Origin of the sequence: Flavobacterium anhuiense (assembly GCF_050990855.1) — a bacterium.
In the GTDB taxonomy this organism is placed as follows: domain Bacteria; phylum Bacteroidota; class Bacteroidia; order Flavobacteriales; family Flavobacteriaceae; genus Flavobacterium; species Flavobacterium anhuiense_C.
Map to the genome: position 1 here is coordinate 1,059,214 of NZ_CP158861.1, position 115,343 is coordinate 1,174,556.

The window sequence follows — 115,343 nt, forward strand, 5'->3', positions numbered from 1 at the left end:
ATGATAGGATCACGCATCAACATGTTTGTTGATTTCATGTCAATTTTAGCGCGAAGAATATGTGTACCATCCTCAAATTCACCGTTTTTCATTCTTTCGAATAAATCTAAGTTTTCTTCAACTGAACGATTTCTGTACGGACTATCAGTTCCTGGAGTTGTTGGAGTTCCTTTTTGAATAGCCATTTCTTCAGAAGATTGGCTATCAACATACGCTTTATCTTTTTTAATTAATAAAACTGCCCAATCGTATAATTGTTGGAAATAATCTGAAGCATAACATTCTTCTGCCCAAGTATATCCTAACCATTCTACATCTTTTTTAATAGCATCAACAAATTCCTGTTCTTCTTTTTCAGGGTTTGTATCATCAAAACGTAAATTCACAGGAGATTGATAATCAATTCCTAATCCAAAATTTAAAGCAATAGAACTTGCGTGCCCAATGTGTAAATAACCATTAGGTTCTGGTGGAAAACGAAAGCGAAGTTTAGTATTTGAAAGACCTAATTTTACGTCTTCCTCTATGATTTGTTCAATAAAATTGAGTGATTTCTCTTCTGATGCCATTATTTTATAGTAATTTTAGCAAAGATAAAAAAAAGGTTTCAGGTTTCAGGTTTAAAGTTATTTAACTAGCGCAAAACCTGAAACTTTAAACGTGAAACAACATAAAAATGGGAGTTATAAAACTTAAAAATATCCGTACTTTTTCTTATCACGGATGTTTAATTGAAGAAGGAAAAATTGGATCTGATTATACTGTTGATCTAAAAATTAAAACCAATTTACAGAAATCGGCAGAAACAGATCATCTTTTGGACACTGTTGACTATGTTCACTTGAACAAAATTGTGGCTGAAGAAATGGCAATTCGTTCGCATTTATTAGAACATGTTGCCAAAAGAATCAATATTCGAGTACTTGCTGAGATAGAAATGGTAGAAAAAACAACCGTTTGGGTTTCCAAAATTAATCCACCTATTGGTGGTGATGTTGAGTCAGTTACTATAAAAATGACGGAAATTAGAAAGTAATCGTTCAAATTAAATCTGTATTTTTTTAAAATAGTTTCTTGGAAACTTTTGAAATTTAAAGATTTTAGTTACTTTTGCCAACCGTTCAAGTAATGGCGTCGTGGCCGAGCGGCTAGGCTGGGCTCTGCAAAAGCTCCTACTCCGGTTCGAATCCGGACGATGCCTCAAAAAGAGATACAGAAATGTGTCTCTTTTTTTTTGTCTAATTTTTAAGAAAAATTAATTAAAGATATTGGTTCGAATCCGACGATGCATCTAAAACCTCTAAAGAAATTTAGAGTTTATTTTTATGTTTAATTTTTAGAAAAAATTAATTAAAAATATTTACTTCGAATCCGGACAATAACTCTAAAACCTCTAAAAAATAGAGTTTTTTTTATGTTTAATTTTTAGAAAAAATTAATTAAAGATATTGCTTCGAATCCAAACGATGCCTAAAAAGAGATACAGAAATGTGTCTCTTTTTTTTTGTGCTTAACTTTTCCACAATCTTGTCATTTTGACGAAGGAGAAATCTCTGTAAGTAACTCCACTCCAATTGGCTAAACTTTGTAGAACATCTCGCGAAGATTTCTCCTTCGTCGAAATGACAAATTTGATGTAAATACTTTGAACACAAGTAATTTTGACAAAGTTCTAAACGAACATTATAAACACAAAAAAGCCTCTGAAAATCAGAGGCTTTTTCGATATAATTTGAGTTATTAACAACTATTTTTTTTCTATTCTTTCGAGCGCATTTTTAACCATTTCTTTCTCTTTTGGAAACCAGCCTTGAATTACTAAAGCAAATCCGAAAACCATTAAAACAACACTAATTCCTTTTTTAATTTTTAAAATATTAGTTGGTGTCATTTTTGATTTTAATTGTTTGGCTAATAAAATTTTAGCACAATCAATTACTAAATACGTAATAATTACTGCAGCAAAGAAAGTCATCATTCTAGACGTTTGCATATCTAATTTCGGCCCTACAGAGATAATTACTGCTAACCAGAATCCTAAAACTCCAATGTTAATAACGTTCAGCAAAAAACCTTTTACAAACAAACTTCCGTAGTTTCTTTTTAAAATATCACGGTCAATCTCTTCATCGTTTACTTTCTCTTCTTTCTTTAATTTTACGAATGAAATAATACCGTAAGAAAGCATAATTATTCCACCAAAAATAAATAGAGCTGGATCATCTTTTAAACTAGAAATCAGTCTGTAACTGCCTAAATAAGCAATGGCAATAAAGAAAACATCTCCTAATACTACACCCAAATCAAAAACAATTGCAGATCTGAAACCTTTTGTAATACTGGTTTCTAATAAAACAAAAAATACTGGTCCTACCATAAAACTGAGAACAAGTCCCCAAGGAAGCCCGGCTAGAATATCATTAATCATTAAATGCCTGTTATTATTTTACAATTTCGATTTTACCGCCAAAAACTGTTTTCTGATTTACTTGTTTTGGATTTCCATAAATATAAATAGAGCCTCCTGCGCTCACTTTTGCATCTACAAGGGTAGAAGCATTAACATCTGCTTTTCCGCCCGCAGAAACGCTCACAGTAGTCTGAGATGTCTCCAATTTACTTGCTAACAAATAACCTCCAGCTCCTAAACTTGCATCCTGATTTGAAGCTTTACCAGTTAATGTAATAGAACCTCCTGATACTGAGCTTACTTTTAGTTTATCAACATCTAAATCAACATTTATAATTGCGCCTTCTTGTGCACTTACTTTAAACGAAGTTGCTTTGATCGCTTCGTTACTTGTTACAGTTGCTCCTTCATTGGCATCAATCAATTCTATATGCTTGTAATACAATGTAATACTAAGGTCATTTCCAGATAAAAGTTTTGGGAAAGGCATTCTCAATTTCAAAATACCATTTTTATTAACAACTTCAACTTCTGCTTCTCTCGAACCTTTTATTACAATTTTATTTTGATCTGCCTGAACTACTTTTACGCTTAATTTATCAAAAACCTTAACCGTATCAAAATCTCCTAACTCTTTGGTAACTTGACCAAAAGACATTTGTACAAATAAAATTGCTGCTCCTATAATTAGCTTTCTCATACTTTTATTTTTAAATTAATTAATTATTCTGCTCTTCGCAAAAAGTGAAAATCCAGTTGTTTTTTAACTAAATCGGCATTTTTTACCTTCACATAAATCTCGTCTCCTAACTGCAATAAACGGTTTGAAGTAGCTCCAACTAAAGCATATTGCCTTTCATCAAAAGTATAGTAATCCTCTTTTATTTCTCTGATTCTTACCATTCCTTCACATTTGTTAGAAACAATTTCAACATAAATTCCCCATTCAGTAACACCAGAAATAACTCCAAGAAACTCTTCATCCTGATGATCCTGCATGTATTTAACCTGCATGTATTTAATACTATCACGTTCAGCATTTGTTGCTAAATTCTCCATATTTGAACAATGCAGACATTTGGTTTCGTAGGTCTCTTCATCTACAGAAGCACCACCATCCAAATAATATTGCAACAAACGGTGTACCATAACATCTGGATAACGACGAATTGGCGATGTAAAATGGCTATAATAATCAAAAGCTAAACCGTAATGACCAATATTATCTGTCGAATATTTGGCTTTACTCATACTTCTGATAGCAAGAGTATCAATAAGATTTTGTTCTTTCTTACCATTTACTTCTTCCATCAATGCGTTAATAGATTTTGCTATATCGCCTTTTGTTCTAAAATCAATTTTATAACCAAACTTAGCAATAACTGTCTGCATTGCAACCAGTTTATCTTCATTTGGTTCGTCATGAATACGGTAAACAAATGTTTTCTTTTGTTTTCCAATGTATTCAGCCACTTTTCTATTGGCCAAAAGCATAAATTCTTCAATCAAATGATTGGCATCTTTTGATATTTTGAAATAAACGCCTTCGGGTTCTCCTTCTTCATTCAAATTGAATTTCACTTCGACTTTATCAAAAGAAATGGCTCCTTGCTGCATTCTTTTCTTTCTTAAAATCTTCGCTAATTCATCCAATTTTAAAGTAGCTTCAACAATTTCATCTGAAACCACATAAGAATCTCCGGTAATAGAAATATCAACCGGAATGGTATTATTTCCTTTTGTTTCAATAATATGCTGTGCTTCTTCGTAAGCAAAACGCTGATCGGAATAAATTACTGTTCTTCCAAACCATTGGTTAATAACTTGTGCTGTTGGAGAAACTTCAAATACTGCAGAGAAAGTATATTTTTCTTCATTCGGACGAAGCGAACAAGCAAAGTTAGACAATACTTCTGGAAGCATTGGGACTACTCTATCTACCAAATAAACCGAAGTAGCTCTTTGATAGGCTTCATCATCCAGGATTGTACCTTCTTCTAAATAATAGGAAACATCGGCAATGTGGATTCCAATTTCGAAATTTCCGTTTTCTAACTTTTTGAAAGACAAGGCATCATCAAAATCTTTTGCATCTTTCGGGTCGATCGTAAACGTAAGCGTATCACGCATATCACGACGTTTTGCAATCTCAGATTCCTGAATCGAAGTATCTAATTTTTGTGCAAAAACCTCCACTTCTACAGGGAAATCTGCTGGAAGACCATATTCTGCTAAAATAGCATGAATCTCTGTATTGTGTTCTCCAGGTTTTCCTAGCACTCGAATTACAGATCCAAACGGACTATCCGCTCTTTTAGGCCAATCTTCAATCTTCACTAAAACGACATCACCATTTTCAGCTTCACCAATTTTATCCTTCGGAATAAAAATATCAGTATACATTTTAGGGTTTGCAGTCGAAACAAAAGCAAAGTTTGGCTGCATATCTATTACACCAACAAACTCTGTTTTATCTCTTTCGATAACTTCAATAACTTCACCTTCAGGCCTTTTCCCTTTTCTTCTGTTATAAACGTAAACTTTTACTTTGTCTTTGTCTAATGCACGATTCAAATTATTGGTCGGAATAAAAACATCTTCTTCAAACTCATCACAAATAAAATATGCCGTTTTTCTACTCGTCATATCTATTGTTCCTTCGTAATAATCCTGGCTTACTGCTTTAATCAAATATTTTCCAGGTTCTGTTTCTATAATCTTCTTTTGAGCTGCAAGAATCTTTAAATCTTTTATAATCTGATTTCTGCTTTTTGTATCGTCTAATTCTAACTTAGCTCCTATTTGTTTGTAATTGAAAGGTTTATTAGCATTCTGCGATAAAATCTTAAGTATTTTTCCAGAGAAATCTTTCTCTTTTTTTATCGGCTTTCTAATTTTCTTACTCATATATCTTTTCTAATAAGGCTTAAAATTACAAATAAGATATCAGATAATACTTTTTAACAAATAGAATTATTAAAAATATAACTTTTCGTACATTTACAAAAAGACCAAAAATGGAAAGCTTTAAAACGATCGCCGTATTCAATTATCTGCACGAAACCGTAGTTCTCAAACACTTACTAGAACAAGAAGAAATTCCATTCTTCTTTGAAAACGAAATGACACTCTCTGTCATGCCGTTTTATTCCAACGCACTCGGCGGAATCAAACTCAAAGTTCATCCAAACGATTTCGAACAAGTTCAAGAAATTTTGGACAATCTCAACAATCCGCTTAAAATCGTCTGAAACCAAATTCAAACAATTCAAAACAGAGAAAAATTCAATTCAATTTAATTTTTTTTCTTTTCAACCTTTTTTAGTTTTCAACATATATTAAATAAATAAAAAAAGATTTTTAAAAATTTAAAAAAATTTGGTTGTTATTATAGCTTGTTAATATGTCGAATAATTTTTTTTTTGAAGTCATTGAAATCTCGTTTTACTTATTTATTCTGAGTTATCAACATAGTTATTTTTAGCTAAATAATTAATTTATAAGACTTTTTGTATTTTAATTAACAACGGTTGACAACCAAAATTGAATTGATTTTGTAGATAAGTTGATATGTTCATAGTTGTTGAAAATGGTATTTTTGATATTGATAACTTTTCCAAAAATTCACGAAACTTTTCTTGCATATTAAATTCCAGTTTTGGATTATGGAATTTTTCTAAACAACCAAAAAAAACTTCTAATTTTCTTTTCGAACTTATTAACATTTTCTGTTAACTTAAAGTTAATTGAATATCAACGAATTACGAACTGCTATTAACACCTCAAAATTTTAACAAATATTCTGAATATTATTTATTGATTATGAGATACTTATGAAGTTATTAAAATTGTTGATAACCTCATAATTATTTGATAGTAAGATAGTTATAAAACCATTGATTTTGCTAGCTTTTTTTGCAAATTTCTACAAATTGAACTTTTAGATTTTAATAATGTTTAAAACCCTTCATTTAAAAAGAAATTAGTGAAAATTGGTGTAATTCGTGGCAAACATATATTAATTAAGTAAATTTGCAATACACAACTTAATAGTATTAAAAATGAAAATTTCGATAGGAAACGATCACGCAGGACCAGAATATAAAAAAGCAATTGTTGAAATGCTTAAAGCTAGAGGATATGAAGTAACTAACTATGGTACAGATACTGATGCTTCTGTAGATTATCCGGATTTTGGACATCCAGTTGCCAATGATGTATCTGAAGGAAAAGCTGATTTTGGAATCGTAATCTGCGGAAGCGGTAACGGAATAGCGATGACTGTTAATAAACACCCGAAAGTAAGAGCTGGTTTATGCTGGACTAAAGAAATCGCGTATTTAACTCGTTTACACAATGATGCAAACATTGTAAGTATTCCAGCAAGATTCACATCTATTCACCAAGCTGTTGAAATCGTTGAAACTTTCTTAGATACTGCTTTTGAGGGCGGAAGGCATCAAAATAGAGTGAATAAAATTGCTTGCGCATAAAAAGTCAAAAAAAATTCGGTGCTTTGCACCTATTCATAAATACACCGGGCCGATTTTTAAATTTGTCCGGTTTTTTATTTAAGTATTTATAATCAGTGTTTTAATATACTGAAAAACAACCTTTTTTTGAGTTATCAACAATGTTAATAGTACTTTTTATAATTCAGAAAGGCAATTATAAGTGTTGCCTGAATTCCTAAGATCAGAACAAACTTCACAATAAAAGAAGTTTTACTCGTTTTATGTTTAAAAAATAACATTGCTGTTAATAACCCAGGTGAACCACCGGTTAAAGCCATGAGAAACAAGGTTTTTTCAGGAATTCTTCTTTTATTTTTTAAAGCTTGATATTTATCATAACCAGCAATTATAAAAAGAACGATATTTATAAATAAAAAATACAGTAATAAAATTTCCATTCGCTAAAAAATAGTAACAAAGATATTATTTTGGTTGCACATCTAAAATCCACAAATTGAGTAGTAAATATTTAAAAAATTTAATTTGTAATTGAAATGAGTCCAGTAAAATTATTTGAACAGAAAAAAGTAAGAAGTCATTATGATGCTGAAAATGAAATTTGGTATTTTTCTGTAATTGATGTTATTGAGATATTAACAGGAACTGATAGGCCAAGAAAATATTGGGGGGATTTAAAAAAGAAACTTTTAAAAGAAGGAAGTGAACTGTCCGATAAAATCGGACAGTTGAAAATGGAAGCTACAGATGGGAAACTAAGAATAACTGATGTAGCTGATACTGAAAAACTTTTACGCTTAATTCAATCGATACCATCTCCAAAAGCAAAACAGGAAAAAGTGTAGTGACTGGAGAGAATTTTTTACCTCCAAGTAAAAAAAAATTGGAGTAAAATAGAATTAAAAAATTTAAAAGCTTTTATATTAGTTTTGATTAATGTAAAACAATAATATTACTAAAAAACGTTGCTAAAATTGTAAAACACTTTTGCATCTTTGCTATTCAAATAAAATAAACAATGACCAACATTCAATTCATTGCAAAGTCTGTTCAGGCGCCCGCAGTAAGTATTCAAAACACAGTAAAATTATTAGAGGAAGACTGTACGATTCCGTTTATTTCACGTTACCGAAAAGATGCAACCGGAAACCTTGATGAAACTGTTATTGAGCTGATTGCAAAATTGCAGAAAGAATACGATACGCTTATAAAACGTAAAGAGGCAGTTTTAAAATCGATCGAAGAGCAAAAGGCACTTACGCCAGAATTGAAGAAAAAGATTGAAGACAGTTTTGATTTACAAGAAATAGAAGATTTTTATCTTCCTTATAAAAAGAAGAAAAAAACAAAAGCCGATGTCGCACGCGAATTTGGTTTAGAACCTTTAGCAAAACTCATCATTTCTGAAAGTGATGCAGATATCGATTTTATTTCGACGCAATACATTAATGAAAATGTTATTAATGAAGAAGCCGCAATTCAAGGTGCAAGAGATATTGTAGCCGAATGGATCAACGAAAACATTTATGTTCGTAAACAGCTTCGTAGATTGTTTCAGCGAAAAGCGACTATTGCGACAAAAGTGGTGAAAAAGAAAGCCGAAGAAGAAGGAGCACAAAAATTCAACCAATATTTTGATTGGGAAGAGCCTTTGACAAAAGCGCCGGCTCACCGTTTATTAGCGATGCTTCGTGCAGAAAATGAAGGTTTTATAAAAATGAAAATTGATGTTGATATTGACGATGCATACGATGTAATTGACGAAATCATCATTAAAAAACAAAATAATTCAACAGCACATTTACAGCTGGCGATTGAAGACAGTTACAAACGTTTACTAAATCCAGCAATTGGAAATGAAACCTTGCAGGAAGCAAAAGCAAAGGCAGATGCCAATTCTATTCAGGTTTTTGCTAATAATTTAGGTCAGTTATTATTGGCTCCACCGTTGGGAGAAAAACGTATTTTGGCAATCGATCCAGGATTTAGAAGTGGTTGTAAAGTGGTTTGTTTGGACGAAAAAGGCGATTTATTATACAATGAAACCATTTATCCGCACGCACCTCAAAACGAGGAAACTATGGCGATTAAAAAAATTCGTTCGATGGTAAATGCGTATCAAATTGATGCGATTTCGATCGGAAATGGAACAGCTTCACGAGAAACTGAGTTTTTCATCAAAAAAATCGCGTTTGACAAGCCAATTCAAGTATTTGTGGTTTCAGAGGCAGGAGCTTCGGTTTATTCGGCTTCAAAAATAGCGAGAGAAGAATTTCCTAATTATGATGTTACCGTTCGTGGTTCGGTTTCTATCGGAAGACGACTTTCAGATCCGTTGGCCGAATTGGTAAAAATAGACCCAAAAGCTATTGGAGTAGGGCAATATCAACACGATGTGGACCAAACGAAATTAAAAGAAGAATTAGATAATACGGTAATTCGTTGCGTAAACTCGGTTGGAATTAATATCAACACCGCAAGTAAACACTTATTGAGTTATGTGAGTGGAATCGGGGAAAAGCTGGCGGAAAACATTGTACAATATCGTTCTGAAAACGGCCCTTTTGAAGACAGAAAACAGCTGAAAAAAGTGCCTCGTTTAGGAGATAAAGCCTATCAGCAAGGAGCGGCGTTTATTAGAATTACAAATGCTAAAAATCCGTTAGATAATTCGGCGGTGCATCCAGAGGCTTATCCGGTTGTGGAGAAGATGGCAAAAGATTTGAATATTTCTTTAAATGATTTAATTGCCAACAAAGAGAAAACAGCACTTATAAAGGCCGAAAAATATGTAACACCTGAAATTGGTTTGCTTACGCTAAAAGATATCATAAAAGAGCTTGAAAAACCTGGATTGGATCCGAGAAAGTCGGCTAAAGTGTTTGAATTTGATGCGAATGTAAAATCGATTAAAGATTTGAAAACCGGAATGATATTACCAGGAATTGTTAATAACATCACCAACTTTGGCTGTTTTGTTGACATTGGAATCAAAGAAAGCGGTTTAGTTCATATTTCGCAGTTAAAATCGGGTTATGTAAGTGATGTTAACGAAGTAGTAAAACTACACCAACATGTCGATGTAAAAGTTACAGAGGTTGATGAAGATAGAAAGAGAATTCAGTTGACGATGATACTTTAAAAATAACATTTATTTAACTGCTCCTCTTGTTTGCTATTGCTCAAATCCAGATTCAAACTAGCGGAATACTTATTATAGAACTCACAAATTGCAAATCGTAATTTGTGAGTTTTTCTTTCTATTTTGCGTATAAATAATTCTTGGGAAAGAATATATTTGTAGGAAATTTTAAACCCCAAATTATGAAAAAGAATTTTTTAATTCTAATGGCAATATTATACTCTGCTGTAGGCCAGGCAAAATTTCTAAAGGCAGTATTATATTTTGAAGACGGTACCAAAAAGACCGGTTTGGCCGAATTAGTTGAAAGCGAAGACTCAAAAATTAATTTTAAAGTTAATGAAGAGGCGAAAAAGGAAAAGATTCTTAGTGCCGATGTAAAAAGGATTGAGTACGTAAATGCTGATAACAATATGTTTATAGTAGAAAAGTTTTATTTTACGACCGCTAATTTATTCACAGGTAAATTCTCCAAATCAAAGAAAAAAATCTGGTTTTATATTGTATATGACAAAGATGTAAAAATTGGAGGAATAGGAGCAGAAGGAGGAAGAAGGCCAAATGCAGGTGGAACTAGTTCTGTGGTTACCATTTCTAATACAGCTTATTACTTTGGAAAGAAAAATAGTGAAGATTTAGTTTTCGGATTTGCTACATCTGCCAATAACTTAGCTGTCGGTACAAATTCTTTAGTAAAAAAAATGTCGAAAGAAGCTTTCGCGGATTGTCCTAAACTTATCGCTGCAATTGAAAAAGAAGATTTTAAAGCCGATACGGTTCTAGATCAGTTAAAAGCGCTTTTTGAAAAAAATAAGTGCAAATAATTGACTAAATTTAAACTAAAACTCCCAATTTACCAATTGTAATTTGGGAGTTTTCATTTAAAGCTATTTCAAAATCACTTTTTTGGTAATGCTTTTAAAATCGCTATTGGATATTTTGACTAAATAAATGCCTCTGGACTGATTGGCTAAGTTTATTTCAGTGTTTTCAGAAATTGTTTTTTGCTGGTGAATAACATTTCCAGAAGGAGAAATTATCGAGATAGTAGATTGCCCAGGCGCGTTAATCGTGATTCGATCAGCACTCGGATTGGGGTAAAGCGTAACTGTAGATTTTTCAATATCGAAAGTATCATTAGATAATGTGGCGTTTATCGGTAAATAGAAATTACCTGTTAGTAAAAGGGAGTATAATGTTTTTAATGTTTGATGAAAATAATTATTGGGTTCATCTACGGTTTTCAAGTCATTGTAAGAAGCATCCAAATGTTGTTGATCTTCTCCTGCCATTGCAGCACAGGCAAATGCTCCTATAAATGTTGCATTATGAAAACTTCCCACTACAGTTCCGTTTTGGTTGTAACCATCTTTAATATTTAAAGTGCCACCAAGATTTACACGAACAAAATCCGATGCTTTTTTAGAATACGTTTTTGCTTCTGCAGTTCCGTACCAAATATAATCAACAGCGATTCTCCAAGGCGTTCTTGCTGCATCATAAGTATATGCTTTTCCTTGTCGGTTATATCCATAATTTACAGCAATGGCAGAATAAGCACCTGAAGCTTCACACCAGTCAGAAACTAGGCCACCGACTGCATTATTTACTGTCAGATTATTGTTGATAACGGTATAAGCCTTAGCAGCAACTTGACTCCAAAAAGTAACATCGTTGGTAAAAACACCAAAAGCTCTATAATAAGCAGGAGAGAAATAGGAGATGTTGGTAATTTGGCTTCCGCCGAATTGATCTCCCGGTTTTAAAACAAGAGTGTTTGCTTCAATTTCATAATTTTTGATTGCCGAAATCAACGTTTTAGCATCCCCTTTGTAATTGATATCTCCAGTGCTGGCCCATTGATAGTCTGCAACTATTAAAGCAAAAGCGGCATCAAGTTCTGCATCGGTTGCACCATTAGAACCAATTGCTTCAGAACAGCCTTTTATTTTCCAATTCATGACACCATTAGCATTTACATGGTCTTTGTAATACAGCCAAAGTCCGTCAAATAATGGTTTATCTGCCATATAAGCCGAAAGCAGCATTCCGTAAGCAATTCCTTCAGAAACGGTTTCAGAAGTATTGTCAAACTTTACACGATAACGCTTATTGGAACAAGATTCTACGAAATTGGATTTCCAAGTATCGTAATTTTTTTGCGCATCTAGGCTATTCCTTGGAGATGCCATTAGTCCATTTCCGTGCACTTTATTGGCAGGAAAGGGCTGAGTTTGCGACTGACTTTCTGCTGTGAGCAGAAAAGCCATCACGAAAAGTAAGTTTTTCATATCTAAAAATTTGGGACCCTAAAAGTAGGAATTTTGAGATATAAAAAAAATCCCAAACTACAATTGTAATTTGGGATTTAATAAGTTTTTCGAATTTCTTATTTTGTTTCTTCTTCTTGTTTTTTAGAAGCAGCAGGTTGATCGTCTTTAGCAGCGTTTTTAAATTCTTTAATACCGCTTCCTAAACCTTTCATTAATTCTGGAATTTTTTTACCTCCAAAAAGTAATATCACTATACCTACGATAACAAGGATTTCTGTAAGACCTAATCTTCCCATGACTAATATATTTAATGCCGAAGCAAATTGTTTTTCTTATTTATCCCGCAAAGGTATATAGAAATATACGAAATAGAAGTATTTTTAGTTTAAAATATTTGTATTAAACCACGTTAAATATTTTATAAAATAGTAAATTATAGCTCTTCATGAAATTTTTCGAACAAATATCATGACGATTAATTGCTATATTTGCTAGCATAAAGAAAGATAATGACTAAAAAAAGTAAAAAGAATTTTAGGAAGAAACTGTTCATTAAAAACCGATTAGTAATTTTAAATGAAGACACTTTTGAAGAGATATTTTCTTTTAGGCTTACTTTGATGAACGTATTTGTAACGTTTACTTTAGGCGGAATATTTCTAATTTTGGTTACTACTTTTATTATTGCATTTACACCGCTTCGCGAGTTTATTCCTGGATATTCTTCTACAGAATTGAAAAGAAATGCTACGAGATTGGCAATCAAATCAGATTCTTTAGAAACCGCTTTAAAACAAAATGAAACATATATAAAAGGAATTCAGAAAGTTTTAAAAGGAGAATTGGAATATTCAAAATTTAATAAAGATTCTATATTAGCAGAATCTGTTGAAGATGCATCAGATTTAAATATGAAAGCATCGGATGCCGAAATAAAACTAAGAGAGGATGTTGCTGAAACTGAGAAAGAGCTGAAGGCAAAATCTCAAGACAAAAAGAAAAGTGACAAAAAATAATACTACTGAAAATGTCAATTAAGTCAATTGCAGCAAAAATATTTGCTCGAAAAATATATAAGCAAACGCTTAGATGGGCAAACAATCCAGTTCAAACCCAACTAGCAGTTTTTAAAAGTTTGATTGAAAACGCACAAAACACCGAATTCGGAAAAGACCATCATTTTAATAAGATAAAAACTTTTGAGGATTTTCAGAAGTTGGTGCCCGTAAGAGATTATGAAGATTTAAAACCCTATGTTGAAAAGGTTGTAAAAGGCGAAGCTGATATTCTCTGGAAAGGAAAACCATTGTATTTTGCTAAAACTTCCGGAACAACTTCTGGAGCAAAATTTATACCGCTGACCAAAGAATCGATGCCGTATCATATAGAATCAGCAAGAAATGCGATTCTACATTATATCAATGAAACCGGAAATGCCGATTTTGTTGATGGAAAAATGATTTTTTTACAGGGAAGCCCAATTCTAACAGAGAAATACGGAATTAAATTCGGACGACTTTCTGGAATTGTAGCGCATTTTGTTCCCAAATATCTACAGAAAAACAGAATGCCATCTTGGGAAACCAATTGCATTGAAGATTGGGAAACCAAGGTAGATGCCATTGTTGATGAAACAATAAAAGAAGATATGTCTGTTATTTCGGGAATCCCGTCTTGGGTTCAGATGTATTTTGAGCGTTTACAGCAAAAAAGTGGCGGAAAAAAGATTAGCGAAATCTTCAAAAACTTTAATCTGTTTATTTATGGAGGTGTTAATTACGAGCCTTATCGCGCCAAATTTGAGCAGATGATTGGAAAGAAAGTAGACAGTATTGAATTGTTTCCTGCTTCTGAAGGTTTTTTTGCCTATCAAGATTCGCAAAAAGAAAAAGGAATGTTGCTGTTGTTGAATTCGGGTATTTTCTACGAATTCATAAAAGCAGACGAATTCTTTAACGAAAATCCGAAAGTATATACAATTGGCGAAGTTGAGGTAGGAGTAAACTATGTTTTGATTATTTCTACTAATGCAGGGCTTTGGCGTTATAATATTGGCGATACCGTTAAGTTTACTTCTTTGGCTCCGTATCGTGTTATAGTTTCTGGACGTATTAAACATTATATTTCAGCTTTTGGCGAACACGTAATTGCCAATGAAGTAGAAAATGCGATTAAAGAAGCTGTAAATTCTACTAATATTGTGATTAACGAATTTACTGTAGCGCCTCAAATCACACCTGCCAGCGGATTGCCTTATCATGAATGGTTAATCGAATTTGAAAAAGAGCCAGAAAATATGGAAGCTTTTGCCGAAACGATTGACAATTCAATGCGTAAACAGAATATTTATTACGACGATTTAATTACCGGAAATGTTTTAAGAAAAATAGTTATCACGAAAGTTTCTAAAAACGGATTTCAAGATTACATGAAATCGCAAGGAAAACTTGGCGGACAGAATAAAATTCCGAGATTATCGAACGATAGAAAAATTGCGGATAATCTTACAAAATAAATACTATTTTCCAAATTAATCAGTTATTTATCCAGTGAATTCAGATGGATAAATAAATGAAAATTAATGAGTCAAGGAAAATTCAAAATAAATATCGTATTTCTTCAATAAGAGCGCAATGGTGGGATTATGGTTGGAACGGAGCATATTTTATAACAATTTGTACACAAGATAGAAGACATTATTTTGGAGAAATTCGGAATAATAAAATGATTCTATCAGAGGTTGGTATTATTGCCGATTTATTGTGGCATCAAATTCCGATGCACCATAAAAATGTTGAATTGGGTGATTTTGTGGTCATGCCAAATCATATTCACGGGATTTTGATTATTGATAAAAAATCGAATATTAATGATATACAGGACGGAGAGACAGGGAATGCCCTGTCTCTGTTATCGGAATCGGAATCGAACCCAGGCGCGCAACGATTTCAAAATATTGGAAAAAATACCATTTCGTCTATTGTTGGGTCCTATAAATCTGCTGTAACTAAACACGCCAATAGATTGGGATATCCGCATCAGTGGCAAAAATTATTTTACGATAATATCATCAGAAGCAATAATGATTATCAAAGAATTTCTGATTACATTGTTTCAAATCCAGAAAATTGGGGAAAGGATAAATTTAAAACAGGAGATAAATCAAAATGATTTTTCATTGGTTAGATCGTAGATCGCAGATACAGGTCATGCCCTGTATCAACAAACGTTACAAAACAGTGAGAAATAACGCCAAAAGATTCATAGTTAAAAGGCAAAATCCTTACATTTGAATTTATAAATAGAATAGAATGAAAGAAACCAAACATATATCAAGATCTAGAGCGCAGGAATCTTCTGCAGCTATAGAAAAAATGTACATTACAATGCGCCATTTATTCAACCGAGGTTTTTACAAACCAATGGGAGTTTCGGGCGACAGTTTAAGAGAATCATTATTGGCGTTACGTCCTGAAATTTACGGGAATATTGCCGAAGAAAAAGTTGAACTTAACGGACTTTTGTACGTTATTGAACGTCTTCCAATTGGAATCGAGCAATGCCGTTTTATCAATTTAACTTCAGACGAAGGATATTCTAAATCGCATTTCCAGCCGATTGTTCCTCCAAAAAGAAGAAGAAACTGTTATAGAATTGATGAAGAACAAATGAATGTCGAAATCACACGCGGGCGTTCAGACATTTATGATATTTTGACTCACTTGACTTTCATTTTCATTGAATCTCATAAGATTAAAAATAGAGTTTTAATAGACGATGGTGGAGAAGTTTCTCGTGATTGGCAGAAACTGGAGCAAGCTGTTATGCAGACCAAAAAGCTAACACAGATTGAAAAAGAAAAAGCGATTTCGCATGTTGCAAATATTTTGGCTAGAACTTTCGAAGAGGTTTTAGATATCTATGATGCATTTGGTTCAGAATCTGCACCAGATCGTTTCTTGCACGTAATTTATTGGTTAGGAAAATTAGCAATTGAAGAAATTGTTGAAAACAATAAGCGCACCATTACTTTTAGTCCGGTTTTACGTGAGCGTCTTGGACATCATATTCATGGTGAAATCTGGGCGACCAACATCAAAGAAGTTCTAAAAGCAAACGATTTGTTGAAAAGGCCAATTCACGTAATTAGTGCAAATATGCACAGCGTAATGAATTCGATTTTTGCGACGCCATTGTTAAAAACAAAATTTAAAGGAAAAACAGATTTCTTTATTTATGAAGAATTAAGTGGTTCTGGTTCAAAAGAAATTAGAGGCCAAGTTGAAGAATTGGCTTTAAAGAACGGAATGATTTCATTGCCAGATTGTTCAGGAACCAATATAGATGTTCAGATTTTTGATACAGCTAAAATTGATTGGTCAAAAACAGCATTTTCTCATGCTAATGTAGGCGAAGAAAAACCCGTTATAATTGTAATGGATTATGCTTTTGGAGAGCAAGCTTACGAAACAATCGATGAGCTCTTAAAACCATTTAAAAAAGAAACCTTGCTAAATGTAAAATCGGTTTCTATTATGGGGAAAGCGGGAATTTTAGAAGGTGGAAAAGGAGATATTATGATTCCGTCTGCACATATCAACGAAGGAACTGCTGATAACTATTTCTTCGAAAATGAGCTTACAGGTGCTATGTTTGAAGGAAATGATATTGATATTTATGAAGGAGCAATGGTTACTGTTTTAGGAACTTCGTTGCAAAACAGAGATTTATTGAAGTTTTTCCACGAGTCGACTTGGGGTGTAATCGGACTTGAAATGGAAGGATCGTATTATCAAAAAGCGATTCAGTCGGCATCAAAAATCAGAAAAAGTGTTCCGCACGATATTAAAGTACGTTACGCTTATTATGCATCAGACAATCCTCTTGAAACAGGAAGCACTTTGGCTTCAGGCGGATTAGGAACTACTGGTGTAAAGCCAACTTATTTAATTACGATTAAAATTTTAGAGCAGATTTTCAATATAAAATAGCACTTTAAAATGAGTACAAAAGTACCGCAGGACAATCCAGATCAGGAGATTGATATTTTTCAGCTTTCAAAAAGTATAGGTAGTTTTTTCGATAGAATTAGCGCTATGATTTTTCGATCTATTCACTTCTTTGTTCGAAACTGGATTATCGTTTTAATATTGATTGTTCTAGGGTTTGGACTGGGTTGGTTTTTAGATGCAAATAAAAAATCGTTTGAAAACCAAGTTATTGTAACTCCAAATTTTGGCAGTGTAGATTATCTGTATTCAAAAATAGATTTAATTGAGTCAAAAATTATTGCTGGCGATACTGCTTTCTTGAAAAATGAAGTTGGAATCAATAAACCTAAATTGATCAAAAAAATCGAAATCAAACCAATTGCCGATGTTTATAAGTTTATTGAAGACAAAGAACAAAATTTCGAATTGATCAAATTAATGGCTGAGGTTGGGGAGGTTAAAAAAGTATTAGAAGATAATGTAACAAGCAAAAACTATACTTTTCATTCCATTACATTTGTAACGAATCAAATTACAGATCAAAAGGATATTGTAGAACCATTATTAAAATACCTAAACGGTTCTGAATATTTTAATGCGTTACAAAAAATCGGGTATAAAAACCTTGCAGATCAGATTGTCAAAAACGATACTATTATTGCACAAATTGACCAAGTATTAAATGGCTTTTCTAATACGGTTAAAAATGGAGCAAAAAATGATAAATTGGTGTATTACAATGAGAATACACAGCTGAACGATATTATTAAAACAAAGCAGTATTTAATTATTGATCAGGGGAAAAACAGATTAAAATTGGTTAATTATGATAAAACAATTAAAGAAATAAACTCTATTTTAAATAGAAATAATACAAAAATTACGAATGGAAATTTTAAACTTTTGTTTCCTGTAGTATTTCTTTTTCTATTTATTTTAGTTCATTTGTTTCAGAAGTTTTATCGTAACCAGCTTTTGAAATCTCAGTTTAAATGATATTTCAGTTTTAGTTAATTATGCCGGAATCAATTGAAAACAAATAATTTTTTGAATAAAATAAGTAACAATTCTTTCTTAAAGCAAAGTATTGTTACTTTGTTTTTAAGAATTTCAGGAGCAGCTCTTTTATTTGGTTTTACTGTATTTTTGACAAGATCTTTTAGTCCTAAAATTGTTGGTCAATATGATTTTGCTCGTACTTTTCTTTTGGTTGTTGGAAGTATTTGTTTGTTGGGTTTTGATCAGTCTATTTTATATTTTAAAGGAATACTTAGCAGTAAAAAATCTTTAGAAGAATTAAAAAATATCTACGGAAAAATGGTTCTGATGTTGTTTTTTGCATCAGTAGCGGTTTTATTAATTATTCTACTAATTGATAAAAGAACAATCAGCAATTATTTTTCAGACGACGAAGTTTATCCAATAATTTTAAAATCATCTATAGCTTTATTTTTTTCAGGAATATCGATGTTAAATACAGAGATTTTTAGAGCATTAGATAAATTAATTGTTGCCGAATTATTTAGAAATATAATTAAATATGTCCCATTAATTTTAGGTGCCATTGTTTTATTTTATTATAAAGAGGAAAAGTATCTGGTAGATATTTTTTTAATAGGATTCGTTGTTTTAGCAGTTATCAGTTCAATTTTCGTTTTTTTCTATTTTAAAAAGATAAAAAAGCAAGATTGTATTGAAAACATATCTCACAAAGAGATATTTTTTAAATCATATCCTATTGCAATTAGTGGAATGGCGTTGTTTTTACTAATGAGTTTTGATATCTTGTTTTTAAAAAAATATTATAATGATGAAACAGTTGCTTTTTACTCTGTTGGAGTTAAAGTAATGACAATTATTTCGATTATAATAATTACCATAAACATTACAATATCAGCCAAAATTTCAGAATATTTTTCAGGTCATAAGAAAGAAGAATTAACTAAGATTTTGAAAAATAGTTCGCGCACAATTTTTTGCATAACACTTCCTATAATTTTTCTTTTGATTGTTTTTTCAGATTATATTTTATCTTTTTTTGGCGAAGGATATATAGCTGCGAAACAAGCTTTTTTGATTTTAATAATTGGTCAGGGAATTTGTTCTATGTTTGGTTCCTCTTCTGTTTATTTAAACATGACTGGAAGACAACATATTTTTCAAATCATTTTAATTGGAGCAGTGATAATTAATTTTATACTAAACCGATTTTTAATTCCATTATACGGAATGACAGGCGCCGCGGTTGCTTTTTTTTCAAGTTCTTTTTTTTGGAATTTAGTAGCAGCAGTTGTTGTATATAAAAAAGATAAAATCAAGATTTTTTTGCATTAATTTTTTTTAAATGAGGATATTACAAATTATAAATAGATTTGATTCTGGCGGAGCTGAAAAGCTTCTTTTAGAAACAATTCCTTTATATAATTCTAAATGTATTCATGTTGATCTTTTATTGCTTAATGGTAAAGATTTGCCTTTTTTGAAAGTTTTAAAAAATTTGGATTGCTGTACAATTTATTCTTTAGGATCTTTTTCAGTATATAATCCGATTCATATTTTTAAAATTATTCCATTTTTGAAAAGATACGATATTGTTCACGCACATTTATTTCCATCTCAATATTGGGTAGTTTTTGCAAAACTATTTTCATTTTCGAAAATAAAAATTGTTGTTACAGAACACAGCTCATCAAACCCTCGAATAAATAATTTTTTTATTAGTAAAATTGATAGATTTATGTATCGGTTTTATCAAAAGGTTATTTGTATTACAGAGGACGTTCATCAAATTATAAAAAAGCATACTAAATTGTCTAATACTAAATTTGAAGTTATAGAGAATGGTATAAATTTGAAAGCAATTGAAAATGCTAAGCCATATCCAATTAAAGAAATTTCAAATTTATTTACAGATCAGGATATTTTATTAATTCATATTGCGAGATTTAGTAAACATAAAGATCCCCAAACTGTGATAAAATCAATGAAATTTTTACCAGATAATTTTAAATTGATTTTTGTTGGAGATGGAGATACAAAAAAAGAAAATGAAAATTTGACTAAAAAACTTGAATTAGAAAATAGCATTATATTTTTAGGGGATAGGACAGACATTCCGCGCTTGTTAAAAACAGCCAATATTTCTATTCTCAGTTCGAATGGAGAAGGATTTGGTTTAACAGCAATTGAAAGTATGGCTTCAGGAATACCTTTTATAGCTTCAGATGTTATCGGGCTATCTGCTTTAGTTGGCGGCACAGGTATTTTATTTGAAAAAGGCAACGAAATTGATTTAGCTTTTAAGATTGAAAAGCTTGTTAATGATAATAATTTTCGAATAGAAGTTGTAAATGCTTGTAAACTAAAAGCGAAACAATTTGATATAGAATTAATGGTTGAAAAACATATTACTTTGTATAAATCGATGTATGACAATGCAAGTTTTAATTAAAAAAAGTACAGGGGCATTTTTACTTATTGCTTTCGCAAATTTGATTATTGCTTTTGCGGCTTTTTTTGTTCTGCCTCCGAAATTCTTTTACGACTCGGCAGTTATTATTTATGATAAGTATAATGAAATTGGATACTTTGGAAGTTATCCTTTAACTATTTTGTTTTATAAGATAACTGGTCTGCGATTACTTCCTTTTCCAATAATTGCGCTAATACAATTTCCTATTTTAATGTATGCTTTGTATAAAATTGGAATTCCAGATTCTTTTGAAAAAATAAATATAAAAAACGGGATTGTTTATCTGGGAATTTTCATGATTGCCATTTTTATCTCAATGCCTTCAAAAGAGTTTATTACTTTTTTATACATTATTCCAATTATACTTTTGTGCAAAAACAGACGATATTCTTTTCAAAAAACGGTTCTAATATCAATATTCCTTTTAGTGCTTTTTGGAGCTTTATATAGGCCTTATTTTGCTTTGATTCCTGTAATTGCTGGCGGTATGTATTTAATAAGTTTTATTAATTTTAAAAATAAGACGATATCTACAATTTTTTACGGATTATTAATTGCTTTTTTCTTATCATTGAGTCATGGTGTTCTAAAAGGAAAATATTTTTCTGAAGTAAGCCGGGAAGTAGTTAATAAAGAACGTATAGGTTCTCCAGATGCAAATTCTATGATAACCCCACCTTTAAAACCAGATACTTGGTATGGAGAAGGTGTTGCCATTTTTTACGGGTTTTTTACTGTAAATCTTCCAATAAATGGACTTAAACATATTTTGTCTCCTCAAATAGTATTGTTTATAATTTGGCAGATTTTGTTATTTTATATTTTGTTGGTTCGATTTTCTAAATGTTTAAAGCAGAGGCATTATTACAAATATGAGCTTTTCATTTTCTTTATATTGTTTTCTTTTTTTATTATTCAAGGCGTCTTTGAACCAGATTTAGGTTCGGCCATTAGACATAAAATAGGCATTTTTCCTTTAATTTATTTTGTATTATATCATGAATATTTCAGAAAAGAACTTCAATAGAATCTTCAATTCTTTTTTGTGCCTGATCGCTATTTTGATGATCTTTCGAAAACCATGTTCTATATTGATTGTAGTTTTTGCGGTTTTTAGTTTATTATTTTACAAAAAACTGAGTTTCACAAGAAAGTTGCTGATTTTTACAATTTGTATTGCTTCTCCAGTTCTATTAGAGCTACTGCTTTTCTGGAATAATGATTCTTTAGCAAAAGGTTTAAAGGCCATAGAAAAAAGCACTTCATTAGTAATTTTTCCATTGTTTATAATAGGGAATTTTCAACGGGTAAATTTTTTGAAACTTTTGAAAATCTATACATTAGGAACCACTTTAGTTGTACTTTTTTTCTTTATTCGATTCAATGTTTTGTTTCCTGAATTAATGCATAAATACTTAAAGGGCATTCATTTATGGGAAATGGGATATCAATTTGGAAATAGTCTCGGAATTCATGCACCAGCGTTAAACATGCATTTGGCTTTTGTAACCGTTTCTGCTTTTTATTTTGTTATTAGAAGTTTTAAAGACCATGAAGAACTTAAGCTCAAAATTTGTACAATATTAATTTTTATATTTTCATTTTTCTTTGTGTTATTTGTTAATACAAGAATGGCTTTAGTAAATGTTTTTATAGGATTTTTGATCGTTCTTTTTTATGCAGCTAAACAAGATAATTTTAAAAAAATAGTTTTAAGAGGATTGCCATTATTAGCTTTACTTACTATTGTCTTATTCTTATTTGTTCAGAAAGATCCATATATGAAAGAAAAATATTCAAGCGTTAGTTTTGCTTATATGGATAAAGTTGGAAAGCTTGATGAAATAGACCATCCAGAAGTTAAGGTTTTCAATTCTTTGGTTACAAGAGTTTCCATATGGAAATCTGCTTGGGAGTTGTCTTTAAAAAATCTGCCTTTTGGAGTGGGGGCTTCTGATGGAAAAACCGAATTAAACAAGTATTATAAGGAAACCAATCAGAAGTTTTTGGCCAAATACGAATTTCCTACTCACAATCAGTTTCTTGACTTTTTATTGAAGTTTGGAATTCTTGGACCTTTTGTTGTTTTATTTTATATTTCAATAATTGGATATTTGGGATTTGATTTAAAAAATGCTGTTATAGTTTCATTTTTCATCATCTTTTTTACATCCAATTTAATGGATGATTTCCTGCTCCGTTTTGACGGAATTGCTTTCAGCGGATTCTGGGTATCTATTTTTGCAAGCTATTGGATGCAGCAAAAATCAGCTTTTATAAAGAGTACTTAATTCTTCAAAATTTTTGTTTTTATCGAATACCTTCGAGCATCTTTCAAAAGCTTTTTTAGCCAAAAGGTTTCGATTAACAGAATTGCTTAAGATTTTAAAATACGGATCTAATTCTGAAATGTCATTAAATAAAAATCCAGTTTCATTATGAATTACAATATCTTTATTGCCAATTACATTGTTGGCAACAACTGGTTTTTCTAAAACCATGGCTTCTAAAACCGCAATTGGTAAGCCTTCCCATAATGAAGTTTGCAAATAAATATCAATAGTATTCAATTCTTTTAGAATGTTTTCACGATCAAAGAACCATCCAGTAATTCGTACATTGGGAGCTGTAAGCAAAGAATTTAGTTCGCCATCACCAATCCATACAAAATTATAATCAGGAAAACGGAGTGCTATTTTATTAAAAAGAGCTGGATTTTTTTGATAGGTGATTCTGCCTAAAATTCCTATAGTAAGTTTTTTGTTTTTATTTTCAGAAAAGCTTTCACGTATTGCTTGAATGTCAACGCCATTTCGGACCATCTTTGAATTACCAATTTTTTTTGCAATTTCAAATTCAGTATCTCCACAAGCGATAGTAATGCCTCCAAATATTGCTTGAGTACTTTTTTCAATTAACCAATATAGTTTCCGAATAGGTTTTGAAATATCTTTTCTAAGAAAAGCATAACCATGTGGAGAATAAAAGAGTTTCCTTTTTTTGAAAAGAAAGAAATAGGCAACTCTTCCTAAAACCCCTGCTTTTGAAGAATGAAGATGGATGACATCAGGATTTATTTTTTTAAGCTCTTTAGTTAACTGAATTACAGATTTTAAATCTTTTAAAGGAGAAAAATTTCGTAACATTTTAATTTCTAATAAATTGATGTTACTTGAAAATTCAGATTTAATTTTATCTCTGTCTATTTCCTTTCGGTTTCCACTATAAATTATTGTAGTCTCAATGTGTCTTTTAACTTCATCATCACCAAAATAAGTTGATAAATCATTAAAATAAGTATAAACACCTCCACCAAGGGCTTCAATAACATGTACGACTTTCAAAAGGATAGATTATTTTATAGTAAAAATAGATAATTCAAATTAATATTGATTTGAAATGAGTTAACTTATTTTAAAATTATGGTTTTGGATATTGTTTAATAAAGGCCTATATTTTATTACATTTGCAAGGATTTCTTAATCTTTTTATCTAAGAAAATGATTTCAAGATGTTTAATTAAAACAGTTTATGAAAAGAATACTTATTACTGGAGCAGCAGGATTTTTAGGATCACATTTATGTGACAGATTTATCAAAGAAGGTTACTTTGTAATTGGAATGGATAATTTGATTACTGGAGATCTTAAAAATATTGAGCATTTATTCAAGCTAGAAAATTTTGAGTTTTATCATCATGATATTACCAAGTTTGTTCATGTTCCAGGAGAGTTAGATTATATATTACACTTTGCTTCTCCAGCAAGTCCGATTGATTATTTAAAAATCCCGATTCAAACCTTAAAAGTGGGATCTTTAGGAACGCATAATTTATTAGGATTAGCACGAGTAAAAAAAGCCAGAATTTTGATTGCATCAACTTCAGAAGTTTATGGAGATCCTTTGGTTCACCCACAAACTGAAGAATATTATGGAAACGTAAACACAATTGGTCCACGAGGTGTTTATGACGAAGCAAAACGTTTTCAAGAATCCATTACAATGGCCTACCATACTTTTCACGGAGTAGAAACAAGAATTGTTCGTATTTTTAATACGTACGGACCAAGAATGCGATTAAACGATGGGCGTGTAATTCCAGCATTTATAGGTCAGGCGCTTCGCGGAGAAGATTTAACGATTTTTGGAGACGGAATGCAAACACGCTCTTTCTGTTATGTAGATGATCAAGTTGAAGGTATTTACAGATTATTGCATTCAGATTATGTATATCCGGTAAATATTGGAAATCCTGACGAAATCACAATTAAAGATTTTGCAGAAGAAATCATAAAACTCACAGGCACAAACCAGAAAGTGGTTTACCATCCACTACCGATTAACGATCCTTTACAGCGTCAGCCAGATACAACAAAAGCAAAAGAATTGTTAGGTTGGGAAGCCAAAGTAAGCCGTGCGGAAGGAATGAAAATTACTTACGAATATTTCAAATCATTATCTCCAGAAGAACTTGCAAAAGAAGAACACAAAGACTTTTCTAGTTATATAAAATAAAAATTTCAAACAGCTCGAATTTTGAATTGAATTCGGGCTGTTTTTTAATAAATCCTAAAAACAATTAGCCTCAGATGAACGAATTGGTTTCTATTATTGTACCCACATATAATACTGAAAAGTTCATCAGACAAACAATAGAATCTGTTCAAAATCAAACGTATACTAATTGGGAAATGATTTTGGCTGATGACGCTTCAACGGACAATACAGTTGCGATAATTGAAGAATATGCTCAAAAAGACAGCCGAATAAAACTCTCCAAATTACCAAAAAACCGAGGAAATGGTTTTGCCAGAAATACTGCTTTGGAAAAAGCAACAGGAAAATATATTGCTTATTTAGACGCCGACGATCTGTGGCTCCCTGAGAAATTAGAAAAGCAGATTCAGTTTTTAAAAGAAAATAATTTGCACTTTACTTTTAGCTTTTACGATTCTATTGACGAAGAAGGAAATGATTTAAATCGAAGAGTCGAATCGCCAAATCCACTAACTTATAAACAATTGTTTTTCTGTAATTATGTGGGTAATTTGACAGCTATTTACGATGCAGATTATTTCGGGAAAATTATTCTGGAAACGACACAAAAACGCCAGGATTGGAGAATTTGGCTTGCGATTCTAAAACAAATTAAAATAGCAAAACCAGTTCCAGAGTCTTTAGCTTATTATCGAATTAGAAAAGATTCTGTTTCTTCTTCAAAATTCAAATTGATCAAACATAATTTTGTCGTTTATAGACAGTTTCACGGATATAATTTTGTGTTTGCTATTTTGCTGATGATTCAGTTTTTATATACACAGTTGATTGTAAAACAACAATATATAAAAAAGATTTAAATTGATCTTGATGTCGCAAATTGTGACGTTAAAGAATTACTTTTTATATCCAATTTTTACTCTTTCCTCTTGATTTTCTTTTTTCTCAGTTAATTCATCCAAATAAGAAAATACTAATTCTATATTTTTATCATGATTTTCTAACTTCTTCTGAATCTGAAGGATATCAACTTTAAATTCAGTTGTATCCAAAAGCATTTGTCTCACTTTCGTGAAGATTCTCATGATTTGAATATTAGTTTGAATGGCCTTATCGCTTTTTAAAACACTTGATAGCATTAAAACTCCGTGTTCGGTAAATGCAAAAGGCAAGTATTTTTGATGCTCTCCTCGTCCTTTCTTTAAGGTCGCAAATTGCGACCTTAAAGAAACGTATTCATTTTCAGTTAATTGAAACATAAAATCTTCTGGAAATCTAGATAAATTCCTTTTTACTTGTTCATTTAGCCTTTTGGTTTCAACTCCATAAAGCAAAGCCAAATCAAAATCAAGCATCACTTTTTGTCCACGAATAAAGGATATTTTATTAGAAATTGTTTCCTCAGAAAGTAGTGAATGATCATCCATAAGTTTTTAATTTAAAAAAAAACAAATGTAAGATTTTATTTATATTTTAAATAAGATTTGAATTGTTTTAGTTTACCACTTTTACCACGTTCCAGATTATCTTTTCGCACAAATATGTACTTTAAACCAGGTTCTAAATAGTTAGAAAACTCTTTTTCAATATTTTCTATTTCAGAATTCGTTAATTCATGTTCGCTGGTATATTCTATTTCAAAAACATCTAATTGGGTCTGAATGATTTTAAACTCTTTGACATTTCCTTCGTCGTCAAATAGTTTTTTAGTAATAGAATAAAAGGTCATTCCAGGAGATTTTTTGCCACTTGGTAAAACGGCAACATCATTGGTTCTGCCAATTAATTTTTTTAGGATAGGCTTTTTAGCAGTACTTTTTTCATCTAAAATTCCATAATCTCCAACTTCGTATCTAATAAATGGATGTGCTTTGTTATCTAAACTCGTAACAAGAATTCTACCCACTACCCCGTTAGGAACTGGTAAGTTATTTTGATCTACGATTTCTACAAAAAGTGTTTCAGAATTTACCAACCATTCTCCATCAGGATTTTCAAAAGCAATAATTCCTACTTCTGAAGCTCCATATTCATTCACGATTGGAATACCAAGTTGTTTTTCGAGTAAGATCTTATCTTCTTCAAATAACATTTCTGAGGTTACGACACAAACCTTTAATGACGGACAAATATGCGCTAAGACAATATTTTTTTTCTGTAAATATTTTGCAAGTAAAACAATATTGCTGGTGTAACCATTTATGTAATCAAAATTCTTTTTCTCAAAATTTGCCGTAATTTTTTTTAAGCCTTTATCAGATAGATCAAAGATGTTGAAACGGTATCTACGACTTAAAAAATCTTTAAAACGTAGTTTTTTGTTTGCTAAAAAAGTCAGAGGCATTCCGTAAAAACGTGCTTGAAGAGATTGATTGAAATCAATTTTGTACCATGAGAAAAGACGTTTATAATCGGCCCATGTTAAGGCGTGAGCAAACTTATCTTTCGCAAAAACCATCGGATTTCCACTAGAGCCCGAAGTTTTATTTATATAAACATTTTTTTCATTAAATCCAGTTGATAATCTTTGGTTTAAAGGGATTTGTAAATTGTATTTAGTTAAAACAGGTAAATCATACCAATTTTCATAAGAATCGATATTGGCTAACTTTTTATAAAATGTATTGTTTTTTAAATGAAAATCGACAATCTCTTTTTTTCTACCTTCAATAAAATCATTGTAATTATTTTCTGGAGCAGTCAAAATTTTATCCAATTCAGCTTTGGCTTTCTTAATTGGAAAGCCATTTAATTGAAGCGAAATATCGAAGAGTGGAATCATTATATTTTTAAAACTATATTTATACTACCAGCTGTCAACTCTTTTTCAGAATATTTTGAAAAATCTTCATGTATTTTCAAGCTTTTAAACTTTTGTTCTTGAGGAGAATTTGGTTTAGGATTATCATGGGAAATATAAACTATTTCTAAATCCAAAGAATTGAAGATTTCTAAATATTGCGGTAATCTTAATCTATTATGATAATCAAATCTAGTTTGGATACTATCCCATTCTTTAACACTATATTTTAAAAAATCTTGGAGGGATAATGAGTTGTCAGAATAGGCTCTATGATCGCTAGGAGAAATAAAATGAACAATATAAGATCCTTTTGGCAAAGAGCTTTTAAATTTTTTATGCATTTCTGTTATGTCCTTTGGAGTCACATGCTCTAAAACAAACCTAGAAAAGACCATGTCTGCTTCAGGAATTTCAGAATCAATTATATTGTGCGAAGGATAGTAGTGAATATTTTCAGGTAGGGGATATTTGTTGTTTTTGTCTACAACTATATCATAATTGAATATTTTTGAAAATAAAGAATTAAAAGTTAGGATATTTTTGGTTTGATAATGTTCATTAATATCGAAAGTATAAATATCTTTTAATTTATATTTTTGAATTAGTATATATGGAGATATAGGCAGCCATCCTGAACCAATTTCAATTGCAGATTTATTTTTCAAATCAATATTTAATTCAGAAAAAATTAAGCCTAAAGTATTAAGCGTATTTTCTGTGCTTTTTAATTTTCCTTCAACATTTTTATTTTCAGAAACATTCTGTAATTGATGATAGATTTTTGACCCTAAAGAATCTGGAAGAATACTAAGAGCCTTGAAAATAGATGTTTTTAAGTAATGCTTCATGAGAATATTTTCGTCAAAAATAGTATTTAGGAATTACTAACAGTATAGAACCAACAACTTTTTAGAGATTTAATTATTTTTTACGTGCAAAAGCAAGTATTTTTGCACCACAACTAAATACAACAACACCATGACAATTTTATTATTGGGATCAGGCGGAAGAGAGCATGCATTTGCTTGGAAAATGACACAGAGTCCGCTTTGCGAAAAACTTTTTGTAGTACCTGGAAATGCAGGAACTGCTGCAATTGCTGAAAACGTTGCAATATCTGCGACAGATTTTGAAGCAGTAAAAGCTTTAGTGCTGAAAGAAAATATTAGTTTAGTAGTCGTAGGACCTGAAGATCCGTTGGTAAAAGGTATTTACGATTTTTTCAAAAACGACGAAAGTTTAAAACATATTCCGGTTATTGGACCATCTCAGTTAGGGGCACAATTAGAAGGAAGTAAAGAATTTGCAAAAGAATTCTTGATGAAACACAACATTCCAACAGCAGCTTATGATAGTTTCACAGCTGAAACAGTTGAAAAAGGATGTGAGTTTCTAGAAACATTACAACCGCCATACGTTTTAAAAGCAGACGGATTAGCAGCTGGAAAAGGAGTTTTGATTATCCAAGATCTTGAAGAAGCTAAAACGGAGTTGAGAAACATGTTGGTTCATGCAAAATTCGGTACAGCTAGTTCAAAAGTGGTTATCGAAGAATTTTTGGACGGAATCGAATTAAGCTGCTTCGTTTTAACTGACGGGAAAAGCTATAAAATTCTTCCAACGGCAAAAGATTACAAAAGAATTGGTGAAGGTGATACAGGTTTAAACACAGGCGGAATGGGAGCAGTTTCTCCAGTTCCTTATGTAGATGCCGTTTTAATGGAAAAAATTGAAACTCGTATTGTAAAACCAACAATCGAAGGTTTCCAAAAAGATGGAATCGAATACAAAGGTTTTGTTTTCATTGGTTTGATCAATGTAAAAGGCGAACCAATCGTTATTGAGTACAACGTAAGAATGGGAGATCCTGAAACTGAAGTTGTAGTTCCAAGATTAAAATCAGATTTAGTTGAGTTGTTTTTGTCTGTTGCAGATCAGAAATTAGGAGACTTTAATTTAGAAGTTGATCCAAGAAGTGCTACAACTGTAATGGTAGTTTCTGGCGGATATCCTGAAGATTTCGAAAAAGGAAAAGTAATCTCTGGATTAGAAAATGTTACAGATTCTATTGTTTTTCACGCAGGAACAAAATTAGAGGACGGAAATGTCGTTACTAATGGAGGACGTGTAATCGCAGTGACATCTTACGGAGATAATTTCCAAGAGGCCATAAAAAAATCTTACCAAAACATAGATCAACTAAGCTTTGATAAGATGTATTTTAGAAAAGATATCGGATTCGATTTAATCTAAAAATAAATGTACCAGCCCTTTTTAATTAAAGGGTTTGGTTTTTTATTTTAAAAATGAATGAGCCGTTGTATCTTGGTTTTCTGTTCCAGCGTCATCAAAAATACGTAATTGTTTAATCCAATAAACGATTGCGCATGCACAGATGATCATAAAAATCCAGTTAATAGTGTTTGCACCAAACCATGTAATTAATTCTAAATGACGTAAAAAGTCAAGTGGAGCAAACAAAATGTTAACGAATAGGTATTGAATTCCTTCAAAAAAAGCTGTCATAATTTTAAAAATTATATGTTATTTATTGTTGTGTAATGCCTTGAAGATAAAATTCGGCGAACCAAATCTTTTTTTCAACTTGTTAGGACTTTCCTTTTAAACAAGTAGTATCTTTACAATCACAAAAGTATAAAATATCCTTATGATAACAAGTGTTTTTAAAAAATCTACGCCATTAAATTATTCATTGGTTGTAATTTTAATACTGGTTTTCTTTTTCATCTTCCAAATTAAAGACCCAACTTGGGTTACTTCTTATTTTTTGGCTTTTCAAAAAGTGAGTTTGTTGTGCTTTATTTTGGCTTCTTTTTTTATGATTAATTTCATTGTAAAAAAGAATGGACTCAGCAAAGACAATGGTTACGCGATACTTTTTTACTTGTTGTTCATTTTATTTTTTCCAACTATATTTAACAACTCCAATGTTATCTATGCCAATTTTTTTATTTTATTGGCACTTCGAAGATTAATTTCACTACAATCTCTAAAAGCATCAAAAGAAAAAATATTTGATGCCGCATTTTGGATTTTTGTAGCTTCTTTATTTCAATTTTGGAGTATTCTCTTCATTATATTAGTCTACATCTCGATTGTTTTTCACGTTTCAAGAGATTATAGAAACTGGGTTTTGCCTTTTATTGCACTTTTGGCCGTGACAATTTTATTTTATATGACGTCATTAATTATCAATATCGATGCTGTAGCTTTTATTCAGGAAAGAGCTGTATTCGATTTTAGAATTGACTATTTTAAGAATAATTACGAAAATGCAGCACTTTCAATCTACACGGCCGTAGCGTTATTTTTTGTTACTTCGATGCTAATGACGCTATCAAACAGACCGCAAATTGTCCATTCTTCCTATAAGAAAATTGTAGCTTGCTTTTTTATAGCGGCTTTTATTTACATCATTTCGCCAAATAAAAGCAATGATTTATTATTATTCAGCATTGCACCATTAACAGTAATGGCAACAAGTCATGTAGAGTATATGCAACAAAAACTTAATAACGAAATTGTTTATTATACCTTGATTGTCTGTAGTTTATTTACTTTTTTTGCTCAATTATAATTTACTTCCATAAGCAAGATCGCCAGCGTCGCCAAGACCAGGAACAATATAGTTTTTCTCATTTAGCTTTTCGTCGAGAGAAGCAACCCATAAGTGGCAGTTTTCAGGAAGATTTTTTTCGAGGTAAGCAATTCCTTCTGGAGCCGCGATGACTACTACAACGTGAATTTCTGTTGGTGAAGCATTTTCTACTAATTTTTGATGAACAGCAACAATAGATTGTCCAGTGGCTAGCATTGGATCAAGAAGAAGAACCGTTTTATTATTTAAATCGGAAATAGCTTGATATTCAACTCGAATTTCAAATTCGTCATCATGGTTAGGGTGATATCTACAGGCAGAAACAAAGCTGTTTTCTGCATGATCAAAATAATTTAGAAAACCATTATGAAGCGGAAGCCCAGCTCTTAAAATGGGGCATAATACTAAATCCGTATCAATTTCTGTGGTTTTCTTGATTCCAAGAGGTGTCTGAATTTCGATTTCTTTATAAGGTAGAATTTTGCTTAATTCGTAAGCCATAATTTCTCCAATTCGTTCAATATTTCTACGAAAACGAAGACTGTCGTTTTGGACATTTACATTTCGAATCTGACCTAAAAAATGATTTAATACGCTGTTGTTTTCAGATATATAATGGATTTTCATACTATTTTTTTAGAAGATCAATTGTTTATTAAGAATAATTGAAAAATTAATGTTTTTTTTCAAAGTATAAAAGTATAAAAAGTATCTTTGTTTCATAAAAAAATAAAAACATGTTTTCAAAATTAGCATATTCTGTTTTCGAGCAAAGTATCAAAGATTATCACAAATTTGATAATGTTGACCAGCCGATCAATAATCCTTATCCAAAAGATAAGTTCGAGCATTTGTTATATCTAAAAAATTGGATTGATACAGTTCAATGGCATTTTGAAGATATTATTCGTGATCCGCAGATTGATCCAGTAGCAGCATTAACTTTAAAAAGAAGAATTGATGCATCAAATCAGGAGCGTACTGATATGGTGGAATATATTGATAGTTACTTTTTACAGAAATACAGCGATGTTAAAGTAAAAGATGGCGCAAAAATCAATTCTGAGAGTCCAGCTTGGGCTTTTGATAGATTGTCTATTTTGGCATTAAAAATTTATCATATGCATGAAGAAGCAAATCGTGCAGAAGCTTCTCAAGAGCACAGAGATAAATGTCAAGAAAAATTAAACGTACTTCTAGAACAAAGAACAGATTTATCTACAGCAATTGAAGAATTATTGACAGATATCGAAAACGGAGATAAATTCATGAAAGTGTACAAACAAATGAAAATGTACAATGATGATGAATTGAATCCAGTTTTGTATCAAAATAAAAAATAATAATTTGGCAGACTTGTCTAGCAAAATTAAGCATATAGCCGTCATGAGACTATCCGCAATGGGAGATGTCGCCATGACGGTTCCTGTTTTACGCGCTTTTGTAAAACAATATCCAGAGGTAAAACTTACCGTTATTTCTCGTCCATTTTTCAAACCTTTTTTTGATGGAATTCCAAATTTGGAGTTTTTTGCTTTTGATGAAAAAGAAAAACACAAAGGATTTCTTGGACTTTTGCGTTTATACAGTCATGTAAAAAAACTGAAAATCGATGCTTTTGCAGATCTTCATAATGTTTTGAGATCTAAGGTTGTGAGTTTGCTTTTCGCTTTAAGCGGAAAAAAAAGAGCAACTGTCGATAAAGGCCGTCAAGGTAAAAAAGTATTAACAAGAGCTGAAAATAAGATTTTCAAACCGCTGCCAACTATGTTTGAAAGACACGCAAAAGTGTTTGAAGAACTTGGTTTTCCATTAGATTTGTCTAATCCAACATTTCCTGAAAAAGCAGTTTTAAGTGCAGAAATCACCAATTTAATTGGAAAAAATTACCAAAGGCTAATTGGTATCGCACCTTTTGCCCAATATGATTCTAAGGTTTATCCTCTAGATTTGATGAAAGAAGTAATTGAAAAATTGGCTGCCAATTCATCGAATAAAATTTTACTTTTTGGCGGAGGAAAGAACGAACTTGAACTTTTAGACAAGCTCGCAGAACCTCTTGAAAATGTGATTAATATGGCTGGAAAAATTAAGTTTCAGCAGGAATTGCAATTGATAAGTAATCTGGATATAATGCTTTCTATGGATTCTGGAAATGCGCATATCGCTGCAATGCTTGGCGTAAAGGTAATTTCTCTTTTTGGAGCGACGCATCCCTTTGCTGGCTTTTTACCATTCAATCAAGATTTAGAAAATGCTTTAGTTCCTGATAGAAAGCAATATCCGAAATTGCCAACTTCTGTTTACGGAAACAAAATTGTAGAAGGATATGAAGATGCAATGAGAACAATTTCTCCAGAAGATGTGGTTTCTAAAATCAATAAATTGATTTAAAATTCCAAATTCCAAAATGGAGAATGAATACCCTCTTTGTCAAAGTTTAAAATTTTGACAAAGAGTTATAAATAAAGAAATCCAAATCCCAATTTAAAGTTGGAATTTGGATTTTTTTTTATTGGAATTTCACTAAAGCCAAATTTTCTCATCCCGGCATCTGCGGTAAATGTAATTTTTAAGATTTGAGATTGTTTCTTGATAATTTGGGGCATCATATCCAAATCGTTCATGTTCCATTTGTTCTTTTTCTAAGGCTTCACAGCCTTTTATAACTTCCTTGATCATGTCTATTAACGGAAGTTCTTTATTGTCAGTTTTTTGAAATTTGAATTCCACAATTTCATCTTGTAATTCTGAGCAATAATCGATAAGTTGAATAACTTCTGGTTCTTCCAAAAGCGATTGGTTATTTTTAAATATTTCACGTATTGACTTCATCTTTGCCAAATTTTAAACTTTGACAAAGATGATCATTTTTTTATTTTGTAAGAATAGTTTCTATATATTTAAAAAAAGATAACCTAATACTTTCTTTTTGTTTTTGTCTACGACAATTTTAACAAAATGATTTTCTGTTTCTGTAGCTAATAAAATGTGTTCAAAATCTTCGGTAGAATTTCGGTAAACTTTATGTACCAAATCCGATTCTTTGATTTTTTTAGATAAAATTTTAGCTGCTTTTAATTCACTCACGTAAGGCCAAATATTAAAAAAACTATCCGAAGTTGATATTTCTGTCATTCCGCCAGTCATTGAGGAATTGTACTTTTCGTTTGAAAGAAGTTTAGGACCTTTTCTATCTTTTCCTTTTTTGATTATGAAGTAAATGCAAACAAAAGAAGTTAATACAAAAAGTAAAATAAAAGTTAAGCGGAGGTAGTGATGCATTTCCATAATTTAAATTGTTTTAAAACGTGTTAACAATTAAATGTAGTTTTACAAAATCTATCCTTTAGGACACAAATGTATTATTTACGAACGCACTACTAATATAGTAAATTTTAGACACAATTTTCAATAAATTTTCAAAAATAAAATCCATTTTATAGGAATTTATAAATTGAAAATCATTTCATGAAAAATCAAAATCAAAAAAAATTCCAAATTCCAACAGTAAAATTGGAATTTGGAATTTTATATTTAAGATTTCTAACGACTAAACATCGTCGTAATCTACATAAATAGTTTCTGAAGTTGGATGTGCCTGACAAGTTAAAATTAAACCTTCAGCAATTTCGCTGTCTGTTAAAATAGAATTTTTAGTCATTTCTGCGCTTCCTTTTGTCACACGTCCTAAACAGCTGCTACAGATTCCGCCTTGGCATGAATACGGAGCATCAACGCCTTGTTTTAAAGCAGCATCAAGAATTGTTTGTTTTTTAGACATTTCAAAAGTAGTCTCTTCGTCGTCTACCAAAACCGTGATTTTTGTATGCCCTTCTTGCGAACCTTGAATTTCATGCTCTTCAGAAGAAGATGTAAAAAGCTCAAATTTAATGGCAGATTCTTTTACATTTTTCTCTTTCAATACATTAGAAACAGTATTAATCATTTCTTCTGGTCCGCACAAGTAGAATTTATCAAATTCTAATTCTTTGTGCTTGTTGTTTAAAACAAAATTCACAGCCGATTTTTCAATTCTTCCAAACAAGGCATTTTCAGCTTTTGCTTGGCTGTATACATTGTGCACAAAAAATCTGCCCACATATTGCAATTGTAAATCGTGAAGCTCTTGGTGAAAGATAGTGCTTTCAGGAGTTTTATTTCCGTAAACCAATACAAATGAACTTTTTGGCTCATTTTTTAAAACCGATTTAATAATAGAAAGAACTGGCGTAATTCCGCTTCCTGCAGCAAATGCGGCGTAGTTTTTTTGTCTTTCAGCATCTGGTTCAAAAGTAAATTTACCTTCTGGCTGACCTACTTCAAGAACATCTCCTGCTTTTAATGTAGTATTGGCAAATTGAGAAAAAAGACCATTTTTAACTGCTTTTACAGCAATTCTTAATTCGCCGCTGTCTGGTGCAGAGCAAATAGAATAAGCACGTCTAATTTCTTGGTTATCAAGAGTTAGTTTTAAATTTATATATTGGCCTGCTATAAATTTATAGTCAGATTTTAGTTCTTCAGGAACATTAAAAAGAATAGAAACTGCATCTGCAGTTTCGCGTTTAACCTCTTTAATTATAAGTTTTAAGAATGAAGGCATGATAGAATTTTTATGCAAAAGTAGCAAACCACTATTAAAATTTTAGCACGAAATTATTTTTTTTAACTTTTTTTTGTAACGTTTTCCTACATTTGGTCTCTTACTACAAAATATTAAAACCGTAAATCATGATTAAGAAGTTTATTTATCTTGAATGGAAGGCCTTTATTCGGTCAGCATCTTTCGGTAAAAATCTGACAATGAAAATTATAATAGGTTTTTTAATGATCTATTTTTCATTAATTTTTATTGGTATGGGAGTTGGTGCTTTTTATATGCTTAAAGAAATGAAGCTGGAACCATTGGTAACTTTAAACAAATTTCTGGTTTATTATTTTCTAGCCGATTTAGTGATTCGATTGTTATTACAGTCAATTCCTGTATTAAATATCAAGCCGTTGCTGGTTCTGCCTTTAAAAAAAACTACTATTGTTCACTTTTCGTTGGGCAAAACAATTTTATCTTTTTTTAATTGGATACATGCTTTATTTTTTATTCCATTTACTGTTGTCCTAATTCTAAACGGATATGATGTTATACAGATTATTTTCTGGCATTTAGGCGTGATGTCTATTATTTACATCAATAATTTTCTGAATATTGTTTTAAGCAATGTAGACAAATTATTTGCTCTTTTTCTAATCGTGATTATAGCTTTAGGAGGCGCTCAATACTATCAATTATTTGATATAACACGATTTACAACTCCATTTTTTCAGAGCTTTTATGAGGTAGACGGATTGTTTTTGATTCCGATTCTAGTATTGATCACACTGCATTATTTTACTTTTAAGTATTTCGAAAAAAACTTATATCTCGATGCAGGACTTTCGGTTAAACAAGATATTGCTTCTACAGAAAATCTCTCTTGGCTGAACCAGTTTGGCACTTTGGGGACTTTTCTTAAAAATGATATTAAACTGATCAAGAGAAATAAAAGATCAAAAACGACTATAGTAATGAGTGTCGTATTTTTATTCTATGGATTGATTTTTTTCGGAAACGCCCATCAGCCACCTGCAATGCAAATTTTTGCTGGAATATTTGTTTCGGGGGGATTTCTATTTGTCTTTGGACAATTTGTACCAAGCTGGGATAGTTCGTATTATCAATTGTTGATGACCCAGAACATTCCATATAAGGGATATATTACCGCAAAATGGTGGCTTATTGTTATTGTAACTTTTATTTCGACTTTACTTGCTTCCTTCTATCTTTTGTATGGTTGGGAAACTTATCTGATTGTTGTAGTAGGTGCAATTTATAATATAGGAGTTAATTCTCATTTAGTTCTTTTAGGAGGGGCATTTACCAAAACACCGATTGATTTAAGTAATGCTGGAGGAGCATTTGGAGATAAAAAAGCATTTAATGTAAATTCGATGCTGTTGTCATTGCCAAAAATATTTTTGCCTTCTTTATTGTATTGGCTTGGACTGCATTTTGCAGATAAAATCGTAGCATTAAGTTTGGTTGCAGGAGCAGGAGTGTTAGGTTTTATCTTTAAAGAAAAAGTATTTTCATTAATAGAAAAAAGGTATAAAAAAGAAAAGTATAGTACGATAAGTGCCTACAAACAAAAAGGTTAATATGATAATTAGAAAATGAATCTAAAATTATAAACTAAAAATAAAATGATACAAGTACATCAGCTTTCAAAAATATATAACGGAACAACTGTTTTAAACATCAATAATTTAGAAATTCCAAAAGGACAAAGTTTTGGTCTGGTCGGAAATAACGGCGCAGGAAAAACAACTTTCTTTAGTTTGCTTTTAGATCTTATTCAACCAACAACAGGATACATAAAAAGCCATGATATTCAAGTAAATACAAGCGAGAAATGGAAATCTTTTACTGGATCATTTTTAGATGAAAATTTCCTTATCGGATATTTGACTCCAGAGGAATATTTTTATTTTATCGGAGATTTACGCCATCAAAATAAGGCAGACATTGATGCATTGCTGAATAGACATGAAGAGTTTTTCAACGGTGAAATTTTAAAAAACAAAAAATACCTTCGAGATTTATCAAAAGGAAATCAGAAAAAAGTAGGAATTATTGCAACACTAATTGGTAATCCTGAAGTCGTAATTTTAGACGAACCTTTTGCCAATTTGGATCCAACAACAGTGAGCCGGTTAAAAAAAATTATTAAAGAATTGGCCGACGATCCTAATGTAACTGTTCTGGTGTCAAGCCATGATTTACAGCACACTGTAGAAGTTTGTGATCGTATTGTAGCTCTTAATAAAGGTGAAATTGTTAAGGATATTCAGACCTCAAAAGAGACCTTACAAGAGCTAGAATTGTTTTTTGCGGTGTAAGAATTTCTATATTTCAAAAAGAAGCGTATTTTTACAAGTGAATATACTAAATCTAATTTTTAGTAGTTATCTGTTTTAAACTCTTTTCTATTGAAAAAGAATACTCTTAAATATAGTTTTACTCTCGTTTTTTTATTCTTTTTGATAGCTTGTTCTACCAAAAAAAATACTTTTTTGGCTCGAAGTTCTCATTCGATTGGGACAAAATATAACATTCTTTATAACGGAGGAATTGGGCTTGAAAAAGGTTTACAGTCAATACAAGCCAATAATGAAGATAATTTTTGGAAGCTATTGCCAATTGAAAAAATGCAGTTTGACGAAAATTTTTCTGAAGGTGAAAAAGCTAAAAATCCTGATTTTGAATTAGCAGAAACAAAAGCAACAAAAGCCATCCAGAAACACTCTATGAATATTGGAGGAAGAGAAAGAAACTGGCAGATTGACGAAGCTTATCTTATGCTTGGAAAAGCAAGATATTATGATCAGCGTTTTATTCCAGCAATTGAGGCATTCAATTATATTTTGTACAAATATCCCGAAAGCAATAATATTTATATTGCAAAAATCTGGCGTGAGAAAACCAATATGCGCTTAGGTAATGATGCAATTGCTCTTAAGAACATCAAAATTCTACTTAAAAAAACAGATCTGGACAAACAGACTTTTGCAGATGCCAATGCTCTTTTGGCAGAAGCGTATCTGAATTTGGAAGAAAAAGACAGCGCCGTTTCTAAGCTTAGAATTGCAGAACAATTTACAAAAAGCAACGAAGAACGCGCAAGATATCGTTTTATTCTTGGCCAGATGTATCAGGCAGAAAACCAGCGTGATAGTGCTATATATTTTTATAATGCTGTTATTGATTTAAACAGAAAAGCAGATCGCAAGTACATGATGCATGCTTACGCGAAAAAAGCACAGATGTTTGATTATGAAAACGGTGATAAAAATATGTTTATTGAAGCATACAATAAATTGGTAGAAAATAGAGAAAACCGTCCTTATTATGATCTGTTGTTTTATGAAATGGGAGTTTTCTTTGATAAAAATAAAGATCAGGAAAATGCTTTGCTTTTTTATAACAAGTCTTTAGGAAGAAAATCTAAAGATCCATATTTAATGGCATCTGCTTATAGAAATATTGGAAATATGTATTTTAAAAATACAGATTATTCGATGGCCGCAAAATATTATGATAGTACTTTGGTAAAATTGGATCCTAAAACCAGAGAATTTGCTTTTATAGAAAAAAACAGAAAAAACCTTGACGACGTAATTAAATACGAAGCTATTGCAAAACGCAATGATAGTATTATAAAAATATACAATCTGCCGCCAAATGAAAAGAAAGATTATTTCGAAAATTATATTTCCGAACTAAAAAAGAAAGATGAAGCCAAAAGACTTTTTGAAGAAAAAGAAAAAGAACGATTGGCCAATATCGATCGAAACTCTCAAGCAGAAATTCCGGGTAATGGAGCTGTAAATCCGCAATCTTTGGGTAAACCAATAGAACAAGAAGGCGTTCCAATGCCTCCCGGTGCAAACGATAACGCAAGTACATTTTATTTTTATAATCCGACAACTGTGGCTTACGGAAAACTCCAGTTCAAAAAAATGTGGGGTAGCAGAACGATGGCAGGAAATTGGAGATTATCAGGAATTAGAGGAGCTAACAATGATGCTATGAATGATACGATCGCTGCTAAAGAAGTTGCCAATGCGTTGAATGATACAATTGTACCAGAAAAATATACTGTAGCTTATTATGTGCAACAACTGCCTACTTCTCAAACAGCTATGGATAGTATTGGTAAAGAACGTAATTTTTCATACTATCAATTAGGACTTATATATAAGGAGAAGTTTAAAGAATATAATTTGGCAAGTGACAAGCTAGAACAATTACTTCAAAATAATCCTGAAGAAAAACTAGTGTTGCCATCAATGTATAATTTGTATAAGATTTATCAGATTACAAATCCTGCAAAAGCAGAAGCGATAAAAGCAGAGATTTCTTCGAAATATCCAGATTCGAGATATGCTCATATTATAAACAATAAAGAAGACGATTCAAATTCGAGTCCAGATAAAGAATACCAAAAATGGTATAAGCTTTTTGAACAAGAACATTTTGATGAAGTTTTAGCAAATATTGACAATTTAATTAATCAATATTCTGGAGATGATATTGTTTCGAAATACGAATTACTAAAAGCCAATGTTTTAGGAAAAGTATTTGGTTTAGAAGCCTATAAAAAAGGACTTGAAAATGTAGCAGATAATTATCCGAATAGTGAGGAAGGACGAAATGCAAGAGAAATTCTAGAAAAACAAGTTCCTGTCTTGGAGAAACTTAACTTTACTACAACTGACACAAAAAATTGGAAAATAGTCTACCGTGTGGCTAATAATGATACAAAAGCAGTTAAAAGAATAGAAGAAGCAATAAGGGTATTTTTGTTAGTTGAAAATTACGAAAGATTGACAACTTCTTTGGATAAATACAATAAAACAGAAAGTTTTGTAGTTATTCATGGTTTAAAATCTGAGGCTTATGCAAATGATATTGCAGGAGTTTTTAGAGAAGATAAGAAATATAAAATCCCAGATCAAGCAATCATAATATCAAATGATAATTACAAAATCGTCCAGATTAAAAAGAATCTAGACGCATACATTGCCCCCAAAACCCCTTAAATCTTAACCGCCATGTTTGAAAAAGTAAAAAAGAACGGAACTGAACAATTAGGAAAAACCAATAGAATTGTTGAAGGAACATCAATAGTAGGAGATATCGTCTCGAAAGCCGATTTTAGATTAGACGGCGAATTGATCGGAAATTTTACTTCGCAAGGCAAAATTGTGATTGGGGCGAAAGGAGCTGTCAAAGGAGAAATTATTTGTAATAATGCAGATATTGAAGGAGAATTTCATGGAAAAATAAAAGTTCTTGAAACCCTTAATATTAAATCAACTGCTCAAATACACGGCGAAGTAGCAGTAGGAAAACTTTCGATAGAGCCAGGTGCTGACTTCACAGCAACCTGTACAATGCTTGCCCATTCAAATACCGTAATAATGTTAGAAGATGGAAAAGGAGCCGAACAATAATAGGAGAAATAAATGGCTAGCATTTATTAATATTCCTTTTCAAATGGGAGTGATCATTTTTGTATTCTCCTATTTCGGAACTTGGCTCGATGAGAATCATCCAAGCTCAAAAGTATATTATAATACCATTTTTGTATTAGCCGGTGTTGGCGTTGCATTGTATAATGTAATTCGACAAGTAAATGATATCAATAAAACAAAGTAGTTAAAAATGTCTTGAGATAAAAGTTGCATCTTTGCACAAAAAATATTTCAAATGCTTTCAAAAAATTACAAACCGTTTTTTTATTTGTTTGGTCTGGCTTTAGGGACTTATATTATCCATAAATGCGTTTTTTTCTTTAGCGAAATTAGTACGGAGAATTTTCATTATAGTTTAGAAGTACTGTATTTTTCTTTCTTCGGGATTTCGTCTTTATTATACCTTATATTATTAGTAGTAAAAAAGAAGAATTTTGAAATTGTCGGAATGGCATTTTTATTCGGAACTTTTACACAAATGTTATTCGCCTATTTAGCACTTCAGCCGATCTTAAAAAATAAAACTGGAGAAACATCTGTTGAAAAAATTAGTTTTTTTGTAACATTTGTGCTGTTTTTGTTATTTCAGACGCTTTTAACTGTCCGATTATTAAATGAAAAGCGTTAAAATAACAATTCTTTAAAACAAGGTTTAAAAATAATTTTTCATATCCTTTTGAATATTAATAAAAAATGTACCTTTGCACCAAATTTTAGAAACGTAAAAAAATAAGATTTTCCACGATATGGTGATTTCAAACAAACCACTCAGCTTTATTCTTGCAGCTTTTGTAGCTTCTCTACCTATTATGGGTTTTGCAAATCAAGAGAATGATTCGACGCATGTTCAAACTGAAACGACTCACGAAGAGAAAGTAGTTTCACATAATGCTCACGAAGAGGGAGAGCATGTTGCTCTAGATCCGAAGGCAAAAGTGGATGCATTTATTGATCACCACTTACAAGATTCTCATGATTTTGTTTTCTTTCAAGATGAAAAAGAAAATAAACACTACGGTTTTCCATTACCAGTTATTTTAATTGATGGAGGTTTAAAAGTTTTCTCTTCTTCAAAATTCCACTTCGGAGAAACAGTTGCAGAAGTTGATGGAAATTTCTACAAATTAGTTCACGGTAAAATTTACAAAACAGATGCAGCCGGAACAGTTACATTTAATGAGCACGGTCATCCAGAAAATGAAAAGCCATTAGATTTTTCAATTACAAAAAATGTAGTTTCAATGCTATTCGTATCAGTACTATTATTCTTTATGTTTACTGGTTTAGCAAAATCATATAAAAAAGGACCAATCCCAACAGGATTTGGTAGAGTTTTAGAGCCACTTGTAATTTTCATTAGAGATGAGATTGCTGTTCCAAATATTGGAGAGAAAAAATACCGTAAATATATGGGGTACCTATTAACTGTGTTTTTCTTTGTTTGGATTTTGAACTTATTAGGAATGACTCCACTAGGAATCAACGTTACAGGAAACATTGCTATCACAGTTTGTTTAGCGGCCTTTACATTTATCATCACTCAATTTAGTGCAAACAAAGATTATTGGGGACACATCTTCTGGATGCCAGGAGTACCAGTTCCGATGAAAATCATCTTAGCTCCAATTGAGGTTTTAGGAACATTAACAAAACCATTCGCATTATTAATTCGTTTGTACGCAAACATTACTGCAGGTCACGTAGTAATTATGAGTTTGATCGGAATGATTTTCGTTGGTAAAAACTTAGCAGCAGATTTACCAATTTCATTAGGATTGACATTGTTCATCTCTGTTATTGAAATTTTAGTTGCGTTTTTGCAAGCGTTCATTTTTACAATGTTATCATCATTGTTTATTGGTATGGCAGTTCAAGATCATGATCATGCTCACCACCACGAAGATGAAACAGCAATTATTTAATTTAGAAGTTTAATTTTATATATATAAATAGTTATGGGAACAATTCCAACTTTAGTAGGTGCTGGTTTAGTAGTAATCGGTGCAGGTTTAGGTTTAGGTAAAATCGGTGGATCTGCTATGGACGCTATTGCTCGTCAGCCAGAAGCTGCTGGTAAAATTCAAACTGCGATGATTATTATCGCGGCTTTATTAGAAGGTTTAGCATTTGCTGCTTTAATCTTAGGAAAATAATAAAGAGAGAAATAACAGCATCTTTAACGGTTGGTTAAAGATGTTGTTACTTTTAAAAAAGAAATTAAATATTTAATATAGTTATATAAAATGGATAAGTTAATTAACGATTTTTCATTCGGATTATTCTTCTGGCAGGCTTTAATCTTGGTAATATTAATTTTGCTTTTAGTAAAATTTGCTTGGAAACCAATTATGGAATCTATTACTGCAAGAGAAGAAGGTATTAAAAATGCATTGCTTTCTGCTGAAAACGCAAAGAGAGAAATGGAAAACTTACAAGCTGACAATCAAAGAATTTTGAATGAAGCTCGTGCAGAACGTGACGCGATGTTGAAAGAAGCTCGCGAAATGAAAGAGAAAATGATTGCTGATTCTAAAAACGAAGCGCAAGAAGCTGGTCAAAAAATGATTGATCAAGCTAAAGCAGCTATCGAAAGCGAAAAGAATGCTGCAATGGCAGAATTGAAATCTCAAGTTTCTTCTTTATCATTGAGTATTGCAGAAAAATTATTGAAAGAAGAATTATCTAACAAAGAATCTCAGACTAAATTGGTTGAGAAAATGTTAGGTGACGTAAAGTTAAACTAAGATTATGGCAAGTACAAGAGCAGCAATTCGTTATGCAAAAGCAATTCTAGACTTAGCAAACTCTAAAGGTGTTGCCGAAGCTGTCAATAACGATATGAAGTCAATTGCAAACGCAATTGAGACGAATCAAGAATTGAGTACATTTATTCAAAACCCAACAACAACTGTTGAAGTTAAAGAAGGTGCTCTTTTAGAAGTTTTCGCTAATGTAAATGGAGTAACAAAAGGTTTGTTCCGTTTATTATTTGAAAACAAAAGATTTGAAATTCTAGATGCGATTGCATTAGAATACAATAAATTATTTGATGAAAATAATGGCGTTCAAGTAGCGAAAGTTACAACGGCAATTCCAATGGATGCTGCTTTAGAAGCAAAAGTTTTAGCAAAAGTTGCAACTTTATCAGATAAGAAAATTACAATTGAAAATATAGTAGATCCTTCAATTATTGGTGGATTTATTTTGAGAATAGGAGATGATCAGTACAACGCTTCAGTTGCTTACAGATTACAAGTATTAAAAAGAGAGTTAAGTAATTAGTTTTATAACACAAAAAGTGTCTAAATTATAAATTAAGATGGCGGAAATCAAACCTGCTGAAATTTCAGCAATATTAAGAAAGCAAGTAGAAGGTTTTGAATCTGGTGCTACGCTAGAGGAAGTAGGATCAGTACTTCAAGTTGGAGACGGTATTGCTCGTGTTTACGGGCTATCTAATGTACAATATGGAGAGTTAGTGGAATTTGATAACGGTATGGAAGGTATCGTATTGAATCTTGAGGAGGATAATGTTGGGGTTGTATTATTAGGACCATCAACAGGAATTAAAGAAGGATCTACAGCAAAAAGAACTCAACGTATTGCTTCTCTTAAAGTTGGTGAGCAAATGGTAGGTCGTGTTGTTAACACTCTTGGTTTTCCAATTGATGGAAAAGGGCCAATCGGTGGAGATTTATACGAAATGCCTTTAGAAAGAAAAGCACCTGGTGTTATCTTCCGTCAGCCAGTAACTGAGCCATTACAAACAGGTGTAAAAGCGGTTGATGCTATGATCCCAGTTGGTCGTGGACAACGTGAGCTTGTTATTGGTGACCGTCAAACAGGTAAATCAACTGTTTGTATCGATACAATCTTAAACCAAAAAGAATTTTACGATGCAGGAAAACCTGTATTCTGTATATATGTTGCAATTGGACAAAAAGCTTCAACTGTAGCAGGAATTGCAAAAATGTTAGAAGAAAAAGGAGCAATGGCTTATACAGTTATCGTTGCTGCTAATGCTTCTGATCCAGCTCCAATGCAAGTTTACGCTCCATTCGCTGGTGCTGCAATTGGAGAGTACTTCAGAGATTCTGGGCGTCCAGCTCTTATCGTTTATGATGATTTATCTAAACAAGCTGTTGCTTACCGTGAGGTTTCTCTTTTATTAAGAAGACCACCGGGACGTGAGGCTTACCCTGGAGACGTTTTCTACTTACACTCTCGTTTATTAGAGCGTGCTTGTAAAGTAATCGCTGATGATGGTATCGCTAAAAACATGAACGATTTACCAGATTCTATTAAGTCTATCGTAAAAGGTGGTGGTTCATTGACTGCTTTACCAATTATCGAAACTCAAGCTGGTGACGTTTCTGCATATATTCCAACAAACGTAATCTCTATTACAGATGGTCAGATTTTCCTTGATGGAGATTTGTTCAACTCTGGGGTTCGTCCTGCAATTAACGTAGGTATCTCTGTATCTCGTGTTGGAGGTAATGCTCAAATTAAATCAATGAAAAAAGTTTCTGGAACTTTAAAATTAGATCAAGCTCAATTCCGTGAATTAGAAGCTTTCGCTAAATTTGGTTCTGATTTAGATTCTGTTACATTGAACGTAATTGAAAAAGGTAAAAGAAACGTTGAGATCTTGAAACAAGGTTTAAATGATCCTTATACAGTTGAAAACCAAGTAGCTATTATCTACGCAGGTTCTAAAAATTTATTAAGAAATGTTCCTGTTAATAAAGTAAAAGAATTCGAAGCAGATTTCTTAGCTTACTTAAATAGCAAACATAAAGATACATTAAATGCTTTGAAAGCTGGTAAATTAGATGACGCTATTACAGACGTAATCGAAAAAGCAGCTAAAGAAGTTTCAGCAAAATATAACTAATTAGATAATTGGTAAATTAGATAATTAGAAGATGTTTGATCATTATTCTAATTATCTAATTTTAAAATTGTCGCATTTTCTAATTAATAGATGGCAAATTTAAAGGAAATCCGTAATAGAATTACTTCCGTTTCATCGACGATGCAGATTACATCGGCTATGAAAATGGTTTCTGCTGCAAAGCTGAAGAAAGCACAAGATGCAATCACTGCAATGCGTCCTTATGCCGAGAAATTAACGGAGTTATTGCAAGATCTTTCTGCTACACTAGAAGGTGAAATAGGAGGGGATTACACTACACAACGTGAAGTAAAAAAAGTATTGTTAGTAGCTGTAACTTCAAACAGAGGTTTATGTGGTGCTTTCAATTCAAATATTATTAAAGAGATTAAAAATCGTACTGATTTTTATGCTGGAAAGCAAGTTGATGTTTTTGCTATTGGTAAAAAAGGTGGCGACGCTTTAATCAAAACGCATAAAATCCATGGTCATCATAATGCAATTTTTGATCATTTGACATTTGAAAATGTTGCTGGAATTGCAGATGATTTAACACAAAAGTTTTTAACTGGAGAATACGATAGAATTGAATTAGTATACAATCAGTTTAAAAATGCTGCGACTCAAATTGTTCAAGTAGAGCAGTTTTTACCGTTGGCGCCTATTAGTACTGATGCTGCTGCAGTTTCTGGAGACTATATTTTTGAACCGGGAAAAGAAGAAATTGTTTTGGCTTTAATTCCTAAGTCTTTAAAAACACAATTGTACAAAGGTATTCGTGATTCATTTGCTTCTGAACATGGAGCGCGTATGACTGCAATGCACAAAGCTACAGATAATGCAACTGCTTTAAGAAACCAATTGAAATTAACTTATAACAAAGCGCGTCAAGCTGCGATTACAAGTGAAATTTTGGAAATTGTTGGTGGAGCAGAAGCTTTGAATGGATAAGCTATTCGATAATAAATAAAAGAAAGCCAGCAAATTGCTGGCTTTTCTTTTTATTGGAAGTTTTATTCTTTTTTAAAAATATTTTTATAAAATGGTGATTCTCAAATTATAATTAAGTTGAGAATCACTACCATTTTATAAAAATAGACAGATAACTCTGCGTGCTTTGTCTTTCATGGGAACAAACTAGCTTTATTAGTCCCAATGCTCTGTTTTTTAAAGGGTTACATTTCAGCAGAATCAATCCCTGTGCTTTGTCTTTTATGGGAACAAACAAGCTTTATTAGTCCCAGTGCTCTGTTTTTAAAGGGTTACTACAGCTGAATCAATCCCTTATGCTTTGTCTTTTATGGGAACAAACAAGCTTTATCAGTCCCAGTGCTTCTTTTTTTAAAGGGTTGTAATAGCTTTCTCATTCCCTGTGAAACAAATTTAATTCAAGTCTGTAAAAAAAATGTTACATAATTTTTAACTTAATTTTATATATTTCACATGTTTTGTTAAAAAAACACTTTATAATGCTCTAAAGATAAGTATTTTATAAATAGTTTGTACAATAATTCCTCTTTTTTTTGTTAAAATATTTTCAAGTGCTAAAAAGTTTACTTACTGTATATTTTAAGTATTTTTGAAACCTATTTCTTTAAAACGATGGCTTTACAAATACGAGCGCTTACTACCATTGATGAAATGGAAGCTCAAATCAGTACAATTCAATTTTTATATCCAAATATAACTTTAGAAAAATATCGATCATTTCTTTCTGAAATGCTTCCGCATAATTATATTCAAATTGCAGTTTTTGAAGGTGATAATTGTCTTGGATTGACCGGTTGTTGGTCGGCAACAAAACTTTGGACAGGAAAATATTTAGAGATCGACAATTTTGTTGTTAATCCAGAATATCGATCTAAAGGAATAGGAAAAATGCTTACAGATTATGTTGAGAAGAAAGCGATCGAGTTGCATTGCAGCAGTATCGTTTTAGACGCATTTACTGGAAATTTTGGTGCGCATCGATTTTATTACAATCAAGGTTATACACCAAAAGGATTTCATTTTGTCAAAATTTTGGACGAAAAGAAATTAACTGTTTAAAAACAGTTAGAAGTTTTTTTTATTGCATCAACAAAAACACCATTAAACAAAAGAAATGGTTATTTTTGTCTTACAAACATTATTAGGATTATATTTTGGGATTATATAAAAATCTATTCAAGCAAACGGCAATTTACGGGCTGGCGACAGTGTTACCGCGAATGCTAAGTTTTTTATTAGTGAGATTGTATACTGGAATTTTACCTACAGCAGAGTATGGTGAAGTTTCGATCGTATTGTCTTGGATGGTTTTCTTTAACGTAGTTCTCTCTTACGGAATGGAAACTGCGTTTTTTAGATTTTATAGTGCAGAAGAAGACAAAAAAAATGTCATCGCAACTTCGACGATTTCAATATTTTGGACTTCAATCCTATTTCTTTTCGCTGGTTTAATTTTTAGAAACACGCTGGCCAATTTAGCAGAAGTCGATGTTCAGTATATTACTTATACGGTATGGATTTTAGTTTTAGATGCGCTAGTTTTAATTCCGTTTTCTAAACTTAGAGCCAATCAGAGGCCAATGGTTTATGCGGCAATTAAGATTGGAAATGTTGTGATAAACTTACTATTGAATATATTTTTCTTGATGTATCTTCCAAAATTAGCAGAAGCAAATCCAAATTCTGTTTGGGATAATTTATATGTTCAAAATTTCCAGATTGCTTATATTTTCATAGCAAATCTTTTAGCGAGTTTGGCAACCTTTATTGTGCTTTCTCCAAATTATCTTTCGCTTGGGCGAAAATTCGATCCTGTGCTTTGGAAAAAAATGATGAAATATGGTCTTCCGATTTTGGTGGCTGGACTTGCTTTCGCCGTAAATGAACATTTCGATAAAATTTTATTAGGTTATTTACTTCCCGAAAATTTGGCAAAGTCCGAAGTTGGAGCCTATTCTGCTTGTTACAAGTTAGGATTATTTATGGTTCTTTTTGCAACAGCTTTCAGATTAGGAATTGAACCTTTCTTTTTTAGCCATGCTAAAAATGAGAACGCACCACAGACTTATGCCGTTATTACTAAATATTTTGTCATTCTTGGATCACTTATTTTATTAGGTGTAATTGTATTTGCAGATGTTTTAAAATATCTGTTGTTAGATAATAAATCGTACTGGGAAGCTATGAAGGTTGTACCGCTTATTATCTTAGCAAACTTCTTTTTAGGTATTTACAATAATTTATCGGTTTGGTATAAACTGACCGATAAAACAAAAATTGGGGCTTATATTTCTATCGTAGGCGCGATTGTTACTTTAATTTTAAATTATATTTTAATTCCGAAGTACAGTTATTATGGTTCTGCAATTGCAACCATTTCTGCTTACGGAAGTATGATGCTTATTTCTTATATTTTAGGAAATAAATATTATCCGATTCCTTATGATATGAACAAGATTGGTGCTTATTTAGGCGTTTCAATAGTATTTTCAATTATCTCGTTTTACGGATTTAGAGAAAAATATTATGTTGGAATTCCGCTTCTTTTAATCTTTATGTATATGGTTTACCATTTTGAAAAAGATACTATTAAAGGAATAATGAAGAGAAAATAAGACAGTTTAAGAAAATTAAATTCGAAAATGAAAATTCAAATTATCAATAAATCACAGCACGATTTACCAAATTACGAAACGATTGCATCTGCAGGAATGGATTTGCGTGCCAATATTATAGAACCAATTACGTTAAAACCTTTAGAAAGAGCTATTGTAAAAACAGGACTGTTTATTGAATTGCCAATTGGTTATGAAGCACAAGTAAGACCAAGAAGTGGTTTAGCGGCAAAAAAAGGAATAACTGTTTTAAATTCTCCTGGAACTGTTGATGCAGATTATAGAGGTGAAATAGGAGTAATTTTAGTAAATTTATCTAAAGACGATTTTGTAATCGAAAATGGAGAACGAATTGCGCAGTTGATCATTGCAAAACATGAAAGAGCGGAATGGATAAAAGTTGAAACACTTTCTGAAACATCTAGAGGAGAAGGAGGCTTTGGAAGCACTGGAGTGAAATAATATAAAAAGAAAGACCAAACCCAATGAAGATTTTTATAGTCTTCTCATAAAATCAAATTAAAAAATGAAGATAATTGTGCCAATGGCAGGCCGTGGATCAAGATTAAGGCCTCATACACTAACGGTTCCAAAACCGTTAATTCCAGTTGCAGGAAAATCTATTGTACACCGTTTAGTTGAAGATATTGCCAAAATATTGAAAGAACCAATTGAAGAAGTTGCTTTTATTTTAGGAGATGAAGCTTTTTTTGGAGCAGATGTTGTAGAAAGTTTAGAAAATTTGGCACAAGGATTAGGAGCAAAAGCATCAATCTACCGTCAAGATCAGCCTTTAGGAACAGGACACGCAATTATGTGTGCAAAAGATTCTTTGTCTGGACCAGCAGTGATTGCTTATGCAGATACATTAATTAGAGCAGATTTTGAATTAGATCCAGAAGCAGATGCTGTAATTTGGGTTAAACAAGTAGAGCAACCTGAAGCTTTTGGTGTTGTAAAACTAAACCAGAATAACGAAATTATAGAATTGGTTGAAAAACCAAAAGAATTTGTAAGCGATTTAGCAGTTATCGGAATTTATTATTTTAAAGAAGTTGGAGTTTTAAGAAACGAACTTCAAAATGTTTTAGATAATAATATTCAGAATGGTGGCGAATACCAGATTAATGATGGTATCAAAGCGATGATGGCAAACGGAAAAGTATTTAAAACAGGAAGCGTAGACGAGTGGATGGACTGCGGTAATAAAGATGTTACGGTTGAAACCAATACTAGAATGTTAGGATTTTTACATAATGATGGCGAGCATTTAGTAGATTATGGTGTTACATTAGAGAATGCAACAATTATTCCTCCTTGTTATATTGGAGAAAATGTTGTTTTGAAAAATACTACAGTTGGTCCAAACGTTTCTCTTGGGAAAGGATGCCACGTAACAGACAGTACAATCAAAAACAGTTTGGTACAGACCTATTCTCAAATTAAAAATGCAAATCTGGATAATGCAATGATCGGAAATCATGTAAGTTACGATGGTAAATTTACAAGTATCAGCATTGGAGATTATGCGGTTTTAGAATAAAATAAAATTTAGCAGAATTTCGTTTTGTTTAAAATGTAATTTTTACAAAAGATGAAAAAAGGAGTTTTTACAGTTTTGTTTTTTGCTTTATTCAGCACGTCATTTTCGGTTTTTGCACAGACAGAACCCGAAGATATTGCTATGGCAACAGACGAATATCAAGACTCTTTTTATGAATCATTAAAACAAAAAGGAATTGAAAATTATGATAAAGCTATTGTATCATTGGAGAAATGTATCAAACTAAAACCCAATGATGCAGTTGCTTATTTTGAATTAGGAAAAAATTATTTCGCGCTTAAACAATATCAGAATGCACAAGATGCTTTTGAGAAAGCAACACAGCTTGATCCGAAAAACAAATGGTTTTGGCTTGGAATTTATGATGTAAGTTACGAGACAAAAAACTATCCGTTAGCCATTGAAATTATTCAAAAAATAATTGTTTTTGACGAAGAGTATAAAGACGATTTGATTTCGTTGTACATGATTACCAATCAGTATGACAAGGCGTTGACCGCGATAAATGAAATGAACGACAAGTTCGGAAAATCAGCTGATCGTGAAATTTACAAAGCACAGATCTTATCGCAAGGAAAATATCAGAATGCTGAAATTGACAATTTTTTAGATCAAATTAAAAAAAATCCTAAAGAAGAATCAAATTATGTGAATCTTATTTTCCTGTATTCAAAGAATAACGAAAACGAGAAATCGCTTGAAGTAGCAAAACAGTTAGCAAAAGAAATCCCAAATTCAGAATGGGCTCAAGTAAGTTTATTTAAAGGATATTTGGATGCCAATCAGGCAGATAAAGCTATAAAATCGATGAATGTGATTTTAGCCAGTTCAAAAATCGATTCAAAAATCAAACATAGAACTTTGAATGAGTTTTTGATTTATGTAAATAAAAATCCACAGTATTCTGCCGATTTAGAAAAAGCTATTTCTTATTTTGATAACGACAAAGATGTTGATGTTGCCAAAGAAATAGGGAAATTTTATCATAGTAAAGGACAGTTTGATAATGCGATTAAATATTATGAAAAAGATTTAAAAGCAAATTCTGATACCGATTTGGAGAGCAATATGCTATTGTTAGATGCATACGCTCAGGCAAAACAATACGATCCAATGACCAAAAGAGCGATGATGCTGATTGAAGTTTATCCGAGTCAGGCTCAGTTTTATTATTACGCAGGTTTAGGAAGCAATCAGCTGAAACAGTTTAAAAATGCAAAAACCGTCTTAGAAATGGGGTTAGATTATGTTGTAGATGACGTAAAATTAGAATCCAATTTTAATATTCAGTTAGGAGAGGCATACAATGGATTGGGAGATGCAAAGAAAAAAGAGGAATACTTTTTGAAGGCAAGTGAACTATTAAAGAAGAAAAAATAAAAAGAGAATTCAGATGAAAAAATATATATCAATACTAGTATTGTCTATTGCTATAATTTCATGTAAATCAAAAGCAGTAGCGGTGCAAGGTAATACAAGCCAGACAGTTGCACCAAAAGAAGATAAAAAAGTAATTGAAAAGCATTATGATAATAAGCTAGATTTTTCTACATTATATATTAAAGCAAGTGCCAAATATGTTGATGAAAAACAAAGTCAAAATGTTACAGCAGAAATTAGAATCGAAAAAGACAAACAGATTTTAATAAGTGTACGTTTCTTAGGAATTACAATGGCAAAAGCCTTAATAACACCTTCTGCAGTAAGTTACTACGAAAAAATAAATGGTACTTATTATGAGGGTGATTTTACAAGTTTAAGCAAATGGCTTGGAACAGATTTAGATTATAATAAAGTTCAAAATCTATTGGTTGGAGAAGCTTTTGACGATTTAAGAAAAGGAAAATACACACAGACCATTGTAGACAATCTTTTCAGATTAGACGAAGAAAAAGAGGCTAACTTAAAGAAAACCTTTTTCTTAGATGCGGAAAAATATTTGATTCAGAAAGAAGAGATTTCACAGCCATCAGAAAACAGAACTTTACAAATTGCCTATTCAGATACTAAAACTTTTGAGCAAGGAACATTGCCAACAAGTATCGAAATCAATGCCGTTCAGCCAAAAGGCAAAACAAGTATTAACTTGAATTACAACAATATTTCATTTAATGAAGAACTTTCTTTTCCGTATAGTGTTCCAAGCGGTTATAAAAAAGTTACAATTAAGTAAATTTGCAAAAATAAAAACAGAAACATGCCAAAATTTCTCCTAAGCCTAGTTTTAGTTTGTGCCACTACATTTGTATGGGCGCAAGATTCGCAGCAAGAAAAACTGGAGCAGCGTAAAGCTCAAATTCAGCAGGAAATCAGAGACAACGAAAAGATGCTTCAGTCTGTTCGTAAGAAAGAGAAATCTGCTGTGAATGAATATTTAATTCAAGCAAACAAAATCAAGCTAAAAGAGAAATTGATCAATACTACAGCAAAGCAAGAAAGATTGATAAGTAATGACATGTACATTAATCAGGTTCAGGTTAATAAACTTAAAAAAGAGCTAAAAGTTCTAAAAGAAGATTATGCCGAGATGATTTTAAAATCGTACAAAAGCCGTTCTGAGCAAAGTCGTGCAATGTTTATTTTATCTTCTGAAAGTTTCTTGCAAGCTTATAAAAGAGCACAGTACTTAAAGCAATATACTACTTTTCGAAAAAATCAAGGTCTTGAAATTCAATCTAAAACAGCTCAATTAGTTGATTTTAATGCAAAATTGGATGGACAAAGACAGGTAAAAAAGAAGATTATTGCCGAGAACCAAAAAGAAAAAGTAACACTTGAAGTAGAGAAAAAAGAACAGCAGAAACTAGTTAATTCTCTTAAAAAAGATAAAAATAAAATTGCTGCCGATATTCGATCCAAACAAAGCGAATCTAAACGTATTGATAGACAAATTGATCGTTTAATTCGTGAAGCCATTGCAGAAGCAAATAGAAAAGCAGCGGCTGAAAGAGCAAAAGCTGCAGGTTCTACTGAAACAAAAGCAGCACCTGTTTCTTCTTCTAAAATTGTAATGACTCCAGAAGATAAAGTTCTGGCGGCAGATTTTAAAGCGAACAGAGGAAGATTGCCTTGGCCAGTAGAAAAAGGATTTATTTCTCTTGGATATGGAGACCAGCCGCACCCTCTGCATCCTTCAATTACAGTACATAACTCTGGAGTAGAGATTACAACAGAAGATGGTGCAAGTGCAAGAGCAGTATTTGCTGGAGAAGTTTCTAAAGTAATCGTGTTATCTCCGGTGAATAAGGCAGTTGTAATACAGCATGGAGACTTTTTCACGGTATACCAAAATTTAAGTTCTGTTTCGGTTAGTCAGGGAGATAAAGTAACCATCAAACAAAATATTGGAAGAGTAAGAACAAGCGGTGATACGGGGAAAACAATTATCAAATTCTTGATTCTGCAAAATACTTCAAATAATAATCCGGAAGGATGGCTGCAAAGCAGATAAAAAATTAAAGGGAGCATTAGCTCCCTTTTTTATTTCTGTTAATTAATCGTATTGTTCTAAAAAATATTTCACAACATCGGTTGTGGTTACTATTCCTTTGAGTTCACCATTGTCGACAACAGGAAGAGCATGAAAATCTTCTTTTACAAAAATCGCTGCTAAATCTCGAATGATAGTATCTGGCGATACTGTTTTTGGTTTTGAAGTCATTACCTGAGCAATTGTCAACATCTCTAATATGGCTTCATCAGCATTTTCCTGGCCTTCAAACAAGGCTCCAAAAGTAAGTCGGTTAATATCAGTTCGACTGATAATTCCAATTACTTCCTTTCCTTTAACAACTGGAATGTGGCGAATTGTATGGCTTCTCAATTTTTCAACCACTGTTTTAAGATCATCTTTTTCATTTGCAGTGATTACGGTTTTAGTCATGATATGACTAATAGGTTCTCTTTTTTTCATGATGCTTAGGTTATTATATTTTATCAAAGGTCTACAATGTTTAACACATATAATATGATTTTTATCATGGCTAAGTGTTGAAATTAAGGTAATTATGTGGTTTTTTTATTTGAAAAAAGAAGAGAAAGAGAATAATATGTTGAACAAAACAATTAGCAGATAGAAAAATCGCTCGATTGTTCATTTAGAATTGTTCGGAGTGAAATTTAAAAGTAGTATTTTTGCAGTATGGAAACAAATAGACAGAAAAAAATAGGCGGTGTTCTTCAGAAAGATCTGGTTGACATTTTGCAAGGTGAAGTGAGAAAAAACGGAATTACGAACTTGGTAATTTCTGTATCCAAAGTGAGTGTAACTACAGACTTATCTGTAGCAACAGTTTATTTAAGTATTTTTCCGCAAGAGAAAGCCAAAGAAACTTTAGAAGCAATAAAAACCAATACAACTTTAATCAAACATGATTTGTCGCAACGTGTGCGTTTGCAATTGCGTCGTGTTCCAAATTTGGTATTCTTTATTGATGACTCTTTAGATTATATTGAGAAAATCGACAACGCGCTTGCAGGAAAAGAAAATCCAATAGAAAATCGTGATCTTTTAGAAAAGAGAAGAAAGTCGTAATTTGAATTTTCCTTTATACATAGCCAAACGTTATATTTTTAGCAGCAGTAAAAACAATGCTATTAATATTATCAATCGTATTGCCAGCATGGGAATTATTGTTGGTACGATGGCTTTGTTTGTGGTTTTATCTGTTTTCAGCGGATTGAAAGTTTTTAGTCTTTCGTTTACCAATGAAATAGATCCAGATCTAAAATTGGTGAGCACTTATGGAAAATCTTTCCTCTTTACTTCCGATCAAGAAAAACAGATAAAGCAGATAAATGGTATTGCTTCTTACACCAAAATTATAGAAGAGCGTGTTTTGTTTTTATTCAAAGACAAACAGCAAGTTACGTACTTAAAAGGAGTTGATAGCATTTATCCTGTTGTCAACGATATCAAGAAAAAATTATTTAATGGGCAATGGCTCAAACCAGATAGTTTTCAGGTTGTAATAGGTTACGGATTAGCTCAGAATTTCTCCATGGGAATTCTTGATTTTGAAAACCCGCTTCAGATTTTTGCTCCTAAGCCAGGAAAAGGAGCTATTGAAAATCCGGAGGAAGCTTTTACAAAAACGGATGTTTTGCCTGTCGGAATTTATTCCATCAGCGAAGATTTAGATTCAAAATATGTATTTGCAGATTTAGGTTTGGCACAGGAATTATTAATGTATAAACCCAATCAAATTTCGGGAATTGAATTCAAACTAAAAGATAACGCAGATGAAGCAGCAATAAAGACACAGCTCAATGCTATTTTTAAGAATAAAATCACTTTAAAAAATAGAGCACAGCTAAATGAGTCTTTGTATAGAATGCTTAATACCGAAAACATTGCAGTTTATCTGATTTTTACCTTAGTAATCATTGTGGCGCTTTTTAATTTGATTGGAGCTTTGATAATGATGATTTTAGAAAAGAAAGGTAATCTTAAAACGCTTTTCAATTTAGGGACAGATATTACTGATCTTCGAAAAATATTCCTGCTTCAAGGAACTTTATTAAGTGTTTTTGGAGGATTGATAGGACTTGCTTTAGGTATAATTCTAGTAATTTTGCAACAGAAGTTTGAACTTATCATGATTACTCCAACTTTAGCTTACCCAGTTGTTTTTACAGTAGAAAATGTTCTAATTGTGATGACTACTATTATATCATTAGGTTTCGTTGCTTCTTTAATTGCAAGCAGCCGAGTAAGTAAAAAGCTTCTTAATTAATAACTACTTAAGAAATATTAAGTATATTTACCGCCTTAAAAAACTACAGCATATGATTGTTTCTGCCTAATCCTATTTTATTTTTTAGAATAATTAGGATACTTACGTTTACTTTTTTAGTTCAGATAGTTACTACATCTGGACCAATTTTATCATTTATCCTAAAATATCATGACAGAAACAACTATAAAGAAAAGCTTCTTTTCTAAAATTTTTACCACTTTAAAACAAGCCCTAAAAGGTGACGAATCTTTTGACTATACTTCTGGAAGTATAAAAAAAGCCGTAATTCTATTAGCCATTCCAATGGTTTTGGAAATGATGATGGAATCGGTTTTTGCATTAGTAGATTTGTATTTTGTTGGGCATTTAGAACATAGCAGTTTTGCCATTCAGACCGTTGGTTTAACCGAATCGGTACTGACTGTAATTTACTCTCTTGCTATCGGAATGAGTATGGCAGCAACAGCTGTCGTAGCACGACGCATTGGAGAAAAAGATCCTGTCGCTGCCGCAAAAGCAGGAATGCAAGCCATTATTATTGCATTTGCAGTTAATAGTGTATTGAGTATTTTCGGGATTATTTACGCCAAAGATATTTTGATTTTAATGGGATCCTCAATAGAATCGGCAGAACATGGCTATCGATTTACACAAATTATGATTGGTTCGAGTTTGTGTATTATGCTTTTGTTCTTGATAAACGGAATTTTTCGAGGAGCAGGAAATGCAGCAATCGCGATGAAAAGTCTTTGGATTGCCAATATCTGCAATATCATTTTATGTCCTATTTTAATTAATGGCTTTGGGCCAGTTCCAGCTTTCGGATTAATTGGCGCTGCTTTGGCAACCACAATCGGAAGAAGTATTGGAGTTATCTATCAAGTGTATCATTTGTTTTTTGGAAATGGAGTTCTAAAAATTAAGATTTCATATTTCGCTCCAGATTTTCAACAAATAAAAGCATTAGTAAAAATTGCAGCTCCAGGAATTTTACAATTTGTAATTGCTTCTTGCAGTTGGATTTTCTTAGCACAATTGGTCGCAACAACAGGAGGAGATCATGGTTCGGCAGGATATCAGACGGCTTTGAGAATAATGATGTTTTTCATTCTACCAGCTTGGGGATTGAGTAATGCAGCTGCTACTTTGGTTGGACAAAACTTAGGAGCCAAACAAATCGAACGTGCCGAAAAATCGGTTTATACGACAGCGAGATACAATGTAATTTTCATGGCTTCGATTATGGTTATTACTTTAGCTTTTGGACAATATATTATATCATTTTTTACGAATGATGAACAAGTAAAAACCGTTGCGATTGAAGCTTTACAAATTATGAGTATCGGGTTTATTTTCTACGGAATTGGAATGGTTTTGATCAATACTTTCAATGGAGCAGGAGATACTTGGACGCCAACGGGAATTAATTTCTTCGGTTTTTGGTTGTTTCAAATTCCTTTAGCTTTTGTATTGGCAAAACATTTTAATATGGGACCAACCGGAGTTTTTATTGCCATTCCAGTTGCTGAAACTGCGATTACCTTGGCAGGAATCTTTTTTTATAAAAGAGGAAAGTGGAAGAGAGTTCAGGTATAATAAATAAAAAGACTTTCACTGAAGGTTTTTATTTTGTAAGAAATTTATATTAAATTTGTTTTTACATTTTGATGAAATAAAATTTCTTATGATTAAAATTAATTTAGAAAACACTTTTGAAGCAACATATGTAGGCGGCAATTTTGACCAATATATTTTTGGATCTGTTCTAAAAGATGATACAATAATTCAACTTAAAGTTCAGTTTACAAATATTGAGCAATCCTTATTGCCAAATGTATACAATTTAGCTTTTGGACCATTTGATGCAAATGGAAAAATAAATGATTCAATAAATCTTAAACATAAAGACATTAGTAAAGTTTTTTCTACAATTATCTTGTTTTCCATAACTTTTCTAAAAAACAATCCTCAGGTGAAAATTGGTATCGATGGTTCAGATGATTTGCGAGCTAATTTATATCATCGAATGTTTAGATATAACTATAAAGACTTACAAGATTTTTTAGTGATTATTGGTGTAGATTGGTATGTGAGATTATTAAGAAATGGAACAATTGAATTAGATAGTAAAGGGTTGGCATTTTTTAAACCCAAACCAGAACTTTTTGATTTTCAAAGAAAAAATAGTGACCTTTACAGATATTATATGTTTAATTTGAATCAATAATGTTTAAATTTGCTATATGAAAGAATCAATTCAAAATAAGATTAATAAAATTCAGGAAATTGCATTAGCATCTGCTTCGAAAAAAGATATTGAAGGTATTGAACATATCGTAGAAACAAATAATAATAACAACTTGATTAAATCAATTCGAAATGCAAAAGAAGCCGAACTTTTTTTTTCTGAATTAAACTTAGTTATTGATCAGGCTAAAAGAAATTCAATTAAAAATACTTTAAAATAAAGTTCCATTCTATATTCATATAAAAAAAGACCTTCAATATTTTGAAGGTCTTTCTATTTTAAACCTTTGTCAAAGTTTTAAACTTTGACAAAGGTTAATCATTATTTTTTAAACAAATTCATATCCCGCGTAAACCTGTTCAATTTCTTTCATAATAGCGAATAAATCTTCAGGTGCATCAGTTGTAACTAATTTTTGTTTGAACTCTTTAAACGAATGGATTCCTTTGAAATAATTGGTATAATGGCGGCGCATTTCTACAATTCCCAAACGCTCGCCTTTCCAATCCATAGACCATTGCAAATGATTTCTGGCCGCTTCAACACGATCAATAACCGTTGGAGCAGGTAAGTGCTCACCTGTTTTGAAATAGTGTTTTATTTCATTAAAAATCCACGGATAACCAATCGCAGCACGACCAATCATGATACCGTCAATTCCGTATTCGTTTTTATATTGTAATGCTTTTTCAGGACTGTCGATATCGCCATTTCCGAAAATTGGCATTGTAATTCTTGGGTTGTTTTTTACACGCGCAATGTGCGACCAATCAGAATGGCCTTTGTACATTTGGGCGCGAGTTCTTGCGTGAATAGTTAAAGCTTGAACTCCAATATCCTGAAGTCTTTCAGCAACTTCGTCAATATTAATAGAGTTTTCGTCCCAGCCTAAACGCGTTTTTACGGTTACAGGCAAATCAGTTCCTTTGATAACTGCTTGTGTCAAACGCACCATCAAATCAACATCTTTTAAAACTCCTGCTCCAGCACCTCTGCACACTACTTTTTTTACTGGACATCCAAAATTGATATCAACTAAATCTGGTTTTACAGTAGAAACAATTTTAGACGACATTTCCATTGCCTCTTCATCACCACCAAAAATCTGAATTCCAACAGGACGTTCGTAATCAAAAATATCCAGCTTCATGCGGCTTTTTATAGCGTCACGAATTAATCCTTCCGACGAAATAAATTCAGAATACATCATGTCAGCTCCGTGCGTTTTGCATAACCTGCGAAACGGCGGATCACTTACATCTTCCATCGGTGCGAGTAATAAAGGAAATTCGGGTAATTCTATGTTGCCAATCTTGACCATCTTCGTAATTTTTTGCAAAATTACAACTTTTAGTTCAATTAAAAAGATTCTAAGCTTCTAAGATGCTAAGGTTCTGAGTTTTTATCCTTGTCACATATTTAAAAAGAAAAACTTAGAGTCTTAGAATCTCAGTATCTTAGCAACTTATAATTAAGATCTATAATCAAAAAATCGAATTGGTTTTCGGCTCATTGGATTAAAAACTATTGGGTTTAGAATCTCTTTTGGAACAAATTCTATTTTTGGAGTTACTCTCAATTTTGCTCTAAAATGATCTTTTATTTCTTGAAGAAATTCTGGAGATTGGTTTTTCACAGCAATTTTAATTAAGATTTCATCTGTACCTAAGTCGTTGGTTGAAATTTCAATTAAATGATTTTCAATATTATCAAAACTGCTCAAAACATCATTCATCGCAGGCGGATATAATGTTGTTCCTTTATATTTGATCATTTGTTTTTTACGACCGATAACTGGTCCAACGCGCAAAGTATTTCTTCCACATTCGCAAGGTTCATCATGAAACTGGACAATATCACCTGTTTTAAAACGAAGTAAAGGCATTGCTTCAATACCTAAAGTAGTAAAAGTCAACTCGCCTGTTTCACCGTTTTTAACTGGCATATTGTCTTCATCTAGAACTTCAACAATAATTAATTCTGGATGATGATGCCCGCCTTTTCCATGTTCGCATTCTGTAAAAGCAGTACTCATTTCAGTAGAAGCATAAGTCGAAAACAGCTTAATATTCCATTTATCGGTGATTTTTTTCGATAGAATATTCATTGAAAAATCTTGCTCTCTCAAAGATTCTCCAATACAGATTGCACCTTTTATGCTCGAATTATTATAATCGATTCCGTGAATTTCAGCGTATTCAATTAATTTCAAAAGGAAAGAAGGAACCGTAATTAAATAACTCGGATTGTATTTTAAAATCGAATCCCATTGCATTTCTGGAATTCCAGCTCCAACGCGAATAACACCAACTTTTAGTTTTCGAAGACCAAGAAAATAAGCCAAACCAGCCATAAATTTTCGGTCAATTGTAGTCATTAATTGTACCACATCGCCTTCTGCAATTCCAGCGCAAGCAAACGAAATCGCTTCATTATAAGCTAGTCTATCTAAGTCAGAATCAGTTAAGCCAAAAGTAACAGGATCTCCCAAAGTTCCAGATGTTGTAGCATAATCGATAATTTTATGTTGGGGAACACACAAGAAATCATCATTATACTGCTGCAAATCTTCTTTGGTTGTAACAGGTAAAAATTGTAAATCTTCCAGCGTTTTAACTTTCGAAATATCAATATTTTGTCCAGCAAAAAGTCTTTTGTAAAAAGGAGAATTCTCGCTGATATAAGCTAAAAGTTCAACTAATTTTTGTTCTTGAAAAATTTTAATTTCTTCTAAAGAATCTTTTTCTATTGCTGGAATCATTGTAATTTTCTTTTGACTTTTTTTAAATATTTTTCAATTTTTTCTTTTTCAGGAACCGTTGTAATTTCATGTGTTAAAGCCTTTTCAAAATTCAGCTTTGCCTGAAGAAATTCCTTTTTTTGGTAAAAGTACAATCCTGTCTTATAATATACAACCCAATAATCAGGGTTTAACGCTTGATAATTCTGAAGAAATTCTGGAGAAATGGTTTCTTTTTTTTCTAAAACGGAATCTATTTTGCTATCTTCAATTTTAAATTTTTTAAAATTCTGAAAAGCAACCGTTTCCAGAAAAAGATCTTTGGCAATATTCAGATTTTCTTTCTGAAATGATTTTGCTGTATTTTGGCTTTCGCCGAAAATAGAATTCAAATCATAACAAACAAATTCGCCCAATTGAAACGGATTTGCAGAAACCCAAACCAATTTTTCTTTTGGTTTAAAGATAATTCCGTGATGCGCCAAAAGCTGATTTAATGCTTTTTCGTTACCAAAACCCAAAATTTCATTTTTTAAACCGTCTTTATTTCTGAGAATTTCCGAGGCAATTTCAGGATTTACTTTTGGATTTTCAGATAGCAATTCCTGCATTCTTTCATAACGATATTCAGAATGGCTGTTGGTTATTTGCTCCAGATTTCGTTTATCATCTTTGAAAGCTTCTCCTTGAAAATGATTCGAACAAATTAATTGATCGCTATTTGGAACATCGTAAACGTCCATTTTATTGGGCGAAACTTCAATTAAAATTGCTTTGTTATCATTGGCGCTTCCAACCATAATCGATTCAGAAACAAATACTTTTCTTTTTTTTGCAATAGCAATTGCTTCCTCTAGATTTTTGGCATGCTGTAAAATTTCACGAGTTAAAATCGAAATCGGAGTTTTCGCGCTAAGCGGAATTTTAGATTTTGAAGCATTGATAGTAACCGTCAAACCTTCGAGATTCATTCCAGAAACGGCTCCAATCATTCCAGGCCATGTAACCATCATAAACGGAAATCCCTGTTCTGGTTTTATAAACGCCGCTATTTTATTTTCCGCGAAAGCGTCATTCACATAAAAATCAAAATTACGGGCTAAGATTAAATTTCCATCTTCCGATTTTTCATTCCAAGCTGCAAAAGAAGAACAGCCAACCAAGGCTAAATCCTGAAGCGCATGACCAATATCGTGTGCCGCATGCAAATACAAACCGCGCTGATATTGGGGTGCGATATTATCAAATTCGTTTGAAGTGTATTGAGAAACACCATAAATCTCCGTTTGATATTCGTCGGGAACATTTAAATACAGTTTGCGATTGTACCATTTTAAAAACTGGCGTAGCATTTTCTGCTGGAATTTTGACGGAATAAGATCTGTAATTTTAGAGAAAAAAATGCGCTGCTGCTTTTGCAACAGCGAGTCGGTTAAGGCACCAGTTGAAAGACCGATTTCCAACGGATCTCCTTCGACATACAATTCCCAAAGTCCTTGTTTATTTTTCAAAAGCGAATTTTTTCCAGAAAGAAAAATGCTGTCTGATACTTTCTCAACGACAGGTTTTGTAGCATTGAATGCAGCAAGATCTGGTTTATGATTTTTTGATTTTGAAGTACCACAGGAAGTCAGCAAGCTTAAAAAACCGATAAGGAAGAGGTAAAAAATTCGGTTTTTCATAATGACTTATTCTGATGCTTTTTTAATTTTTTCGAGCAGATAGTCTTTTCCTATAATTTCAGAGCAAGTTAGGACCGCTCCAACCGTAACTCCCAAGACACCATGCATGTTAATACTTTGGCCTGTAAGATAAAGATTTTCTACCTTAGTTTTAGTCGGAATCATCGTTTTCATCGGATTATTTGAATCTTTAACATATCCGTACATATTTCCGCCGTCTCCGCCAATGTAATCGCGATAAGAAAGTGGCGTAGAAGTGTGAACCGATTTGATACAATCCTTTATTCCTGGAAATTTTTTCTCGATTTCTTCTAAAAATTTTGCTGCTTTTTTGGCTTTAAATTCGTCGTAACTTTCTCCTCTTTCCTTTTCTTCAAAAGTGGTGTTAAACGTGTTTTCCCAAGCTTTAACATCATCATATTTCATGTAGGTTAAAAACGTCATTCCGTCTGCCCATTCTTCCTCTTTTTTTGACGGATTCATAGAAGCCATAAACGTTTTTGGCCACGAATTTTCGTCGTATTCGTAAGAAGTCCAAACATCATTGGCACTTTTAAAATGGTAATAATTATGATTGATGTATTTGAAAGTTTTGGGTTTGAAAACAATATACAAACTGAAAGCAGAAAGTACACTTTCCAGATTCTGAATTCTATTGAAAAAGGGTTTTCTGAAATTTTCCTGCCCCGCCATTTTTAAAGTCGTTTTCGGTTCAATATTCGAAATGAAATATGTTCCAGAAACTTCTGTTCCGTCTTTCATTTTGACCGAATTTACTTTTTGATTTTCAACTTCAATCTCCGTTACTTCTTTATGTTTGAAGAATTCTCCTCCGAAATTTTTCAGCTGTTTCAGAAGCTGTTTCGTAATCTGACTTCCACCATTTACGCATCTCCACGAACTTTCAATATACGAATTGACCACAAGTGCGTGCACATAAAAAGGCGATTTTTCGGCTATTCCGGCATAAAGAAAATTGGATCCTGCCAAAACCGCTTTTAGTTTCTCGTTTTGAGTAAAAGAATCGATGGTTTCTTTCGCGTTAAGCGTTAGAATTTCGTCATCATATTTTCCTTCAGATTCTAGATTGTAAAGCGGAAATGTTTTACAAACTGCTTTTATTTTCTGGCAATAACGTTCTAGATTTTCTTTTTCTTCAGGAAAATATTGAGTTAGTTTTTCAATGAAATTTTCGAAACCTTGGGCATGTGGATATTCGGTTTTATCGTCATCAAAAGAAATCATATCAAAACCATTTACATCCATTTTTTTCAGATTCAAATGATCCATTATTCCAATATATTTGAAATATTGATGCAGATTCTGGCCTTCGCCTAAACCTCCGATATAATGAATTCCAGTATCAAAAATGGTTTTATCTCTTACGAAAGTCTGAAGATTGCCGCCATATTGATTGTTTTTTTCGAGTACACAAACGCTGTAGCCTTCTTTTGCCAGAATAACAGCGGAAACCAATCCGCCTAAACCGCTGCCAATGATGACTACATCGTACTGTTTTTTCATTTATTTTTTCTTTAAAATGATTAAAGCATTTTCTTCAGAAACAATTTCAAAATCCTTCAACTGATTTTTTAAACAAGAACAATTCACTAAAATTATAGAAAAAGCGGTTGAAATTACTTTTTCGATTTCCTCTTCATAACTTTCATCAGAAATTAAAAGAATATCGTAATGATTTTCAAGCGCCGATTCTAAATTTTCGAGATAATATATTTTTCGTTTGCTAACGATATAATTCGTTTTGGCAACCAACAATTTCTCTTCATCATTTATAAAAGAAAACACTTTTCGCTGTGGTTCTTGCAACGTCAACAAAACATCCAACTGTCCGTAATCATTTCCTAAATGAAGCACTTTTGCTTTTGGCGCAATGTGCTTGTTTAGATCATAATACGTTTCGAGATTTTGTTTTAAATCTTTTTTGACGCTATTTCCAATTTCGATTTCTTTATAATCGTAACTGTTAATGAGCATGGTTTTATAATAATCTGGACCTTCGAGCTCTTGTCTAATTTTGCGATATTCTGCTTTGAAGAATGAACTAATTTGTTTGGTTTTTTCGGTATAATTACTTCCGAACGAAAGATTTTCTGGTGTGATTCTTTCTAAAATAGTAACCGTTAATTTTCCGTGATGAATGACAAAATCACCTTTTGGAATTAATTCTGAAGCACCATGAATAACTACAGGAAGAATATCTATTTTAAATTCTTCGGCAAGGAAAAATGCACCTTTATGAAATCTTTTTATAACATTGTTTTCTGATCGCGTTCCTTCTGGAAAAACCATTAATGAATAGCCTTCGTTTACTTTTTTACGTAAATGTTCAACGCCGCCTTCAAGACCTTCAGAAACAGGATAAAAGCCTGCTTTCCTTACAACGCCACCAAAAACAGGAGAGTTGTAAACCCAGTCGCTCACTAAGAAAATGATTTTCGGACTCAGCATTCCGATGGCTAAAATATCTAGAAACGAAGAATGATTAGCAATGATTACGGCTGGTTTTTCGAAAGTTTCATTGAAATTATTAACGACTTTTTTGCGAATAAACGGATTCGAATACAATACCGATTTCATGAATTTTGAAACCACATATCTAAAAGCTTTCATTTTTGACTTTTTACTGAAAGGCAAAATCGGCATTATAGTAAAACTGAAAATAGACATTACGATTCCACCCAAACCATAATAAGCAAACGAAATTACGCCGTGAATAAAAGTGCGCAATTGAAACGGCGGATTTCCTTTTTTTGGTCGATTGGATAAAAACAATTTGAATAAAATCGGATAGAAAATAAACGTTATAATCAACGCCGCAAAAACCCCAATCAAAGAAACCAATGAAATGGAAGTAAGGGCAGGATGTTTTGCAAAGATCATCGCGCCGATTCCGAGAATTGTTGTAATTACTGCCAGGATAATTGAAGTTCTATAAATGGCAATTTCGTTAACTCCGTTCGAATATTCTTTTTGCAATGCGCTTGTCATGAAAATACTGAAATCGACTCCGTGACCAAAAATCAAAGTGCAGACAATCATACTGAAAATATTCATTTGAATGCCAAAAATGCCCATAATTCCTGCGGTTACAATTCCTGTTAAAGCAATTGGAATACAACTGATAATGACCAATTCGATTCTTCGGAAAAAGAAAAACAGAATTAAAATTACGGCAACAAAAGAATAATTTACAAGCGAATTGAAATCGGTTTTTAAAGTGCTGAAAAACGTTTCGTTCATTTGCTGACGATCAATTGCAATTACGTTTTCTGTTTTTGAAGTAGATTTTACAAAAGCATCACGTTGCTCTGGAGCAACTTTTACTAAAGTCGAAATGGTATAAAAACCGTTTTTTTCTGTAATGAATTCTTGCAGCTGAAGTGCTTTTATTTGAAGATAATCTTTGGCAGAAATAGGTTTGAAATGGGAATCTAATTGGTCAAAAAATAAATTGTACGTTGAAGGTTTAAAACCAAGTTTAGCGCCTTCAGCAATTAATTGTGATTTTACGAATTGTTTTTTCTGCGAATTCCAAAATGAATTCCATTTCTCGATTTTTTGAAGCTGTTCTTTTTGCGAAAGCACAATTCCGCCAACTGAGCTGAAATTTAAGATTTTGTTCTCTTTTTTCTCTGTATTTAAATTTTCGAAAAGACGACTATTATGCTGCAAAGCTTCTTCCATCGTTTTTCCATAAGAAGCCACATAAATGGTTTTGGAAGTTAAACTCGTGCTTTCTTCCAATTGTTTTTCGGCGGCTTTAATTTCTTTCGGAATAAAATTCAGCTGCGATAAATCGTTATTAAAGCCAACATCATTATAAGTAAAACAACAAATAATGGTGATGATAATACAAAGACCGATTAAGATTTTATTATTGTGAAAAGAAAAATGAGCCATTTTATCGATCACATTTTTCTTGTGTTCTGACGGATTTTCTTTTGGCTTGTATAAATGCGGAATAATTAAAAGCGAGAAAATAGCTGAAGCCATAACAATAACTGCCGCAAAAATTCCGAGATCATTCAACGCATCCGATTTTACAAAAAGCAAACATAAAAACGCAACGGCAGTTGTAGAACTGCTCATGATTACGGGCATTGTAATGTCTTTGTACAATGTTTTTACATCGCTATTGTGTTTGTAATGCGTGAGAATATGAATCGAATAATCTATTGTGATTCCCAATAAAATAGAACCAATTCCTAATGAAATTGCCGAAATCTGTTCTCTCACGAAATATAAAAAGGCAACCGCAAATAAACCTCCAAAAACCGTTGGAAGAAAAATAATTAGTGGAATTAAAACTTTTCGATAAAATAAAATCAGAATCAGCATTAAGGTAAACATCGCGATTGATGTTGTTAAAATAATATCTCCTTTAATCTGATTGGCATTGGCAACGGCAATTAGCGCCGAACCAAAATAACTGATAGAAGTTTTGCCTTTAAATTTCTGATTTAGATTTTCTTGAATCGATTTTAGTTTTTCGGCAAAAATGGTATTCTTTTCTGTTTCGCTCGAAGGAATATTTGAAGTAATAAAAAGCAGTAATTTCTTTTTGTCCTTCGTCATTACAAAACCATTTTCTAGCGTAAAATCGTCACCAATATTTAATTGCTGTAATTTTTTTAAAGCAATAAACGAAATTCCAAATGGATCTTGCAGAATAAAATCTTTGGTTATAAATCCAGACGGAGAAATAATCGATTTGTAATTTCCTTGAACGGTTGCTGCAATACTGTCTTTTTGAATTTTGTTTTCGATGGCAGCATAATCTTTGTCGTCTAAAAAAAGAGGAAGATTATTATAAACAAAATCAATAGTTTCTTGAATGTTTTCTTCGTCGATTTTCCCTTGAATTCCCGTTATATATGGTTTGCAAGATTTAGAAACGCTGTCTGAAAATACAGTTGCCATTTCTTTTAAATCTTCGGCAGAACCGTTTTTATCCAAACTAAAAATTACGGTCGTTTTATCAGCAAAGTTTAATTGTTTTAAAACTTTGGCGGTAACATCGGTTTTGTCGTTGGTCGGAATAAGTTTGGTAATGTCTTCTTCAAATTTTAATCTTGAAGCGAAGAAGCCAAAAACAACAAGCATCAAAATAGCCAAAAGAACCGACAGAGATTTTCTTCGGGTTACAAACAAATGAATGGCGTAGAAATAGTGATGCATGGTTATTTATTAATTTTTTACGACAGATTAAAAGATTTGCTTTAGTTTGTCACCCTGAGCGAAGTCGAAGGTCGTTCCAATTGGACGTGGGCTTAGACTTCGCTCAGCCTGACAAACTGGATGTAAAAATTATTTAATCATTTTAATCTGTGGCAAACATAACTTAATTATTTGTTTCGTTTTTAGAACTAAAAGCCGTTAAAAGCAAATAACTTATTAAGCCAACTGTTAGTGCAGAAACGGATGCTAAAATAAGACTTCCTACGATATATTGCGTTGCATTTTTTTGAATATCGTTTAGCGTAATCGAACTGTCTAAAACCAAAGGTGCATCGCTAGACACAAAAACACTTCCGACTTGAAGTGAAGCATAGATAATAAACGGAATAAAAGGAGGGAAGCTTACATTTGAAGTAAGATAAGCAATGACTTTGTTGAGCCTGAACAATGCGGCAAAAGTAAAAAGTAATATGGTTTGAAATCCCCAAAAAGGCGAAAGTCCGATAAAAATGCCCAAAGCAATTGCTGCAGCTTTTTTAAAATTAGAATCTTTACTTTCTAAAATATCTTCGAGAAAGAATTTTTTAAAACCTTTTTTTTTTGCTCTTCTAAAGAAATCTCTCGGTTTTATATAAAGCAGAGCATTGGTTACCAAAACCGTATTTAAAATACTGATTCGGGTAAAATCTTGAAACGGACGGAAATGTGAAACTCTTTCTGCTGGATCGTATAAAACCTGAATCGGAATATTTTTAACTACAACTCCTTTCCACGCAGCGCGTACAATAACCTCGATTTCAAATTCAAATTTATTGGTATAAAAGCGTTTTGGTAATAATCGAAGCGGATACAATCTAAATCCAGATTGCGTGTCGTCTAGTTTAATTCCGGTTTCAAATTTGAACCAGAAATTAGAAAACTTGTTTCCAAAACTGCTTTTCTTTGGAACATTTTCCTGCGTCATATTTCGGCTTCCAATCAAAAGAGAATTTGGCTCTTCTTGAATGGCTTTTAAGAAAGCAGGAATATCAGTTGCAAAATGCTGTCCGTCAGAATCGATGGTTATGGCGTATTCAAAATCCAATTCAAGTGCTTTTCTAAATCCGTTTCTCAGCGCTCTTCCTTTTCCTAAGTTTTTAGGATGATGAATTTGAGTCACTTGCGAATACGATTTTAGAATTTCGCTTGTAGAATCGGTAGAACCGTCATTAACAATTATGACATTTGTGGTGAAATCTAAAATAGAATCCAGTACTTTTTTCAGCGTTTTTTGATTATTGTACGTAGGTACAATAACGCAAAAGTTAGTCGAACTAAGTAATTCTTGCTGTGATTTCATGAGATGTTTATTGAGCTTACTTTACAAATTGCTTCTCTTTTTCAGAGAAACTTTTAGATTGTAAAACAAAGTCTTTAAGATAATCTTTCAAAGCCGCACTTTGCGATGCATAATAAGTCGCGATGAATTTTTTATCTTCTTTAATATTTTTCTTGTAGCCCGTAATAGCAGGAACATCTTCCTGAACGCTTAGTCTAATCATTCGCATTTCGATATTGCTTGGATCGCTTTTTATTGTGGCTTCAAGCAATTTTGCACCTTCTTTAAAACGCTCCATTTTCTGACCCAATTTCTTTTCAAATTTAGAATCTACTAAAATAGATGCCGCTTTGTAAGCCACTAAAATTTTATCGTCATTATTTGAAATTCCAGAAAGTTTTGCTGTAAACTCTTTAGCATTGCTTTCTGATTTTGCCACATCAGCATACATTTTGCGGATAGAAGCCAAGTCTGGCGTTCCTGCAAAACTAACCCATAAAAGTAATGTCAATAACAGTTTCATAGTTATATTTTTTTGTACACAGTGCTCAATTTAAGAGCAGTTGTGTCGTTAAAGTAAGTCGTGTTTTTCACTTTTACTAAACCGTCTTCTGTTGTTGTAACATCTAGTTCCAATCGTAATTCTGGTGTAACTTCAGGATTAATTAGAGCCATGAATTTTACATTTGCTAAAGACTGAATCATCAGCGAACTTTCAGTAATAGATTCTGTCAGTTCTTTGATAATCTGAATCATGCAAACACCAGGCATGATAGGATTTCCAGGAAAATGACCTTTAAAAACCTCATGTTTTGCATTGACTAAAATTGTAATAATATATTTTGAATCAGATGTTTTTTCCTCCGATAGTATTTTATAAAAATCTTGTAAAATCATATTTTTTATTTTCCAAATGAATAGGAAACCCCCAACTGAAAATTAATGTTTGTATTATAATCTCCAAATAAATAATAATTATTAGAGTCGTTTTGATAATAATCGCTGCTCAAAATATCTAGCAGTCCTTTTTTAAATCGAGCTTCAAATGTCAAACCTGAAGGCAGGGCATAAGCAACTCCTAAAACCAAACCAAGATCATTTTGCGCTTTTCTAACAGCAAGATTATCATTCAATAAAATATCTAATGTTGGTCCCGCTTGAAACTGAATTCCTTGTGGCAGCGTAAACTTGTTTATCATAGAAAGAGACAAATAGTTTATGTCAAGATCTAAATGCTCTACTTTGTTTGTCTGCGTATTTTCATCAAAATAATTTCGCGCCACATTATTAGAACCTTGTCTGCTGTAATTAATCTCTGGTTGAAGCGCGTAAATTTTGGTTATCTTAATTTCTGTAAAACCACCAGCATAAAAATCAGTTTTATAATCGGCGTGCATTTCAGAAATGGTCGAAAAACTAAATCCAGCTCTTAAACCTGGTTTAACTGAAATTTGTGCTTGTATGCAAAAAACTGTAAAAAAGACAGCAATTAAAAAGACTATTTTTTTGCTCATGCTTTTTTATTTTGTTTTGAATGTATAGCTAATTCCAATCTGGAAAACCTGATTTAAAATCACTTGGTCATAATAATAACCGTCATCAATGCCTTCGTAACCATAAATATCTAATAATCCTTGTTTGAATCTTGCTTCAAATGTCAAACCATTTGGCAGCGTATAACCCAAACCTCCAACAAAAGCAAAGTCAACATCTTCTGGATTCGTATTGATATAATTATCGCTAACTTTTAAATCTAAAGATGGTCCTGCTAATAGATGAAAGCCTCCACCACCAAAGTTAAATTTAGCAACCGCTCCAAGTGTTATATAATTCAATTCGTAATTTTCAGAATAGTAACGACCGTTTTCAAAATATCTTCCTCGATCGCCTTGTCTTGAATAATTGATCTCTGGTTGTAAAGAGAAAAATTTATTGAATTTAATGTCTACCAATCCACCAACATAAAAATCTGTTTTAGAACTATTGTCGTCAATATTTGATAATGTCGATACATTCAAACCTCCTCTAAGTCCAGGACTAACTCTTACTTGCGCATTTGCTTGGATTCCGATTAATAAAACAAATGCAATTACAGCAAATTTTCTCATTTCTAATTCATTTAAAGTTTATGGTTAGTTTAATTTTCTATTCAGATTTTAGCTGTTGCAAATCGATTTTCAGCTTAATATTCTGATGGATAATTTGAATTTTCTCAGCAAAAATATTGTTTTCTGAATTGAAAAGCAGTGTAAATTTTTCTTTTGTTTTGGATGCGTGAACGATCTTTTCTAATTTCTGATCTTTTTTGGAGATAAAAATATAATTGTCTCGTTTGCCGTCTTCCGATTTATAAATGTCAGCCGATTCATTTTCAAACTGATCTTGAAGCTGATATTCTTTCTTTAAAAGCAATCTGAAATCTTCTTTTAAAGTATTGATTAAAAATTTTCTATCTAATTCTGAAACTATAGAATTGACTTTAAAATCGGTTTCTGAGATTTCAAAATCCATTAATTTATTTCCGAATTCGGTTGTAAAAACCACTCTATGCGTGGTGTCGTTTATTTTCTTGGCAATGAAAATTCCAGACAATTCATTTCCGTAAACGCTGATGTTGGTTTTATAAACATAATCGGCTTTCGAATCTGTGAAATACGGAACTGTATAAGACGTTTTGTCTAATTTTTTGGGCGTATAATTTTTTGTGACAGAGCCGCAAGAAATTAATACGATTGCCAGAAAGCAATTAATTAGTAAAAACTGAATCGTCGATTTTTGCATTGATCACTTTATTTTTAAGTACAATTCGGGTATAATCTTCAGATGATTCTAATAGTTTTACCTGAACAACTGTTGCTTCTTCTTTATCAAAAGTCAGTTCGATTTGTTTGATGTATTTTTTCAGCGTCGCATCTTTCGGAATAAATTTCGCCAGATTTTGACCTTTCACTTTAAAATACGAGATGGTAAATTCTTTATCATCAAACATATTTCCGCTCACACTTCCCACAATCAATTTATTGATTCGAGCAAAGATTTTACTGTTTCCAATATCAACAGCGCTTTTCTTCCCTTCATCATTAATCAGGATTTTTCCGTTTTTGAAAACAATGCTATAATTGTATGGTTTTTTGTATTGCCATGATAATAAAGCAGGTTCTTTAAAAACCATTTTCCCTGAAGTTTCAATATCTTTCGATAAAAAATCTAAGTGTTTATATTGAATAAAATCAGTACTTAAAGTTTTGATTTTTTTTGCCACAACATTAACATCTTCTTTAAATTGAGAAATTTCGGCAGCAGTCATTTTTTGCTCTTGAGCAAACAAACTGCCTGATATAAAAAGAATTAATAGTGCTATTTTAGTTTTCATAATAATTTAAAATTTTTGCACTCCCGATAGCTATCGGGATAAAATGATTAACACGGATTATTAATTGAAAAAATCCGTTTTTATCAGCGTCTTCGCGTAAGCGAATCTGTTAAATCTGCGTTCAATCTTTATAAGCTTTAAGATTCAAAAGTTCCTCTATAGAAACGACTTGATACTTATTTTGTTGTAAAAATTGCAAAAACTGTTCCAAGACCAAAACGGAATGTTTTCCTGTATCATGCAAAAGTACAATTCCGCCAGGAGAAACGTGTTTTTTAATTCGATTCAAAATTAATTCCTGATTTTTGGTTCCTCCGTCAAGCGAACGAATATTCCAACCGATAACTTTATGTCCCGTTACTTTTAAAGCTCTTCCAATCGATGGCGTCGTAACTCCATAAGGCGGACGAAAAAAGTTGATTTTTTTGGACGTGAATTTTTCTAAAAGTTGATCTGTTTTCTGAAGTTCATCGGTTATTCTTTTGGCATTATAAAAATCAAAAAACTTTGAATGCGAATACGAATGATTTCCAATCAAATGACCTTCAGAAATTACTTTTTGAAGAATTTCTGGATGCGTTTCGATATTTTTTCCAATGCAGAAAAAAGTCGCTTTGGCATTGTATTTTTTCAGAAGTTCTAAAACTTCCAAAGTATAAACGCTTGGACCGTCATCAAAAGTAAGCGCGATTTTTTTTTCTATTTCTAAAGGATTACTGCAAAACGCTTTTACATGATAATTGGAAGAAATTCGGGCTGAACCAAAAGCATTTATTCCAATCCAGATAAAAATTACAGCAAAAAAGAACCACAAATTTATTGCAGTATAAAGATTCAGAAGAAACAATAAAAGCAAAAAAAAGATAAAAAACAGCGATATGTTTTTATGCGTTATCATTTTGACAGCAGCGTAAAACTATGGTTTTTTCCGTTTAATTGATTGTATAATAAAATCGTTTTATAGCTTGGCTTTTCAACAGCATTTACTTTTACAATTTCTGGAATTTCTTGTGTCTTTAAAATTTTAGAAGCCATCCAAAAAGCAAAAGCAGAAGCCGTATCATATTCGCCACTCAAATGTTTATAGTATAAAACAGGAGTTTGAGCAAATGCATTTTTAGCAAGATTGCTATAATAATTTTCGAAATCGACATTTCCGTCAAAACCTAAAACTAAAGCATCAATATCTGAAATGTCTAAATTATTGGAATTTAGAAAAGATTTAGCAGCAGTTTCAATTTCGTTTTCTTCTAAATTATTTACAATAGAAACATCTAGAAGTTCTGCATACGTATTTTCTTTTCTTTCATTTTCTAAAACAAAAAAACTAGCGCCTTCTCCATAAACTGCTCCAGTTGTATCAGAAGTCAGAACATCATACGGTCCGGAATTGTCTTTTTTAATGCGTCCGTTTAATTTGAAAAGGGAAGTGGTATATTCTCCATTTTCGTCAACACCGCCCACTAAAATTGAATTGGCTTCGTCTTCTTCAATTTGCATTTTGGCATCAATAAGAGCCGATTCAAAAGAAACTGCACCATTTACGTATGTAAAATTATAGCCTTTGCATTGCTGTAAAAGTGCAATTTGAGCACCAACAGTATTATGAGTCGATTGAATGAACGAAGTAGGGGTTAAAAACTCTTCATTATTATCTAAAATGCTTTTCAGGAATTTTTCAGAATCTTCGATACAACCTAAACCAGTTCCGGTAATAATCGCATCTACATTTTCAACATTGGCATCTGTCATTGCCAAAGCTGAAGCCACGATTCCGTTTTTTACACCTTTTGCCATGCGTCGGCTGGCAGCTGGCGAAATATATTCTTTGTACGCTGGCGGAACAATTGCCAGTACATTTTCGTCATGATTTACAACAGCTTCTTCCAAAAAAACAGTATTAAATGTTTTTTGAGTCGAAATACAGCCTACTCCATTTATATATGTTTTTTTCATTAGCTTTTTGAAAATATAAGGGTTGAACAATTTCCTCCAAAACCGAAAGAGTTAGATAAAACGTGTTCGATGTTTTTATTTTTTAAAGATGTCTGCGGTTTCAAATCAAATTCTTCCATCGGAATGTCAAAATTCAAGTTCGGATAAACCACATTATTTTGAATGGCCAAAACACTATAAACAGCTTCAATTGCAGCCGCCGCCGCTAATGTATGTCCTGTAAAAGGTTTTGTAGAACTGAAATCTGGAACTGTTTCGTTTTCATAAATGCGAAGCAAAGCTCTTCCTTCAGATAAATCGTTGTTTGGCGTTGCCGTTCCGTGTACGTTAATGTAATCAATTTCAGAAGGTTTTAAACCCGAAACATCAAACGCTTTTTTCATTGCCAAAAATGCGCCATCTCCATTTTCTGAAGAGGCAGTTTGGTGATAAGCATCGTTTGCATTTCCGTAACCAGAAACTCTTGCCAAAACTTTTTTGTTTTGTTTTGCTACAATTTCATCCGATTCTAAAACCAAAAAAGCAGCCGCTTCTCCAAGATTTAATCCTTTTCTGGTATTGTCAAAAGGTTTGTTGTAATCGTCCGATAAAATCATCAAAGTCTTAAATCCGTTGATAGTGAATTTTGCCAAAGCATCGGCACCGCCCACAATTACGCGATCTAATTTTCCCGTTTTGATTAATCTCGCGCCCAACATAATCGAATTAGCTGCAGAAGAACAAGCTGTACTAATTGTCGTAACCATTCCTTTTAGGCTTAATTCTTCAGCAATTTTATCAGCAACATCGCCGCCGTCGTGACAAGTGATGTATTTTACCAATTCTGGTTTTTCGAAATAATCGTAGTAATGTCTTTCCGTCATATCCATTCCGCCCACGCTGGTGGCAGAAATAAGTCCGGTTCTAAATTCATTTATATCAGTAATGCCAGCATTTTCAACAGCTTGTTTTGCAGCCAAAGTGCCAATCATAGCAGTTCTGGAAAAATTGTTATCATCGTTCAGTTGCAATTCATTGATGAGTTCTTCGTTGGTTTTATTGATTTCGCCAACTTTAATTACATCTGCGTGAACAGTAGCTATATTTTGAATACGAGAAATACCGATTTTGTTTTCGATCAACGAAATATAATTTTCCTCAACCGAATTACCAATCGCAGAGATAATTCCCATTCCCGTTATTGCAACACCTCTTGTCATTTTAGATTTTAGATTTATGATTTTAGATTTTCTTGAACTTTGTCAAAGTTTTAAACTTTGACAAAGTTGATGTAGTATCTGAATTAGATTTTAATATTTCGGTTTAGGAAATCTAAAATCTAAATTCTGAAATCTAAAATTTATTTAGTTCTGTTAGCGCTGATATACGCAGCCATAGTTTCGATTGACTGGAAAATAGCTTTTCCTTCTTTCGGATCAACTAATTTAATTCCGTAATCTTTATCTAAAATCACGATCAATTCAAGTGCATCAATCGAGTCTAAACCTAAACCGTCTCCAAACAATGGATCGTTATCTGCAATATCTTCAACTGCGATATCTTCAAGGTTTAAAGTTGTTATGATTTTATTTTTTAATTCTTCTTTTAATGCTTCCATGATTATTTATTGTATAATGTATTGATAGTTTCGTTTTTATATTTCTCGTTTTCTTCTTTACTGATGATGCAAAGAAACGCTTTATAATTGTCATTGTAAAATTCTACCCAACCACACAGAACGGAATCTGCTTTATTTGTGTTTAACAAAATCCCTAAATAGTTCAACAAAAATTCAGCATTGAAAGCATCAAATATAAAAAAAGAATTTTCACTTTTCAGCTGATGGCGTATACTTATTTCGCCCAAACAAATATTTGGCAGCGTATAAACAAAGACTGCCGGACTCGGATAATAGTTTTCTTTATCTGAAATGGATTCCTGATATTTTACATCGGTATCTAAACTCGAAGACTTATTGGCCAAAACCAAAGCGATATTATTTTCTTGTTCCGTTGAGGTAATAGGACTCAAAAGCAGTTCTGAACCCAAAAAAGCCAGCTTGCTCAAAGCGTCCATTTTGAAAAACTTTGGATACTGCATTTCAAAATTACGATACGCTTGTTTGGCAAAATCTGCAAAATCTGTTGGTTCGATTTTGAATACAGAAGTTCCGTTCAAAACAATTTCGTTGTTTTCGATTTTGATGTAGGATTGTATGTTGGGTTTGTTTTGAGTCATTTTTTAAATCAGTCGCTAATTTATTCGTTTGATAATTCCAGTTATACGTGTTCGATCTAATAAATTACTTTTATAAACATAACTTTCATCTTCTAGAATTTCAATGATTTCAACATAGATTTTTTCACCAATTAAATATTCTAAATTCTTATCGCTTACTTCTAAATAAGTAAGTACATAGTTGGTATCGTTTATCCAATCGATTTTATATTTGGAAAAACCATTCTGATTTTTTTCTACCTGAAATTTTTCGTCTCTTTCGATAATTATATCAGAATAGGCACCATCATTATATCTAAATAATCCATTTTTAAATTCTTTACACTTTGAAATTTTGGATTCTTCAAGTTTTTTATTTTCGAATCGTGCATTAATAAATCTAAATATAAAGTCATAACAATTATTTCTTAATTTACTGTCAGGATAATATTCTATTCCTTTTCTATAAGCAACAACTTGGGCAATATTTTCCTTATTTTTATAAGTCGTTTTTTCTGGAATTATAATCACAGAACTTGTTTTTCCAAGATTATCAACACAAAAATTTACTGTCAATAATTCTATAGAATTTACATCATTAACGAAAAATTCATCTTGAATTTGTGCACTAATGTTTAAGTAAAATAACAAAAAGAGAAAAGTGATTATTTTCATTTCAATTATGAATTAAATTTAATTTTCTTAAAAACCACAGCCGTATTGCAACCTCCAAAACCAGACGCTGTTTTCAGGAAATATTCAATATTCTTTTCTTCGTTTTTCTCAATCACATTGATAGATTCGCTTACACCGATTTCATCAAAACCTTTAGATTCAAAAAGTTTATTTTGATTGGCAGATTCTATCGCAATTACCGTTTCCAATAATCCCGAAGCGCCTAATGTATGACCGTAAAATCCTTTTAAACTATTAATTGGAACATTTTGTAAATCTAAACGATTTAAAGCAATTGCTTCCATTTCGTCGTTATAAGGCGTTGCGGTTCCGTGTGCTGAAATATAATCTAATTTATTGGCTTCAATTTTAGCTTCTTTCAAAGCATTCTGAATACTTCTAAACAAACCTTCACCTGTTCTTGAAGGTCCAGAAATATGATTCGCGTCGTTTATAGAACTGTCGCCAATCACTTTTATTTTAGCGGTTGCCGGATTCGCCGAAACCAAAACTGCAGCAGTTGCTTCGCCTAAGCTTACGCCTGTTCTGTTTTTAGAATACGGTTTGCAAGGCAGTTCGCTCATTGCTTGAAAGGCGTTAAAACCAGACAAAACAAATTCTGAAACTTCGTCGCCAGCAACAACAAAAACATTGTCATAAAGTTCAGATTGAATCATTCTTTTCGCAATAGAAACTGCTAAAATTCCAGAAACACAAGCATTTGAAACGACAATTGGTTGTGTTTGAAATCCGAAGAAATTGGCAACGTTTTTTGCCAAAACATCTAAATGTGCGTTGTTAAAACTTTCTTCGGAATTATTTTGTAAAGCTGTTACATTTCCTTTTGTAGTAGAAAGTATAAAAGCGGTTTTTGAGTTTAATTCGACTTTAGAATTTTTGATAATTGGTTCTAAAGCCAAAATCATCATTTTTTCTAAACGGGAATATTTGGTTTCAGTACTGATTTTTGCAAAAGCACTGTTTATTTTTTCATCACTGATAATCGAAGCATAAAACGGATTTGGCATCAAAGAAATATCATTGTGAAGCTGAATTCCAGAATCGCCACGAAGAATGGCTTCGACGTTCGATTCTACATCAAAACCTAAAGGTGTGATACAATTCGTTTCTGTAATGTATATTTCTCTTATCATTTTATATTTTCATTTTCTTCTCCTGCAAGGTTTCCAACACCTTGTAGGTGTGTTTTGTTTTAGATTGCTTAAAAAAGTTTCACGCAGATTTATAAGGATTTCAGCAGATTTAAAAAAGATTTTTTAATTTTAATTTGTGCTAACTTGTGAATTGCTTCGCCTGTTCGCTATCGTTGGGTCGTGTTCTATTTCAACAACCCAACTTTCCTTTTCCATTCCTCATAAAAAGGCGGATTCGTCAGCATTAAATTTCCGTCTTTATCTAAAAAAACCTGAGTCGTTTCTCCTGTACAGGCTACTTCTCCTTTGTCGTCAATAATTTTAAAACGGTAAATCATTTTTGCCGCGGGCGTGTCAACAACCGTTGTTTCTATTGTTACAACATCGCCGTAACGCAACGACAATTTATGTTCGCAAGTAGATTTTACAATTGGCGTGGTGTAACCCGTAGCGGCAATATCCAAATACGTAAGTCCATGCTGGCGTCCAAAGGCTTCGCGTCCATCTTCGAAATACGTGATATAGTTTCCGTGCCAAACAATTCCAAGCGGATCTGTTTCGTTAAAACGAATCCTGATTTCATGTGTAACGGTTAGATCTGTAGCTTCTTTAAACTGCTCTTTTCTTTTTGTCATAAAATAATGCGATGGAAGTTGTAATAATGAAAAACAAAAATAACAAAGTTATTCTTGGAATGATTTCTAGGAAAGAAACGTTTCGAAGCAAGACATCATAAAAAGCTTCTAATCCCCAGTTCATTGGAGAAGATTTTGCGATATACTGCATGATTGTCGGCATGGCAAAAACAGGAACCCAAACACCTCCAATTGCAGCCAAAATAATGACACTTGTGGCACCAAAAGGAGCAGATTGTTCTTGTGTGCTTGCCACAGTTCCTAATAAAATTCCGAAGCCGATTGCTGCAAAACCCGAAAATAAGGCCACAACACTAGTCAAAAAGAAATGCCCTTCGATGTTTAAAGAAGGCAATCCGATGGATGGAAATAAGAAAACGGCAACGGCAACCATCATATAAAACTGAATCATGCAAATGATCGAGTAGGTGATGGTTTTTCCAATAATTACAATTAAATTGGAAACGGGATTGGTTCTTAATCGAACAAAAGTTCCTTGTGATTTTTCTTTTACAATATTGATTGATAATGGAATCACAATAAAAAAGATAGCAAAAAGTGTCCAAGCTGGAACGTTATGCTGCACCGAATTCGGTCGAACTTCTTTGTTGTTGATTCTCGGAATTATTTCTTTGAAAGTAATAAAGTTTTTCTGCTCAAAATCGATCGTTTCTTCTCCTAATTGTTTTTGGAAAGTAGAATAAATCGATTTGGTTTCAATTTGCGAAATCATTTTGTCGATTGAACTCATAACCGCATTTTTGAAACTCATTTGAACGGCTGGATCAAAATACAGTTTGACTTCTTTTTCTTTAATAACGCGTTGAGGTTCTACAGTTGAAGTACTATCTGTCAAACCTAAATTGCTGACTATTTTTTCTACATTCTGCTCAACTTTGGCTTGTAAATCAGAACTTAGATTTTCTGGAATTACAATTGCCAATTGAAATTTTCCTTTGTACACATTTTCTTTGGCAATTTCTTCCGTGATAGGCTGATTATCAATTTTTGTTACAACGGTAAAATAGTTGCTTTTTTCTAAATTTTCGAAAACGGTTTTCGAAACAGCTCCTTTGTCTTTATCCACCAAAAGAATCTGAATTTTAGAATCGGTTACGGCTTTAAAAGTGCTGTCTTGAATTAAGGTTACGGCAATGACCAAAACCAAAGGCATGACAAATAAAATAATCAATCCGCCTAAATCTCTTCTTAGCAAAAGGAATTCTTTTACTACCGACATCCAAATTTTATATATCATCTCTCAACGCTTTACCAGTTAATGAAATAAAAACATCTTCGAGATTTCGGGCATCTTTTGTAGCTTCAATTAATGCTGATGGAGTGTCTTGCGCATAAATCTGTCCTTGATCTAAAATCGCAATTTGCGTACAGAAATCTTCGGCTTCAGCCAAATGATGCGATGTATAAATAATCGTCGTTCCGTTTTGGTTGAGCGCTTTCAAATAATCGATGATGGCAGTTTTAGAATGCACATCGACACCAACAGTTGGTTCATCCAAAAACAAAACTTTCGGATTATGAAGAATTCCTGCAATTAGGTTAACGCGGCGTTTCATTCCGCCCGAAAAAGTCTGAACTTGTTTATCGGCAAATTTCAATAAACCCAAAAGATCCAAAGCTTCGATCACTTTATCCTTTAAATCTGAACCTTTTAAGCCATACATGCTTCCAAAATACAGCAGATTTTCTCTCGCTGTCAAAGTTGGATACAAAGCATATTCTTGAGGAACAACGCCAATAATTTTTTTAATTTTTGAGGAATGATGCTGATAGTCTAAACCATCAATTGTAAAATGTCCTGAAGTTGGTTTTACCAATCCGCAAAGCATAGAAATTAAAGTGGTTTTACCAGCGCCGTTTGGTCCAAGCAAACCAAAAATCTGAACTTCATTTATATTTAACGAAACGTTGTTCAAAGAATACATTTCTGCATTTTTGTACTTTTTCGAAAGGGATTCTATTTGAATGATAGACTGCAAAATAGGTTTTTAGCTGATCGCTTTTTTTAATTTTTTGAAAAAGATTTCTTCTCTATTGGCAATGTCCAAAAGTTCATCGGCAATCTTGTTGTAAGCATCTTCTTTGGCACTTCTGTTTTTGTAAATACGTGAAGCTTCAACAGCAAAGTCACGCCATGAATCTCCAATTTTTGTCATTTCTTTAGAAAGCTCTTTCAGTTCTTCGTTAGCCAAAATAACCGAAGCTTCCTGTAAAAATGCGGCATAAATAAAACGGAAACCGCCACCGCCAGTTCCAATTTCTTCTTGCATACGAACCATTTGCGCCAGATAATGATTGGCTTTTCTGGTTCCATGTTTTATAGGCCATTTTCTAATTCGTCTGGAAACAAATTTGATTCCGCGTACGCCCACAATTGGCATTGGAGCGAGCATATCGCGACACGTATTTTTGATTCCTTTAATAATAGCGCTTTTTAAATCAACATCTTTTGGAATCTGTATTGGATAGTACATTTGTCCGCGAGGCGCAAAAGCTCCTTTGGCAAAACGCACTTTATTCATATCTTCGTAAGTTAAAGTCGTAACGGTTTCCATTACAGGATCGCTAACTAAATACTCGGTTTCGGTTTTTCCATAAACGACTAAATTGTGCGCGTTGAAATGAAAACGATATTCGTCTGGAAAATAACTTAAATTGTAAACTCCAACTTGTAATCCTGTTGGAATATTATTTTTTAAATTTTCGTCTAAAGCTTTATTCGCATTTGCTACAGAAGAAAATTTTTGTCTTTTTATTTTTAAATGTAAACGATTGGCAACTTTATTGAAAATCTGTCCAGGCAAAGTTCTGTAACTAATTGCTGGCGCATAATTGACTTTTATGAAAGGCAGATAGACAAAAAATAACCCTGAGCCAATACCAAAAACCATCGGTTCGCTAATGTTTAGTCCGCTATTTTTTAGCAGATTCGACGCTACTCCATTCTCGCAATGAGCAGACTGATGATGTGTGAAAGTTAATTCCATTTATTTGGTAATGCTGTTTTTTAATTCGTCGATTGATACTCCAAAAGCATCGGCATATTTTTTTAGAATTTTGTCGCTTAGCTTGGCAAAAACACTAGGTTTAAAATGTCTTTTTACTCGCCATTTCCAGAATCCGACATAACTTGATAAAATCGTAAGATCCATTTTACTGACTTCCATAAAATACACAATCGGACTCACTTCGCCATTTAAAACTTGTTGTTTGGCATCGGCTATTCTTTCGTTTATTTCGTCAATAGAATTGGAAAGTGCTATTGTTTTAGGTTCCCATCCCGTACTTAATGTTGTGGTGTAATTGCCATTTTCATCAGTTGCATACAAAAGTTCTTTTACGTTATTTTTCGTTAAGTTGCTTTGATCCTGAGGTACTTTATCTTTTTCCATTACCTAGTTATTATTTTCAAGTGGAATTGTTACGAAACCGAAATTGTCTTTTGAATAAACAAATTAATTTCGCATTCTAAGAGTATCTGTTCTCCAAGTAAGCTTTTACAGCTCATCGTACATAAAGTGTAATTATCACCAACAAACTTTGAAACCAAATCAGCTTTAGTAACAATAGTTTCTCCGACTTTTGGAAGTGCATGAATTTTTACATTTTTCAAAGCACTGATAAATCCAATTACATTTACGTTCTCATTTTCAATGCCGTTGTCGTCAAAAAAGTATTTTTTTCCAACAATTGCAGAACACGTCTGAGCGGTATTTTCGATTAAACCTGCTTCATTAAAAACATTGTTTTGAACAAAAATATTGTCTTCTTTAATCAGGAATACAGTCTCTACAAAGTTGGCATCAATATCCAAAATCAAATCCACCATAAGCATTGGAGCTCGGTGTGGTAAATAATTTTGTATGTCAACAGCAGAAGTAGTTTTCATTATCGTTTTTATTTTGCCAAAACGGTTTTCATTTGTCCTCTGGCAATTTCTTCATTATTCAAAGTCGTTACAATATCAACCAAAGTAATTCCGGCAAACTCTTGCAGAATCGTTACTTCAGACTGAATGTTGTCGTTTACTTTTGGAAGCTTTTTAATTTCAATTTCCTTAATAGAACCAATGTAGCCTGTTGGAGCAACTTCGTTTCTCAAAAAATATTGATAACCTGTATGCAATGCTACTGATTGCGCCATGTGTTCAATTAATCCTGGTTCTAAAAAAATGTTTTCAGAAACAAAAATATTATCGTTCTGAATTTCTAAACCAGAAACCAAAGAAGTTTCAGAATAAGAATGCATGGTATCGACCATCACAAAAGGGAACTTTTGTGGCAGTAAATTTTCTACCATTTCTTTTTCTAGAAGTGCCATTGTTTCCATTAGCAAACCGTTAAATACGCGTACGCGAAAGAGAATCTTCCGCTTTCTGGAACAGATAATAAAATTTTATCTCCTTTTTTCAAATTCCCTGAATTCATTAATTCCTCGAGAGCTAAGTAGATAGAGGCAGAGCCTACGTTTCCAACTCTAGAAAGATTCATGAACCATTTGTCGTCGCTCATTCCGATACCTTTTTCTGTTAATCCTTTTTTCAGTCCTTCCACAAAAAAGTTAGAAGAAACGTGAGGAATAAAATAAGTAATATCTTCAGATTTTATATTGTTTTTATCCATTGCGTCTTTCATGCTTTCCGCACCTTTTGACAGGATAAATTCGTCCAATAATTTAACGTCTTGTTTAATTGAGAAAACAGATTCGTTCAGCCATTGTTCTGGCGCATAATCGCTCCATGATTTTATTTCACCATTTTCCAATTTATCGCCTCCAGCATACATGCAAGTTTCTAATTCGTAAGCATACGAAAAAGCTTCCATCCATTCTATTTTTAGCGAAATTGGACCTCTTGGTTTATTTTCTAATAAAAAGGCTCCAGCGCCGTCAGATAACATCCAGCGAAGGAAATCTTTTTTGAAAGCAATAATAGGTTGTTCTTCAAGGCTTTTTAAATTATCAGCCTCGTGATTGTATTTTTGAGCAGCTAGCCAAGTCGAAACTTTTTCAGATCCTGTGCAGATTGCATTGTTTGAATTTCCAGATCTAACAGAAAGAAAACCAAATTTTAAAGAGTTCATTCCGGCACAGCAAACTCCAGTTGAAGAGTTTAATTCTACCGATTTGTTTTTTAGCAGACCATGAACCATCGCAGCGTGCGAAGGCAAGAAAATATCTGGAGTTGAGGTTCCGCATGAAAGCACTTCTACATCTTGAGGTGTAAAATTTTCATCGAATAACGGTAAAATGGCATTTTTTGTTAATTCGGCATTGCTGTGTGTGCTTTTTCCTTCCTTATCAACAGCGTAATATCGGCTTGTAATTTTATTGTTGCGCAAAATAATGCGTCTTGCTTTAGAAGCAGTATCATTGATAAGGCCTAAAAAGGCTTCCATTTCATCATTAGAAACGGCTTCGTTGGGCAAATATTTTGCAGCTTTTGTAATATATACTTCAAACATAATCTAAATTTCGTCTTCTAAACTCCCTGATAATATTGAGTTTCCTTTTTTATAGTTTTTAACTTAAGCGGATAGGTAATAAGGTGCAATATATACACTATTGGTGAAATTAACCATATCGCAAGGAATAAATAAACATTAAATACTTTAAGCAGCTGTTTTCGGTTTTTTTGATTTTTATAAATGATGTTTGACCATTTATTGAAAATTTTATTGGCCGTTTTGTCAACAGTCACTAAATACGAACTTATTTTTACCGCACCGGCATTGACCAATTTGGGCTGTAATTGTGCTAAATTATTTTGCTGTAAAGAATCGAGCATGATTTCTCCAAACTGACTTGATTCTTCTATGTCTTTTTCTGAAACTCCTGGAAGCGGAAAAATACCTAAATATTTTTTCTTAACTCCAGAAAACATCCATTCTACAATTGTAATAACGCTGATTAAATTTCCAACGCGATCTACCAAAGCTACATTTCCAACCAAATTGGCATTGGCTTTTCGTAATAAAACCTTGATTTTTTCCTGGGCCATAATCCACATGTTTCTAGAACCGCTGATAGTAATAACAGGAGTATTGTTCAAAATTTTCTTGGCGTCTTCGCTTTTCAAAAAGGAATTAATCGGTATTGAAGGCGATAAATACCAAACCTGATAATGAAATAAAATTAAATCAAACTTTGTATTTAAAATTTCTTCTGGAACAGGCTTTAATGCAGTAGGAATCTGTAAAAACGATTCTGGGAAAGCATCAAAAAAAGAGTCTTTATTCCACGGAAAAGGAAATGGTTTCTCTAGTTGTATTTCGTGAAAAGTGAGATTTATTTCCTCCGAATTTAGAAAGGGTTTTGCAATATTTCGTGCAATAGATTCTAGCTGTCCAGACTGAGAATAATAAATTACGAGAACATTTTTCATTAGGTTTTCGGCTTTGGTGGTCAGCAAAAGTAAGTAAATTTATTTAAACGAATTTTCTTATTTCGACCAACGACAATGAAATCCTAATTTTTTGATTTATTGAAAAAAAATAAATCGAAAAGTGTCTTTTTGGTGTTATTTTGATAATGAATCTTTGTTTCCTAACTGATTCCAAAAATCAAAATAATTGAACCATTGCAATGGATATCGATGCAAAATGCTTTCTACACTTTTTACATATTCTTTCAAAAGTGCTTTTTCGTCTCGGTGTTTTACTTCGGCTTCTCTTGCGTATAAATGGTAATGCAGGTTTGGCTCTTTCATTACATAAACAAAAACTACAGGAACTTTTAATCGTGAAGCAATTAAAAATGGACCCGCTGGGAAATTGGCTTCTTTGCCCAAAAGGTTTTCAGAAAGCGATTTTGTTCCTTCAAAATAACGATCGCCTGTAAAGCAGATTAATTCGTTCTTAGCCAAAGCGGCATTGATCTCAAAAATATGAGAGAGATCTTCTTTTATGATAATAAATTTTACGGTAGGTTTTTGAGAAACGCTTTCTAGATAATTCTTAATGGCAGAATGTTCTAAATCTGTTGTAACGAGATTGATTTGAAAATTAAGATCGATATCTCCTAAAAAATGTTCGGCAATTTCAAAATTACCAACGTGCGCACTAATTAGTACACCGCCTTTTTTCTCGGCGAGTAATTTTTTTAGCGTTTCTATTCCGTCAAATTCATAAGTGAATCTGTTTCGCATTCCAGCAGAAATAGAAACCTTATCAATAATGGTTTGTCCAAAAGTATAATAACTCTTGAAAACCATTTTTTTTGATTTGAAATAAGAGTATTGAAGTCTTTCTCTGAAATAGTAGAAAATGGCTTTGTTGCTTTTTCTTAGAAATAAAAAATAATAGGAAGCAACAAAATAAAGTAGGACATAAGCAGATTTGATACCCGCTTTTTTAATCAAAAAAACGAATATTCTATAACCTAAAACAGTTCCTTTGGATTTGCCATCCCATTGACTCATTTAAGCTGACTTGGCTTTGATTTTGTTTTCGATTAGGTCATAGAAACTTTGAAAATCAGAAATTCCAACAAAATCTGCTTCAACTAGTTTTACACCAAAGTTTGCTTCAATTGAAACCACCAAATCAACATAATCCAGACTATCTAAACCAAGTGTATCTTTTAAATTAGCATTAGGTTCAATGTCGTCATTATCAACTTCAAATTCATCAACCAAAAAACCGTTTATTCTTGCTATAATCTCTTCTTTATTCATTGTTCAATTTAAACTTTTTAACCACCAACGCAGAGTTGGTTCCTCCGAAACCGAAAGAATTGGACAAAAATATGTCAAATTTTTTGTTTAACGTAGTTTTAACTAAATTTAATTTTGACGCATCTTCATCTGGGTTTTCCAAATTGATGTTTGGCGCGATAAAATCGTGCTGCATCATTAGGATAGAATAAATGATTTCGCTTGCTCCCGCCATCCAGCATTCGTGGCCTGTCATGGATTTTGTAGAACTTACAGGAGGATTTTTTTCTCCAAAAACTTCAAAAATAGCTTTTGCCTCATTGGCATCTCCAACTGGTGTTGAAGTTGCATGAGCATTAATATATTCGATATCTGATGCTTGTAATTTTGCATCATCAAGAGCACGTTTCATTGCAGTTGATGGTCCATCAACGTTTGGAGTTGAGATATGTCCTCCGTTTGAAGAAAATCCGTAACCGCCAATTTCAGCAATAATGTTGGCACCGCGCGCAACGGCAGATTCGTAGCTTTCTAGAATTAAAGTTGCTCCACCGCCACTCGGAATTAATCCGTCACGACCAGAATCAAAAGGTCTTGAAGCTTTTGTCGGATCGCCTTCTCTGTTAGAGAAAACGCCTAATCCGTCAAAACTGCTCATCGCATATTTATTAATTTCTTGGGCTCCGCCAGTGATTACAATATCTTGAAAACCGCTTTTAATTAAAAAATAAGCCAAACCAATGGAGTGAGAACCACTCGCACAAGCGGCACTTACGGTAAGATTGATGCCTCGTAGTTTAAAAATCGTCGAAAGATTCATGGTTACCGTAGAATTCATCGATTTGAAAATGGCGCCAGAACCAATAAGAGCAGTGTCTTTTTTCTCGCGTACAATATCTGTAGCGTCAATGATGGCTTTAGAAACAGAGTCGTTTCCGTACATAATACCTACTTCGTGATCGTCAAAAAAAGCATCATCGATATTGGCATTTTTAAGAGCTTCTATAGTGGCCATATAAGCATATTCGGTTTCTTCACCGATGCTCATACGTTGTCTTCTAGTCAATAAATTTTTAAGATCGGCTTTCGGAACCATTCCTGTTAAGGCTGATTGAAAACCAAATTCTTTACGTTCAGAATCAAACTGAATACCAGATTTTCCTTCATATAACGAATCTTTTACTTCGTCTAATGAAGTTCCGATACAAGAATAAATTCCCATTCCAGTAATTACAACTCTTCTATTCATCGTCTTTCAAAAGTAATTTTATATCCTTAAAGTGTAATTTTTTAATCAAAAGGCACTAATTTTTTAATCTCGCAAAGACGCAGAGTCGCAAAGTATATTTTTTAAAGTCTTTTTGTTAAAAAACTTTGCGACTCTGCGTCTTTGCGAACAATTTTTCGGCATTAAAAACTTAAATGAACCTCACGCAAACATTGGAGAAATTCTTAAGAATATATTCCGCCGTTTATATTAATAATCTCTCCTGTAATATAGCTGGCTTTTTTGGAAATCAAAAAGCTTACCAAATCTGCTACTTCCTCCGCTTCACCAAAACGATTTACCGGAATTAGTTTTAATAATTCTTTTTCGTCCAACTGACTTGTCATATCGGTTCTGATAAAACCTGGAGCCACAGCATTTACAGTAATATTTCTTTTTGCAACTTCTTGAGCCAAAGCTTTTGTCGCTGCTACAATTGCACCTTTTGCAGCCGAATAATTGGCTTGTCCAGCAGTTCCTTTTACTCCAGAAACCGAAACCATATTTACGATTCGGCCGTATTTGTTGCGTAACATTTTTTGAATGAAAAACTGTGTTACATTAAAGAAACCGTTTACACTAGTATTCATAACGCCGCTCCAGTCTTCTGGAGTCATCCACATAAAAAGCCCGTCTTTTGTGATTCCGGCATTGTTTACTATTGCTTCAACTAATTTTTCAGGATTGGCGTCCTGCCAAGCAGTTAAAACATTTTGTACGTTCTCAAAATTGGAAACATCAAAACCTAAGATTTCTCCAGTTGCGCCTAGTTTTTGAACTTCTTGCAATGTTTCTTCGGCAGCTGTTTTATTCGAATGATAATTAATCAGAATATGATAATCGGATTCTACGGCTAGTTTTTTGCAAATCGCACTTCCAATTCCTCTAGAACCGCCTGTTACTAATACACATTTCATTTATATGGTTGGTTTTGTTTTTATTCGTCATAAATGAAACCGCTCAATACACTGCGATTTCATTTATGCAAATTTCTAATTTATTTGGGAATAAATTTTATTTCTTTTTCTTTGGTGCTGGTTTTGCAGCTGGTTTTTTTGCAGCAGGCGCTTTAGTTTCCTCTTTTGGTTTTTCGACAGGAGCTGCAGCAGGCTGAGGTTTTTCTGCACTTTTGGAGAATAGTTCAGCATTTTCAAACCATTGATTGGCTAAAACTGTTCCGTCTGGTTTAAGAAATCCCCATTTTCCTTCGTTTTTTACTCGGGCAACACCACCAATAAATCCTTTATCTTGTTGTGTAAACATTGCGATAATAGCATTTGTAGTGATACCGTATTGTGTTGGAATTACCAATTTTCCAGATTCGTTAATGAATCCCCAGTTGCTTTCTTTTACTGGAGCCAGACCGTTTGTACTGAAAACTTCTGCATCGTTATAAGTTGGTTCAATTACAAATTTTCCTTCTGGATTGATGAATCCCCATTTTTTTCCAACTAAAACCGGGGCTAAGTTTTTAGAAAATGCTTTTCCTTTATCATAAATAGGAAGAATTGCCCAATTTCCTTTTAAATCGATATAACCGATTTTTCCATTCTTTTTAGCGAAAGTCAAATCTTGAGTTTCAAAATCCCAGATTTTTTCTGCTCCGTCAACTGGAATAAATTTTCCGCTACTTACAAGACCAAAAGTTTTATCTTTTCTAGCCCAAGTCGTTCCTTTAAAATAATTTCCGACTTCAGCGTAAACAGGTTCAACCAATTCTTTTCCGTCAGTATTGATAATTCCCCAGTTTTTATTTAGCTCAACTCTAGCATAACCATTTTCAAAAGATTTGATCTGATCGTATTTTGGTTCTAAAACCACAGTCATTTTGTTATTGATCAATCCAATCTTATTGTTTTGTTTGATAAAAGCTACACCATCATTAAAATCATATAATTTATCTGAAGCAGGCGCTTTCTGAATTTCTCCTTTTGTATTAATATAAACCCAGTCTTTGTCTTTTTGTACAATTGCAATTCCGTTGTTAAAATCTTTAGCGCTATTAAAATCTGCTGGGATTACCCAAGTTCCTTTTGCATCGATAAAACCCCATTTTCCGCCGTTTTCGACTGCAGCTAAACCTTCAGAAAAACTTCTGGCTGATTTGTATTGAGGTTCGATTTTAAAAGATCCATCTTTAGAGATATATCCAATTTTGGCGTTTTTTTTAACTAATGCTAATTCTTGACTATTAACAAATTGAATGCAGCATAGCAATAAAAATACAAATGACTTTTTCATGATTTTAAGATTCAATATTAATACTGTAAATTAAAGATTTTTAACTGTTTATCAAATAATCTTTTACTTTTTGAACAAAAGGATACATTACTTGGTCTTCCTTAAATTCTGGAATTATGTTTCTAACGTCGTCGTACCATTTTCTAGTAACAGATGAAATTTGATCTTTTTGTCCTAAATAATCAATTGCCTGAACAATTGTAATTAATTCGATAGCTAAAACCTCAAAAGAGTTTTCGATCACTTTTGATGTAATCACAGCAGCATTTGTTCCCATACTTACAATGTCTTGGTTGTCATTGTTGTTTGGAATACTGTGTACGTACATTGGATTTGATAAAGTCTGACATTCTGCAGTTGTTGAAGTCGCAACAAACTGAACGCCTTGCATTCCGAAATTGAATCCTAATGTTCCTAAGTTTACGAAAGGAGGCAAAATTTCGTTGATTTTTGAATTCAGTAAATAATTCAATTGACGTTCTGCCAGCATCGTTAATTTCGTAACAACGATTTTCAGTTTGTCCATTTCTAGCGAAATATAATCTCCATGGAAATTTCCTCCGTGGTAAACGTGTTTGTTTTTCACGTCAATAATTGGATTATCGTTCGCAGAATTGAATTCATCTTCTAAAATGGAAGCTACATTATTGATAGTTTCTAAAACTGGTCCTAAAATTTGGGGAACACATCTTAATGAATAATATTCTTGAACTTTTTCTTTGAAAATTTCTTCTGTGTTTTCGCCAGAATATAAGTGGTCTTCTCTTTTACGGATCAACGTACTGTCAGAAAGGTTTGTTCTCATTCTTTCTGCCACTTCCTGTTGTCCTTTATGACGTTTGGTTTGATTTAATTCTTCAGAGAAATGATCGTCGTAAGCTTGAACCAATTCGTTAATTGCGCAAGAAGCTTTTACAGACCAATCTAATAATTTTGAAGCGTAATGAACATTTACCACTCCAATTCCTGTCATTACAGAAGTTCCGTTGATTAACGCCAAACCTTCTCTAATCTCTACTTGAATTGGTTTTAAACCTTCAATTTCGAAAACTTCTGCTGTTGGACGTCTGTCTCCTTTATAAAAAACTTCGCCTTCACCAATTAAAACCAAAGCTAAATGTGATAGCTGTACCAAGTCTCCGCTGGCACCCACACCGCCGTGTTCAAAAATTAACGGTGTAATATCTCGATTGATTAATTCTGCCATTAAATGAACAACAGAAGAATGTACCCCTGAATTTCCTAATGAAAGCGTATTTAATCGAGCTAAAATTGCTGCTTTTGCGCACTCAGCGTTTAAAGGTTTTCCCGTTCCAGAAGAGTGGCTTCTAATTAAATTATATTGCAGTTGAATTTGATCTGACTCTTTAATTCTATATTGAGCCATTGGACCAAATCCTGTATTTACGCCGTAGATTACTTTATTTCCTGAGAATTCTTTTAAGAAATTAAAACTTTCGTTTACTCGATTTAAAACCACATCGCTTATTGCAACTTTGCTTTTTCCGAAGATTATGGCTTCAAATTCTGCTAAACTTAAATATTCATTTATTGTATTCATCAAATCGATTTTGGTTGTGCTAATTTAATTTTATTTATCAAAATAAATGTAGTTATTTTGATGATGGCAAATGTAGGTTAATTAATGATAATAATTCTAATATGACAAAGGAGTTTGTTGATGTTTTAGTGATTGGTGCAGGACCGTCCGGATGTGTTTCGGCATCGTATCTTTTTAAAAACAACGTAAAGGTTAAAGTTGTAGAAAAAACAAAGTTTCCGAGACTTGTGGTAGGCGAAAGTCTTATTCCACGTGTGATGGACCATTTTGCAGAGGCAGAATTGTTTGAAGCTCTAGATGCAATGAACTTCGAAAAAAAATTAGGAGCGCGTTTTATTAGAGGAGAGGAAATCTGCAATTTTGATTTTAGTGTAAAATTTGGAGAAGGCTGGGATTGGACATGGCAAGTTCCGAGAGCAGATTTTGACAATACAATGGCGCAAGAAGTCATCAGAAAAGGAATTGATCTGGAATTTGAAACAGAAGTTCTGGAAGTTTCTTTTGAAGGAAAAAAATCAAAAACCGTTGTAAAAGATAAAGACGGAAATTTAAAGGAAATTCATGCCAACTTCATAATTGACTCAAGCGGATACGGACGTGTTTTGCCGAGACTTTTAGATTTGGATACGCCTTCTAAACTCGATCCGCATTCTTCTATTTTTACGCATGTAAAAGATATTAATAGACCAGAAGGAGAAGAAGGAACTCAAATTTCGTTTGACATTTTAGAAACGCAAGTTTGGCTTTGGGTAATTCCGTTTTCTAATGGGAATACGAGTTTAGGAGTTGTGGGTCCGACAGATTTTATTAATTCGCTTTCTGAAAATAAAGATAATGCGGAGGCTTTGCGAAATGCCATTCAGAAATCAGATTATTATATTAAAAGATTTGCTGGTACAGAATTTTTGTTTGAACCAGTTAAATTAGAAAACTATTCTAGAGCAGTGAAAAGAATGTACGGCGATGGTTTTGCTCTAACAGGAAATAGTTCAGAATTTTTAGATCCCGTTTTCTCTTCTGGAGTAGCTTTTGCAACTGAATCTGGAATGTTGGCAGCAAAATTATACTTAAAAGAAGCGCAAGGAATTCCTGTTGATTGGGAAGTGGAATTTACACAATATATGAAACGAGGAATTGCTGTTTTCACAACCTACGTGCAAGAATGGTACACAGGAAACCTTCAGACTTTATTCTTCCATCAGCCAGAGAATCCAGATGTGAAAGAAAAAATATGTTCGGTATTGGCAGGATATGTTTGGAACGAAGAAAATCCATTCGTCAAGAAACACGATCATGTTATAGCAAATATGGCGTATTTACTAAATATGCAAAAAGAACAAAGCCCTGAATAATCAGGGCTTTTTTTATTTGTATGCTTTTTTTGCAATCAGTTTAGATAATGTCTTGGCTGTTTTAGCATATCCTTCTCCAATTCTAGATTCGTTGCTAAAATTATTTCCCCATTGATCTCCTGGAGCATCAATACTTGAGATTTCCAATAAAACATTTGACTTATTTGCAGTTTCAACAAATTTCAAATTGGTAGTAACTTTTGCTGGCTGTTTCATAATTCCGGCATCCCAACCTGGATAAATCCATACTGTAGAAACAATTAAAGTGTAAGGTGTGTTTAATTTTTCTTGAAAGTTTAGATCTTTCTTTTCTTTAGTTAATACGATATTAGCTATTTCCAAAAATTTAGGAGTCCAGATCATGTCTTTAGCGGCAATCCATTTTTTCTCCCAGATATTTCCGTTTCCTTTTGCTTTTTTGTCCAAGTCAGCTTTATGTTCTTCAACATATTGCGCTTCGGGTTTGTTTTCTTTCATCATAGTAAAATTACTATAATCAAATTCTACGTTAACTTCTTTTTGATCTTTTAAAAAGGCAAAGTCACCCTGAAGAACATTGATGTCTTGGGCAAATGCAGCTCCTGAAATAAAGGAGAATACAATAATTAGTTTTTTCATTTTGGGTTAATTGATTGGTTTTTTTGTCGGCTAAAATAATTAAAAGGATTTAAATTGCAATCATTAACCAAAGTAATCTTTTTCTTTCTTTTTAGTAAGTTTAGTCCTAAAAAAAAAGACTGCCACAATTGACAGTCTTTTTACAGTTTATTTAATGTATAAATTTTATAATTCAAATATCTTATCCATTAAAATCCATTTTTGTCCTGGTTTTGCCCAAGGAAGCGCTTGTTGAAATTTCCACATTAAAGTTTCCCATTCCTGAACTTTTTCATTTTCGGCGTCGGCTTTGTCTTTTTTCTCAAAAGAGAAATTTTCATCACCTTCGATGATCATGAAAAGTCTATTTCCTGTGCAATAAATATCTAGAACTAAAATTCCAGCATCTTGAATGCTTTTTTTAATTTCTGGCCAAACGTTTTCATGCAGTTCTTTGTATTCTGCGATTAAGTCTGCATCGTCTTTTAAGTCTAAAGCCAGACAGAATTTTTGTGTTGCCATAATCTAAAATTTATCCTTGGTAAGCTACAGCAGTTTGTTTGCTTGTGCCTAAACCTTCAATTCCTAATTCGATTACGTCACCCGCTTTTATGTAAATTGGATCTGGTTTAATTCCCAAACCAACTCCTGGAGGTGTTCCTGTACTAATTACATCACCAGGAAGCAATGTCATAAATTGGCTTAAGTAGTGTACCAAAAATGGAATTTTAAAAATCAAGTTTGAAGTATTGCTGTTTTGGAATGTTTTTCCGTTTACAGTCAACCACATTTTTAAATTATTGACATCGCCAACTTCGTCTGGAGTTGCCATTATTGGTCCAAGAGGAGCGAAGGTATCAGAACCTTTTCCTTTTGCCCATTGTCCACCGCGTTCGATTTGGAAAGCTCTTTCGCTATAATCATTCAAAAGGCAATATCCTGCGATGTAGTTTGGCGCATCTTCTTCAGAAACATAGCTTGCTTTTTTACCTACAACAAATGCCAATTCTACTTCCCAGTCTGTTTTTTCACTGTTTTTTGGAATGATCAAATTGTCATTTGGTCCACATAAAGAAGTCGTAGATTTAAAGAAAATAATTGGTTCTTCTGGAATTGCAGCGCCAGTTTCTTCACAGTGATCTACATAATTTAATCCGATGCAGATAATTTTTGAAGGGCGTGCAACTGGCGAACCCAAACGAACTGAATCGCTTACTTCTGGAAGCGTAGGATTATTTTTTAAAGCTTCTTCTAATTTTTTTAATCCGTCATTTTCAAAAAAAGCTTCGTTGTAATCTGTTACGATAGACGAAACATCATATCTTTTATCATTTAGTAAAACCCCTGGTTTTTCTTTTCCTTCTTCTCCAAATCTAATAAGTTTCATAATTTTTTATTTTTTAATATTTTTTTGCCACAGATTATAAGGATTAAAATGATTCATTCTAGTTTGTCTCCCTGAGCGAAGTCGAAGGTCGTTCCAATTGGAATCGGGCTTCGACTTCGCTCAGCCTGACAAAAGCAGGAAACAAAAATCCTTTTTAATCTTTTAATCTGTGGCTCTATTTTTTTCGCCACGAATTGCACCAATTTTCACGAATTTTAATTTGTGTTGATTTGTGGAATTTGTGGTTTTTAATTTTTTTGTTTCACGCAGATTTTACAGGTTTTAGCAGATTTTTTTAAATCATTTTAATCCTTTTAATCTGTGGCTCTTTTTTTTTCGCCACGAATTGCACCAATTTTCTTGAATTATAATTCGTGTGAATTCGTGAAATTGCTTCTCCTGTTCGCTATCGCTCGGGTCGTGGCAAAAAATATTTTTAGTTATTCAATTTAATAAAACCTCCATCAATTGGGTAATCAGAACCGGTGATGAAAGAAGACTCGTCGCTGCATAAGAATAAAGCTAAAGTTGCGATTTCATCTGGTTTTCCCATACGTCCGATTGGTTGTGATTGAGATAATTTTTCGAAGATTTCTTCTTCTTTCCCTGGATAATTTTTAGAAATAAATCCATCTACGAAAGGCGTGTGAACTCTCGCAGGAGAAATAGAATTACATCTGATTTTATCATTCAAATAGTCTTTCGCCACCGATAAAGTCATTGCCATAACTGCTCCTTTTGCAGTAGAATAAGCAAAACGATCAGGAATTCCAACCCAGCAAGCAATAGAAGCTAAGTTCAAAATTACACCTCCGTTAGAAGCTCTTAAAGCAGGAATAGAAGCGTGAAGACAGTTGTAAACACCTTTTACGTTTACATTCATAATTCTATCAAAATCAGATTCAGAAGTCGTGTCAACTTTTCCAACGTGAGCAATTCCAGCATTGTTTACTAGAATATTGATATTTCCTATTTTTTGGAAAGTTGCATTTACTTGTTCGTGGTTTGAAACGTCGCAAGCGTGAGCAAAAACACTTCCTCCAGCCGATTTGATTTCTTCAACCGTTTCTTTTGCACTTTCTTCGGTTAATTCTAAAATATGAACTTCAGCTCCTTGTTTAGCAAATAAAACAGAAATCGCTCTTCCAATTCCGCTTCCGCCACCTGTGATAATTGCTTTTTTATTTTGTAATGAAAACATTTGATATAAATTTTTATAGTTATTTTTTAATTGAGTCTTTTACAAAGATACGCCACGTTTCCACGGAATAAAATCATCTTGGTTTAATTGTACAGCTTTCGGAATAATTTCGCCACTTGCCGCTTTTATGCAATATTCTAAAATTTCCTCGCCCATTTCTTCAATAGATTTTTCACCGCTAATAATTGGTCCGCAGTCAATATCGATAATATCTTTCATTCTAGTTGCCAGAACAGAATTGGTAGCTACTTTAATTACAGGACAAACCGGATTTCCAGTTGGAGTTCCTAAACCTGTTGTAAATAAAATTAAAGTTGCTCCAGAAGCCGCTTTTCCAGTTGTTGCTTCTACATCATTTCCGGGTGTACAAACCAAACTTAAACCTGGTTTTGTAACCAATTCGGTATAATCTAAAACATCAACCACAGGAGAAGTTCCGCCTTTTTTAGCCGCTCCAGCACTTTTTATAGCATCAGTAATTAAACCATCTTTGATGTTTCCTGGAGACGGATTCATATGAAATCCTGAACCAACTTTATGAGCCAGTTCATCGTAAGATTCCATTAAATTAATGAATTTTTTAGCGTTATCTTCTGTAATACATCTGTCGATTAAATTTTGCTCAGCTCCACATAATTCTGGGAATTCTGCCAAAAGAATTTTTCCTCCTAAAGCAACGACTAAATCTGAAGTATAACCCACAGCAGGATTTGCAGAAACGCCGCTGAAACCGTCGCTTCCGCCACATTTTACGCCGATGCATAAATCGCTTAACGGAGCATCAGTTCTTTCGTATTTGTTGATTTCGATTAAACCTTCAAAAGTCTTTTTGATGGCATTTGTAATCAGAACTTCTTCGCTTTCTGTTTGTTGCTGTTCAAAAATAAACAACGGTTTATCAAACTCTGGATTTTGTCTTTTTACATCATTTACAAAATCCTGAACTTGTAAATGCTGGCATCCTAAACTCAAAAGTGTGATTCCACCAACGTTTGGATGATTCGCATAAGAAGCTAATAAAGCGCTCAAAGTAGAAGCATCTTGACGTGTTCCACCACAACCGCCTTGGTGATTTAAGAATTTAATTCCGTCCACATTTTCAAAAACACGTTTGTTTTTTGGCGTCGGATTCAATTCAATATTAATGTCGTTAATATCATTTCCGTTCAAATAACCTTCCAGTAATTCGTGCGTAAATTGATTGTATTTGTCTGTTACTGTATAACCCAATTGCTTGTGTAATGCTTCCTTGATCACGTCAAGATTTCGGTTTTCACAAAAAACAGTCGGAATAAAAAGCCAGTAATTTGCCGTTCCAACACGTCCGTCTTTTCTTTTGTAACCTTTAAAAGTTCTGTTTTCGAATTTAGAAACATCAGGCGCATTCCATTCGTAAGACGCATTTCTGTAAGCGTAAGGATCTGCAGCGTGCTTTAAGTTTTCGGTCGTCATTAAACTTCCTTTGACAATATCATTTTGCACTTTTCCAACCAAAACACCGTACATATTTACTTCTTCTCCCTGCTTCATGTCTTGCATGTAGAATTTATGTTTGGCTTTGATGCGGTCTTGCAAAACGTAAGTTTCATTTTCAAAAAGAATGGTTTCTCCTTTTTGTAAGTCGGTTAAAGCAACCAGAACATTATCGTCCGGATGTAGTTTTACCACCAGTTTTTTAGTTGTATTCTCCAGCATTGTTTTTTGTTTTTTTTTCTTTTTTGTGTTGTCGTTAAACGCTTTATTTTCACTAAAATTTGGGCAGTAAACGAAAAATAAAATTAGTTTTTTTAGCTTTTCATTATTAGTCTAATATTATCCGTATATAATCTTTAATTATCTTTGTGATATGAAATTGGAGCAAACTAAAATAACGTCTTATCTCAACACGAGAGTTTCGGTGCTGAATCGTATTGAGCCGTTTTTTCAGGCGCCGTTTCATTCGCATCCAGAATTGGAATTGGTATATGTAAAAGAGAGTTTTGGCAAACGAATTATCGGAAATTCGGTAATGCCGTTTGAGCCTGGAGATATGGTTTTTTTAGGTTCTGATATTCCGCACGTTTGGTTGAATGACGAAAAATACTATCAAGGAATCGAGGATTTAAAAGCCAATTCGATAGTTGTATATTTTCATAAGGATATTTTTGGACCCACTTTTTACGAATTAAAAGAAACTCAGAAAATCAACGAACTCTTCTTTCAGGCAGGAAAAGGAATTTCGATTATCGGAAAAACCAATAAACAGATTGCGAAAAAACTGGAGAAATTAGTTTCTAAAAAAGACTTCGAAGTGATTGTCGGACTTTTTGAAATCTTATCGATTCTTTCTGATAGTCAGGATAAGATTTATATTAATGATGAGATTTATTCTCTGATGCAGAAAGACTCGAAAGTGGATCGACTTTCGGAAGTTTTTCAATACGTGAATAAAAATTACAAAAAGAATATTTCCTTAGAAGAAATTGCAGCTGTCGCGAATATGACACGGACTTCTTTCTGCAGAATGTTTAGGGTTAAAACGAAGAAGAATTTTGTGGATTATCTACACGAAATTAGGATTTCAAATGCGTGTAAGTTGCTTTTAGAAACAGATAAAAGCATGTCTGAAATCGCGTATGATTGTGGGTATAAAACAGCTTCCAATTTTAATAAACTTTTTAAGAAGTTTAAAGGAATTACGCCTTCGGAGTTTAAAAGCAATGCTTTGGCTTAAAAAAGTTGCCACGAATTCACGAATTTAAAATGTTCAGTCTTGATGAAAAAATTAAATTGAATTTCACGAATTAAAAAATCTGCGTAATCTGCAAAATCTGCGGGAGAATTTATGCCACAGATTAAAAGGATTAAAAATGATTCGCTTTAGTTTGTCACCCTGAGCGAAGTCGAAGGGCGCTCCAATTGGACGCGGGCTTCGACTTCGCTCAGCCTGACAAAACAGGATCTAAAAATCATTTTTAATCCTTTTAATCTGTGGCAAAAAAATTAAATAGATCGATCTAAATGTGTGTACCCACCATCTACATAAATAATTTGTCCTGTAGTATGACTTGATTTTTCAGACAACAAGAAAACAACCATATTAGCGATTTCTTCTGCAGTTGTCATTCTGTTTTCTAACGGAATATTTTTAGTAATCGCAGCTAGTTTTTCTTCTTTATTCTCGAAAGTATTTATCCACGTTTCGTAAAGTGGGGTGTAACATTCTGCTACAATAACTGCGTTTACACGAATGCTGTATTTTAGCAATTCAACTGCCCATTCTCTGGTTAAGGCATTTCTTCCTCCGTTTGAAGCTGCATATGCTGAGGTTCCGCCTTGTCCTGTTTCGGCAGTTTTAGAACCAATGTTTACAATTGCTCCTTTCGATTCTTTCAAATAGGGAAGAGCATGTTGTGCCATTAAATAATAATGCACTAGATTTTTGTGAAGTGAAGCAGCGAAATCTTCGTAATTTCCGTTTTCTAATCCAACGCCGTCATTAACTCCGGCATTGTTTACAAGACCGTCAATTCTACCAAATTTGGCGATTACGGCTTCAACAGCTTTTTTGCAGTCTTCAGGTTTTGTTAGATCGGCAGCAACTTGATGTGCTTCTTTTCCAATGGCTTTTAATTCTTCTACGGCTTTGATGTTGTCATTTTCGTTACGTCCAACGATAAACGGAATTGCATTTTCCTCGGCAAGAACCTTAACGATTCCTAAACCAATTCCTTTTGCGCCGCCAGTAACGATAATGATTTTTTGGGTTAATGATAACTGCATGGTATTTATGTATTATAATTTAAATTCTGTTTGTTTTTTTCTGCCACAGATTAAAGGATTAAAAATGATTTGTTTTAGTTTGTCATCCTGAGCGAAGTCGAAGGGCGTTCCAATTGGACGTGGGCTTCGACTTCGCTCAGCCTGACAAAAGCAGACTATGAAATCATTTTAATCATTTTAATTTGTGGCTATATTTTTATTCAATGAATATACTTTAAAAAATTACAGCTGTTGTTATTAACAACAGCTGTAAAGATAGAGAGAATTGAACTGATAATTTATTACCAGAACTTAACATAAAGCGCAACAATGATCAATAACGTAATTACGATAAGAACAGTTGTTTGCGGTTGTACTTTAAACATTCCAGGCTCAGTCTCGAATGCTTTAGGGTTTACTTTTGGTCCAGCGAAACTGATCAGAATCATGGCAATCATTGTAAATAAAAATGATAATCCCATACAGATGTGGAAAGGAATTTCAAAAGCTCCTTTTCCGTTAGCGTAAGCTGTATATAAAAGTGTGTCGTTTCCAAATAAAGCTGGAGCATATTCGTTGAATAATACAGATAATAAGAATCCTAAGATTACCCCAACGATTGCAGCTGTTCCTGTAGTTCTTTTCCAGAACATACCTAAGAAGAACATAGCGAAAACTCCTGGGCTGATGAATCCAGTATATTTTTGGATGTAGGTAAATCCTCCAACACCACCAATTCCTAAGATGTCGTTCCATGTAAATAAAACAGCTAAAAGCATTGCAACAAAAACAGCAATACGTCCGATGTTTACTTGTTGTTTTTCACCAGCTTCTTTTTGGATGTATTTTTTATGAACGTCTAAAGTATAGATTGTAGAAATACTGTTTACTTTTCCAGCTAAAGAGGCTACGATTGCAGCAGTTAAAGCTGCAACAGAAAGTCCTTTTAATCCAGTTGGAAGGAATGTCAATACAGCAGAATAGGCTCCGTCTTTTCCTCCAACTAATTGAGGCAAGTGTCCGTTTGTATATAAAACGTAAGCAGCAATACCAGGAAGCATTACGATAAGCGGCATTAATAATTTTAGCATACCTGCAAATAAAATTCCTGTACGTGCAGTTTGCAAGTCAGCTCCAAGAGCTCTTTGTGTAATGTATTGGTTACATCCCCAATAGTTAAGGTTGATGATCCAGATACCAGCAGCGTAAGATAACAATCCTGGGAAAGTTAAATATTTATCGATTTCCAACTGAGAAGATGCAGCAGTCGGTTTTGGGATAATCATTTTAAAGTGCTCAGGAGCTTCTTTCATTAAAACTTTGAAACCTGCAATTGCATTTTCACCAACTCCGAAGTACTGTCCAACAGTTGTCAAAGCGATATAAGAAGTTACTAAACCTCCAATGATCAATACAGCAACCTGAATTACGTCTGTGTAAGCTACAACTTTCATTCCTCCAAGAGAGATGAATAAAGCAAAAACAGCCAATCCGATCATGATTGCGTGAAGGTATTCCCCTCCTGCAAGTCCGTTAATGGCAACAGCTCCCAAATATAAGATAGAGGTAAGGTTTACAAAAACATATAAAAACAACCAGAAAACTGCCATGATAAGTGCAGTAGACTCGTTATAACGTGTTTTTAAGAACTGCGGCATGGTGTAGATCTTGTTTTTAAGATATACAGGGATAAACCATACGGCAACGATAATAAGGGCAACGGCAGCAAGCCATTCGTAGGCAGCAACGGCAATTCCTAAGAAAAAGCCCTCACCGCTCATTCCGATAAACTGTTCTGCAGAGATATTAGAAGCAATAAGAGAAGCTCCAATTGCCCACCATGTTAGATTTCCTTCAGCCAAAAAGTAAGCTTTAGCATCCTGTTCGTCCTGTTTACGTTTGCGGTAAACGGTGTAACCGTAGACCGAGACTACGATAAAATAAATAATAAAAACCGCATAGTCTGCGAAAGCGAGGTTTTGGTTCATTGTTAGTAGTATTTTAAATAATTATTATAGGGTTGTTTGTTTATGTGGTTTCAAATAAGTTTTTATGTTGTTAAATCTTGTTAAAAATGCAAGATGTGTTTTATTTCTGTTATTTTTTTGCGAAAATAAAAACAGAAGCCAAATGTAAAATAAAAATTTAGAAATCAACTACTAGCAAATGTGTTTTTTACATTTATTAGAAGGTAATTGTGTTAAATTTTTATTTTTTGGCTTTAGCGCAACACTAAACTATTATGCCTTTACTAAAGTTTTGTAATGTACATCTGAAAGCTGTCTTAAAATTTCAGCACTTTTTTCAGGTGTGATATCACGTTGTGATTCGCCTAACATTTCGTATCCAACCATGAATTTCTTCACCGTTGCCGATCTTAACAATGGTGGATAAAAATGCATATGGAAATGCCATTCTGGGTGAATTAAACCATCTGTTGGTGCTTGATGAATTCCTGAAGAATATGGAAAAGAAGTATTAAATAAATTGTCATACTTCGTTGTAAGCTGCTTTAAGATTTTCGCGAAAGCGGTACTTTCATCGGCTGTAAAATTGGTAATTTTGTTTACGGCTCTTTTGCTCACAATCATGGTTTCATAAGGCCAGATTGCCCAAAACGGAACCAATGCTACAAAATGGTCATTCTCGATTACAATACGATCTCCCGCTTTCAATTCAGCTTTGACATAATCTTCCAATAAGGTTCTGTCATTTTTATCGAAATAGGATTTTAAGCTGTTTTGTGTTTTTTCAACTTGAGTTGGCAGAGAAGACTGCGCCCAGATTTGACCGTGCGGGTGCGGGTTGCTGCATCCCATTACACTTCCTTTGTTTTCAAAAATTTGAACATGGTTGATGAATTTAATATTTCCTAAATCGGTATATTCTTTCTGCCAAGTTCTGATGATATTTTCAATAGCAGCAATTTCCATTTCTGGTAAAGTCAAATCGTGTCTTGGTGAAAAGCAGACTACTCTCGAAATTCCTTGTTCTGGTTTTGCCTTAAAGAAGGTATGTTTAATATCGTCTTCAAAAATAATTTCATCTTGCTTCATGGCTGCAAAATCATTTTCAAAAACAAAACTGTTTTCGTATTGTGGGTTGTTCATTCCGTTGGCACGAACGTTTCCTGGACACAAATAACAAGTTGGGTCGTATTTAGGTAGTTCTTCTGTTGAAATAGTTTCATTTTGTCCTTGCCATGGGCGTTTTGCACGATGAGGAGAAACCAAAACCCATTCGTTTAGCAATGGATTAAAGCGTCTGTGCGGATCTTCGTTAATGTCGAAATTTTTCATTGTAGTGTGTTGTGGTTTTAAAGTAGCGTTGTTCCGTTGGAGATTTTTACATCATAGAATTTTAATTCAATTCCAAATGTATCTAAATAAAGTTTAGAGAACTTACGCTTTACCTCATTTTCATGTCCTTTTTTGACTAAATTGATCGTACAGCCTCCAAAACCGCCACCCATAAGTCTAGAACCAATGATGGCATCATCTTCTTTTGCTGTATCAACAAGCATGTCTAATTCTTCGCAGCTTACCTCATATTCTTGAGATAATCCATAATGCGTTTCAAAAAGCAATTCTCCTAAAAGTTCGATATTTCCTTGATCTAAAGCTTTGCAGGCTTTGATGACACGATTGATTTCTTTAACAACAAAATGAACTCGAGCGAAAACTTTGCCCGTCATTTTATCTTTCAAGCTTAAAACCTGCTCTTCGGTAGCATCTCTAAAACTTTTTACTTCTGGAAAATGGCTTTTTATGATTGATAAACCTTCTTCGCATTCTATTCTTCTCGTATTATATTCTGATGTGAAAAGCGAATGTTTTACATTAGAATCAAATAAAATCAGAGAGTAGTCTTTGAAGTCGGCGTTGTGATATTCAAAATCTAAAGTGTTGCAATCTAATTGGATTACTTTGTTTTCAAGACCGTGGACGCTCGAAAACTGATCCATAATTCCGCAGTTGATACCCACCCAATGTTCTGCTTTTTGTCCTAATAATGAAATGTCTTTTTTCTCAATTTTTAAATCGAAAAGAGATTTGATTCCGAAAATCATTCCGCATTCTAAAGCTGCAGAAGAAGACAATCCAGAACCAACCGGAATATTACTGCTGAAAACGCAGTTGAAACCGTCAAAAGAAAATCCGTTGTCTTGCAATTGTTTGATTACGCCACGAATATAATTGGTCCAAACCACATCGCTCAGTTTTACTTCTTGAGTCAAATCAATTTCAAATTCTTCGTTCAAATCGATGGCAATTATTTTAGAAGTTTTGGTATTGTTTTTCGAAAAAGCAAAACAAATCACTTTGTCAATTGCAGCAGGTAAAACATAACCATCATTGTAGTCAATATGCTCTCCGATAATGTTGATTCTACCTGGAGAAAGTACCGTTTTTTGAGGAGAAGACCCAAAAGATTTCTCGAAAAAAGCAACGGCATTTTGTATTAAAATATCATTCATTATATAGTTAGTTGTATTGTGGTTTTTGGAATTGTATTAATTTAAACTTTCAAATTTGTAAAGCGTTTTCTGCGTGTATTCTTCGCCTTTTTTCAAAACGGCATTCGGGAAATGAGCTTGATTTGGCGCGTCTGGGAAATTTTGCGTTTCAAAACAAATTCCACTTTGCGCGTTGTAATCAACATTTTCTTTTCCTTTTAATTTTCCGAAGCAATTTCCGCCTACATATATATGTACACTTGGCTGATCGGTGTAAACATTCATTCTAAGTTTGTTTTTTAAGCTGATCAATTGCCCCACGATTTCTGTTTTAGAATTTACCACAAACGAATTGTCAATAGGAAACGGACAGCTTTTAGGAGTTCTAAAATCAAATTCATGATCGTTTAAATCGGTAAAATTTCCTGTTGGAATATTGTCAGAGTTTGTTTCCAGCATTTTAGCCGATTTGATAAACATTTGCTGTTCTAAAACATTTCCGTCATGTCCGTCAAGGTTAAAATAACTGTGATGCGTTAAATTAATAACCGTATCTTCTGTTGAAGATGCTTTGTATTCTAACTTTAATTCATTGTCCTCTGTTAGCGTATAGGTTAGATATACCGTCATTTCGCCAGGGAAATTTTCGTCTAAGTGTTCGCTCAGAAGACCAAAAGTGATCGAAGGATTTTCGCCAGAAGTTGCGTTTACAACGCTCCAAGCTTTTCTTCCAAACCCCATGTCTCCACCGTGAAGTGTGTTTCCGTTATTATTTTCTCCAAGCTGAAATTTTTTATCGTTCAGACTAAAAGTGGCATTATGAATACGTCCTGCGTAACGGCCCACTGTGGTTCCGAAATAAGGAGCGCTTGGCAAATTATAAGATTCTAAATAAGCTTCCAGATTATCGAAGCCTAAAACAACATCTACCAGTTTTCCATCAAGTGGAATTTGGATCGAAGTTACAGTTGCGCCATAATTGATGATCTGCACTTTCATCCCGTTTTTATTAGCCAAATCAAAAGAATAAATTTCTTCCTTATTAGGCATTAAACCAAACAATTTGCAATTGTGGGTCTCTTTTAAATGCGATATGTGTTTTATTTCCATATAATTTTTACCAATAATGAAATCCAAAAATAGAAACATTTATTATTTTTGCATACCAGTACCTACCAGTTTTTGTTATTAATAGTCAAAATGACTTTATTATGAACATTATTTCAATTCAAAATAATATTGGTCTGCCAAAATATAAGCAGATAATTCTTTCAATCGAAAAAGCGATTGAAGAAGGAAATTTGATAAAAGGAGATAGGCTTCCGTCTGTAAATAAAGTTTGTTTGGCTTTTTCTTTGTCTCGCGATACGGTGTTATTGGCGTACGATGAATTGAAGAAACGAGGTATTATTTACGCCATTCCAGGAAAAGGATATTATGTTAAAAGCGTTGAAATCACTATAACTCAGAAGGTTTTTTTGCTTTTTGATGAATTGAATATTTTCAAGGAAGATATTTATAATTCGTTTTTAAAAAACATCGGAAAAAATGTTCAGGTGGATATTTTCTTTCATCATTTTAATGTCCAAGTTTTTAAAAAACTGATAAATGACAGCAACGGAAATTATACAAAATACATTATCATGCCGACGAACTTAAACGATGTCGTTGATACTATAAAAACCCTACCAGTAAGCGACGTAATTATTTTAGATCAGACCAATTCGGATTTAAAAATGTTTCCGGCAATTTATCAAAACCATCAAAAAGATATTTACGAAGGTTTAATGAAAGGCAAATCTCGATTATCAAAATACAAGAAACTGATTTTGATTTTCCCTGGTTTTAGAGAACCTTTAGGAATGAAATCAGGTTTTGAATTGTTTTGCCAAGCGTACAGTTTTGAGTACGAAATTATTTCAGATTTTAGCAACCAGTCTATTGCTTTGGGAGACTTATATATTATTCCGCACGATCGTGATTTGCTTTTGGTAATCGAAAATGCGATTAATAGAAACTTAAAGCTTGGCGAAGATTTCGGAATTATATCTTATAATGAAACGCCATTGAAGAAAATTGCTGCAAATGGAATTACGACCATTTCAACCAATTTTGAATTGATGGGAAAAATTTTAGCCGATATGGTTTTAAAAGGAACAAAAGAGCAGATCGAAAATAGATCTGCTCTTATATTGCGTAACTCTTTATAAATTTTTCCCTCAGATTTAGCAGATCTAGAAGATTCTTTTTGATATTAAATCCGCTAGATCTGCTAAATCTGCGAGAGAACAAATAGTATGTTTATAAATTCAGCACGAAATTATTTAGCAGTTTTTCTTCGTATTTCTCTTTATTAAAAGTGTATAGATAAGAACCTTTTCGAGAAGACTGCATATCTTTTTCGTCAAGCTTATTTAAAATTTCTAAAGAGTTTATTTTGCTGATGAAATTTCTTTTATCCAATTCTTTGCTCAAAATCGCTTCGTACAATTCCAAAAGCTGACGCATTGTGAATTTTTCAGGAAGCAATTCAAAACCAATAGGTTTAATAGAAGTTTTGTATCGAAGTCTTTTAATGGCATTGTCCACCATTTCATTGTGGTCAAAAATTAAGTTTGGCGCATCATTAATAGGAAACCATTCTGCATGATAATTCTGAATCAATTCTGCATTATGGTTTTCAATATTAATTAAAGCAAAGTAAGAAACCGAAATGGTTCTTTCTACCGGGTCACGATCAATTTCACTGTAAGCATAAAGCTGCTCCATATAAATATCGTTAAGACCTGTATAGGTATTTAAGATTCTGGTTGCTGCAGCGTCTAAGACTTCATCACGTTTTAGAAATCCTCCAATCAAAGACCATTTTCCTTTTTCAGGCTCAAAGTCTCTTTGAATCAGAAGGATTTTCAGACCGTCATTGTCAAATCCGAAAATGATGCAGTCTACTGCCAGTAAAACTTTATCAGCAGAGCTATAACTATTTAGCATATATAATTAATTTGGATGGGTAAATATATGAACTTCCTAAAAGCTTTCATAATTTATTAATGTAGATTTTACACTTACATAATTAACTGTCCAAATGTAGAATTAAAAAAGTTACTTTTTACATAAAAATAACATACAAAATTGCATTTTAAGATTTTTTTAAGAAAAAAACAGGACAGTCAAGGATAGTTTTTTGCTAAAATATGTTCTGATTAAACAAAAAAGATCAAAAATAAACAATCTTTTACCTACAAATATATCGTTTTTTGGTTTTCAAATTATTAAAAAACAGATAATTTATACATTTTTTTGATCGAGTCTTTTTTTGATTAAAAATTGGCTTTTTTCTAAAAAGTGTATTTTTTACACAATTAAATCCTAAAAAACATCTCTTTTTTTGAAAAAACTTTGAATTTTTAAATGTTAAATTAACACTTAATTTATGGTATGTGTTTTTTTTCGGCTATTTTTTTGTGATATTAATTTGTTTACGTGGTTTTTTTTTAGTTAAATTTACAAATGTAAGATTAACACTTATTAACTAAAACCACTAACCAATCTTAACTAAACCATTATGATTACAAAACAAAAATTACTTTTGTATTGCAATTTTCTATTGCCAAAAACAAATTGGATTTTAGCAGTATTGATGCTGTTATTTTCTGCTAATCAGTTGTCTGCTCAGGGCAAAACGATAACAGGAGTTGTAACATCGGCACAAGACAATCTTCCTTTGCCGGGTGTAAACATTATAATAAAAGGAACCAAAACAGTTGCTACAACTGGATTTGATGGAGAGTATTCGATTAAAGCATCTTCAAATGATGTTTTAGTTTTTTCATTCATAGGATTTCAGAACAAAGAGGTAGTCGTAGGAAGCCAAGCTAAAATTGATATAGCTTTAGGTGAAGACACCAATAAACTTAACGAGGTAGTTGTTATTGGTTACGGAACTCAAAAGAAATCTGATTTAACTGGTTCTGTAAGTGTCGTTAATTTAGAATCGGCTAAAAAAGTAGTTACTTATGATGCTGCTAAAATGCTTCAAGGACAAGTACCAGGTGTTACAGTACAATCTTCAGGAGAACCGGGAGGTTTTGTTAATGTAAAAATTAGAGGTATAACTTCTTTTAGTAATAACAATCCACTTTTTGTAATTGACGGGATCATGGTCGATTCTCCATACGACTTTGCTCCAGGAGAAATAGAATCGATGCAGGTTTTAAAAGACGCTTCTTCTGCCGCTATTTATGGTGTGCGTGGTGCGAATGGTGTTGTAATTATTACGACTAAAAAAGGCAAACAAGGCAAAATGGACATTAAATTTAAGTCTATCGTAGGTCTTCAAAATGTTGCTAAAAAATGGGATGTTACTGATCGTGTTGGTTACCAAAAAATCACTAGCGAGGCTGAAAGAAACAGAGATATTAGAGCAGGTGTTCCGGTAAGCATTGCGCCAGGAAATGATCCTAATAGTCCGTCCTATATTTCTAATGTCAATACCGATTGGCAGAAAGAATCTTTTCAGACAGGTGTTGTACAAAATCAAGCTTTGACTTTTACTGGTGGTGCAGAAAGTATTGCTTATAGCTTTAACGTTGATTATTTTAAAAACACAAGCTACGTCAAAACGCCTCAGGACTATGAGAGATTGTCAACCAATTTAAATTTAAATGGTAAAAAAGGAAAATTTAAGTACGGTGCAAAAATAGCTTACACACAATCGGATAAAGAAATTTTTAATGAATATAATGTTGGACAAAGTGTTGTAAGTGACATCTTAGGAGCCGTTCCAACGATGCCAGTTTATGATGCAAACAGACTTGGAGGTTACGGAGGTACAGACAATTTAACTCAGAGAGCTATTTCAATGAACCCAATTGGATACAATAATTTAATTGATAATAACGGAAAAAGAAACCGTTTCATTGGTGATGTTTGGGGAGAAGTAGAAATTGTAAAAGGGCTTAAATACAAACTGGACGTAAGTTATGACAGAACAGATTGGGAAAACAGAAGATTTATTCCGCCAAGTGATTTAGGATGGTATTATATTACTACAAATGATGAGGCATCGCTAGATGTTGAAACGGGAGATGAGTTAAGAACATTCTTAAATAACATTTTAACTTATGAAGTTACTTTAGGCAAGCATAAAATCGATGCTCTTGCAGGTTGGATTCAAGAAAAAAGAGATTATCACAGGTATAATATGAGAGGTGTAGGTTTTACTCCAAACGAAATTCCAATGCTTCAATATGCAGATGCTAGAAATGCATCAGAATATAAATTTACAATTACAGGAATATCATATATCAGCAGATTAAACTATTCTTATGATGACAGATATTTAGTGCAAGCTAACTTTAGACAAGATAAAACGTCTCTTTTCAGCGAAAAAAATAATTCGGCAAACTTTTACTCTTTTTCAGGAGGTTGGAAACTTAGTAACGAGAAATTTTGGACTTTACCAGAATGGATAAGCAATATTAAACTTAGAGGAGGTTATGGTACATTAGGAAACAATACTATTTCGCAATATTTCTTTGCTTCGACGGTAAACAGTTTTGCAGGTTATGATTTCAATAATGAACTTGCTCCAGGAACAACGGTAGTTGCTGCACTTGACCCGAATGTAAAATGGGAGAAATCGATAAACTCTAATGTTGGTATTGAATTAGGTTTCTTAAACAACGATTTACAGTTTACAGCAGAATATTTCATTAAAAAATCAGACGATTTATTATTGGGAGTTCCACTTCCCTTTTCTACAGGAGCATTCCCTGCAAGTGTTACGACAAATGCGGGATCAATGAAAAACTCTGGGGTAGAGTTTACAGCATCTTACAGCAATCATCATCATAAATTTAAATATGATATTTCTGGAAACTTTGGAACACTGAAAAATGAAGTTACTAAAATCGGTGTAAATGGAAATCCTATTTATGGAGCAGTTTCTAAAACAGAAGTAGGAAGATCTGTTGGTGAAATGTTTGCTTGGGAAGCAATTGGAATCTTCCAAAATGCGGCTGAAGTTGCGGCTTCTCCAACTCAAACCGGTGCTGCGCCTGGAGATGTGAAATTTAGAGATGTAAATGGTGACGGAGCTATCACAGATGCAGATAGAACTTTCCAAGGAGTAACAATTCCTAAATATGGTTTCGGACTTAATTTTAATGCGACTTACGAAAACTTTGATTTCTCAATGTTTTGGCAAGGAGCTGGAGGTAACAAAGTATTTAATGCGATGTACCGCAATTTAATGATCGGACAGTATACAAACCACCACAAAGATGAATTAAATTATTGGACACCAACTAATACCAATACCAATATTCCGGCTCCAGTTATTGGAGATCCAAATGGAAACGCTAGAGATTCAAATAGATTTATTGAAAGTGGTGATTATGTGAAACTGCAAACAATGGAAATAGGTTATAACATTCCTGTAAAAGATAAATTTATTCAAAAAGCTAAGGTTTACCTAAATGGTCAAAACTTGTTGATTATCTCTAAGTATAAAGGATACGATCCCGACTTTAACAGTGACGGATTGCTTTCAAGAGGATATGACGCAGGATCTTTTCCAAATCCAAGAACAATTTCTTTAGGAGTAGAAGTGAGCTTCTAACCAGGTCTAACCATTAAAACGTATTAAAATGAAATCTAAAATTTTTAGCTATATAACCGTTTTCCTTTCACTAGCCTTGGTAACCACAAGCTGTGTGGATAACGAAGATTTGACTCAACTAGATCCAAATAATGATTCAGTCGATAATTTTTGGAAAACAGATGAAGATGCATTGCAAGGTGTAAATGCAGCTTACGGAAGTCTACTAACAGATGGTACTTACATGAGAAGTACACCATTATTGTTAGATGTAAAAGCAGATGATTCTCGTACAAACAGCCCATGGGGATCTATGTACAATGTAGGACATTTCAATTCAAATGTTGCAGATGCAGCAATTTATGGATGGGCTTATGAAACCTATTATCAAGGTATTTACCGTGCCAATCAGGTTTTGACAAATGTACCGGGAATTCAATTTGAAGACGAAGCTTTAAAAAACAGAATCTTAGGACAAGCATATTTCTTAAGAGGATTGTTCTTTTTTCACGCTGTAAATATGTTTAAAAATGTGCCTCTTCCAACAGAATTGGCGGTTTATTATCCTCAAAAAACACAAGAAGAAGGCTGGGCACAAGTTATTGCAGACTTCAAAGCGGCATCAGAATTACTTCCAAATACTTATGTGGGACTTTCAGGATTAGATGCAGGACAAAAAGGACGTGCTACAAAAGGTGCAGCTTTAGGATACTTAGGAAAAGCCTATTTGTTTACTAAAGATTTTGCAAATGCAGGAGCTACTTTTAAAAAAGTAATAGATTTAGGAGTTTATTCTTTGGTAGCCAACTATAGAGACAACTTTACAACAGCAAATGAAAACAATTCAGAATCTCTTTTTGAAGTTCAATTTAGCAGAGATGCTGGAGGTGTAGATTTAGGATGGGGAGGTGCTCCCGCATCTGGATGGGGAAAGACTTCTGCAAGAGCAATTACGTATGCACCACGTGCGTTTGGTTGGACAGACGTACAGCCAACTTGGGCATTATTTAATGAATTTAAGGAAGAAAAAACAAAAGCAGGAGCAGATGATCCTCGTTTAGATGCCACTATTTTTTACAACAAACCAGGCGGAATGCAATTGTACGGAAAAGATTTCGCGACATTTTATGCTGCAAGTCCAGCTGATCTAAACGATTTATTCTGTAGAAAATACCAAAACTCTGACGGACAATTTGCAGACGAATACGATTGGCGTTCAGGAATCAATGAGCGTTTATTGCGATATGCCGATATCCTTTTAATGTATGCGGAGTGTTTAAACGAAAATGGTGATACAAGAGGAGCTTATATGTATATTCAAATGGTTAGAGATAGAGTAAATCTTCCAGATCTATCAACAACAAAACCAGGAATGTCTCAAGCACAAATGAGAGAACAGATTGGGCACGAAAGATTCTTAGAATTCCCTCTTGAAGGACATCGTTTTGATGATATCCGCCGTTGGGGATGGCTTCAAGATCCGGCTAAATTAGCTTGGCTAAAAGCAAGAGATGCTGAGTTTAATTCTTATACAGCAGGAAGAGAATATTTCCCAATTCCACAGTTAGAAATGGATAACAATCCAGGAACTGTTCAAAACGATAGTTATTAATGTTTATTTGAGTTAGTTAAATACCTAATATCATGTGAAGAATGAACACCTTCACATGATATTATGCCTTAGAATTTGGAATACAAGAGAAGTAATTTTTAACAGTAACTAAAATTAGAATAATGAAAACAATTACAAGTTTGGTTTTATTAGCGATATTATTTGGGAGTTGTCAAAATGAAGATATTGTCCCAACACAAGAAGGAACAACAGCAGTTGTAAATGCGGAGGATTCACAGGTTACCAATTTAACAGCAAAAACAGTCAGCGGGAATGTGCCATCGCACGATCCGAGTACAATTGTAAAAAGCGGTGTTAATTATTATGTTTTTACTACGGGAGACAATATCCCAATGACATATTCAAGAGATTTAGCGAACTGGACATGGGGAACATCTGTGTTTTCATCCACACCTAGTTGGATTACAGGATATGTTCCAGGATTTGGTAAAACGTTCTGGGCGCCAGATGTGGCTTGGTTTAATAACAGATGGAACATGTATTATTCTTGTTCAACATTTGGTTCGGCTACATCAGCAATCGGATTGGTGACAACACCATCTATTTCGCAAAGTGCAGGAACAAATTGGACAGATAGAGGAGTGGTTGTTTCTTCTTCTTCGGCATCAGATGTCAATGCCATCGATCCTTCTATTTTGGTTGATGGGAGTAACGTTTACATGGCTTACGGTTCATGGCATGCAGGTATTGGCGTGATTCAAATTAATCCTTCAACAGGAAAAACCACAGGAAGCAGAACCATTGTTGCTGGCGGAAACAGTGCATCATGGGAAGCGCCTTGTCTAATCAAAGAAGGAAGTTATTATTATATGTTTGTAAACCGTGGCACTTGCTGTAACGGCGTAAATAGTACTTATTATATTGTAGTAGGACGTTCTACAAGTCCGTTTGGACCTTTCGT

At 32.9% G+C, this 115,343-nt stretch carries 113 protein-coding genes and 1 tRNA gene (2 of these 114 only partly in view); 52 read left to right on the plus strand and 62 right to left on the minus strand.

The window, feature by feature from the left end; genetic code table 11:
* Positions 1–569, minus strand: the beginning of a protein-coding gene (locus tag ABTV69_RS04795) for a glutamine--tRNA ligase/YqeY domain fusion protein (RefSeq protein ID WP_433834530.1). Its footprint begins 1,549 nt before the window's first position; the window shows 569 of its 2,118 coding nt (coding positions 1–569); it begins with the start codon at positions 567–569; the stop codon falls past the left edge of the window.
* 107 nt (positions 570–676) lie between these two features.
* Here ABTV69_RS04795 and folB point away from each other — a divergent pair, with 107 nt between their 5' ends.
* Positions 677–1,036 (plus strand): dihydroneopterin aldolase, encoded by a 360-nt coding sequence (gene folB, locus ABTV69_RS04800; RefSeq protein WP_177211517.1) that lies wholly within the window; start codon positions 677–679, stop codon positions 1,034–1,036.
* A 94-nt stretch (positions 1,037–1,130) separates the two neighbouring features.
* Positions 1,131–1,201 (plus strand) — tRNA-Cys (locus ABTV69_RS04805).
* Between the two features lie 546 nt (positions 1,202–1,747).
* Here ABTV69_RS04805 and ABTV69_RS04810 read toward each other — a convergent pair.
* The 3 genes from ABTV69_RS04810 to rnr are packed head-to-tail and all read right to left on the minus strand — an operon-like array spanning position 1,748 to position 5,317.
* Entirely contained in the window at positions 1,748–2,428 is a 681-nt protein-coding gene (locus tag ABTV69_RS04810; protein ID WP_433834531.1) for a LysE family translocator, read from the minus strand.
* Between the two features lie 13 nt (positions 2,429–2,441).
* Positions 2,442–3,110, minus strand: a complete 669-nt coding sequence (locus ABTV69_RS04815) for a head GIN domain-containing protein (RefSeq protein ID WP_433834532.1) — start codon at positions 3,108–3,110, stop codon at positions 2,442–2,444.
* A gap of 23 nt (positions 3,111–3,133) precedes the next feature.
* Entirely contained in the window at positions 3,134–5,317 is a 2,184-nt protein-coding gene (rnr, locus tag ABTV69_RS04820) for a ribonuclease R (RefSeq protein ID WP_433834533.1), read from the minus strand.
* Between the two features lie 110 nt (positions 5,318–5,427).
* Between rnr and ABTV69_RS04825 the strand changes: the two genes are divergently transcribed.
* Both ABTV69_RS04825 and rpiB read left to right on the plus strand, forming a co-directional pair.
* On the plus strand, positions 5,428–5,661 hold the full coding sequence (locus ABTV69_RS04825; protein WP_248728825.1) for a DUF2007 domain-containing protein: 234 nt from the start codon (positions 5,428–5,430) through the stop codon (positions 5,659–5,661).
* 810 nt (positions 5,662–6,471) lie between these two features.
* Positions 6,472–6,903, plus strand: coding sequence for a ribose 5-phosphate isomerase B (gene rpiB / locus ABTV69_RS04830; RefSeq protein WP_008465784.1), 432 nt, complete (start codon positions 6,472–6,474; stop codon positions 6,901–6,903).
* A gap of 143 nt (positions 6,904–7,046) precedes the next feature.
* On the opposite strand, the gene ABTV69_RS04835 is transcribed toward rpiB, so the two are convergent.
* Positions 7,047–7,322, minus strand: a complete 276-nt coding sequence (locus ABTV69_RS04835) for a DUF1294 domain-containing protein (RefSeq protein ID WP_433834534.1) — start codon at positions 7,320–7,322, stop codon at positions 7,047–7,049.
* Positions 7,323–7,418: 96 nt separating this feature from the next.
* On the opposite strand from ABTV69_RS04835, the gene ABTV69_RS04840 reads away from it, so the two are divergent.
* The 3 genes from ABTV69_RS04840 (at position 7,419) to ABTV69_RS04850 (ending at position 10,848) form a co-directional block, all read left to right on the plus strand.
* Complete coding sequence (locus ABTV69_RS04840) at positions 7,419–7,727, plus strand: BRO family protein (protein WP_433834535.1); 309 nt, start codon at positions 7,419–7,421, stop codon at positions 7,725–7,727.
* Positions 7,728–7,900: 173 nt separating this feature from the next.
* Entirely contained in the window at positions 7,901–10,024 is a 2,124-nt protein-coding gene (locus ABTV69_RS04845; RefSeq protein WP_433834536.1) for a Tex family protein, read from the plus strand.
* A 182-nt stretch (positions 10,025–10,206) separates the two neighbouring features.
* Entirely contained in the window at positions 10,207–10,848 is a 642-nt protein-coding gene (locus tag ABTV69_RS04850; protein ID WP_433834537.1) for a hypothetical protein, read from the plus strand.
* A 63-nt stretch (positions 10,849–10,911) separates the two neighbouring features.
* Here ABTV69_RS04850 and ABTV69_RS04855 read toward each other — a convergent pair whose 3' ends face one another.
* On the minus strand, positions 10,912–12,315 hold the full coding sequence (locus ABTV69_RS04855; RefSeq protein WP_433834538.1) for a glycosyl hydrolase family 8: 1,404 nt from the start codon (positions 12,313–12,315) through the stop codon (positions 10,912–10,914).
* Between the two features lie 98 nt (positions 12,316–12,413).
* Positions 12,414–12,593, minus strand: coding sequence for a Sec-independent protein translocase subunit TatA/TatB (locus tag ABTV69_RS04860; protein ID WP_008465789.1), 180 nt, complete (start codon positions 12,591–12,593; stop codon positions 12,414–12,416).
* Between the two features lie 213 nt (positions 12,594–12,806).
* Between ABTV69_RS04860 and ABTV69_RS04865 the strand changes: the two genes are divergently transcribed.
* The 9 genes from ABTV69_RS04865 (at position 12,807) to ABTV69_RS04905 (ending at position 23,051) form a co-directional block, all read left to right on the plus strand.
* Positions 12,807–13,313 (plus strand): peptidase, encoded by a 507-nt coding sequence (locus ABTV69_RS04865; RefSeq protein ID WP_433834539.1) that lies wholly within the window; start codon positions 12,807–12,809, stop codon positions 13,311–13,313.
* 11 nt (positions 13,314–13,324) lie between these two features.
* A complete protein-coding gene (locus tag ABTV69_RS04870; protein ID WP_433834540.1) occupies positions 13,325–14,812 on the plus strand; it encodes a GH3 auxin-responsive promoter family protein in 1,488 nt (495 codons plus the stop codon).
* Between the two features lie 56 nt (positions 14,813–14,868).
* Complete coding sequence (locus ABTV69_RS04875; protein ID WP_433834541.1) at positions 14,869–15,468, plus strand: transposase; 600 nt, start codon at positions 14,869–14,871, stop codon at positions 15,466–15,468.
* A 140-nt stretch (positions 15,469–15,608) separates the two neighbouring features.
* Complete coding sequence (locus ABTV69_RS04880; protein ID WP_433834542.1) at positions 15,609–17,288, plus strand: DUF6909 family protein; 1,680 nt, start codon at positions 15,609–15,611, stop codon at positions 17,286–17,288.
* Between the two features lie 9 nt (positions 17,289–17,297).
* On the plus strand, positions 17,298–18,284 hold the full coding sequence (locus tag ABTV69_RS04885; RefSeq protein ID WP_433834543.1) for a hypothetical protein: 987 nt from the start codon (positions 17,298–17,300) through the stop codon (positions 18,282–18,284).
* 51 nt (positions 18,285–18,335) lie between these two features.
* Positions 18,336–19,622 (plus strand): oligosaccharide flippase family protein, encoded by a 1,287-nt coding sequence (locus ABTV69_RS04890; RefSeq protein WP_433834544.1) that lies wholly within the window; start codon positions 18,336–18,338, stop codon positions 19,620–19,622.
* Positions 19,623–19,632: 10 nt separating this feature from the next.
* Positions 19,633–20,739: a glycosyltransferase gene (locus ABTV69_RS04895; RefSeq protein ID WP_433834545.1), complete on the plus strand. Its 1,107-nt coding sequence runs from the start codon at positions 19,633–19,635 to the stop codon at positions 20,737–20,739.
* A complete protein-coding gene (locus ABTV69_RS04900; RefSeq protein WP_433834546.1) occupies positions 20,717–21,787 on the plus strand; it encodes a hypothetical protein in 1,071 nt (356 codons plus the stop codon). Before ABTV69_RS04895 ends, ABTV69_RS04900 begins: the two co-directional genes overlap by 23 nt.
* Before the next feature lie 298 nt (positions 21,788–22,085).
* Positions 22,086–23,051, plus strand: coding sequence for an O-antigen ligase family protein (locus ABTV69_RS04905; protein WP_433834547.1), 966 nt, complete (start codon positions 22,086–22,088; stop codon positions 23,049–23,051).
* Here ABTV69_RS04905 and ABTV69_RS04910 read toward each other — a convergent pair.
* Complete coding sequence (locus tag ABTV69_RS04910; protein ID WP_433834548.1) at positions 23,028–24,104, minus strand: glycosyltransferase; 1,077 nt, start codon at positions 24,102–24,104, stop codon at positions 23,028–23,030. The genes ABTV69_RS04905 and ABTV69_RS04910 overlap by 24 nt on opposite strands.
* Positions 24,105–24,291: 187 nt before the next feature.
* On the opposite strand from ABTV69_RS04910, the gene ABTV69_RS04915 reads away from it, so the two are divergent.
* On the plus strand, positions 24,292–25,275 hold the full coding sequence (locus tag ABTV69_RS04915; RefSeq protein ID WP_433834549.1) for a UDP-glucuronic acid decarboxylase family protein: 984 nt from the start codon (positions 24,292–24,294) through the stop codon (positions 25,273–25,275).
* Between the two features lie 74 nt (positions 25,276–25,349).
* Positions 25,350–26,117: a glycosyltransferase family 2 protein gene (locus ABTV69_RS04920; RefSeq protein ID WP_433834550.1), complete on the plus strand. Its 768-nt coding sequence runs from the start codon at positions 25,350–25,352 to the stop codon at positions 26,115–26,117.
* A gap of 36 nt (positions 26,118–26,153) precedes the next feature.
* Here ABTV69_RS04920 and ABTV69_RS04925 read toward each other — a convergent pair whose 3' ends face one another.
* Genes ABTV69_RS04925 through ABTV69_RS04935 form a run of 3 tightly spaced genes read right to left on the minus strand, consistent with a single transcriptional unit; the run spans position 26,154 to position 28,908 of the window.
* Positions 26,154–26,684: an ORF6N domain-containing protein gene (locus tag ABTV69_RS04925; RefSeq protein WP_433834551.1), complete on the minus strand. Its 531-nt coding sequence runs from the start codon at positions 26,682–26,684 to the stop codon at positions 26,154–26,156.
* A 35-nt stretch (positions 26,685–26,719) separates the two neighbouring features.
* Entirely contained in the window at positions 26,720–28,039 is a 1,320-nt protein-coding gene (locus ABTV69_RS04930; protein ID WP_433834552.1) for a phenylacetate--CoA ligase family protein, read from the minus strand.
* Entirely contained in the window at positions 28,039–28,908 is an 870-nt protein-coding gene (locus tag ABTV69_RS04935; protein ID WP_433834553.1) for a hypothetical protein, read from the minus strand. Before ABTV69_RS04935 ends, ABTV69_RS04930 begins: the two co-directional genes overlap by 1 nt.
* A 130-nt stretch (positions 28,909–29,038) precedes the next feature.
* On the opposite strand from ABTV69_RS04935, the gene purD reads away from it, so the two are divergent.
* Positions 29,039–30,313 (plus strand): phosphoribosylamine--glycine ligase, encoded by a 1,275-nt coding sequence (gene purD, locus ABTV69_RS04940; protein ID WP_433834554.1) that lies wholly within the window; start codon positions 29,039–29,041, stop codon positions 30,311–30,313.
* 42 nt (positions 30,314–30,355) lie between these two features.
* Here the strand turns inward: purD and ABTV69_RS04945 are convergent, their stop codons facing one another.
* A complete protein-coding gene (locus ABTV69_RS04945) occupies positions 30,356–30,586 on the minus strand; it encodes a DUF6341 family protein (protein WP_041519835.1) in 231 nt (76 codons plus the stop codon).
* 142 nt (positions 30,587–30,728) lie between these two features.
* Here ABTV69_RS04945 and ABTV69_RS04950 point away from each other — a divergent pair, with 142 nt between their 5' ends.
* Positions 30,729–31,658 (plus strand): DUF6427 family protein, encoded by a 930-nt coding sequence (locus ABTV69_RS04950; protein ID WP_433834555.1) that lies wholly within the window; start codon positions 30,729–30,731, stop codon positions 31,656–31,658.
* Here ABTV69_RS04950 and upp read toward each other — a convergent pair.
* Entirely contained in the window at positions 31,653–32,306 is a 654-nt protein-coding gene (upp, locus tag ABTV69_RS04955) for a uracil phosphoribosyltransferase (protein WP_433834556.1), read from the minus strand. The two genes, ABTV69_RS04950 and upp, sit on opposite strands and share 6 nt — an antisense overlap.
* 110 nt (positions 32,307–32,416) lie before the next feature.
* On the opposite strand from upp, the gene ABTV69_RS04960 reads away from it, so the two are divergent.
* A complete protein-coding gene (locus tag ABTV69_RS04960) occupies positions 32,417–33,022 on the plus strand; it encodes a DUF4254 domain-containing protein (RefSeq protein WP_290963714.1) in 606 nt (201 codons plus the stop codon).
* A gap of 43 nt (positions 33,023–33,065) precedes the next feature.
* Positions 33,066–34,073 carry a glycosyltransferase family 9 protein gene (locus ABTV69_RS04965; protein WP_433834557.1) on the plus strand — a complete coding sequence of 336 codons (1,008 nt, stop codon included), beginning with the start codon at positions 33,066–33,068 and terminating at the stop codon, positions 34,071–34,073.
* A gap of 132 nt (positions 34,074–34,205) precedes the next feature.
* Here the strand turns inward: ABTV69_RS04965 and ABTV69_RS04970 are convergent, their stop codons facing one another.
* The 3 genes from ABTV69_RS04970 to ABTV69_RS04980 form a co-directional block, all read right to left on the minus strand.
* Complete coding sequence (locus ABTV69_RS04970) at positions 34,206–34,514, minus strand: hypothetical protein (RefSeq protein WP_433834558.1); 309 nt, start codon at positions 34,512–34,514, stop codon at positions 34,206–34,208.
* Between the two features lie 60 nt (positions 34,515–34,574).
* A complete protein-coding gene (locus ABTV69_RS04975) occupies positions 34,575–34,970 on the minus strand; it encodes a hypothetical protein (RefSeq protein ID WP_433834559.1) in 396 nt (131 codons plus the stop codon).
* Between the two features lie 262 nt (positions 34,971–35,232).
* Positions 35,233–36,285, minus strand: coding sequence for a 2Fe-2S iron-sulfur cluster-binding protein (locus tag ABTV69_RS04980; protein WP_433834560.1), 1,053 nt, complete (start codon positions 36,283–36,285; stop codon positions 35,233–35,235).
* A gap of 128 nt (positions 36,286–36,413) precedes the next feature.
* On the opposite strand from ABTV69_RS04980, the gene ABTV69_RS04985 reads away from it, so the two are divergent.
* The 19 genes from ABTV69_RS04985 to ABTV69_RS05075 all read left to right on the plus strand — a co-directional run bounded on the left by ABTV69_RS04985 (position 36,414) and on the right by ABTV69_RS05075 (position 55,270).
* Positions 36,414–37,874, plus strand: a complete 1,461-nt coding sequence (locus tag ABTV69_RS04985) for a DUF5687 family protein (RefSeq protein ID WP_433834561.1) — start codon at positions 36,414–36,416, stop codon at positions 37,872–37,874.
* A gap of 45 nt (positions 37,875–37,919) precedes the next feature.
* Positions 37,920–38,615, plus strand: coding sequence for an ABC transporter ATP-binding protein (locus tag ABTV69_RS04990; RefSeq protein WP_433834562.1), 696 nt, complete (start codon positions 37,920–37,922; stop codon positions 38,613–38,615).
* Between the two features lie 174 nt (positions 38,616–38,789).
* The gene (locus ABTV69_RS04995; RefSeq protein ID WP_433834563.1) at positions 38,790–41,318 is read left to right on the plus strand and encodes a tetratricopeptide repeat protein; all 2,529 of its coding nucleotides are present in this window, start codon (positions 38,790–38,792) and stop codon (positions 41,316–41,318) included.
* A gap of 12 nt (positions 41,319–41,330) precedes the next feature.
* The gene (locus ABTV69_RS05000; protein ID WP_433834564.1) at positions 41,331–41,732 is read left to right on the plus strand and encodes a bactofilin family protein; all 402 of its coding nucleotides are present in this window, start codon (positions 41,331–41,333) and stop codon (positions 41,730–41,732) included.
* Positions 41,710–41,937, plus strand: a complete 228-nt coding sequence (locus ABTV69_RS05005) for an AtpZ/AtpI family protein (protein WP_433834565.1) — start codon at positions 41,710–41,712, stop codon at positions 41,935–41,937. Before ABTV69_RS05000 ends, ABTV69_RS05005 begins: the two co-directional genes overlap by 23 nt.
* 51 nt (positions 41,938–41,988) lie before the next feature.
* Positions 41,989–42,381 (plus strand): hypothetical protein, encoded by a 393-nt coding sequence (locus ABTV69_RS05010; protein ID WP_433834566.1) that lies wholly within the window; start codon positions 41,989–41,991, stop codon positions 42,379–42,381.
* A gap of 118 nt (positions 42,382–42,499) precedes the next feature.
* Positions 42,500–43,675 (plus strand): F0F1 ATP synthase subunit A, encoded by a 1,176-nt coding sequence (gene atpB / locus ABTV69_RS05015; protein WP_433834567.1) that lies wholly within the window; start codon positions 42,500–42,502, stop codon positions 43,673–43,675.
* Positions 43,676–43,708: 33 nt separating this feature from the next.
* Entirely contained in the window at positions 43,709–43,906 is a 198-nt protein-coding gene (gene atpE, locus ABTV69_RS05020) for an ATP synthase F0 subunit C (RefSeq protein ID WP_008465835.1), read from the plus strand.
* Between the two features lie 90 nt (positions 43,907–43,996).
* Positions 43,997–44,497 (plus strand): F0F1 ATP synthase subunit B, encoded by a 501-nt coding sequence (locus ABTV69_RS05025; RefSeq protein WP_008465836.1) that lies wholly within the window; start codon positions 43,997–43,999, stop codon positions 44,495–44,497.
* A gap of 4 nt (positions 44,498–44,501) precedes the next feature.
* The gene (gene atpH, locus ABTV69_RS05030; RefSeq protein ID WP_433834568.1) at positions 44,502–45,035 is read left to right on the plus strand and encodes an ATP synthase F1 subunit delta; all 534 of its coding nucleotides are present in this window, start codon (positions 44,502–44,504) and stop codon (positions 45,033–45,035) included.
* Between the two features lie 37 nt (positions 45,036–45,072).
* Positions 45,073–46,650, plus strand: a complete 1,578-nt coding sequence (gene atpA / locus ABTV69_RS05035; protein WP_111378768.1) for a F0F1 ATP synthase subunit alpha — start codon at positions 45,073–45,075, stop codon at positions 46,648–46,650.
* Between the two features lie 90 nt (positions 46,651–46,740).
* Positions 46,741–47,601, plus strand: coding sequence for an ATP synthase F1 subunit gamma (atpG, locus tag ABTV69_RS05040; RefSeq protein ID WP_433834569.1), 861 nt, complete (start codon positions 46,741–46,743; stop codon positions 47,599–47,601).
* A 651-nt stretch (positions 47,602–48,252) separates the two neighbouring features.
* Positions 48,253–48,699, plus strand: coding sequence for a GNAT family N-acetyltransferase (locus ABTV69_RS05045; protein WP_433834570.1), 447 nt, complete (start codon positions 48,253–48,255; stop codon positions 48,697–48,699).
* A gap of 95 nt (positions 48,700–48,794) precedes the next feature.
* Positions 48,795–50,255: a lipopolysaccharide biosynthesis protein gene (locus ABTV69_RS05050; RefSeq protein WP_433834571.1), complete on the plus strand. Its 1,461-nt coding sequence runs from the start codon at positions 48,795–48,797 to the stop codon at positions 50,253–50,255.
* A 27-nt stretch (positions 50,256–50,282) separates the two neighbouring features.
* Positions 50,283–50,717: a dUTP diphosphatase gene (dut, locus tag ABTV69_RS05055; protein WP_433834572.1), complete on the plus strand. Its 435-nt coding sequence runs from the start codon at positions 50,283–50,285 to the stop codon at positions 50,715–50,717.
* A 64-nt stretch (positions 50,718–50,781) separates the two neighbouring features.
* On the plus strand, positions 50,782–51,798 hold the full coding sequence (locus tag ABTV69_RS05060; protein ID WP_433834573.1) for a sugar phosphate nucleotidyltransferase: 1,017 nt from the start codon (positions 50,782–50,784) through the stop codon (positions 51,796–51,798).
* 51 nt (positions 51,799–51,849) lie between these two features.
* The gene (locus tag ABTV69_RS05065) at positions 51,850–53,199 is read left to right on the plus strand and encodes a tetratricopeptide repeat protein (RefSeq protein WP_433834574.1); all 1,350 of its coding nucleotides are present in this window, start codon (positions 51,850–51,852) and stop codon (positions 53,197–53,199) included.
* Positions 53,200–53,212: 13 nt separating this feature from the next.
* Positions 53,213–53,992, plus strand: coding sequence for a DUF4292 domain-containing protein (locus ABTV69_RS05070; RefSeq protein WP_433834575.1), 780 nt, complete (start codon positions 53,213–53,215; stop codon positions 53,990–53,992).
* 24 nt (positions 53,993–54,016) lie between these two features.
* Positions 54,017–55,270, plus strand: coding sequence for a murein hydrolase activator EnvC family protein (locus ABTV69_RS05075; RefSeq protein ID WP_433834576.1), 1,254 nt, complete (start codon positions 54,017–54,019; stop codon positions 55,268–55,270).
* 42 nt (positions 55,271–55,312) lie between these two features.
* On the opposite strand, the gene ABTV69_RS05080 is transcribed toward ABTV69_RS05075, so the two are convergent.
* On the minus strand, positions 55,313–55,732 hold the full coding sequence (locus tag ABTV69_RS05080; protein WP_433834577.1) for a CBS domain-containing protein: 420 nt from the start codon (positions 55,730–55,732) through the stop codon (positions 55,313–55,315).
* A 228-nt stretch (positions 55,733–55,960) separates the two neighbouring features.
* Here ABTV69_RS05080 and rbfA point away from each other — a divergent pair, with 228 nt between their 5' ends.
* The 5 genes from rbfA (at position 55,961) to ABTV69_RS05105 (ending at position 60,025) form a co-directional block, all read left to right on the plus strand.
* Positions 55,961–56,353 (plus strand): 30S ribosome-binding factor RbfA, encoded by a 393-nt coding sequence (gene rbfA, locus ABTV69_RS05085; protein WP_144216310.1) that lies wholly within the window; start codon positions 55,961–55,963, stop codon positions 56,351–56,353.
* Position 56,354: 1 nt separating this feature from the next.
* Complete coding sequence (locus ABTV69_RS05090) at positions 56,355–57,554, plus strand: ABC transporter permease (protein ID WP_433834578.1); 1,200 nt, start codon at positions 56,355–56,357, stop codon at positions 57,552–57,554.
* 171 nt (positions 57,555–57,725) lie between these two features.
* Positions 57,726–59,153, plus strand: a complete 1,428-nt coding sequence (locus ABTV69_RS05095; protein WP_433834579.1) for an MATE family efflux transporter — start codon at positions 57,726–57,728, stop codon at positions 59,151–59,153.
* Positions 59,154–59,241: 88 nt separating this feature from the next.
* Complete coding sequence (locus ABTV69_RS05100; RefSeq protein ID WP_433834580.1) at positions 59,242–59,784, plus strand: DUF6934 family protein; 543 nt, start codon at positions 59,242–59,244, stop codon at positions 59,782–59,784.
* A gap of 16 nt (positions 59,785–59,800) precedes the next feature.
* Entirely contained in the window at positions 59,801–60,025 is a 225-nt protein-coding gene (locus ABTV69_RS05105; protein ID WP_433834581.1) for a hypothetical protein, read from the plus strand.
* 108 nt (positions 60,026–60,133) lie between these two features.
* Here ABTV69_RS05105 and dusB read toward each other — a convergent pair whose 3' ends face one another.
* The 34 genes from dusB to ABTV69_RS05275 all read right to left on the minus strand — a co-directional run bounded on the left by dusB (position 60,134) and on the right by ABTV69_RS05275 (position 93,474).
* Positions 60,134–61,126, minus strand: coding sequence for a tRNA dihydrouridine synthase DusB (gene dusB, locus ABTV69_RS05110; RefSeq protein ID WP_144216300.1), 993 nt, complete (start codon positions 61,124–61,126; stop codon positions 60,134–60,136).
* Between the two features lie 150 nt (positions 61,127–61,276).
* Positions 61,277–62,566, minus strand: a complete 1,290-nt coding sequence (locus ABTV69_RS05115; RefSeq protein ID WP_433834582.1) for a phenylacetate--CoA ligase family protein — start codon at positions 62,564–62,566, stop codon at positions 61,277–61,279.
* Positions 62,563–64,227, minus strand: a complete 1,665-nt coding sequence (locus tag ABTV69_RS05120) for a C45 family autoproteolytic acyltransferase/hydolase (protein WP_433834583.1) — start codon at positions 64,225–64,227, stop codon at positions 62,563–62,565. The genes ABTV69_RS05115 and ABTV69_RS05120 overlap by 4 nt, the downstream gene beginning before the upstream one ends.
* A 6-nt stretch (positions 64,228–64,233) precedes the next feature.
* Positions 64,234–65,751 carry a phytoene desaturase family protein gene (locus tag ABTV69_RS05125; protein WP_433834584.1) on the minus strand — a complete coding sequence of 506 codons (1,518 nt, stop codon included), beginning with the start codon at positions 65,749–65,751 and terminating at the stop codon, positions 64,234–64,236.
* Positions 65,752–69,426 carry a 1-acyl-sn-glycerol-3-phosphate acyltransferase gene (locus ABTV69_RS05130; RefSeq protein ID WP_433834585.1) on the minus strand — a complete coding sequence of 1,225 codons (3,675 nt, stop codon included), beginning with the start codon at positions 69,424–69,426 and terminating at the stop codon, positions 65,752–65,754.
* Between the two features lie 163 nt (positions 69,427–69,589).
* Complete coding sequence (locus ABTV69_RS05135) at positions 69,590–70,765, minus strand: DUF2062 domain-containing protein (protein ID WP_433834586.1); 1,176 nt, start codon at positions 70,763–70,765, stop codon at positions 69,590–69,592.
* A 16-nt stretch (positions 70,766–70,781) separates the two neighbouring features.
* Positions 70,782–71,267 (minus strand): hypothetical protein, encoded by a 486-nt coding sequence (locus tag ABTV69_RS05140; protein ID WP_433834587.1) that lies wholly within the window; start codon positions 71,265–71,267, stop codon positions 70,782–70,784.
* A 2-nt stretch (positions 71,268–71,269) separates the two neighbouring features.
* Positions 71,270–71,641 carry a 3-hydroxyacyl-ACP dehydratase gene (locus ABTV69_RS05145; protein ID WP_433834588.1) on the minus strand — a complete coding sequence of 124 codons (372 nt, stop codon included), beginning with the start codon at positions 71,639–71,641 and terminating at the stop codon, positions 71,270–71,272.
* 5 nt (positions 71,642–71,646) lie between these two features.
* On the minus strand, positions 71,647–72,258 hold the full coding sequence (locus ABTV69_RS05150) for an outer membrane beta-barrel protein (protein ID WP_433834589.1): 612 nt from the start codon (positions 72,256–72,258) through the stop codon (positions 71,647–71,649).
* Between the two features lie 6 nt (positions 72,259–72,264).
* Positions 72,265–72,852, minus strand: coding sequence for a porin family protein (locus ABTV69_RS05155; protein ID WP_433834590.1), 588 nt, complete (start codon positions 72,850–72,852; stop codon positions 72,265–72,267).
* A gap of 37 nt (positions 72,853–72,889) precedes the next feature.
* Complete coding sequence (locus tag ABTV69_RS05160) at positions 72,890–73,525, minus strand: hypothetical protein (protein WP_433834591.1); 636 nt, start codon at positions 73,523–73,525, stop codon at positions 72,890–72,892.
* A complete protein-coding gene (locus tag ABTV69_RS05165) occupies positions 73,491–74,117 on the minus strand; it encodes a LolA family protein (RefSeq protein ID WP_433834592.1) in 627 nt (208 codons plus the stop codon). The genes ABTV69_RS05160 and ABTV69_RS05165 overlap by 35 nt, the downstream gene beginning before the upstream one ends.
* Positions 74,118–74,238: 121 nt before the next feature.
* Complete coding sequence (locus ABTV69_RS05170; protein WP_433834593.1) at positions 74,239–75,015, minus strand: polysaccharide deacetylase family protein; 777 nt, start codon at positions 75,013–75,015, stop codon at positions 74,239–74,241.
* Positions 75,012–76,073, minus strand: coding sequence for a beta-ketoacyl synthase N-terminal-like domain-containing protein (locus ABTV69_RS05175; protein ID WP_433834594.1), 1,062 nt, complete (start codon positions 76,071–76,073; stop codon positions 75,012–75,014). Before ABTV69_RS05175 ends, ABTV69_RS05170 begins: the two co-directional genes overlap by 4 nt.
* Positions 76,073–77,272, minus strand: a complete 1,200-nt coding sequence (locus ABTV69_RS05180) for a beta-ketoacyl-[acyl-carrier-protein] synthase family protein (RefSeq protein WP_433834595.1) — start codon at positions 77,270–77,272, stop codon at positions 76,073–76,075. The genes ABTV69_RS05175 and ABTV69_RS05180 overlap by 1 nt, the downstream gene beginning before the upstream one ends.
* A gap of 140 nt (positions 77,273–77,412) precedes the next feature.
* On the minus strand, positions 77,413–77,670 hold the full coding sequence (locus ABTV69_RS05185) for a phosphopantetheine-binding protein (RefSeq protein WP_008465883.1): 258 nt from the start codon (positions 77,668–77,670) through the stop codon (positions 77,413–77,415).
* Positions 77,671–77,672: 2 nt separating this feature from the next.
* The gene (locus ABTV69_RS05190; protein ID WP_433834596.1) at positions 77,673–78,290 is read right to left on the minus strand and encodes a 3-oxoacyl-ACP synthase; all 618 of its coding nucleotides are present in this window, start codon (positions 78,288–78,290) and stop codon (positions 77,673–77,675) included.
* A 15-nt stretch (positions 78,291–78,305) separates the two neighbouring features.
* Positions 78,306–78,944 carry a hypothetical protein gene (locus ABTV69_RS05195; RefSeq protein ID WP_433834597.1) on the minus strand — a complete coding sequence of 213 codons (639 nt, stop codon included), beginning with the start codon at positions 78,942–78,944 and terminating at the stop codon, positions 78,306–78,308.
* A gap of 5 nt (positions 78,945–78,949) precedes the next feature.
* Complete coding sequence (locus ABTV69_RS05200; RefSeq protein WP_433834598.1) at positions 78,950–80,098, minus strand: beta-ketoacyl synthase N-terminal-like domain-containing protein; 1,149 nt, start codon at positions 80,096–80,098, stop codon at positions 78,950–78,952.
* 185 nt (positions 80,099–80,283) lie between these two features.
* The gene (locus ABTV69_RS05205) at positions 80,284–80,733 is read right to left on the minus strand and encodes an acyl-CoA thioesterase (RefSeq protein WP_433834599.1); all 450 of its coding nucleotides are present in this window, start codon (positions 80,731–80,733) and stop codon (positions 80,284–80,286) included.
* Positions 80,708–81,991 carry an ABC transporter permease gene (locus ABTV69_RS05210; protein ID WP_433834600.1) on the minus strand — a complete coding sequence of 428 codons (1,284 nt, stop codon included), beginning with the start codon at positions 81,989–81,991 and terminating at the stop codon, positions 80,708–80,710. The genes ABTV69_RS05205 and ABTV69_RS05210 overlap by 26 nt, the downstream gene beginning before the upstream one ends.
* Positions 81,981–82,679 carry an ABC transporter ATP-binding protein gene (locus tag ABTV69_RS05215; protein ID WP_433836677.1) on the minus strand — a complete coding sequence of 233 codons (699 nt, stop codon included), beginning with the start codon at positions 82,677–82,679 and terminating at the stop codon, positions 81,981–81,983. Before ABTV69_RS05215 ends, ABTV69_RS05210 begins: the two co-directional genes overlap by 11 nt.
* 63 nt (positions 82,680–82,742) lie before the next feature.
* Entirely contained in the window at positions 82,743–83,741 is a 999-nt protein-coding gene (locus ABTV69_RS05220; protein WP_433834601.1) for a BtrH N-terminal domain-containing protein, read from the minus strand.
* Entirely contained in the window at positions 83,742–84,146 is a 405-nt protein-coding gene (locus ABTV69_RS05225) for a hypothetical protein (protein WP_433834602.1), read from the minus strand.
* A 29-nt stretch (positions 84,147–84,175) separates the two neighbouring features.
* Positions 84,176–84,643 (minus strand): ABC transporter permease, encoded by a 468-nt coding sequence (locus ABTV69_RS05230; RefSeq protein WP_433834603.1) that lies wholly within the window; start codon positions 84,641–84,643, stop codon positions 84,176–84,178.
* 8 nt (positions 84,644–84,651) lie between these two features.
* A complete protein-coding gene (locus ABTV69_RS05235) occupies positions 84,652–85,083 on the minus strand; it encodes a hypothetical protein (RefSeq protein WP_433834604.1) in 432 nt (143 codons plus the stop codon).
* The gene (locus ABTV69_RS05240) at positions 85,083–86,216 is read right to left on the minus strand and encodes a beta-ketoacyl-ACP synthase III (protein ID WP_433834605.1); all 1,134 of its coding nucleotides are present in this window, start codon (positions 86,214–86,216) and stop codon (positions 85,083–85,085) included. The genes ABTV69_RS05235 and ABTV69_RS05240 overlap by 1 nt, the downstream gene beginning before the upstream one ends.
* 17 nt (positions 86,217–86,233) lie before the next feature.
* Positions 86,234–87,136 (minus strand): dialkylrecorsinol condensing enzyme DarA, encoded by a 903-nt coding sequence (locus ABTV69_RS05245; protein WP_433834606.1) that lies wholly within the window; start codon positions 87,134–87,136, stop codon positions 86,234–86,236.
* Between the two features lie 135 nt (positions 87,137–87,271).
* Positions 87,272–88,171 (minus strand): lipid A biosynthesis acyltransferase, encoded by a 900-nt coding sequence (locus ABTV69_RS05250; RefSeq protein ID WP_433834607.1) that lies wholly within the window; start codon positions 88,169–88,171, stop codon positions 87,272–87,274.
* On the minus strand, positions 88,172–88,426 hold the full coding sequence (locus ABTV69_RS05255; protein WP_306154150.1) for an acyl carrier protein: 255 nt from the start codon (positions 88,424–88,426) through the stop codon (positions 88,172–88,174).
* Positions 88,419–89,654: a beta-ketoacyl-[acyl-carrier-protein] synthase family protein gene (locus ABTV69_RS05260; RefSeq protein ID WP_433834608.1), complete on the minus strand. Its 1,236-nt coding sequence runs from the start codon at positions 89,652–89,654 to the stop codon at positions 88,419–88,421. Before ABTV69_RS05260 ends, ABTV69_RS05255 begins: the two co-directional genes overlap by 8 nt.
* Positions 89,655–89,857: 203 nt before the next feature.
* Complete coding sequence (fabG, locus tag ABTV69_RS05265; protein WP_433834609.1) at positions 89,858–90,589, minus strand: 3-oxoacyl-ACP reductase FabG; 732 nt, start codon at positions 90,587–90,589, stop codon at positions 89,858–89,860.
* Positions 90,590–90,686: 97 nt separating this feature from the next.
* Complete coding sequence (locus ABTV69_RS05270) at positions 90,687–91,913, minus strand: WG repeat-containing protein (RefSeq protein WP_433834610.1); 1,227 nt, start codon at positions 91,911–91,913, stop codon at positions 90,687–90,689.
* Positions 91,914–91,953: 40 nt separating this feature from the next.
* A complete protein-coding gene (locus ABTV69_RS05275) occupies positions 91,954–93,474 on the minus strand; it encodes an HAL/PAL/TAL family ammonia-lyase (RefSeq protein ID WP_433834611.1) in 1,521 nt (506 codons plus the stop codon).
* Between the two features lie 101 nt (positions 93,475–93,575).
* On the opposite strand from ABTV69_RS05275, the gene ABTV69_RS05280 reads away from it, so the two are divergent.
* Complete coding sequence (locus tag ABTV69_RS05280) at positions 93,576–94,826, plus strand: NAD(P)/FAD-dependent oxidoreductase (RefSeq protein WP_433834612.1); 1,251 nt, start codon at positions 93,576–93,578, stop codon at positions 94,824–94,826.
* 12 nt (positions 94,827–94,838) lie between these two features.
* On the opposite strand, the gene ABTV69_RS05285 is transcribed toward ABTV69_RS05280, so the two are convergent.
* From ABTV69_RS05285 to ABTV69_RS05305, 5 genes are all read right to left on the minus strand, one after another.
* Positions 94,839–95,444: a hypothetical protein gene (locus ABTV69_RS05285; protein WP_433834613.1), complete on the minus strand. Its 606-nt coding sequence runs from the start codon at positions 95,442–95,444 to the stop codon at positions 94,839–94,841.
* A gap of 165 nt (positions 95,445–95,609) precedes the next feature.
* Positions 95,610–95,945: an L-rhamnose mutarotase gene (locus tag ABTV69_RS05290; RefSeq protein WP_433834614.1), complete on the minus strand. Its 336-nt coding sequence runs from the start codon at positions 95,943–95,945 to the stop codon at positions 95,610–95,612.
* A 10-nt stretch (positions 95,946–95,955) separates the two neighbouring features.
* Positions 95,956–96,810 carry a fumarylacetoacetate hydrolase family protein gene (locus tag ABTV69_RS05295; RefSeq protein ID WP_433834615.1) on the minus strand — a complete coding sequence of 285 codons (855 nt, stop codon included), beginning with the start codon at positions 96,808–96,810 and terminating at the stop codon, positions 95,956–95,958.
* A gap of 436 nt (positions 96,811–97,246) precedes the next feature.
* Positions 97,247–98,011 carry an SDR family NAD(P)-dependent oxidoreductase gene (locus ABTV69_RS05300; RefSeq protein ID WP_433834616.1) on the minus strand — a complete coding sequence of 255 codons (765 nt, stop codon included), beginning with the start codon at positions 98,009–98,011 and terminating at the stop codon, positions 97,247–97,249.
* A 39-nt stretch (positions 98,012–98,050) separates the two neighbouring features.
* Positions 98,051–99,706 carry a UxaA family hydrolase gene (locus tag ABTV69_RS05305; RefSeq protein ID WP_433834617.1) on the minus strand — a complete coding sequence of 552 codons (1,656 nt, stop codon included), beginning with the start codon at positions 99,704–99,706 and terminating at the stop codon, positions 98,051–98,053.
* A gap of 151 nt (positions 99,707–99,857) precedes the next feature.
* On the opposite strand from ABTV69_RS05305, the gene ABTV69_RS05310 reads away from it, so the two are divergent.
* Positions 99,858–100,724: an AraC family transcriptional regulator gene (locus tag ABTV69_RS05310; protein WP_433834618.1), complete on the plus strand. Its 867-nt coding sequence runs from the start codon at positions 99,858–99,860 to the stop codon at positions 100,722–100,724.
* Positions 100,725–100,993: 269 nt separating this feature from the next.
* On the opposite strand, the gene ABTV69_RS05315 is transcribed toward ABTV69_RS05310, so the two are convergent.
* From ABTV69_RS05315 to ABTV69_RS05335, 5 genes are all read right to left on the minus strand, one after another.
* Positions 100,994–101,773: an SDR family oxidoreductase gene (locus ABTV69_RS05315; RefSeq protein ID WP_057115557.1), complete on the minus strand. Its 780-nt coding sequence runs from the start codon at positions 101,771–101,773 to the stop codon at positions 100,994–100,996.
* A gap of 281 nt (positions 101,774–102,054) precedes the next feature.
* A complete protein-coding gene (locus ABTV69_RS05320) occupies positions 102,055–103,740 on the minus strand; it encodes a sodium/sugar symporter (protein ID WP_433834619.1) in 1,686 nt (561 codons plus the stop codon).
* A 252-nt stretch (positions 103,741–103,992) separates the two neighbouring features.
* Positions 103,993–105,051 carry a UDP-glucose--hexose-1-phosphate uridylyltransferase gene (locus ABTV69_RS05325; RefSeq protein WP_433834620.1) on the minus strand — a complete coding sequence of 353 codons (1,059 nt, stop codon included), beginning with the start codon at positions 105,049–105,051 and terminating at the stop codon, positions 103,993–103,995.
* Positions 105,052–105,068: 17 nt separating this feature from the next.
* Positions 105,069–106,229 carry a galactokinase gene (gene galK, locus ABTV69_RS05330; protein WP_433834621.1) on the minus strand — a complete coding sequence of 387 codons (1,161 nt, stop codon included), beginning with the start codon at positions 106,227–106,229 and terminating at the stop codon, positions 105,069–105,071.
* 36 nt (positions 106,230–106,265) lie between these two features.
* Entirely contained in the window at positions 106,266–107,318 is a 1,053-nt protein-coding gene (locus tag ABTV69_RS05335) for an aldose epimerase family protein (protein WP_433834622.1), read from the minus strand.
* A gap of 101 nt (positions 107,319–107,419) precedes the next feature.
* On the opposite strand from ABTV69_RS05335, the gene ABTV69_RS05340 reads away from it, so the two are divergent.
* Positions 107,420–108,418 carry a GntR family transcriptional regulator gene (locus ABTV69_RS05340; protein WP_433834623.1) on the plus strand — a complete coding sequence of 333 codons (999 nt, stop codon included), beginning with the start codon at positions 107,420–107,422 and terminating at the stop codon, positions 108,416–108,418.
* A gap of 91 nt (positions 108,419–108,509) precedes the next feature.
* Here the strand turns inward: ABTV69_RS05340 and ABTV69_RS05345 are convergent, their stop codons facing one another.
* A complete protein-coding gene (locus ABTV69_RS05345) occupies positions 108,510–109,199 on the minus strand; it encodes an NUDIX hydrolase (RefSeq protein WP_433834624.1) in 690 nt (229 codons plus the stop codon).
* 574 nt (positions 109,200–109,773) lie between these two features.
* On the opposite strand from ABTV69_RS05345, the gene ABTV69_RS05350 reads away from it, so the two are divergent.
* The 3 genes from ABTV69_RS05350 to ABTV69_RS05360 form a co-directional block, all read left to right on the plus strand.
* Complete coding sequence (locus tag ABTV69_RS05350; protein ID WP_433834625.1) at positions 109,774–112,830, plus strand: SusC/RagA family TonB-linked outer membrane protein; 3,057 nt, start codon at positions 109,774–109,776, stop codon at positions 112,828–112,830.
* 28 nt (positions 112,831–112,858) lie between these two features.
* Complete coding sequence (locus ABTV69_RS05355; protein ID WP_433834626.1) at positions 112,859–114,421, plus strand: RagB/SusD family nutrient uptake outer membrane protein; 1,563 nt, start codon at positions 112,859–112,861, stop codon at positions 114,419–114,421.
* 122 nt (positions 114,422–114,543) lie between these two features.
* On the plus strand, positions 114,544–115,343 hold the 5' portion of the coding sequence (locus ABTV69_RS05360) for an arabinan endo-1,5-alpha-L-arabinosidase (protein ID WP_433834627.1). The gene runs 208 nt beyond the window's last position; only the first 800 of its 1,008 coding nucleotides appear in the window; it begins with the start codon at positions 114,544–114,546; its stop codon lies off the right edge, out of view.

Bases quoted from the DNA above. Each gene is read 5' to 3' on its own strand.
- folB (WP_177211517.1), top strand. From the start codon at position 677: ATGGGAGTTATAAAACTTAAAAATATCCGTACTTTTTCTTATCACGGA.
- ABTV69_RS04810 (WP_433834531.1), bottom strand. From the start codon at position 2,428: ATGATTAATGATATTCTAGCCGGGCTTCCTTGGGGACTTGTTCTCAGT.
- ABTV69_RS04815 (WP_433834532.1), bottom strand. From the start codon at position 3,110: ATGAGAAAGCTAATTATAGGAGCAGCAATTTTATTTGTACAAATGTCT.
- rnr (WP_433834533.1), bottom strand. From the start codon at position 5,317: ATGAGTAAGAAAATTAGAAAGCCGATAAAAAAAGAGAAAGATTTCTCT.
- ABTV69_RS04825 (WP_248728825.1), top strand. From the start codon at position 5,428: ATGGAAAGCTTTAAAACGATCGCCGTATTCAATTATCTGCACGAAACC.
- rpiB (WP_008465784.1), top strand. From the start codon at position 6,472: ATGAAAATTTCGATAGGAAACGATCACGCAGGACCAGAATATAAAAAA.
- ABTV69_RS04835 (WP_433834534.1), bottom strand. From the start codon at position 7,322: ATGGAAATTTTATTACTGTATTTTTTATTTATAAATATCGTTCTTTTT.
- ABTV69_RS04840 (WP_433834535.1), top strand. From the start codon at position 7,419: ATGAGTCCAGTAAAATTATTTGAACAGAAAAAAGTAAGAAGTCATTAT.
- ABTV69_RS04845 (WP_433834536.1), top strand. From the start codon at position 7,901: ATGACCAACATTCAATTCATTGCAAAGTCTGTTCAGGCGCCCGCAGTA.
- ABTV69_RS04850 (WP_433834537.1), top strand. From the start codon at position 10,207: ATGAAAAAGAATTTTTTAATTCTAATGGCAATATTATACTCTGCTGTA.
- ABTV69_RS04855 (WP_433834538.1), bottom strand. From the start codon at position 12,315: ATGAAAAACTTACTTTTCGTGATGGCTTTTCTGCTCACAGCAGAAAGT.
- ABTV69_RS04860 (WP_008465789.1), bottom strand. From the start codon at position 12,593: ATGGGAAGATTAGGTCTTACAGAAATCCTTGTTATCGTAGGTATAGTG.
- ABTV69_RS04865 (WP_433834539.1), top strand. From the start codon at position 12,807: ATGACTAAAAAAAGTAAAAAGAATTTTAGGAAGAAACTGTTCATTAAA.
- ABTV69_RS04870 (WP_433834540.1), top strand. From the start codon at position 13,325: ATGTCAATTAAGTCAATTGCAGCAAAAATATTTGCTCGAAAAATATAT.
- ABTV69_RS04875 (WP_433834541.1), top strand. From the start codon at position 14,869: ATGAAAATTAATGAGTCAAGGAAAATTCAAAATAAATATCGTATTTCT.
- ABTV69_RS04880 (WP_433834542.1), top strand. From the start codon at position 15,609: ATGAAAGAAACCAAACATATATCAAGATCTAGAGCGCAGGAATCTTCT.
- ABTV69_RS04885 (WP_433834543.1), top strand. From the start codon at position 17,298: ATGAGTACAAAAGTACCGCAGGACAATCCAGATCAGGAGATTGATATT.
- ABTV69_RS04895 (WP_433834545.1), top strand. From the start codon at position 19,633: ATGAGGATATTACAAATTATAAATAGATTTGATTCTGGCGGAGCTGAA.
- ABTV69_RS04900 (WP_433834546.1), top strand. From the start codon at position 20,717: ATGACAATGCAAGTTTTAATTAAAAAAAGTACAGGGGCATTTTTACTT.
- ABTV69_RS04915 (WP_433834549.1), top strand. From the start codon at position 24,292: ATGAAAAGAATACTTATTACTGGAGCAGCAGGATTTTTAGGATCACAT.
- ABTV69_RS04920 (WP_433834550.1), top strand. From the start codon at position 25,350: ATGAACGAATTGGTTTCTATTATTGTACCCACATATAATACTGAAAAG.
- ABTV69_RS04925 (WP_433834551.1), bottom strand. From the start codon at position 26,684: ATGGATGATCATTCACTACTTTCTGAGGAAACAATTTCTAATAAAATA.
- ABTV69_RS04930 (WP_433834552.1), bottom strand. From the start codon at position 28,039: ATGATTCCACTCTTCGATATTTCGCTTCAATTAAATGGCTTTCCAATT.
- ABTV69_RS04935 (WP_433834553.1), bottom strand. From the start codon at position 28,908: ATGAAGCATTACTTAAAAACATCTATTTTCAAGGCTCTTAGTATTCTT.
- purD (WP_433834554.1), top strand. From the start codon at position 29,039: ATGACAATTTTATTATTGGGATCAGGCGGAAGAGAGCATGCATTTGCT.
- ABTV69_RS04945 (WP_041519835.1), bottom strand. From the start codon at position 30,586: ATGACAGCTTTTTTTGAAGGAATTCAATACCTATTCGTTAACATTTTG.
- ABTV69_RS04950 (WP_433834555.1), top strand. From the start codon at position 30,729: ATGATAACAAGTGTTTTTAAAAAATCTACGCCATTAAATTATTCATTG.
- upp (WP_433834556.1), bottom strand. From the start codon at position 32,306: ATGAAAATCCATTATATATCTGAAAACAACAGCGTATTAAATCATTTT.
- ABTV69_RS04960 (WP_290963714.1), top strand. From the start codon at position 32,417: ATGTTTTCAAAATTAGCATATTCTGTTTTCGAGCAAAGTATCAAAGAT.
- ABTV69_RS04965 (WP_433834557.1), top strand. From the start codon at position 33,066: ATGAGACTATCCGCAATGGGAGATGTCGCCATGACGGTTCCTGTTTTA.
- ABTV69_RS04970 (WP_433834558.1), bottom strand. From the start codon at position 34,514: ATGAAGTCAATACGTGAAATATTTAAAAATAACCAATCGCTTTTGGAA.
- ABTV69_RS04975 (WP_433834559.1), bottom strand. From the start codon at position 34,970: ATGGAAATGCATCACTACCTCCGCTTAACTTTTATTTTACTTTTTGTA.
- ABTV69_RS04980 (WP_433834560.1), bottom strand. From the start codon at position 36,285: ATGCCTTCATTCTTAAAACTTATAATTAAAGAGGTTAAACGCGAAACT.
- ABTV69_RS04985 (WP_433834561.1), top strand. From the start codon at position 36,414: ATGATTAAGAAGTTTATTTATCTTGAATGGAAGGCCTTTATTCGGTCA.
- ABTV69_RS04990 (WP_433834562.1), top strand. From the start codon at position 37,920: ATGATACAAGTACATCAGCTTTCAAAAATATATAACGGAACAACTGTT.
- ABTV69_RS05000 (WP_433834564.1), top strand. From the start codon at position 41,331: ATGTTTGAAAAAGTAAAAAAGAACGGAACTGAACAATTAGGAAAAACC.
- ABTV69_RS05005 (WP_433834565.1), top strand. From the start codon at position 41,710: ATGGAAAAGGAGCCGAACAATAATAGGAGAAATAAATGGCTAGCATTT.
- ABTV69_RS05010 (WP_433834566.1), top strand. From the start codon at position 41,989: ATGCTTTCAAAAAATTACAAACCGTTTTTTTATTTGTTTGGTCTGGCT.
- atpB (WP_433834567.1), top strand. From the start codon at position 42,500: ATGGTGATTTCAAACAAACCACTCAGCTTTATTCTTGCAGCTTTTGTA.
- atpE (WP_008465835.1), top strand. From the start codon at position 43,709: ATGGGAACAATTCCAACTTTAGTAGGTGCTGGTTTAGTAGTAATCGGT.
- ABTV69_RS05025 (WP_008465836.1), top strand. From the start codon at position 43,997: ATGGATAAGTTAATTAACGATTTTTCATTCGGATTATTCTTCTGGCAG.
- atpH (WP_433834568.1), top strand. From the start codon at position 44,502: ATGGCAAGTACAAGAGCAGCAATTCGTTATGCAAAAGCAATTCTAGAC.
- atpA (WP_111378768.1), top strand. From the start codon at position 45,073: ATGGCGGAAATCAAACCTGCTGAAATTTCAGCAATATTAAGAAAGCAA.
- atpG (WP_433834569.1), top strand. From the start codon at position 46,741: ATGGCAAATTTAAAGGAAATCCGTAATAGAATTACTTCCGTTTCATCG.
- ABTV69_RS05045 (WP_433834570.1), top strand. From the start codon at position 48,253: ATGGCTTTACAAATACGAGCGCTTACTACCATTGATGAAATGGAAGCT.
- dut (WP_433834572.1), top strand. From the start codon at position 50,283: ATGAAAATTCAAATTATCAATAAATCACAGCACGATTTACCAAATTAC.
- ABTV69_RS05060 (WP_433834573.1), top strand. From the start codon at position 50,782: ATGAAGATAATTGTGCCAATGGCAGGCCGTGGATCAAGATTAAGGCCT.
- ABTV69_RS05065 (WP_433834574.1), top strand. From the start codon at position 51,850: ATGAAAAAAGGAGTTTTTACAGTTTTGTTTTTTGCTTTATTCAGCACG.
- ABTV69_RS05070 (WP_433834575.1), top strand. From the start codon at position 53,213: ATGAAAAAATATATATCAATACTAGTATTGTCTATTGCTATAATTTCA.
- ABTV69_RS05075 (WP_433834576.1), top strand. From the start codon at position 54,017: ATGCCAAAATTTCTCCTAAGCCTAGTTTTAGTTTGTGCCACTACATTT.
- ABTV69_RS05080 (WP_433834577.1), bottom strand. From the start codon at position 55,732: ATGAAAAAAAGAGAACCTATTAGTCATATCATGACTAAAACCGTAATC.
- rbfA (WP_144216310.1), top strand. From the start codon at position 55,961: ATGGAAACAAATAGACAGAAAAAAATAGGCGGTGTTCTTCAGAAAGAT.
- ABTV69_RS05095 (WP_433834579.1), top strand. From the start codon at position 57,726: ATGACAGAAACAACTATAAAGAAAAGCTTCTTTTCTAAAATTTTTACC.
- ABTV69_RS05100 (WP_433834580.1), top strand. From the start codon at position 59,242: ATGATTAAAATTAATTTAGAAAACACTTTTGAAGCAACATATGTAGGC.
- ABTV69_RS05105 (WP_433834581.1), top strand. From the start codon at position 59,801: ATGAAAGAATCAATTCAAAATAAGATTAATAAAATTCAGGAAATTGCA.
- dusB (WP_144216300.1), bottom strand. From the start codon at position 61,126: ATGGTCAAGATTGGCAACATAGAATTACCCGAATTTCCTTTATTACTC.
- ABTV69_RS05115 (WP_433834582.1), bottom strand. From the start codon at position 62,566: ATGATTCCAGCAATAGAAAAAGATTCTTTAGAAGAAATTAAAATTTTT.
- ABTV69_RS05120 (WP_433834583.1), bottom strand. From the start codon at position 64,227: ATGAAAAACCGAATTTTTTACCTCTTCCTTATCGGTTTTTTAAGCTTG.
- ABTV69_RS05125 (WP_433834584.1), bottom strand. From the start codon at position 65,751: ATGAAAAAACAGTACGATGTAGTCATCATTGGCAGCGGTTTAGGCGGA.
- ABTV69_RS05130 (WP_433834585.1), bottom strand. From the start codon at position 69,426: ATGCATCACTATTTCTACGCCATTCATTTGTTTGTAACCCGAAGAAAA.
- ABTV69_RS05135 (WP_433834586.1), bottom strand. From the start codon at position 70,765: ATGAAATCACAGCAAGAATTACTTAGTTCGACTAACTTTTGCGTTATT.
- ABTV69_RS05140 (WP_433834587.1), bottom strand. From the start codon at position 71,267: ATGAAACTGTTATTGACATTACTTTTATGGGTTAGTTTTGCAGGAACG.
- ABTV69_RS05145 (WP_433834588.1), bottom strand. From the start codon at position 71,641: ATGATTTTACAAGATTTTTATAAAATACTATCGGAGGAAAAAACATCT.
- ABTV69_RS05150 (WP_433834589.1), bottom strand. From the start codon at position 72,258: ATGAGCAAAAAAATAGTCTTTTTAATTGCTGTCTTTTTTACAGTTTTT.
- ABTV69_RS05155 (WP_433834590.1), bottom strand. From the start codon at position 72,852: ATGAGAAAATTTGCTGTAATTGCATTTGTTTTATTAATCGGAATCCAA.
- ABTV69_RS05160 (WP_433834591.1), bottom strand. From the start codon at position 73,525: ATGCAAAAATCGACGATTCAGTTTTTACTAATTAATTGCTTTCTGGCA.
- ABTV69_RS05165 (WP_433834592.1), bottom strand. From the start codon at position 74,117: ATGAAAACTAAAATAGCACTATTAATTCTTTTTATATCAGGCAGTTTG.
- ABTV69_RS05170 (WP_433834593.1), bottom strand. From the start codon at position 75,015: ATGATAACGCATAAAAACATATCGCTGTTTTTTATCTTTTTTTTGCTT.
- ABTV69_RS05175 (WP_433834594.1), bottom strand. From the start codon at position 76,073: ATGAAAAAAACATATATAAATGGAGTAGGCTGTATTTCGACTCAAAAA.
- ABTV69_RS05180 (WP_433834595.1), bottom strand. From the start codon at position 77,272: ATGACAAGAGGTGTTGCAATAACGGGAATGGGAATTATCTCTGCGATT.
- ABTV69_RS05185 (WP_008465883.1), bottom strand. From the start codon at position 77,670: ATGGAAGCATTAAAAGAAGAATTAAAAAATAAAATCATAACAACTTTA.
- ABTV69_RS05190 (WP_433834596.1), bottom strand. From the start codon at position 78,290: ATGACTCAAAACAAACCCAACATACAATCCTACATCAAAATCGAAAAC.
- ABTV69_RS05195 (WP_433834597.1), bottom strand. From the start codon at position 78,944: ATGAAAATAATCACTTTTCTCTTTTTGTTATTTTACTTAAACATTAGT.
- ABTV69_RS05200 (WP_433834598.1), bottom strand. From the start codon at position 80,098: ATGATAAGAGAAATATACATTACAGAAACGAATTGTATCACACCTTTA.
- ABTV69_RS05205 (WP_433834599.1), bottom strand. From the start codon at position 80,733: ATGACAAAAAGAAAAGAGCAGTTTAAAGAAGCTACAGATCTAACCGTT.
- ABTV69_RS05210 (WP_433834600.1), bottom strand. From the start codon at position 81,991: ATGATATATAAAATTTGGATGTCGGTAGTAAAAGAATTCCTTTTGCTA.
- ABTV69_RS05215 (WP_433836677.1), bottom strand. From the start codon at position 82,679: ATGTATTCTTTGAACAACGTTTCGTTAAATATAAATGAAGTTCAGATT.
- ABTV69_RS05220 (WP_433834601.1), bottom strand. From the start codon at position 83,741: ATGGAATTAACTTTCACACATCATCAGTCTGCTCATTGCGAGAATGGA.
- ABTV69_RS05225 (WP_433834602.1), bottom strand. From the start codon at position 84,146: ATGGAAAAAGATAAAGTACCTCAGGATCAAAGCAACTTAACGAAAAAT.
- ABTV69_RS05230 (WP_433834603.1), bottom strand. From the start codon at position 84,643: ATGAAAACTACTTCTGCTGTTGACATACAAAATTATTTACCACACCGA.
- ABTV69_RS05235 (WP_433834604.1), bottom strand. From the start codon at position 85,083: ATGGAAACAATGGCACTTCTAGAAAAAGAAATGGTAGAAAATTTACTG.
- ABTV69_RS05240 (WP_433834605.1), bottom strand. From the start codon at position 86,216: ATGTTTGAAGTATATATTACAAAAGCTGCAAAATATTTGCCCAACGAA.
- ABTV69_RS05245 (WP_433834606.1), bottom strand. From the start codon at position 87,136: ATGAAAAATGTTCTCGTAATTTATTATTCTCAGTCTGGACAGCTAGAA.
- ABTV69_RS05250 (WP_433834607.1), bottom strand. From the start codon at position 88,171: ATGAGTCAATGGGATGGCAAATCCAAAGGAACTGTTTTAGGTTATAGA.
- ABTV69_RS05255 (WP_306154150.1), bottom strand. From the start codon at position 88,426: ATGAATAAAGAAGAGATTATAGCAAGAATAAACGGTTTTTTGGTTGAT.
- ABTV69_RS05260 (WP_433834608.1), bottom strand. From the start codon at position 89,654: ATGAATAGAAGAGTTGTAATTACTGGAATGGGAATTTATTCTTGTATC.
- fabG (WP_433834609.1), bottom strand. From the start codon at position 90,589: ATGAAATGTGTATTAGTAACAGGCGGTTCTAGAGGAATTGGAAGTGCG.
- ABTV69_RS05270 (WP_433834610.1), bottom strand. From the start codon at position 91,913: ATGAAAAAGTCATTTGTATTTTTATTGCTATGCTGCATTCAATTTGTT.
- ABTV69_RS05275 (WP_433834611.1), bottom strand. From the start codon at position 93,474: ATGAATACAATAAATGAATATTTAAGTTTAGCAGAATTTGAAGCCATA.
- ABTV69_RS05280 (WP_433834612.1), top strand. From the start codon at position 93,576: ATGACAAAGGAGTTTGTTGATGTTTTAGTGATTGGTGCAGGACCGTCC.
- ABTV69_RS05285 (WP_433834613.1), bottom strand. From the start codon at position 95,444: ATGAAAAAACTAATTATTGTATTCTCCTTTATTTCAGGAGCTGCATTT.
- ABTV69_RS05290 (WP_433834614.1), bottom strand. From the start codon at position 95,945: ATGGCAACACAAAAATTCTGTCTGGCTTTAGACTTAAAAGACGATGCA.
- ABTV69_RS05295 (WP_433834615.1), bottom strand. From the start codon at position 96,810: ATGAAACTTATTAGATTTGGAGAAGAAGGAAAAGAAAAACCAGGGGTT.
- ABTV69_RS05300 (WP_433834616.1), bottom strand. From the start codon at position 98,011: ATGTTTTCATTACAAAATAAAAAAGCAATTATCACAGGTGGCGGAAGC.
- ABTV69_RS05305 (WP_433834617.1), bottom strand. From the start codon at position 99,706: ATGCTGGAGAATACAACTAAAAAACTGGTGGTAAAACTACATCCGGAC.
- ABTV69_RS05310 (WP_433834618.1), top strand. From the start codon at position 99,858: ATGAAATTGGAGCAAACTAAAATAACGTCTTATCTCAACACGAGAGTT.
- ABTV69_RS05315 (WP_057115557.1), bottom strand. From the start codon at position 101,773: ATGCAGTTATCATTAACCCAAAAAATCATTATCGTTACTGGCGGCGCA.
- ABTV69_RS05320 (WP_433834619.1), bottom strand. From the start codon at position 103,740: ATGAACCAAAACCTCGCTTTCGCAGACTATGCGGTTTTTATTATTTAT.
- ABTV69_RS05325 (WP_433834620.1), bottom strand. From the start codon at position 105,051: ATGAAAAATTTCGACATTAACGAAGATCCGCACAGACGCTTTAATCCA.
- galK (WP_433834621.1), bottom strand. From the start codon at position 106,229: ATGAATGATATTTTAATACAAAATGCCGTTGCTTTTTTCGAGAAATCT.
- ABTV69_RS05335 (WP_433834622.1), bottom strand. From the start codon at position 107,318: ATGGAAATAAAACACATATCGCATTTAAAAGAGACCCACAATTGCAAA.
- ABTV69_RS05340 (WP_433834623.1), top strand. From the start codon at position 107,420: ATGAACATTATTTCAATTCAAAATAATATTGGTCTGCCAAAATATAAG.
- ABTV69_RS05345 (WP_433834624.1), bottom strand. From the start codon at position 109,199: ATGCTAAATAGTTATAGCTCTGCTGATAAAGTTTTACTGGCAGTAGAC.
- ABTV69_RS05350 (WP_433834625.1), top strand. From the start codon at position 109,774: ATGATTACAAAACAAAAATTACTTTTGTATTGCAATTTTCTATTGCCA.
- ABTV69_RS05355 (WP_433834626.1), top strand. From the start codon at position 112,859: ATGAAATCTAAAATTTTTAGCTATATAACCGTTTTCCTTTCACTAGCC.